Origin of the sequence: Spirabiliibacterium pneumoniae (genome assembly GCF_014884995.1) — a bacterium.
GTDB lineage: Bacteria > Pseudomonadota > Gammaproteobacteria > Enterobacterales > Pasteurellaceae > Spirabiliibacterium > Spirabiliibacterium pneumoniae.
In genome coordinates this window covers 55359-162941 of sequence record NZ_JABMII010000003.1, presented here as the reverse complement: position 1 = coordinate 162941, position 107583 = coordinate 55359, and the positions used below count along the sequence as shown (strand labels likewise).

The 107583-nt window shown below is 45.5% G+C and carries 93 protein-coding genes, 1 pseudogene and 1 riboswitch; of the genes and pseudogenes, 52 read left to right on the top strand and 42 right to left on the bottom strand.

All coding sequences use genetic code 11. From position 1 onward, the window contains the following. Window positions 1-890: pseudogene (locus HPC38_RS02220) on the bottom strand (DNA translocase FtsK); the annotation flags it as partial. A 260-nt stretch (window positions 891-1150) separates the two neighbouring features. Then, window positions 1151-1942: a DUF3944 domain-containing protein gene (locus tag HPC38_RS02215; protein ID WP_208119647.1), complete on the bottom strand. Its 792-nt coding sequence runs from the start codon at window positions 1940-1942 to the stop codon at window positions 1151-1153. 131 nt (window positions 1943-2073) lie between these two features. Here HPC38_RS02215 and HPC38_RS02210 point away from each other — a divergent pair, with 131 nt between their 5' ends. Next, entirely contained in the window at window positions 2074-2523 is a 450-nt protein-coding gene (locus HPC38_RS02210; protein WP_208119646.1) for a helix-turn-helix domain-containing protein, read from the top strand. Between the two features lie 48 nt (window positions 2524-2571). On the opposite strand, the gene pyrD is transcribed toward HPC38_RS02210, so the two are convergent. Further along, window positions 2572-3597, bottom strand: a complete 1026-nt coding sequence (pyrD, locus tag HPC38_RS02205) for a quinone-dependent dihydroorotate dehydrogenase (protein ID WP_208119662.1) — start codon at window positions 3595-3597, stop codon at window positions 2572-2574. Between the two features lie 18 nt (window positions 3598-3615). Continuing rightward, window positions 3616-6222 carry an aminopeptidase N gene (gene pepN, locus HPC38_RS02200; RefSeq protein ID WP_208119645.1) on the bottom strand — a complete coding sequence of 869 codons (2607 nt, stop codon included), beginning with the start codon at window positions 6220-6222 and terminating at the stop codon, window positions 3616-3618. Window positions 6223-6397: 175 nt separating this feature from the next. Between pepN and purE the strand changes: the two genes are divergently transcribed. From purE to cls, 4 genes are all read left to right on the top strand, one after another. After that, window positions 6398-6895 carry a 5-(carboxyamino)imidazole ribonucleotide mutase gene (purE, locus tag HPC38_RS02195; protein WP_208119644.1) on the top strand — a complete coding sequence of 166 codons (498 nt, stop codon included), beginning with the start codon at window positions 6398-6400 and terminating at the stop codon, window positions 6893-6895. Further along, window positions 6892-7980: a 5-(carboxyamino)imidazole ribonucleotide synthase gene (gene purK, locus HPC38_RS02190; protein WP_208119661.1), complete on the top strand. Its 1089-nt coding sequence runs from the start codon at window positions 6892-6894 to the stop codon at window positions 7978-7980. Before purE ends, purK begins: the two co-directional genes overlap by 4 nt. Window positions 7981-8065: 85 nt before the next feature. Further along, on the top strand, window positions 8066-9256 hold the full coding sequence (locus HPC38_RS02185; protein ID WP_208119643.1) for an amino acid aminotransferase: 1191 nt from the start codon (window positions 8066-8068) through the stop codon (window positions 9254-9256). 51 nt (window positions 9257-9307) lie between these two features. Then, a complete protein-coding gene (cls, locus tag HPC38_RS02180) occupies window positions 9308-10756 on the top strand; it encodes a cardiolipin synthase (RefSeq protein ID WP_208119642.1) in 1449 nt (482 codons plus the stop codon). Between the two features lie 8 nt (window positions 10757-10764). Here the strand turns inward: cls and moaE are convergent, their stop codons facing one another. From moaE to moaA, 4 genes are all read right to left on the bottom strand, one after another. After that, the gene (gene moaE, locus HPC38_RS02175; RefSeq protein ID WP_208119641.1) at window positions 10765-11223 is read right to left on the bottom strand and encodes a molybdopterin synthase catalytic subunit MoaE; all 459 of its coding nucleotides are present in this window, start codon (window positions 11221-11223) and stop codon (window positions 10765-10767) included. Next, window positions 11224-11469 (bottom strand): molybdopterin synthase sulfur carrier subunit, encoded by a 246-nt coding sequence (gene moaD / locus HPC38_RS02170; RefSeq protein WP_208119640.1) that lies wholly within the window; start codon window positions 11467-11469, stop codon window positions 11224-11226. It lies immediately after the preceding gene. After that, window positions 11466-11945, bottom strand: a complete 480-nt coding sequence (moaC, locus tag HPC38_RS02165) for a cyclic pyranopterin monophosphate synthase MoaC (RefSeq protein ID WP_208119639.1) — start codon at window positions 11943-11945, stop codon at window positions 11466-11468. Before moaC ends, moaD begins: the two co-directional genes overlap by 4 nt. Window positions 11946-11957: 12 nt before the next feature. Further along, complete coding sequence (gene moaA, locus HPC38_RS02160; protein ID WP_208119638.1) at window positions 11958-12971, bottom strand: GTP 3',8-cyclase MoaA; 1014 nt, start codon at window positions 12969-12971, stop codon at window positions 11958-11960. Then, window positions 12960-13094, bottom strand: a riboswitch (molybdenum cofactor riboswitch). Its footprint overlaps the gene before it by 12 nt. A 164-nt stretch (window positions 13095-13258) precedes the next feature. Here moaA and HPC38_RS02155 point away from each other — a divergent pair. The 8 genes from HPC38_RS02155 (at window position 13259) to betT (ending at window position 22701) form a co-directional block, all read left to right on the top strand. Continuing rightward, window positions 13259-14158: a gluconeogenesis factor YvcK family protein gene (locus HPC38_RS02155; protein WP_208119637.1), complete on the top strand. Its 900-nt coding sequence runs from the start codon at window positions 13259-13261 to the stop codon at window positions 14156-14158. Window positions 14159-14256: 98 nt separating this feature from the next. After that, window positions 14257-14916 (top strand): amino acid ABC transporter permease, encoded by a 660-nt coding sequence (locus HPC38_RS02150; RefSeq protein WP_208119636.1) that lies wholly within the window; start codon window positions 14257-14259, stop codon window positions 14914-14916. After that, window positions 14906-15586, top strand: a complete 681-nt coding sequence (locus tag HPC38_RS02145) for an amino acid ABC transporter permease (protein WP_208119635.1) — start codon at window positions 14906-14908, stop codon at window positions 15584-15586. Before HPC38_RS02150 ends, HPC38_RS02145 begins: the two co-directional genes overlap by 11 nt. Further along, complete coding sequence (locus HPC38_RS02140; protein WP_208119634.1) at window positions 15583-16314, top strand: amino acid ABC transporter ATP-binding protein; 732 nt, start codon at window positions 15583-15585, stop codon at window positions 16312-16314. Before HPC38_RS02145 ends, HPC38_RS02140 begins: the two co-directional genes overlap by 4 nt. A gap of 9 nt (window positions 16315-16323) precedes the next feature. Beyond that, entirely contained in the window at window positions 16324-17163 is an 840-nt protein-coding gene (locus HPC38_RS02135; RefSeq protein ID WP_208119633.1) for a cysteine ABC transporter substrate-binding protein, read from the top strand. A gap of 250 nt (window positions 17164-17413) precedes the next feature. Continuing rightward, entirely contained in the window at window positions 17414-18874 is a 1461-nt protein-coding gene (betB, locus tag HPC38_RS02130; protein ID WP_208119632.1) for a betaine-aldehyde dehydrogenase, read from the top strand. A 53-nt stretch (window positions 18875-18927) separates the two neighbouring features. Continuing rightward, window positions 18928-20613 carry a choline dehydrogenase gene (gene betA / locus HPC38_RS02125; protein WP_208119631.1) on the top strand — a complete coding sequence of 562 codons (1686 nt, stop codon included), beginning with the start codon at window positions 18928-18930 and terminating at the stop codon, window positions 20611-20613. Between the two features lie 63 nt (window positions 20614-20676). After that, a complete protein-coding gene (gene betT / locus HPC38_RS02120; RefSeq protein WP_208119630.1) occupies window positions 20677-22701 on the top strand; it encodes a choline BCCT transporter BetT in 2025 nt (674 codons plus the stop codon). Window positions 22702-22752: 51 nt separating this feature from the next. On the opposite strand, the gene recN is transcribed toward betT, so the two are convergent. After that, window positions 22753-24420, bottom strand: a complete 1668-nt coding sequence (recN, locus tag HPC38_RS02115; protein ID WP_208119629.1) for a DNA repair protein RecN — start codon at window positions 24418-24420, stop codon at window positions 22753-22755. A gap of 78 nt (window positions 24421-24498) precedes the next feature. Next, window positions 24499-25410, bottom strand: coding sequence for an NAD(+) kinase (locus HPC38_RS02110; protein ID WP_208119628.1), 912 nt, complete (start codon window positions 25408-25410; stop codon window positions 24499-24501). 158 nt (window positions 25411-25568) lie between these two features. On the opposite strand from HPC38_RS02110, the gene grpE reads away from it, so the two are divergent. The 3 genes from grpE to HPC38_RS02095 all read left to right on the top strand — a co-directional run bounded on the left by grpE (window position 25569) and on the right by HPC38_RS02095 (window position 27783). Then, on the top strand, window positions 25569-26195 hold the full coding sequence (grpE, locus tag HPC38_RS02105) for a nucleotide exchange factor GrpE (RefSeq protein ID WP_208119627.1): 627 nt from the start codon (window positions 25569-25571) through the stop codon (window positions 26193-26195). A 164-nt stretch (window positions 26196-26359) separates the two neighbouring features. Further along, window positions 26360-27214, top strand: a complete 855-nt coding sequence (htpX, locus tag HPC38_RS02100) for a protease HtpX (RefSeq protein ID WP_208119626.1) — start codon at window positions 26360-26362, stop codon at window positions 27212-27214. A gap of 32 nt (window positions 27215-27246) precedes the next feature. After that, window positions 27247-27783, top strand: coding sequence for an elongation factor P hydroxylase (locus HPC38_RS02095; RefSeq protein ID WP_208119625.1), 537 nt, complete (start codon window positions 27247-27249; stop codon window positions 27781-27783). 39 nt (window positions 27784-27822) lie between these two features. Here the strand turns inward: HPC38_RS02095 and hutZ are convergent, their stop codons facing one another. Both hutZ and hutX read right to left on the bottom strand, forming a co-directional pair. Next, window positions 27823-28371 carry a heme utilization protein HutZ gene (gene hutZ, locus HPC38_RS02090; protein ID WP_208119624.1) on the bottom strand — a complete coding sequence of 183 codons (549 nt, stop codon included), beginning with the start codon at window positions 28369-28371 and terminating at the stop codon, window positions 27823-27825. A gap of 9 nt (window positions 28372-28380) precedes the next feature. Next, window positions 28381-28899 (bottom strand): heme utilization cystosolic carrier protein HutX, encoded by a 519-nt coding sequence (gene hutX, locus HPC38_RS02085; protein WP_208119623.1) that lies wholly within the window; start codon window positions 28897-28899, stop codon window positions 28381-28383. Between the two features lie 219 nt (window positions 28900-29118). Between hutX and HPC38_RS02080 the strand changes: the two genes are divergently transcribed. Genes HPC38_RS02080 through HPC38_RS02050 form a run of 7 tightly spaced genes read left to right on the top strand, consistent with a single transcriptional unit; the run spans window position 29119 to window position 38030 of the window. Beyond that, the gene (locus tag HPC38_RS02080) at window positions 29119-29931 is read left to right on the top strand and encodes a ChaN family lipoprotein (RefSeq protein ID WP_208119622.1); all 813 of its coding nucleotides are present in this window, start codon (window positions 29119-29121) and stop codon (window positions 29929-29931) included. Then, entirely contained in the window at window positions 29928-31886 is a 1959-nt protein-coding gene (locus HPC38_RS02075; protein WP_208119621.1) for a prolyl oligopeptidase family serine peptidase, read from the top strand. Before HPC38_RS02080 ends, HPC38_RS02075 begins: the two co-directional genes overlap by 4 nt. Window positions 31887-31901: 15 nt before the next feature. Then, window positions 31902-34154, top strand: coding sequence for a TonB-dependent receptor domain-containing protein (locus HPC38_RS02070; protein WP_208119620.1), 2253 nt, complete (start codon window positions 31902-31904; stop codon window positions 34152-34154). Window positions 34155-34169: 15 nt separating this feature from the next. Next, window positions 34170-35393, top strand: coding sequence for a transferrin-binding protein-like solute binding protein (locus HPC38_RS10520; protein WP_208119619.1), 1224 nt, complete (start codon window positions 34170-34172; stop codon window positions 35391-35393). Window positions 35394-35434: 41 nt separating this feature from the next. Further along, entirely contained in the window at window positions 35435-36280 is an 846-nt protein-coding gene (locus tag HPC38_RS02060; protein ID WP_208119618.1) for a heme/hemin ABC transporter substrate-binding protein, read from the top strand. Further along, window positions 36277-37284 (top strand): FecCD family ABC transporter permease, encoded by a 1008-nt coding sequence (locus HPC38_RS02055; protein ID WP_208119617.1) that lies wholly within the window; start codon window positions 36277-36279, stop codon window positions 37282-37284. Before HPC38_RS02060 ends, HPC38_RS02055 begins: the two co-directional genes overlap by 4 nt. Continuing rightward, a complete protein-coding gene (locus HPC38_RS02050) occupies window positions 37284-38030 on the top strand; it encodes an ATP-binding cassette domain-containing protein (protein WP_208119616.1) in 747 nt (248 codons plus the stop codon). The genes HPC38_RS02055 and HPC38_RS02050 overlap by 1 nt, the downstream gene beginning before the upstream one ends. 46 nt (window positions 38031-38076) lie before the next feature. Here HPC38_RS02050 and HPC38_RS02045 read toward each other — a convergent pair whose 3' ends face one another. Next, entirely contained in the window at window positions 38077-39363 is a 1287-nt protein-coding gene (locus HPC38_RS02045; protein ID WP_208119615.1) for a citrate synthase, read from the bottom strand. 311 nt (window positions 39364-39674) lie between these two features. Here HPC38_RS02045 and sucA point away from each other — a divergent pair, with 311 nt between their 5' ends. The 5 genes from sucA to HPC38_RS02020 all read left to right on the top strand — a co-directional run bounded on the left by sucA (window position 39675) and on the right by HPC38_RS02020 (window position 47190). Further along, on the top strand, window positions 39675-42482 hold the full coding sequence (gene sucA / locus HPC38_RS02040) for a 2-oxoglutarate dehydrogenase E1 component (RefSeq protein ID WP_208119614.1): 2808 nt from the start codon (window positions 39675-39677) through the stop codon (window positions 42480-42482). A gap of 28 nt (window positions 42483-42510) precedes the next feature. Beyond that, window positions 42511-43722, top strand: coding sequence for a 2-oxoglutarate dehydrogenase complex dihydrolipoyllysine-residue succinyltransferase (gene odhB / locus HPC38_RS02035; protein ID WP_208119613.1), 1212 nt, complete (start codon window positions 42511-42513; stop codon window positions 43720-43722). Between the two features lie 68 nt (window positions 43723-43790). Beyond that, window positions 43791-44957, top strand: a complete 1167-nt coding sequence (sucC, locus tag HPC38_RS02030; RefSeq protein ID WP_208119612.1) for an ADP-forming succinate--CoA ligase subunit beta — start codon at window positions 43791-43793, stop codon at window positions 44955-44957. After that, complete coding sequence (gene sucD / locus HPC38_RS02025) at window positions 44957-45826, top strand: succinate--CoA ligase subunit alpha (RefSeq protein ID WP_208119611.1); 870 nt, start codon at window positions 44957-44959, stop codon at window positions 45824-45826. Before sucC ends, sucD begins: the two co-directional genes overlap by 1 nt. Window positions 45827-45924: 98 nt before the next feature. Continuing rightward, window positions 45925-47190 (top strand): O-acetylhomoserine aminocarboxypropyltransferase/cysteine synthase family protein, encoded by a 1266-nt coding sequence (locus HPC38_RS02020; protein WP_208119610.1) that lies wholly within the window; start codon window positions 45925-45927, stop codon window positions 47188-47190. Between the two features lie 57 nt (window positions 47191-47247). Here HPC38_RS02020 and HPC38_RS02015 read toward each other — a convergent pair whose 3' ends face one another. Together HPC38_RS02015 and HPC38_RS02010 are read right to left on the bottom strand one after the other, a co-directional pair. Next, entirely contained in the window at window positions 47248-47979 is a 732-nt protein-coding gene (locus tag HPC38_RS02015; RefSeq protein WP_208119609.1) for a carbohydrate-binding family 9-like protein, read from the bottom strand. Window positions 47980-48028: 49 nt separating this feature from the next. After that, complete coding sequence (locus HPC38_RS02010; RefSeq protein ID WP_208119608.1) at window positions 48029-51043, bottom strand: chondroitinase family polysaccharide lyase; 3015 nt, start codon at window positions 51041-51043, stop codon at window positions 48029-48031. 300 nt (window positions 51044-51343) lie between these two features. Between HPC38_RS02010 and HPC38_RS10560 the strand changes: the two genes are divergently transcribed. Genes HPC38_RS10560 through HPC38_RS02000 form a run of 3 tightly spaced genes read left to right on the top strand, consistent with a single transcriptional unit; the run spans window position 51344 to window position 56179 of the window. Beyond that, complete coding sequence (locus HPC38_RS10560; protein WP_328805208.1) at window positions 51344-51829, top strand: site-specific DNA-methyltransferase; 486 nt, start codon at window positions 51344-51346, stop codon at window positions 51827-51829. After that, complete coding sequence (locus tag HPC38_RS02005; protein ID WP_328805207.1) at window positions 51744-53408, top strand: site-specific DNA-methyltransferase; 1665 nt, start codon at window positions 51744-51746, stop codon at window positions 53406-53408. Before HPC38_RS10560 ends, HPC38_RS02005 begins: the two co-directional genes overlap by 86 nt. After that, window positions 53405-56179 (top strand): DEAD/DEAH box helicase family protein, encoded by a 2775-nt coding sequence (locus tag HPC38_RS02000; protein ID WP_208119607.1) that lies wholly within the window; start codon window positions 53405-53407, stop codon window positions 56177-56179. The genes HPC38_RS02005 and HPC38_RS02000 overlap by 4 nt, the downstream gene beginning before the upstream one ends. 50 nt (window positions 56180-56229) lie before the next feature. On the opposite strand, the gene purU is transcribed toward HPC38_RS02000, so the two are convergent. Both purU and HPC38_RS01990 read right to left on the bottom strand, forming a co-directional pair. Beyond that, window positions 56230-57066 (bottom strand): formyltetrahydrofolate deformylase, encoded by an 837-nt coding sequence (gene purU / locus HPC38_RS01995; RefSeq protein WP_208119606.1) that lies wholly within the window; start codon window positions 57064-57066, stop codon window positions 56230-56232. Window positions 57067-57128: 62 nt separating this feature from the next. After that, window positions 57129-57536 carry an H-NS family histone-like protein gene (locus tag HPC38_RS01990; RefSeq protein ID WP_208119605.1) on the bottom strand — a complete coding sequence of 136 codons (408 nt, stop codon included), beginning with the start codon at window positions 57534-57536 and terminating at the stop codon, window positions 57129-57131. A 308-nt stretch (window positions 57537-57844) separates the two neighbouring features. Here HPC38_RS01990 and HPC38_RS01985 point away from each other — a divergent pair, with 308 nt between their 5' ends. From HPC38_RS01985 to ilvN, 3 genes are all read left to right on the top strand, one after another. After that, the gene (locus tag HPC38_RS01985) at window positions 57845-59380 is read left to right on the top strand and encodes a Na+/H+ antiporter NhaC family protein (RefSeq protein ID WP_208119604.1); all 1536 of its coding nucleotides are present in this window, start codon (window positions 57845-57847) and stop codon (window positions 59378-59380) included. Between the two features lie 206 nt (window positions 59381-59586). Further along, entirely contained in the window at window positions 59587-61311 is a 1725-nt protein-coding gene (locus HPC38_RS01980) for an acetolactate synthase 3 large subunit (protein WP_208119603.1), read from the top strand. Beyond that, a complete protein-coding gene (ilvN, locus tag HPC38_RS01975; protein ID WP_208119602.1) occupies window positions 61304-61795 on the top strand; it encodes an acetolactate synthase small subunit in 492 nt (163 codons plus the stop codon). The genes HPC38_RS01980 and ilvN overlap by 8 nt, the downstream gene beginning before the upstream one ends. Window positions 61796-61838: 43 nt before the next feature. On the opposite strand, the gene aroA is transcribed toward ilvN, so the two are convergent. Genes aroA through serC form a run of 3 tightly spaced genes read right to left on the bottom strand, consistent with a single transcriptional unit; the run spans window position 61839 to window position 65348 of the window. Further along, window positions 61839-63140, bottom strand: coding sequence for a 3-phosphoshikimate 1-carboxyvinyltransferase (gene aroA / locus HPC38_RS01970; protein WP_208119601.1), 1302 nt, complete (start codon window positions 63138-63140; stop codon window positions 61839-61841). Window position 63141: 1 nt separating this feature from the next. Further along, a complete protein-coding gene (gene hisC / locus HPC38_RS01965) occupies window positions 63142-64239 on the bottom strand; it encodes a histidinol-phosphate transaminase (RefSeq protein ID WP_208119600.1) in 1098 nt (365 codons plus the stop codon). 26 nt (window positions 64240-64265) lie between these two features. Beyond that, window positions 64266-65348, bottom strand: coding sequence for a 3-phosphoserine/phosphohydroxythreonine transaminase (serC, locus tag HPC38_RS01960; RefSeq protein ID WP_208119599.1), 1083 nt, complete (start codon window positions 65346-65348; stop codon window positions 64266-64268). Window positions 65349-65545: 197 nt separating this feature from the next. On the opposite strand from serC, the gene HPC38_RS01955 reads away from it, so the two are divergent. The 3 genes from HPC38_RS01955 (at window position 65546) to kdgR (ending at window position 67787) form a co-directional block, all read left to right on the top strand. Then, window positions 65546-65869: a DUF496 family protein gene (locus HPC38_RS01955; protein WP_208119598.1), complete on the top strand. Its 324-nt coding sequence runs from the start codon at window positions 65546-65548 to the stop codon at window positions 65867-65869. A 128-nt stretch (window positions 65870-65997) separates the two neighbouring features. Then, window positions 65998-66786 (top strand): inositol-1-monophosphatase, encoded by a 789-nt coding sequence (gene suhB, locus HPC38_RS01950; protein ID WP_208119597.1) that lies wholly within the window; start codon window positions 65998-66000, stop codon window positions 66784-66786. Between the two features lie 206 nt (window positions 66787-66992). Further along, entirely contained in the window at window positions 66993-67787 is a 795-nt protein-coding gene (kdgR, locus tag HPC38_RS01945; protein WP_208119596.1) for a DNA-binding transcriptional regulator KdgR, read from the top strand. Window positions 67788-67838: 51 nt separating this feature from the next. Here kdgR and HPC38_RS01940 read toward each other — a convergent pair whose 3' ends face one another. Next, window positions 67839-67997, bottom strand: a complete 159-nt coding sequence (locus tag HPC38_RS01940) for a DUF1328 domain-containing protein (protein ID WP_208119595.1) — start codon at window positions 67995-67997, stop codon at window positions 67839-67841. A 189-nt stretch (window positions 67998-68186) separates the two neighbouring features. On the opposite strand from HPC38_RS01940, the gene HPC38_RS01935 reads away from it, so the two are divergent. From HPC38_RS01935 to HPC38_RS01910, 6 genes are all read left to right on the top strand, one after another. Continuing rightward, entirely contained in the window at window positions 68187-68942 is a 756-nt protein-coding gene (locus HPC38_RS01935; RefSeq protein ID WP_208119660.1) for a Nif3-like dinuclear metal center hexameric protein, read from the top strand. Between the two features lie 101 nt (window positions 68943-69043). Further along, complete coding sequence (locus HPC38_RS01930; RefSeq protein ID WP_208119594.1) at window positions 69044-69358, top strand: DUF883 family protein; 315 nt, start codon at window positions 69044-69046, stop codon at window positions 69356-69358. Between the two features lie 59 nt (window positions 69359-69417). After that, entirely contained in the window at window positions 69418-69819 is a 402-nt protein-coding gene (locus HPC38_RS01925) for a phage holin family protein (RefSeq protein WP_208119593.1), read from the top strand. A gap of 1 nt (window position 69820) precedes the next feature. Further along, a complete protein-coding gene (locus tag HPC38_RS01920; RefSeq protein ID WP_208119592.1) occupies window positions 69821-70093 on the top strand; it encodes a hypothetical protein in 273 nt (90 codons plus the stop codon). 97 nt (window positions 70094-70190) lie between these two features. After that, on the top strand, window positions 70191-70979 hold the full coding sequence (gene fabI / locus HPC38_RS01915) for an enoyl-ACP reductase FabI (protein ID WP_208119591.1): 789 nt from the start codon (window positions 70191-70193) through the stop codon (window positions 70977-70979). Between the two features lie 60 nt (window positions 70980-71039). Further along, a complete protein-coding gene (locus tag HPC38_RS01910; RefSeq protein WP_208119590.1) occupies window positions 71040-73001 on the top strand; it encodes an exoribonuclease II in 1962 nt (653 codons plus the stop codon). 102 nt (window positions 73002-73103) lie between these two features. Here HPC38_RS01910 and pntB read toward each other — a convergent pair whose 3' ends face one another. Together pntB and pntA are read right to left on the bottom strand one after the other, a co-directional pair. Further along, window positions 73104-74474, bottom strand: coding sequence for a Re/Si-specific NAD(P)(+) transhydrogenase subunit beta (gene pntB / locus HPC38_RS01905; protein WP_208119589.1), 1371 nt, complete (start codon window positions 74472-74474; stop codon window positions 73104-73106). 10 nt (window positions 74475-74484) lie between these two features. Next, complete coding sequence (gene pntA / locus HPC38_RS01900) at window positions 74485-76020, bottom strand: Re/Si-specific NAD(P)(+) transhydrogenase subunit alpha (protein WP_208119588.1); 1536 nt, start codon at window positions 76018-76020, stop codon at window positions 74485-74487. A gap of 227 nt (window positions 76021-76247) precedes the next feature. Between pntA and sfsA the strand changes: the two genes are divergently transcribed. The 3 genes from sfsA to HPC38_RS01885 all read left to right on the top strand — a co-directional run bounded on the left by sfsA (window position 76248) and on the right by HPC38_RS01885 (window position 78714). Beyond that, window positions 76248-76991: a DNA/RNA nuclease SfsA gene (gene sfsA, locus HPC38_RS01895; protein WP_208119587.1), complete on the top strand. Its 744-nt coding sequence runs from the start codon at window positions 76248-76250 to the stop codon at window positions 76989-76991. 221 nt (window positions 76992-77212) lie between these two features. Continuing rightward, window positions 77213-78400 carry a tyrosine--tRNA ligase gene (tyrS, locus tag HPC38_RS01890; protein ID WP_208119586.1) on the top strand — a complete coding sequence of 396 codons (1188 nt, stop codon included), beginning with the start codon at window positions 77213-77215 and terminating at the stop codon, window positions 78398-78400. A 134-nt stretch (window positions 78401-78534) separates the two neighbouring features. Then, complete coding sequence (locus tag HPC38_RS01885; protein WP_208119659.1) at window positions 78535-78714, top strand: glycine zipper 2TM domain-containing protein; 180 nt, start codon at window positions 78535-78537, stop codon at window positions 78712-78714. 43 nt (window positions 78715-78757) lie between these two features. On the opposite strand, the gene galM is transcribed toward HPC38_RS01885, so the two are convergent. The 3 genes from galM to HPC38_RS01870 are packed head-to-tail and all read right to left on the bottom strand — an operon-like array spanning window position 78758 to window position 82010. After that, window positions 78758-79792 carry a galactose-1-epimerase gene (galM, locus tag HPC38_RS01880; protein WP_208119585.1) on the bottom strand — a complete coding sequence of 345 codons (1035 nt, stop codon included), beginning with the start codon at window positions 79790-79792 and terminating at the stop codon, window positions 78758-78760. Continuing rightward, on the bottom strand, window positions 79789-80946 hold the full coding sequence (gene galK, locus HPC38_RS01875; protein WP_208119584.1) for a galactokinase: 1158 nt from the start codon (window positions 80944-80946) through the stop codon (window positions 79789-79791). The genes galM and galK overlap by 4 nt, the downstream gene beginning before the upstream one ends. Window positions 80947-80957: 11 nt before the next feature. Next, window positions 80958-82010 (bottom strand): UDP-glucose--hexose-1-phosphate uridylyltransferase, encoded by a 1053-nt coding sequence (locus HPC38_RS01870; protein WP_208119583.1) that lies wholly within the window; start codon window positions 82008-82010, stop codon window positions 80958-80960. A 185-nt stretch (window positions 82011-82195) separates the two neighbouring features. Between HPC38_RS01870 and HPC38_RS01865 the strand changes: the two genes are divergently transcribed. The 5 genes from HPC38_RS01865 (at window position 82196) to mglC (ending at window position 87805) form a co-directional block, all read left to right on the top strand. Next, entirely contained in the window at window positions 82196-82915 is a 720-nt protein-coding gene (locus tag HPC38_RS01865; protein WP_235977574.1) for an MgtC/SapB family protein, read from the top strand. 84 nt (window positions 82916-82999) lie between these two features. Beyond that, window positions 83000-84001 carry a substrate-binding domain-containing protein gene (locus HPC38_RS01860; RefSeq protein ID WP_208119581.1) on the top strand — a complete coding sequence of 334 codons (1002 nt, stop codon included), beginning with the start codon at window positions 83000-83002 and terminating at the stop codon, window positions 83999-84001. A gap of 212 nt (window positions 84002-84213) precedes the next feature. Next, a complete protein-coding gene (mglB, locus tag HPC38_RS01855) occupies window positions 84214-85206 on the top strand; it encodes a galactose/glucose ABC transporter substrate-binding protein MglB (protein WP_208119580.1) in 993 nt (330 codons plus the stop codon). 45 nt (window positions 85207-85251) lie between these two features. Then, the gene (gene mglA / locus HPC38_RS01850; RefSeq protein WP_208119579.1) at window positions 85252-86775 is read left to right on the top strand and encodes a galactose/methyl galactoside ABC transporter ATP-binding protein MglA; all 1524 of its coding nucleotides are present in this window, start codon (window positions 85252-85254) and stop codon (window positions 86773-86775) included. Between the two features lie 19 nt (window positions 86776-86794). Then, a complete protein-coding gene (mglC, locus tag HPC38_RS01845) occupies window positions 86795-87805 on the top strand; it encodes a galactose/methyl galactoside ABC transporter permease MglC (protein ID WP_208119578.1) in 1011 nt (336 codons plus the stop codon). A 50-nt stretch (window positions 87806-87855) separates the two neighbouring features. Here the strand turns inward: mglC and HPC38_RS01840 are convergent, their stop codons facing one another. From HPC38_RS01840 to HPC38_RS01785, 12 genes are all read right to left on the bottom strand, one after another. Continuing rightward, a complete protein-coding gene (locus tag HPC38_RS01840; RefSeq protein WP_208119658.1) occupies window positions 87856-88833 on the bottom strand; it encodes a sigma 54-interacting transcriptional regulator in 978 nt (325 codons plus the stop codon). 170 nt (window positions 88834-89003) lie between these two features. Then, window positions 89004-90737, bottom strand: a complete 1734-nt coding sequence (cydC, locus tag HPC38_RS01835; protein ID WP_208119577.1) for a heme ABC transporter ATP-binding protein/permease CydC — start codon at window positions 90735-90737, stop codon at window positions 89004-89006. 7 nt (window positions 90738-90744) lie between these two features. Then, complete coding sequence (cydD, locus tag HPC38_RS01830; protein ID WP_208119576.1) at window positions 90745-92505, bottom strand: heme ABC transporter permease/ATP-binding protein CydD; 1761 nt, start codon at window positions 92503-92505, stop codon at window positions 90745-90747. 50 nt (window positions 92506-92555) lie between these two features. Continuing rightward, window positions 92556-93509: a thioredoxin-disulfide reductase gene (gene trxB / locus HPC38_RS01825; protein ID WP_235977573.1), complete on the bottom strand. Its 954-nt coding sequence runs from the start codon at window positions 93507-93509 to the stop codon at window positions 92556-92558. Window positions 93510-93518: 9 nt separating this feature from the next. After that, entirely contained in the window at window positions 93519-94373 is an 855-nt protein-coding gene (locus HPC38_RS01820; protein ID WP_208119575.1) for a co-chaperone YbbN, read from the bottom strand. A gap of 53 nt (window positions 94374-94426) precedes the next feature. Continuing rightward, the gene (locus HPC38_RS01815; protein WP_208119574.1) at window positions 94427-94822 is read right to left on the bottom strand and encodes a cytochrome b562; all 396 of its coding nucleotides are present in this window, start codon (window positions 94820-94822) and stop codon (window positions 94427-94429) included. A gap of 9 nt (window positions 94823-94831) precedes the next feature. Continuing rightward, window positions 94832-96169 carry a phosphoglucosamine mutase gene (gene glmM, locus HPC38_RS01810; protein ID WP_208119573.1) on the bottom strand — a complete coding sequence of 446 codons (1338 nt, stop codon included), beginning with the start codon at window positions 96167-96169 and terminating at the stop codon, window positions 94832-94834. A gap of 9 nt (window positions 96170-96178) precedes the next feature. Continuing rightward, a complete protein-coding gene (gene folP / locus HPC38_RS01805; protein ID WP_208119572.1) occupies window positions 96179-97021 on the bottom strand; it encodes a dihydropteroate synthase in 843 nt (280 codons plus the stop codon). Between the two features lie 8 nt (window positions 97022-97029). Further along, window positions 97030-97881, bottom strand: a complete 852-nt coding sequence (locus HPC38_RS01800; RefSeq protein WP_208119571.1) for an NAD-dependent epimerase/dehydratase family protein — start codon at window positions 97879-97881, stop codon at window positions 97030-97032. Next, on the bottom strand, window positions 97878-98507 hold the full coding sequence (locus tag HPC38_RS01795; protein WP_208119570.1) for a class I SAM-dependent methyltransferase: 630 nt from the start codon (window positions 98505-98507) through the stop codon (window positions 97878-97880). Before HPC38_RS01795 ends, HPC38_RS01800 begins: the two co-directional genes overlap by 4 nt. Further along, entirely contained in the window at window positions 98494-100659 is a 2166-nt protein-coding gene (locus tag HPC38_RS01790) for a 3-hydroxyacyl-CoA dehydrogenase NAD-binding domain-containing protein (RefSeq protein ID WP_208119569.1), read from the bottom strand. Before HPC38_RS01790 ends, HPC38_RS01795 begins: the two co-directional genes overlap by 14 nt. Further along, a complete protein-coding gene (locus tag HPC38_RS01785; RefSeq protein ID WP_208119568.1) occupies window positions 100659-101966 on the bottom strand; it encodes an acetyl-CoA C-acyltransferase in 1308 nt (435 codons plus the stop codon). Before HPC38_RS01785 ends, HPC38_RS01790 begins: the two co-directional genes overlap by 1 nt. A gap of 146 nt (window positions 101967-102112) precedes the next feature. Between HPC38_RS01785 and smpB the strand changes: the two genes are divergently transcribed. Beyond that, the gene (gene smpB / locus HPC38_RS01780) at window positions 102113-102592 is read left to right on the top strand and encodes an SsrA-binding protein SmpB (RefSeq protein ID WP_208119567.1); all 480 of its coding nucleotides are present in this window, start codon (window positions 102113-102115) and stop codon (window positions 102590-102592) included. 37 nt (window positions 102593-102629) lie between these two features. Here the strand turns inward: smpB and HPC38_RS01775 are convergent, their stop codons facing one another. From HPC38_RS01775 to HPC38_RS01760, 4 genes are read right to left on the bottom strand one after another with little or no spacing between them, the layout of a single operon-like run. Then, on the bottom strand, window positions 102630-103874 hold the full coding sequence (locus HPC38_RS01775; protein WP_208119566.1) for a WG repeat-containing protein: 1245 nt from the start codon (window positions 103872-103874) through the stop codon (window positions 102630-102632). After that, the gene (locus tag HPC38_RS01770) at window positions 103859-105274 is read right to left on the bottom strand and encodes a hypothetical protein (RefSeq protein ID WP_208119565.1); all 1416 of its coding nucleotides are present in this window, start codon (window positions 105272-105274) and stop codon (window positions 103859-103861) included. Before HPC38_RS01770 ends, HPC38_RS01775 begins: the two co-directional genes overlap by 16 nt. A 1-nt stretch (window position 105275) precedes the next feature. Beyond that, the gene (locus HPC38_RS01765; protein WP_208119564.1) at window positions 105276-106436 is read right to left on the bottom strand and encodes a hypothetical protein; all 1161 of its coding nucleotides are present in this window, start codon (window positions 106434-106436) and stop codon (window positions 105276-105278) included. Between the two features lie 9 nt (window positions 106437-106445). Then, entirely contained in the window at window positions 106446-107453 is a 1008-nt protein-coding gene (locus tag HPC38_RS01760; RefSeq protein ID WP_208119563.1) for a hypothetical protein, read from the bottom strand. Window positions 107454-107583 lie beyond the last annotated feature (130 nt).

Here is a 107583-nt window from a genome sequence, read left to right as displayed (position 1 = left end):
CTCATTTTTTCCAGCGGCGGCGGTGCGCTGTCCATGCTGTCGCGCGGTTTCCAAATTGGGTTTGGAATCGGCATTTGCATCTGTTCGGCTTGCTTGATTTTGTCATTGAAGCCTTCAATATTGCGCACATAAAGGGCTGACAGCAGCAGATAACGCCGCTCCATTTCGTCCACACACCAGCGCAGCGCATTAGCGGCTTTTTTCATGTCGGTCACAACTGGCGTTAACAAGTGCGGTATGTCTTGATAAATTGACAATTCCACCACTTTCGGATCAATCATAATCATGCGCACGTCTTCTGGCTTGCGTTTATACAGCAGGCTCAAAATCATGCTGTTCACGCCCACGGATTTCCCCGAGCCGGTGGCACCGGCCACCAGCAAGTGTGGCATTTTGGCCAAATCCACCACCACAGGCTCGCCACTGATGTCTTTGCCCAGCGCCATCGGCAACAACGCTTTGCTCTCTCTAAACTCACGGCTGTCAAACACCTCACGCAATCCCACGGTTTGACGGTGCTTATTCGGCGTTTCAATGCCGATGTACGGCTTGCCTGGAATCACTTCAGCAATTCGAATGGAGCGAAACATCAGCGCACGCGCCAAATCACTGTCCAGCCCTGATACTTTGGAGGCCTTAACGCCTGGCTCAAGTTCAATTTCATAGCGAGTGACCACAGGGCCGACCAGCACGTCTTTGATCTTTGCTTTAACGCCAAAGTTGGCCAGCTGCTGCTCAATGCGCGCGGAGGTGGCATGAATTTCGCTTTTATCGACCGATAAACTTTGGGCTTTCATTGGCTCAAGTAAATCTAATGTTGGCAATGCGGTGCTTGGCTTAGCTTTTTTGCTTGGCATGCTGCTTTGTAGCAGTGGGTGAATCAGCGTGCCGTGGGTGGCGTAATCCTGTTCTTCAGTAATTTCTTGTGTTTCATCCGTAGACAAATTATTATCAAAATTCAGATAATTTTCTCCATGAGCTGAAATTTTTTTATCTTTTTTTGATTTCATTTTATTACCTTGAGAATATTGTTGCACAGTGTTTAGCCATTAAATAATATATGTTATAAAGCAGACCAACCTCATGCTCTATATTTTAAAAAGTGAGATCAAACCGCACTTTAAAACATACACTAGTAGATAAATCAATACTACTGCTCAGCTTCTTCTTTATTTTCTTCCGACTCCTTTTGCTCTAACTGCTCTGCAAATTCACTATGTGTCATCAGAAAACGCAAATAAGCCACTTGAATAACAGCAGGGATGGTAACGCGATAGGCAGGCCCTGCAATATCTAGTGCTGCCCAGATACCCGTAATAACCCAACCAATAGGGCCTGTTAAAATAGCTGCACCTCTTGCAAGCCCTGCATTTGCAGCTAAAGCCAATCCTCTTCCAATAAGTAGTTTTGAAATGGCGTTAACTATAATTAGCATGAGCTTATAAGATTTGAATCCTCCCGCTCTAAATAATGTTATAAACGCAGATGCAGCGGTCTCTCCAGAAAGAGTTGAAATATTTTCCAATCCTAATTCATGTCCTAATTTTTCAATTTCTTGGTGTGACATTTTTTCAATAGCATCTGACAAAATTTTAGAGAATAGATTTTCTTCAATACGGGCAGTTGATGCTTCTTTAGCATAATTTACTTTTAACTTGTCACAAACATCCTTTAACACTTCGCGATAGACTACACCTTTACCGCGACGGATGAGGATATTTGCAAAAGTATTTCCGCCAAAGGTTTGAATTTCTTCGGCGATAACTTGCCAATATTTATTATGATCTGGGTAATAACGCTTATATAAATCATTCGATGTTAGTGTTTCTGTCAATCTAGTGTCCCCATCTTTATCTTTTGTTAAACATGTCACTAACAAATCAAGATCTTTGGAAGAACAGTCTTTAAGGAACTCTAAGTCAGCATCATAACGGTATGCCATAGTATTTTCTCCATTGTGGTTGTTAAAAATTCTGGAAAAATAATACTGTTATGACTATAATTTGCCCACAAACAAGTTGTTATGTTTACCCACCCAATATTGGTAGTTTGACCTCCGTGATAAGGTAGCTTATGAACGCTAGAGATTTTACAAGAACCAAAATCAAAGAATTGAGATTAGAGAAAAAGCTGACTCAAGCTAAGATGGCCGAGTTGCTCCATATGTCTGAGAATGGGTATGCCAAAATTGAGCGTGGTGAATGTGGTGTGGGGCAAGAAAGGTTGATTCAAATCGCAAAAGTGCTAGAAGTTTCCCCCACTCAGCTTGTGCCGACAGAAACTGACGCCTGCATTGTGTTTAATAACTCTAATGATAATTTCAGTAACTCTTCCAATTTTAACTTATTGTTTGGTGAAAAAAATCTCAGTGAAAAACTCATTGTGTTACAAAACCAAGTGGAAAATCTCAATCAAATTATCAATTCAAAAGATGATGTCATTGCAGCTAAGAATGTCATTATCGAAAAACTAGAAAAGCAATGTGCCTTTTTAGAGAGTATGTTAGGTCAAAAGCAAGAATGAAGTATATACAGAATAACTAAAAAAGTGCGGTCAACCAGACCGCACTTTTTATTTCAGTTCAATATGTTCAACCAATTCCCTCACAAGGCTTGGGCCTTGGTAGATCATGCCAGAGTAGAGCTGTAAAAGACTAGCGCCAGCGTTAATTTTTTCTTGCCCTGTGGCAAGGCTAGTGATACCACCGCAGCCGATGATTGGCAATTTTCCACCAAGCTCTTGGTGCAAGCGGGCGATGATTTGCGTGCTTAATGCACACAGCGGTTGCCCGCTTAAGCCACCTTGTTGTTCGCTGTTGGCAACACCTTGCACCATCTCGCGTGAAATGGTGGTGTTGGTGGCAATTACGCCGTCAATTTGGTGACGCACGAGACTGTCGGCGATTTGCACCAACTCCGCCTCGCTTAAATCAGGGGCAATTTTCACGGCGATCGGGACATAGTGATTATGATAACGTGCCAGTTCTGCTTGGCGTTGTTTCAGGCCCTGCAGTAAGTCATCTAGCGCGTCGCCATACTGCAAATTGCGCAGCCCTGGTGAATTTGGTGAAGAGATGTTGATCGCAATGTAATCGGCGTGTGGATAGACTTTATTCAAGCAGTAAATATAGTCGCCTTTGCCGTTTTCCACGCTGGTGGCGGTGTTTTTGCCGATATTGATGCCCAAGATGCCATCGTAGTGAGATTTTTTGACATTCTCGACCAAATTGTCCACACCGAGATTATTAAAGCCATTGCGGTTGATAATGCCTTGCACCTCAGGCAGGCGGAATTGCCGCGGCTTTGGGTTGCCGTCTTGCGCCAATGGCGTGACGGTGCCAACTTCCACAAAGCCAAAGCCTAACGCTCCAAAGCCATCAATCGCTTCACCATTTTTGTCCGCCCCTGCTGCCAACCCAATCGGGTTCGGAAATTGCAACCCCATACACTCAACACGTTGACCTTGCACACGGCACTGCCCGAGGGAAAACAAATGGCGAGCCGGCGTTTTGCCGACCGCACTTAGGGTTTTGATCGTCAGCTCATGGGCACGCTCGGCATCGAGTGCAAATAAGCCTTTGCGAATCAGAGAATACAGTTGGTTCACATCTCCTCCTTAATTCAAGGCTTTTTCGATTTTTTCAAATAAATCGTTGGAGAGGTTGTCGATCTTCTCCAATCGCTCTAAGCCACGACGCATTAGCGTTTGACGCTGATTGTCGTAACGACGCAGGCGAATTAATGGTTCAATCAGGCGTGATGCCACTTGCGGATTGCTTTGGTTAAGGCGAATTAACACATCCACCAAGAAGCGGTAGCCCGAACCGTCCACGGCGTGGAAGGCGTTAGGATTTTGCCCACAGAAGCTGCCCACAAGGCTGCGCAAGCGATTTGGGTTGTTAAACTCAAAACTTGGATGATCCATTAATTTTGTTACCAATTGCAACACATCGGCATCTGGGCGGGTGGCTTGCAGGGTGAACCATTTATCCATCACCAAACCGTCATGCGCCCATTTTTGCTCAAAGTCTGCCAGCAACTTGTCGCGGCAGGCCAACTGATTGGCACAAGCGCAACTCAACGCCGCCAAGGTGTCGGTCATGTTGTCCGCTTGGGTGTAATGGGTGTGCACCAAAGCATTGCCAAAATCGGTCGCCGCAAGGAAACTCAAGCAGCAATTTCGTAAACTGCGCAGGGCGATGTCTTGCTGTTCAACACGGTAGCTTGGCAAATCAATTTGATGATAAATACGAAGTGCGGTCGCTTTCAGGCGTTCGGCAATAGCTTTAAACATAAAGCCACGCACTTGGTGAATGCCTTGCGGGTCGATCACTTTAAACTGCTCTGCAAACTCTGTTTCTTTTGGAATGCTCAAGATAAGTGCGGTCAGCTCAATATCATCTTCATAGTGTTCTAACAGTTGCTGGAATGCGTTAAGTAACTCAGGTGATAAGCTCAATTCTTGCCCTTCACGCAAGCGCTCAAGGTTGGCTTGCAATTCACGGTTGAGCAAGGTTTGCGCCGCGTCCCAACGCACGAAGTCATCTTCTGCATGGGATAATAACGTGAGCAATTGCTCGATGGTGTAAGGATAATCCAACTTCACAGGCGCTGAAAATTCGCACAACAACGCAGGCACGGGTTTTTCAAGCAAGCCATGAAATTCGAAGGTTTGTTCATATTGGGTCACATCTAACACATTGTGCTGCGCGCCTTGGGCATTTTGTAGCCGTAGAGCTTTGCCTTGCTTGTCATAGAGCGCGACTTTGAGCGGGATATGCAAATTGATTTTATCAAGCTGATCGTGGGTCGCAGGTGTCATTTGGCTGACGTGCAAGCGGTAAATGCCATCACGTGCGTCAAATTCATCGCGCACGGTCAACTCAGGCGTGCCTGATTGGCTGTACCAACGGCGGAAAATAGCCAAATCCATGCCGCTGGTCTCTTCCATCGCCTGCACAAAATCATCACAGGTGGCGGCTTTGCCGTCGTTGGTGGCAATGTAGCGCTGCATGCCTTGTTGGAAGCGCTCTTCACCGAGCAAGGTGTGCAGCATGCGGATAACTTCTGCGCCTTTTTCATACACAGTGACAGTGTAGAAATTATTCATCTCAATCACTTTTTCAGGGCGAATTGGGTGCGCCATGGGGCCGGCGTCTTCGGCAAACTGCACGCTACGCAAAAAGCGTACGTTATTGATGCGATTGACCGAACGCGAGCCAGTATCTGATGAAAATTCTTGATCGCGAAATACCGTTAAGCCCTCTTTAAGGCTTAATTGGAACCAGTCGCGACATGTCACGCGGTTGCCTGTCCAGTTGTGGAAATATTCGTGCGCAATCACACGCTCAACGTCTAAATAGTCGTTGTCTGTCGCAGTAGCTGGGTTGGCGAGCACAAATTTAGAGTTAAAAATATTCAAGCCTTTGTTTTCCATTGCGCCCATGTTGAAGAAATCCACCGCCACGATCATATAGATGTCGAGGTCATACTCCAGCCCAAAGCGCTCTTCATCCCAACGCATAGATTTTTTCAGGCTTTGCATCGCCCAATGCGCGCGTTCAAGATTGCCTTTGTCGACATAAATTTCCAGCGCCACCTCTCGCCCGCTTTTGGTCGTAAAGCGGTCAGATAGCAGATCAAAATCCCCTGCCACTAATGCAAACAGATAACATGGTTTTGGAAACGGATCTTGCCATTGCACCCAGTGTTTATCACCTTCTTCACCGCTGGCAATACGGTTGCCGTTAGACAGCAGAAATGGGTATTGCGCTTTGTTGGCGGTGATTTTCGTGGTGTAGCGCGCGAGCACGTCGGGGCGGTCGAGCATATAGGTGATTTGTCGAAAACCTTCCGCTTCACATTGCGTGCAAAATGCCTGCCCAGACTGATAAAGCCCCTGTAGTGAGGTATTGTTTGCGGGTTGCAAAATCGTAGTAATCTCCAGCTCAAATGCGCTGGCGTCAATCTCACTTAAATCCAACGTAAGTGATTGGCTATCTTGGGTGTACGCAGCAAAAGGCTTGCCATTGATCTTAATATCGGCAAATTGGAAGCTGTGCCCATCTAGGCGCATAGTGTTCGCCTGTGGGTTCATGCGCTTGATCGCACTTTTACTCACAACGGTGGTGTGTTGCGGATCAAGTTGAAAATCCAGATCAATATCAGTGATGGTAAAATCGACAGGTTTATAATCTTTGCGGTATTTTGCTTTAGGCTGCATGGGTGCTCCAAATGAATCAATAACTATTGGGGCGTAAGCATAGAATTTTACACACCAAGTTGCAATCATATTAACCTATCATTACAAAAAATTTTCCACGCTTAGGGTTAAATTTTGCGCATTTCGTGCTATTCTAAGCACTCTTTCCGCGTCATCTTTTTGCAAGGAGTTTGCTATGCCCAACTGCCCTGTTGCCATCGTTATGGGGTCAAAAAGCGACTGGTCAACAATGAGCGAAGCCGCACAAGTGCTTGACCTGTTAAAGGTCACCTACCATGTTGAAATTGTCTCCGCCCATCGCACACCTGATAAACTGTTTACCTTCGCTGAACAAGCCAAACAAAATGGCTACCACGTCATTATTGCTGGTGCAGGTGGAGCAGCACATTTGCCAGGTATGTTGGCAGCGAAAACCCTTGTACCGGTGCTTGGTGTGCCTGTGAAAAGCGCAGCGTTAAGCGGAGTCGATAGCCTTTATTCTATCGTACAAATGCCCCGTGGCATTCCCGTTGGTACATTCGCCATCGGCGGCGCGGGGGCGGCTAATGCGGGCTTATTCGCCGCACAAATGCTTGCCAATTATGATGAAGCGCTTGCCCAAAGACTGCAAGACTTTAGGCAAGCACAAACGCAAAGCGTCTTAAATCACCCAGATCCACGGGAGGAGGCATAATGCAAAGTGCGCTGTATCCACCTATTTTTGTGCTAGGCAATGGGCAGCTGGGGCGAATGTTGCGTTATGCTGGCTGCCCGCTTGATATTGACGTGCGCCCGCTTGGCTTTGACGAACCGCACTTTGCATTGCCTGAAAGTGCGGTCATCACCGCCGAAATTGAGCGCTGGCCACACACCCAACTGACCGACGCATTGAGCACACATCCTAACTTTGTCAATAAACCCGTGTTTGCCCGCCTCGCTGACCGCTTAACCCAAAAACAATTGCTCGATGAGCTGCATCTTGCGACATCGCCTTGGGCGTTATTAACCTCTCCTGAGGATCTCGACCGCACTTTCACTACCATTGGTGAAAAGCTGGTGGTAAAACGCCGCACAGGGGGCTACGACGGGCGCGGGCAATGGATTATCAATGCTGAAAATACGGACGAAATCACAGATGATTTATTCGGTGAAGTGATCGCTGAACAATTTATCCCGTTTGATTATGAGATCTCACTGGTTGGCGCGCGTTTTCGCGACGGCTCAACACGCTTTTATCCCATCACCCACAATCTTCAGCAAGAAGGCATTTTACGCTACAGCGTCACGCATGCTAAGTTACCGCACTTAAGTGCGCTTCAAACGCAAGCAGAGCAAATGCTTACGCCGATTTTAAATGCGCTAGATTATGTCGGCGTGATGGCGATGGAATGCTTTGTACTAGGCGATAAACTCATCATTAATGAGCTAGCACCGCGTGTGCACAACAGTGGGCACTGGACACAGCTTGGCGCGAATATCAGTCAGTTCGAGCTACATTTGCGTGCTTTGCTTAACCTGCCAACGCCACCTTTGGAACGCATTATGCCAAGTGTAATGGTCAATTTGATCGGCAGCCCACATAACCCACAATGGCTGCGTGTTCCGCACAGTCAACTGCATTGGTATGGCAAAGCGGTACGGCCTGGGCGTAAACTCGGACATATTAATATTGCCCACCCTGATCAAAGTGCGGTTATCAAAGCGTTGAACACACTTTCGCCATTGCTGGAAGAAAATTATCAATCAGGCCTCATTTGGGCGATGGAAAAATTACGTTAAAATTGCGCTAGATGCTTGTCATTTCAGCGTAAAATGCGTATAAAAGAAAATTACAACATCATACAACACAATAAAAGGAAATCTTATGTTTGAAAAAATTGAAGCCGCACCCGCGGATCCGATTTTAGGTTTAGGCGAGGCGTTTAAAGCCGAAACACGCAGCCCCAAAGTCAATCTTGGCATTGGCGTGTATAAAGACGCCCACGGGCAAACGCCGATCGTCAAAGCCGTGAAAGAGGCTGAGCGTCGCCTGCTAGAAAGTGAAGAGACCAAAAATTATCTCACCATTGATGGCATTCCAGCCTACAACCAGCTCACACAAGTTTTACTCTTTGGCGAAAACGCAGACATTGTGACACAAAAACGCGCAAAAACAGCGCAAAGCCTAGGTGGCACAGGGGCATTACGCGTGGCAGCAGAGTTTATCAAACGTCAAACCAGCGCGCAAAATGTGTGGATCAGTTCACCAACTTGGCCAAACCACAACGCCATTTTTAACGCCGTTGGCATGACCATTCGCCAATATCGTTACTACGATGAAAAAAATCACAGCTTGGATTGGGACAATATGTTAGCCGATTTAAGCAACGCTGGCGAAGGGGACGTGGTGTTGTTGCACGGTTGCTGTCATAACCCAACAGGGATTGACCCAACTCCTGCGCAATGGCAACAGCTCGCCGCACTTTCTGCGAAAAACGGCTGGCTGCCACTGTTTGACTTTGCCTATCAAGGCTTGGCGAATGGCATTGAAGAAGATGCTTTTGGTTTGCGTGAATTTGCCAAAAATCACAAAGAACTGCTAATCGCTAGCTCTTATTCTAAAAACTTTGGTTTATACAATGAACGGGTCGGCGCCTTTACGCTGGTCGCAGCTGATCAAAAAACAGCAGAAACCGCCTTTAGCCAAGTGAAAACCATTATCCGTACATTGTATTCTAACCCATCATCACACGGCGCTAATGCCGTGGCTATTGTACTTGGCGATGCACAATTAAAAGCCCAATGGCTTGATGAACTCAGCCAAATGCGCAACCGCATCAAGCAAATGCGCGGCAAATTGGTTGAATTACTGAAAGAATATGGCGCGCAACAAAACTTCGACTTTATCAACGAACAAAATGGCATGTTCTCATTTAGCGGCTTAACGCCAGAACAAGTTGACCGCTTAAAAGAGGAATTTGCCATTTACATCGTGCGCTCAGGGCGAATTAACGTGGCAGGCGTCACCACTGATAATATTGACTACCTGTGCAAAGCCATCGTTAGCGTACTGTAATCTTCCAATAAGAGCGCCCCTCGCGCTCTTTTTTATTTAAAGGGAATCGCTATGCTATTTCTCACCCTTTTTCATTTAAGCCTTGTGGTTATCTTCACCTTTCGGATACTACTGCGTGATGACCTTGAACCAAGCGCACGCCTTGCGTGGTTTGTAGTGTTGATGGTTTTACCCTATTTCGGTACCGCACTTTATATTTTATTCGGTGAAAATAACATTGGGCGCAAAGTGAGTGAGGAATATCACGTCATTTTCACACAAATGCGCCAACACTATTCCCATATCATCGGCGACGAACAACACGATGATAGCAAAATTGCTATTCCCTACCGCCCTGCTTTTGCTTATGCCACCTCAATCAACGGCTTTTACACCTTAGATGGCAATCGCGCAGAGTTGATGCCTGATGCCCAAACCGCACGCACTTGCCTTGAAAATGACATTTTAAATGCAAAACACAGCGTAGATATTCTCTATTATATTTGGCTTGATGATGGCACTGGAAAACGCGTGGCCAATGCGGTCATCTCGGCGGCTAAGCGCGGTGTAAAATGCCGTGTTATGGTTGATGGATTAGGTTCGCGCCAGTTTATCCGTGCGTCTTATTGGCAAGAGATGAAACACGCGGGTGTACAATTGGCGGTTGCGTTTCCAATTAATCATCCGCTAAAAACAATCATAACTAGCCGCCTTGATTTACGAAATCACCGTAAAATCACACTGGTTGACGGTAAAATTCTCTATTGTGGCAGCCAAAATTGCGCTGATCCTGAATTTCGCATTAAAGCTAAATATGCGCCGTGGGTGGATATTTTGCTGCGTTTTGAAGGTGCTGTGGTTGAGCAAATGCAACTGTTGTTTGAAAGTGACTGGCTGACCGCTAATCGGCAACCACTCCCCCACACCGCACACACTGTGAAAAAAATAAGCACAACCAGCGAGTATACAACGGGCTTCCCAGCCCAAGTCATTGGCGATGGCCCAACTGAGCGCCACAACTCAAGCCCACAGCTTTTTTCTGCACTATTTAACTGCGCGCGGCAAACCATTGTGCTTTCAACGCCCTATTTTGTACCCGATACGATGACGATTGAAAGCATTTGTGCGGCTGCGTTGCGTGGTGTGGAAGTCACGCTTATTTTTCCGCAACGAAATGACTCTTGGGTGGTGTCTGCCGCCAGTCGTAGCCATTACAAACGCTTATTGCACGCTGGCGTAAACATTTTTGAATTTCAAGGTGGGCTGCTGCATGCCAAAACGTTAACCATTGACAACAAAGTCAGCCTGATTGGTTCAACCAATTTAGATATGCGCAGTTTTAATCTGAATTATGAAAACAATATCTTATTGCAAGACGCAGCAACGACCAATGCCATTTTTGAACGCCAGCAATCTTACATTCAAAGTGCGGTGCAAGTCACCCTAGATGATGTTAAGCAATGGCGTTTTTATCGCCGCATTTGGCAAAATGTGATCGCCACCGTCAGCCCTGTGCTGTGACCGCACTTTTACTTTTGCCAGCGTGCAGCGCTATACTTATCGCAATCGCGCGCTTCAATCCAGCGTTCGCCCTGCATGGTTTGCTCTTTTTTCCAAAACGGCGCGTGGGTTTTGAGGTAGTCCATAATAAATTCATTGGCTTGATAAGCGCTGCCACGATGGGCGCTGCTAACGCCCACAAGAACAATTTCATCACCTGTGGCTAATCTGCCCACACGATGGATCACGCTCACGCGATCCAGTTCCCAGCGCGAGCATGCCTCTTCAACAATCCCATGCAGTGCTTTTTCGGTCATGCCTGGATAATGTTCAAGGGTAAGCGTTTGCACGTTATCTCCAAGATTCATCTCGCGCACTTTGCCAACAAAAATTACCACCGCACCACTTTGAGGCGTTTGCGCCAAATAGTGGTAAACCGCACTTTGATCGAAGGGCTCGTGCTGCACCGCAATATGAATATCGGTCATCTAGCCTCCCGTCACTGGCGGAAAAAAGGCCACTTCGTCACCGTCGCGAATGTTGTGATCAAGGCTACTTAATTCTTGATTAATCGCCACCAATAGCTTACCTTTTTCCAATGCCAAGGCCCATTTTTCACCCCTTTCACTTAACAGTTGGCGCAGCTGTTCCGCACTGTCAAAAGTGCGGTCGAGCGTAATTGAATCGCAACCAACCAATTCGCGCACTTGCGCAAAAAAACGTACTATAATCATGGCTCCACCTTGAAATCACCTGATTTGCCACCCGATTTACTCAACAAACGCACTGGCCCTATCACCATATCTTTTTGCACCGCTTTGCACATGTCATAAATAGTTAATGCGGCGACGCTGGCTGCGGTCAAAGCTTCCATTTCTACACCTGTTTTGCCTCGCAAGCGGCACAGGCTTTCAATCCGCACTTGGTTATGTTCAAGCAGTGGCTCAAGGCGCACTTCGACTTTGCTCAGCAGCAATGGGTGACACAGAGGAATCAACTCCCATGTGCGTTTTGCTGCCTGAATGCCTGCAATGCGCGCAGTGGCGAACACATCCCCTTTATGATGTTCGCCGTTCACAATCATAGAAAGGGTCTTTTGTGACATTGTCACGAATGCTTCAGCCCTTGCCTCGCGGGCAGTTTCGAGCTTATTACCAACATCGACCATATTGGCCTCACCGTTGGCATTAATGTGGGTAAAATGTGTCATAAAAACCTTAAGCTAACCACCAATAGAGGCTAAGTGCGCTCTCACGCCGCTGTCGCCTTGGTGTAAATAGTGATGTTCGCGTTTGAATGTTAATGCCTGCTGCAAGCGCAGTTGTAGTTGCCCTTGTTGGCTGTCCGATTGCAACAAATCACGCAAATTGATACCGTCTTCCCCAAATAAACACAAATGCAGCTGTCCATTCGCCGATACACGCAAGCGATTGCAATCCACACAGAAATTTTTGGCGTAAGGCATAATTAAACCAATACTGCCCACATAATCAGGGTGGGTAAAGACTTTGGCTGGGCCGTCGGTTAGCGCACGTTGTTGCTGCTGCCAACCGCACTTTAACAATTTTTGCATCAAGACCGCCCCACTGAGGTGATATTGGCTAAAAAAGTGATCCATCTCGCCTGTTTGCATCAACTCAATAAAGCGCATTTGAATCGGTTTGTCTTTGATCCAATTTAAAAACGCATTAAAGTCATGATCGTTTAGCCCTTTCATCAACACGGAATTGACTTTGATTTGCTTATAGCCAATCTCCAGCGCACGCTCAATGCCCGCCATCACTTGGTGAAATAAATTTTCCCCTGTAATTTGCGCAAACATATTAGGATTGAGGCTATCAACGCTCACATTAATGGCATCCAGCCCTGCTGCGCGCCATTCATGCACAGATTTTGCCATGCGGTAACCGTTAGTAGTCAAGGCGATGGTTTCAATCAGCGGATTTTGGCGCACCGTTTCTAGCACAGCGATGAAATCTTTACGCAAAGTTGGCTCGCCACCGGTGATCCGCACTTTACGTGTGCCAAGGCTTGCAAAGGCGTTCACCACACGACGAATTTCATCTAAACTGAGAAACTGATGGCGCACGCCATTGGGCTTGTAACCGTCAGGCAAGCAATAATTGCACTTAAAATTACACACATCGGTAATTGAAAGCCGCAGATAGTGGTATTGGCGTGCAAATCGGTCGACTAATTCTGCCGCACCGACGTCACGAATTGGGATTTCCTGCATTAAACACCTTTCTAAACACGAGCGGACAAGCCGTTTCCAGCGTATCCGGCGTAGCAAAATTGCTAACAGGCTGACAACCGTATTTTGCAACGTAGGTCGTTCAGCTCGGAGAATGCGATATAAAGTTATTCTAAAGTGTTGTATGCGCGATAGCAATCCCTAATTAGACGTATCGCCTCACTTATGACCAGCAAAGTGTGAGTGAACACACAGATTTCAACACCGCGGCTGACAACAACGTGTAATTTGATTAGAATGGCATTAAAACATCACTTACATGGGTCAATATGCACTATCCTCATCTCAACGCGCTTTCCTCAGTGGTTGCCATTGGTGGCGGCCATGGTCTTGGGCGCGTGATGGCCAGCTTGAGTTTTTTAGAACATCGCCTAACTGGCATTGTAACCACCACAGATAACGGCAGCTCAACAGGGCGCATTCGCGCACAACAAGGCGGCATCGCGTGGGGTGATATTCGCAATTGCTTAATGCAACTCAACGACACGCCATCCACTGCCGCAGCGATTTTTGAATACCGCTTTCAAGGGCAAGGTGAGCTTTCGGGGCATAATCTCGGCAACTTGATTTTTCGCGCGTTGGAAGACTTGCGCATCCGCCCGTTTGAAAGTATCAAGCTGGTGCGTAACTTCTTGCGCGTTAAAGCCAATTTGATCCCAATGTCCGAACTGCCCGTGCACATTGCCGCACGTATGCCCACGGGTGAAACAGTGGTGGGTGAAGTCAATATCGATCAGCTCACCGCCACACCCAGTGAATTATTTTTACTGCCCAATGTTCCCGCCACGCAAGAGGCCATCAACGCGGTTGAAAATGCGTCGCTCATTTTGCTCGGGCCTGGGAGCTTTTTTACCAGCATTTTGCCTCCTTTGCTCACCCATGAGCTGGCGCAGGCTATTGCACAACGTGCGGCACACATTGTGTTTATCGACAATCTCGGTACGGAACACAGCCCAGCGGCAAACTTGCACTTGCACGATCGTATCCGCTGGATTGAAAACCTGATCAAACGCCCGATTCAAGGCATCATCACCCACCCTGAGGCTTGTACCCAAGGGCTGGACGATAAAACGATCATCGCCAAAGCACTCAATGATAATGAAGTGCACTACCGCCACGACCGCACTTTACTGTGCCGCTACCTTGATCAACTGCTGACCGCACTTTAACGTTATAACTTTTTGTTATATATCATCGTAAAACCCTATTAATCAAATACACGCTTTTGCGCTAGGATAATCTCACTCAATATTGAATGAGGTTTTTTATGAGTTGGGATTACATTGCCACCGCCATGCCACAGTTTGCACATGCTGCGTTGATCACCTTAGTGCTATCCCTGTTGGCGATCATATTGTCGCTTATCCTTGGGCTTTTTTGCGCCTTATGCCTTAGCTATCGTTACCGTGTGCTCTCGCCACTGTGCAAAGGCTATGTTGAACTCTCACGCAATACGCCTTTGTTAATCCAGTTATTTTTTCTCTATTTCGGGTTAACTAAGCTCGGCATTAGCCTAAGCGGCTTTGTCTGCGCTGTGATTGGGCTAACCTTTTTAGGCGGTGCCTACATGGCGGAGTCTTTCCGCGCGGGTATCGAGGCGGTGTCTATCAAACAAATTGAAGCTGGCAAAAGCCTTGGATTGCGCCCGTGTCAGGTGTTCTACCATATCGTCCTCCCACAAGCCTGTGCAATTGCGTTGCCAAGTTTGGGGGCCAACGGCCTATTTTTAGTCAAAGAAACCTCTGTTGTCAGCGCCATTGCGGTGGGTGAACTGATGTTTGTCACCAAAGATGTCATCGGCATGGATTACAAAACCAACGAAGCGCTATTTTTGCTGGTGGTGTTTTATCTCGTGATTCTCTTGCCCCTGTCGTGGAGCATTGGCTGGTTGGAACGCAAACAGCGGAGAGCGGCGTATGGGCATTGATGTTTTATTTGAAGGGCAAAATTTCAGCCGCTTGTTGGAAGGGCTATGGTTAACGGCTAAGATTTCATTTATTTCCGCGTTCTTCTCGCTTATTTTCGGCGTGATTGTCGGCATTGCTATGCTAAGTCGCAAACGCACGCTGCGCTGGATATGTCGTTTTTATCTTGAGTTGGTGCGCACCATGCCGCTGCTGGTGTTATTGTTTATCGGCTATTTCGGCCTTGCCAAATGGTTTCATGTGCAGTGGAACAATGTACAAGTGTGCATTATGGTCTTTGTTTTTTGGGGTGCTGCGGAAATGGGCGATTTGGTGCGTGGGGCGTTTTCCTCGATTGAAAAGCACCAAATTGAATCGGCCTATGCTTTAGGGTTACGTCGCGCCCAAGTTATCCGCTACATCGCGCTGCCACAAAGCATCCGCCGCATTACACCAGGGGCGATCAACTTATTCACCCGCATGATCAAAACCAGTTCACTGGCGATGCTGATTGGCGTATTGGAGGTGATCAAAGTGGGGCAACAAGTCATCGAAACCGCACTACTAAGCTCACACAATACCGCACTTTGGATCTACGGTGTGATTATGGTGCTCTATTTTATTATCTGTTATCCACTGACCCAGCTGTCGTATTTTCTTGAAAAGCGCTTTGCGCACGAGGACGGACTATGAGCAAATTGCATTTACATAACATCCATAAATCCTTTGCCGATAAGCCGATTTTAAACGGCATTAACTTAAGTGTAGCCGCTGGCGAAGTGGTGGTGATCCTCGGCCCCTCAGGCTGCGGCAAAAGTACCCTGCTGCGCTGCATTAATGGGTTAGAAACACCCAATCAAGGTGAAATCACGCTCTCTCCATTTGGTCGGCTGGGGCAAGATATTCGCTGGGAGCAAGCCCGAGAACACATCGGCATGGTGTTTCAAAGTTATGAATTATTCGCCCATATGAATGTGATCGACAACATTTTACTCGGCCCGACCAAAGTGCAAAAACGCGCACGCGCAGAGGTTGAAGCGCAAGCTGACGAACTGCTGACGATTGTTGGGCTGCGTGATCGCAAACTGGCATTTCCACGCGAGCTTTCAGGTGGGCAAAAACAACGCATTGCCATTGTGCGCGCACTGTGCATGAACCCTGAAATTATGCTGTTTGATGAAGTGACCGCTGCACTGGATCCTGAAATGGTGCGCGAAGTGCTCGACGTGATTTTAACGCTTGCACAAAAAGGCATGACCATGTTGATTGTCACCCATGAAATGGCTTTTGCTGAAAAAGTGGCTGATCGCATTGTCTTTATGGATCACGGCAACATTTTGGAAATGTCGTCTCCACACCAGTTTTTTAATCACCCTCAAACTCAACGTGCTCAGCACTTTTTAAATATTCTCAACTACTAAGGAGCTAAGATGAAACACTACAAAAAACTGACCGCACTTTTTATTGGATTGGCCACCCTCACCAGCCTATTAAGTGGCTGTGACGACAGCAACAAAGCAACAGATGCACTTGCGCAAATCAAACAAAATGACGTGGTCCGCATTGGCGTATTCGGTGACAAGCCACCGTTTGGCTATGTGGATAAACAGGGGCAAAATCAAGGCTTTGATGTAGAAATTGGCAAAGCCATTACAGCTGATTTATTAGGGGATGCCAACAAAGTGCAGTTCGTGGTGGTGGAAGCAGCTAACCGCGTGGAATATCTACAATCTGATAAAGTGGATATTATCTTGGCTAATTTCACTCACACGCCAGCACGCGCCGAGGTTGTGGATTTTGCCAAACCGTATATGCAAGTGGCGCTCGGCATTGCTTCGCCAAAAGATGCCCCGATTGACAGTATTGAGGCGCTCAAAGATAAAACCTTGATTGTCAATAAAGGCACCACGGCGGATACCTATTTCACTAAGCACTACCCTGAAATTAAGCTGCTGAAATTTGAACAAAATACAGAAACCTTTGAAGCCCTGCGAGATAAACGCGGTGCGGCTGTAGCGCATGACAACACTTTACTGCTGGCTTGGAGCAAAGAAAATCCGACCTTCACAGTCGGCGTGCCACGCTTGGGCGAGGTAGAATACATCGCGCCAGCGGTGAAAAAAGGCAACGATAAACTGCTTACATGGCTCAATGATGAAATCCGCCAATTAGCCAACGACGGGCGCTTACACCAAGCCTATCAAAAAACGCTATTGCCTATTTATGGCGATGATATTAAAGAAGATGCCATTCTTGTTAATGATAAATAATAGATAAAGCTAAGCGAAAGCTTAGCTTTTTTTACACTGTTCATCTCAAAATATCACCCATGTGACAACTTTACCTAATTGTGTTAAAATGCCGTTAATTTTTCGCAGAAAAGTTATTTCTCCTTTGATAAAATTTTCTCGAAATTAGCAAAGTGCGGTAACAATAAAAACAGTTATCTCATTGATAAAAATTATTTTTTAACCGCACTTTTATCTGTTAATAAATCTGAAAATAACAAAAAAGGACATTATGAAAACACAAACAGCTTATATTAATGGACGTTATGTTGATCTTAAAAATAACGCCGAAACTTTCGATACCATTAATCCCGCCACAGGTGATGTGATTGCTAAAATTCAACAAAGTGATGAACATGAAATTAATTCTGCTGTGCAATCAGCACGTCACGGGCAAAAAATTTGGGCAAACATGACGCCCGTTGAACGCAGCCGCATTTTACTCAAGGCTGTGGAAATTTTGCGTACGCGTAACGATGAACTAGCTGCACTGGAAACGCAAGATACTGGCAAGCCATTGTCCGAAACACAAACGGTGGATATTGTCACGGGTGCGGATGTCATTGAATACTACGCAGGTCTTGCCGTCGCCATTGAAGGACGCCAAATCCCATTGCGTGAAAGTAGTTTTGTGTACACACGCCAAGAGCCTCTTGGCGTGGTGGCGGGCATTGGTGCATGGAACTATCCGATTCAAATCGCCATGTGGAAAGCTGCCCCTGCACTGGCAGCAGGCAATGCCATGATCTTCAAACCGAGTGAAGTCACTCCATTGACCGCACTTAAGCTGGCTGAAATTTTCACCGAAGCTGGCTTGCCTGACGGCGTATTCAACGTGGTTCAAGGGGATTATCGTGTTGGACAAGCGCTTAGTGACCACCCAGAGATTGCCAAAATATCATTCACTGGTGGCGTACCAACAGGCAAAAAAGTAATGGCGCAGGCTTCCTCATCCACCTTAAAAGAGGTGACGATGGAGCTGGGTGGCAAATCCCCATTAATCATTTGCGATGATGCCGATTTAGACCAAGCGGCCGACATCGCTATGATGGCGAATTTTTATAGTTCAGGACAAGTGTGCACCAATGGAACGCGCGTTTTTATTCCTACAAAATGTAAGACTGAATTTGAGCAAAAAGTGTTAGAACGCGTTAAACGGATCAAAATCGGCTTACCAACCGATCCTGCAACCAACTTTGGTCCACTGGTAAGTTTCCCACATATGGAAAAAGTGCTGGGATACATTGAAAAAGGCAAAGCACAAGGTGCTAAGTTGCTCTGTGGTGGCGAACGCTTAGACGGTGAATTAGCCAACGGTGCCTTTGTTGCACCAACCGTGTTCACAGACTGTCGCGATGAGATGAGCATTGTGCAAGAAGAAATTTTTGGCCCAGTGATGAGTATTCTCAGCTACGAAAGCGAAGAAGATGCCATTGCGCGCGCCAACAATACCGAATACGGCCTTGCCGCAGGCGTTGTTACAAATGATCTAAAACGTGCCCATCGTATCATTGCTCAAATTGAAGCAGGCATTTGTTGGATCAATACATGGGGAGAATCCCCAGCCTCAATGCCTGTGGGTGGCTATAAACAATCAGGTGTTGGGCGCGAAAATGGCATTCAAACCTTGATGCACTACACGCAAACAAAATCGATACAAGTAGAGCTAGAACCTTTTGTCAGCGTATTTTAAGCTGACCGCACTTTTAGTATTTGGATATTAAACAAAAGATAACAAGGAAATTTATGTCAACATTTGAAGAATATGATTATATTATCATCGGAGCAGGCTCTGCGGGCAATGTGCTCGCAGCTCGCTTAACTGAAGATGCCGATGTGAACGTTTTACTACTTGAGGCGGGCTATCCAGATTATCGCCTCGATTTTCGCACCCAAATGCCTGCTGCATTGGCTATGCCATTGCAAGGCAGTATGTACAACTGGTGTTATAAAACTGATCCTGAACCACATATGAATAATCGCCGCATGGATTGCGGCCGTGGTAAAGGCCTTGGGGGGTCATCATTGATTAACGGTATGTGCTACATCCGTGGTAATGCGTTGGATTTCGATCACTGGGCAAAACTTCCAGGCTTAGAAGATTGGAGCTATCTTGACTGCTTGCCGTATTTCAAAAAAGCCGAACAACGTGATACTGGTGGCAATGATTACCACGGTGGCAGCGGCCCTGTACATGTCACAACAGCCAAAAAAGACGTAAACCCACTGTTTGAAGCGATGATTCAGGCTGGTGTTGATGCGGGCTACCCTCGTACAGACGATCTGAATGGCTATCAACAAGAGGGGTTCGGCCCGATGGATCGCTTTGTCACACCAAATGGACGCCGCTCATCAACTGCGCGCGGTTATCTTGATATGGCGAAACATCGCGATCGCCTAACCATTTTAACTCAAGCCATGACCGATACGATCATCATTGAAAATCAGCGCGCCAAAGGCGTTAAATTTGAGCACAAAGGCGAAAGCAAAACCGTTTATGCCAAACGTGAAGTCTTACTTTGTGCTGGCGCCATTGCCTCACCACAAATTTTACAACGCTCAGGTGTCGGCCCAGGTGAATGGCTGCGCGAAGCGGGCGTGAAAGAAATTCTTGATCTACCAGGGGTGGGGAATAATTTGCAAGATCACCTTGAGCTTTATATGCAATATGAATGCTTGCAACCTGTGTCCATTGCCCCTGCGACGAAGTGGTGGAATAAGCCTGCCATTGGTGCTGAGTGGCTGTTTAACGGCACAGGTTTAGGCGCGACTAATCACTTTGAAGCAGGTGGTTTTATCCGCAGTGATGAGAAATTCGAATGGCCAAATATTCAATATCACTTCTTGCCAATTGCCGTTCGCTATGATGGACGCAATGCGGCTAAATCGCACAGTTTCCAAGCCCATGTTGGCTCCATGCGCTCACTGAGTCGTGGGCGAGTTAAGTTGCTTTCTCGAGACCCAAAAGCACATCCAAGCATTTTGTTTAACTATATGAGTCACGAGCAAGACTGGGAGGAATTCCGCGCAGCCATTCGTATTACGCGTGAAATCATGAACCAGCCTGCACTGGATCCTTATCGTGGTAAAATTATTACTCCAACGGAAGATATTACCACCGACGCACAGCTTGATGAATATGTCCGAAATCATGCCGAAACAGCTTATCATCCATCTTGTACTTGTGCTATGGGGCAAGGTAATGATGCGGTAGTGGACGGTCAAGGTCGAGTGCATGGTATTGAAGGCCTGCGTGTAGTCGATGCCTCAATTATGCCCAATATCATCACGGGTAACTTAAATGCGACCACCGTGATGCTAGCAGAAAAAATTGCCGATCGCATTCGCGGTAAAACACCATTAATGCGAGCTAAAGTTGACTATTATGTAGCGAATGGTGCACCATTACACTGCGAACCTAAACGTAAATAACTCCCTACCGCACTTTTCTTAAAGTGCGGTGAATTTATTTCATACAACTGAAGGATATTACATATGCACAGTCAAACCAATACGACTGGCTCTGATAAAACACAATTATCAGTGAATAAAATTGTTTTTCTTTCTTCTGCAATTTTATCAATTGCTTTGATTCTGTTTACAATTTTATTCCCAGAGGCCAGTGGTAAGTTATTAGATCATTCCCTTCGCTGGGTATCTGATACTTTTGGGTGGTATTACATGCTAGTTGTCGCCACCTACACCATTTTTGCTCTGTTTGTTGGGATTTCTCGTTATGGTGATATCAAGCTAGGGCAAGACCATGATAAACCTGACTTCCCTTTTCTGGCTTGGGCAGCTATGCTCTTTTCCGCAGGGATCGGTATTGATTTACTTTTCTTCGGTGCCTCTGAGCCACTTGCGCACTATCTCACTCCTAATATGGGAGAAGGTGGTACACCAGCTGCAGCACGCGCGGCTTTAGCACAAACCTTTTTACACTGGGGCTTGCACGGCTGGGGGATCTATGCCCTGATTGGTATGGCGCTAGCTTACTTTGCTTATCGTCAAAATTTACCATTGGCATTACGCAGTGCTCTCGTTCCTGTGTTCGGACAAAAACGCACAGATGGTTGGCTTGGACACAGTGTTGATACCTTTGGTGTTGTATGTACGCTGTTAGGTATTGCTACCTCACTGGGTATCGGTGTATTACAAGCTAATGCAGGGCTAACTCACGTTTTCGGTATTGAATCAAGCAAATTTGTACAATCCGCGATTATCATTGGCGTTACCGTCGTTGCGGGGCTTTCCGCCATGTCTGGGGTTGAAAAAGGTGTTCGCCGCCTATCTGAAATCAATATGGGAGGTGCCACTATCTTATTACTCGCTTTACTGGTGATGGGGCCAACCATTTTCTTACTTAACGCGTTCACTGAAAATATTGGTGATTATTTCCAAACCATTATTGTTAAAACCTTTGATGTCTATGCCTATGAAGGTGTGCATGGTGCCGAATGGAAGTCTTGGTGGACTGTGTTTTTCTGGGCTTGGTGGGTTGCATGGGCACCATTTGTAGGGCTTTTCATCGCCCGAATTTCGCGCGGACGCACGCTGCGTGAGTTTGTTTTTGGCGTTATGTTTATTCCCCTTGGCTTTATTTTTGCATGGTTCTCTATTTTTGGAAATAGTGCCATTGATCTTGTGAGCCATGGCGCTACAGAACTTGGTCAAATCGCACTTGATGAGCCAGCAATGGGAATGTTTATACTATTTGAACAATATCCATTAGCCTCTGTTTGGGCGACTATGGCAGTAGTCATTGGCTTAATTTTCTTCGTGACTTCAGCCGATTCAGGTGCATTAGTGCTTGCAAACTTAAGCTCAAAAAACTTGGCATCAGGTGCTGATGCACCAATTTGGTTACGTCTATTCTGGGCGGCAGCTACAGGACTTATTACACTCGGTTTGTTATTTGCAGGTGGTTTTAGCTCCTTGCAGGCTGTTTCTGTAGTAGCAGGTTTACCATTTTCCATTGTACTTTTAATTTATATGGCATCGATGTGGTTAAGCCTTAGTCGCGAGGGTAAAAAACGCAAAGCCAGCCATGTTGACATGGCCCCAGTTTTTCAAGGTGGGCGTACATGGCGTGAACGTTTAGCTCGCATCGTGCATTTCCCTAGCAAAAAAACGGTTATTGGATTTATGCGCCAAAGTATAGAACCTGCGATGAAAGAAGTTTCTCAGGAATTAGACTCTCAAGGTATTAAATCTCATATCGACCGTAATGAAGATGGAACACAATTGATTTTTCATGTTGTGCATGGCGATGAAACTTCTGAAACAGAAGAAGATTTTATTTATGAAGTGCGGCTGATCAAAGCAATTAAGCCTGTGTTAGCGCTCGGCCAAGCGGGCAATATCACCAATTCCCGTGAGGAACACTATTATCGTGCAGAAGTGTTCTTACGAGAAGGTAGTCAAGAATATAACCTGGTCGGATACAGTAAAGAACAAATCATTACTGATATGCTTAATCAATACGAGCGTCATATGCAGTTCTTGCACCTTGACCACTAAAAAAACAAATAAACAAAACGGCTCTAATGAGCCGTTTTTTTATATGTCCATTTAACTAGCCAATTGCAATAACTCTTTTGCATTGGCTAATGTTGTTTGCGTCACTGAGCTGCCACCAAGTAACTTAGAAAGCGCATATACTCGTTGTTCATCATCAAGTGCGGTCATCTCAGTGATAGTTTCACTGTTGTGAGTGAATTTCTCCACACTGAAATGATTATCTCCAAATGCAGCCACCTGCGGCAAATGCGTTACACATAACACTTGGCATTTTTGCCCCAGTTGATGCAGCAGTTTGCCAACAGTGGTTGCCGTTGCGCCGCTGATGCCGGTGTCAATTTCATCAAAAATTAGCGTTGGAATCGCGTGTTTATCCGCCGTGAGTGCTTGCAAAGCCAGCGCGATACGCGACAATTCCCCACCTGATGCCACTTTTGCTAAAGGCTGCATTGTCTGCCCAAGATTGGCTTGCAACATGAATGTGATTTCATCTCCCCCTAAACCACTTAGTGGAACATCATTTAACGTAACACCAAAATGAGCATTTTCCATTGCCAATGACGACAATAACTGATTAATTTCATCGCTCAGCACTTTTGCTCCTTTACAGCGCGCCTGAGTGAGCTTTTGCGCACATCCTTGCATTAACTGAGCGCATTGCTCAACCGCACTTTGTAATTTTTCTTCATTTTCATCGAGATCGGTTAACTGTGCTAAGTTTTCCTTCAGCATCAAATGCTGCTGTACCAATGCTTGTGGCTTAATATGATGTTTTTTCGCCAGCTGAATATACTGCCCCATTCGCTGTTCAACCTCGACCAATAAATAGGGATCTTGCTCAATTGTCGAACTTAACGAACTTAATTCACTACTCGCTTCTTGCACCTGAATGAGCGCATCGTCTAAATACCGCTGAAGACCAGCATAATGTTGACTGATTTGCGCCAGTTCATCACAATACTGCCCCGTTTTATACAGCATAGATTCTATATTATTCGCCCCCTCACTCAACAAATTCAACGCTGATTGCGCTAATGTTGTCATCTGTTCACTGTTTGCCAAGCAGCTTTGCTGCTCTTCAAGGCTCTCAAATTCACCTTCTTGTGGCGCAAATTCATCCAGCTCATTTACCTGATATTCTAATAGTTGTTTTTGTGCAGCTTTACTTTCCCGCGCTTGCTGAAAGCTTTTCAGTGCTTTTTTTGCGCCACGCCACTGTTGATAAGCTGTGTTCATATCATCAAGTAACGCTTCATTATGACAAAACATATCCAGTAAACTTAATTGATAGTCATTTTTTAACAAGCGTTGTGTACTGTGTTGACCATTAATTTGGATTAAATACTGACCTAATTCCCGTAACTGTGCAGCAGGTACTGGGCAATTATTAATAAACGCTTTTGAACGCCCATCACTGCGCAATACACGGCGTAACGTACACTGATTCGGCGCCTCATCATCGCACAGCTCATGTTCCTCTAACCAGATCTTGGCTTGTTGATTATCAGTGACACTAAAAGTGGCACGCACGTCACTGCGTTCTTGCCCATGACGAATCATCGCGCTGTCGCAACGCTCCCCTAAGCAAAGCCCTAGCGCGTCAATGGCAATTGATTTTCCAGCCCCCGTTTCGCCCGTGATCACACTCATACCGCACTTTAAATCAAGCTCGAGATGATTGACAATGGCAAACTGATTTACACTGAGATGAATTAACATAAGCACACCTTACTGAACATTTATACAGTTAAATGCAGTATAAACTGTTTTTTTATACAGTAAAGTGTTTTTTGGATTTTAGAATAATTTTTTTAACCAGCCGAGTTTGGAGCTGAGCACATTAAAGTAATTATAATCGTTGAGGTGTACCAAACGCAGGGTGTCTGGGCTTTTTCGCACAATAATTTTATCATCGGGCGAAAATAGTTCAGCGACTTGGCTATCACAGCTGATTTCTAACTTACGCTCAGTATATTGTGCAAAACGTAGTGAAATCACGCTATTGCCATCAATCACTAAAGGCCGCGATGACAATGTATGCGGGAACATCGGCACTAAAGCAATCGCATTCAATTGAGGCGTTAAAATTGGACCACCTGCTGACAACGAATAGGCCGTAGAACCTGTTGGCGTAGAAATAATCAACCCATCAGAACGTTGTGAAAAAGCAAATTTATTATCAATATAGACTTGAAAATCAATCATATGTGCAATTTTTGCAGGATGAATGACAACTTCATTGACGGCATTATTAATTAACGTTGGCACCCCATCGCGCTCAATAAATGCATCCAGTAAAAAGCGCTCTTCAATAAAATACTCACCACCTTCAAGCAACGCATGTAACTGAGAATACGCATTTTTCGGATCAATATCTGTCAAAAAACCCAAATGACCACGGTTAATGCCAATCACCGCAATATCATAACGTGCTAAAATACGTGCTTTGCCCAGCATATTACCATCGCCACCAATCACAATCGCCAAATCCGCCTGAGCACCAATGTTATCAAGGCTTGCCCAATCTTGACGCTCGATATCTAGCCCCTTAGCAATTTCATCTTCCACCAACACACGATGGCCACGTTCTTGCAGCCAATGATAAATATTTTTATGCATTTGCAATGCGTTATGATTGCGTGGTCGACCAACCAATGCGATGGTGTTAAAACGTTGTTTTGCCTGAGAATCTACTGTGTGTTGTTGCATAGTTTTTCTTAAAGATAAAGGTCAGTGTGCCTTGAAACCGCACTTTTCGCCCCTATATTATCAAAAAGTACCCAGAATAACAGCATAAATCCATTCTGCCCTTACTTATCGCATTCTTTTTGGGTAGAATAAACAAACTTGATTTAACGGAGAATATTATGTCGGAACAAGAAAAAAACACCGCAGCGCCAACTGAAGATGCGCAACCTGAGCAACAAGCGCAAGCAGAAGACATGCAGCCACAAACCCCAGAAAAAGAAGAAAGTGCGGTTCTAGAGCAAGAAGCTGATGCGCTTGAAGAGGCGATTGCCCGTGTGCAAGAGCTGGAAGACGCATTAAAAACGCAACAGGAGGATGTCAAAAAGCAACTACAAGATCTACACCTGCGCAACCAAGCTGAATTGCAAAATGTACGTCGCCGCGCCGAGCAAGATGTCGAGAAAGCACACAATTTTGCCCTTGAAAAATTCGCAAAAGAATTGCTGGAGATTATTGATAATCTTGAGCGTGCTATCGCCTCTAAACCTGCTGACATTGATGAAAGTAGTAAGGCGATGTTCGACGGTGTGGAGTTGACTTATAAGTCCCTGATTTCTACCGTTAATAAATTTGGTATAAGTGCAGTCGGCGAAGTAGGCGACGTTTTTAATCCCGATCTGCATCAAGCCATTGCAATGAACCCAACCGAAGGATTTGAAAGCAACCAAATCACCCAAGTTCTGCAAAAAGGGTATCTCTTAAATGGCCGAGTCATCCGCCCTGCTATGGTAATGGTAGCAGCATAAATTCTACTTTTGGCTGCACTCAGTTACTCGAGTGCAGTTTCCATACCTTGACCGCACTTTGCTTTTTATTGTTCAAAAACAAATTTTCGCCCCACTATACTTGAAAATAACATTTTTATAACCATAAAATGGAAAGTGTAAATTACATGAAGGAGTGACTATTTATGATGAGAATTGTGCTGTTTTTATTAACCAATATGGCAGTATTGTTCGTATTTAATATTATTTTGAGCTTAACTGGCATACAATCACAAGATGCGGCGGGCTTGCTTATTTTTGCTGCGCTATTTGGTTTCTCTGGATCATTAATTTCATTATTTTTGTCTAAAAGTATGGCATTAAGGGCTGTCAATGGCGAGGTGATCACTCAGCCGCGTAATGAAACCGAGCGTTGGTTAATAACAACTGTTATGCAACAAACACAAAAAGCAGGTATTCCGATGCCAGAGGTGGCAATTTATCATTCCAGTGATGTGAATGCCTTTGCCACAGGTGCTTCACAAAAAAATTCACTAGTGGCTGTCAGCACGGGGCTTTTAAATAATATGACTCGTGATGAGGCCGAGGCGGTGCTAGCTCATGAAGTTAGCCATATCGCCAATGGTGATATGGTCACGATGACACTATTACAAGGTGTACTCAATACGTTTGTGATCTTTGTTTCGCGCATGGTGGCTAAAGTGGTAGCCAGTAATCGCGACGGTGAAACCAGCTCTGGCATGTATTTTATGATTGCGATGGTATTGGAAGTCGTTTTTGGTTTTCTTGCAAGCATTATCGCAATGTGGTTTTCACGCTATCGTGAGTTCCATGCTGATGCAGGCTCCGCCCAATTGGTTGGCAAACAAAAAATGATCGCCGCTTTACGTCGCTTACAAAGCCTGCACGAGCCTGAACAGCTTGAGGGTGAACTTGCTGCCTTTGCCATCAATGGAAAACGAACTGGCGCAATTGCTGCCCTTTTTATGAGCCATCCACCGCTTGAAAAACGCATTCAAGCACTTGAAAATCTACAATAAAGGCAGGGGCATTTTGCCCCTTTTTCTCTACTATGGAACATAACTATAACGATTTGATCGCCATCTTCAACCGCACTTTTTATGTTGAATACAACACCAAATTAGTGAAAGGTGACGATGAACCCATTTATCTGCCTGCTGATGAAAACCGCACTTTTAACGGCATTTATTTTGCCCATGGTTATTTTAGCAGCGCACTGCATGAAATTGCCCATTGGCTGGTAGCAGGGCGTAAACGCTGGGGGCTGGTGGATTTTGGTTACTGGTATGAAGCCGATGGGCGCAGCGAGGAACAACAACGGCTGTTTGAACAAGTGGAAGTCAAACCTCAAGCGCTGGAGTGGATTTTATCAGTAGCCGCTAAGCATCGCTTTTATGCCAGCAGCGATAATCTCAACGGCACAACGGGTGACACCCGTCCGTTTAAACAGGCGGTGTATAATCAAGTGTGCGACTATGCCAAACACGGTTTGCCTAAACGTGCGGCAATGTTGCACCAAGCCTTGTGTGAATTTTATGGCACAGAAAACAAAATTGATTTAGCTCAATTTGATATTAACAGGATTTAAAAAGGCAACCAACGTTGCCTTTTGGCTTCCACGCATTCATTAAACGCTTTCACGCTTATTATGGCCACGTTCATCACGCGCGAGATGGCCTTGATCAAGATGCACCATGCCAACCAAATCATTCGGATCAACTTGAAAGGCCTGACCGAACCCTTTGACAAACAGCCCTTTTTCAGGAATCAAATTAAACAAGGTGAAATCTTGCATTTTCATTAAATGCTCCATCACCTCGCCGTGGCGCTCACGCAATGCTTGAGTGCCTGAATGCCATTCATCACAGCCAAAAGGCACCACTTCTACTGCGGCATCAAATGAAAGGCGACGGCGTGCAAAAATTTGGCGTGATTTTTCCTCGTCTTCAATCAACATTAATGACACTTTAGGATTGCCTTTTAAATTGCGTGCATGGCGAGCAATGTCGGAGATAAACACATAATAACCGCGATCATTGAGCACAAAAGGCGCATAGCTCACATTCGGCTGGCCACTTTCGTCCACAGTGGCGAGCATCACGGTGCGGCAATGCTCTTTGAGTTCTTGAATTTCTGGGCCAATTTTATTTTGCAAACGTGTTTGACGATCTTCCATTGATAATCCTTAGTTAATTGTTTTTGTTGATAAAAGCTGTTTAAATTTGGTCACTTGCTCTGGAATCAGCGCGCGTTTTTCATCGCGCCCAAGGTAAATCTTAAACATCACCTGACCGCACTTTGTGATAAAGGCAAAGGCATAGCTTTCTTTGCCACGCAATGGCTTGCTCACCAGCGCGATTTTGTCCACTTGGCTGAGCTTTAAATGCCCATAAAGCGTGCCTGTGGATGCGCCGCCGTGCATATTTAAATTATAGTAACCATACCCTGAACGCCCGTGAGGAAACGGCTGCTTAACCTCGAAAATCGAGCCTTCTTTCTCAATGATCGTAACTAAATTCCCCCACTGGGTTAAATGTTCTAATAGCGTTTCGCACTGCTCTCCAGGCAACACCGTCACCCATTTTTCAGGCAAGGCTAAAATCACATTGCCCTCACCCACCGCCAATTTTGTAGCTAAATCTAATGTGTTCATCTCTGGCGTTTGCGCCAACAACTGCGCAACCTCTGCCCTCAAATCACTCATGACGACCTCAAATTTCACTTTAAACAAAAACGATTATCATTATAAGTAAATATCATAAATAAAAGCAAACAAAAATTTTTCATAAAAACCCTATAAAATTTAATGTTTTATCATTAATTGATAATAACAATTACTGTGATTAAAAAACTTGACTTATATGTTAAGATCAAATAATAATTATTATCATTCTTTTTCTCAGTTATAATCTTTATGAAATGGATGTTCGCACAATTCGTCGCCTTGCTCACCGTTTTGCTGACAAGCTGCGCGCAAAACACGCCCTTATCAAGCACGATATATGATCGCCACCATCAGCCGATTACCTTTGATGCAATGCTCAGCACCTTAAACAACACCGATTTTGTGCTGCTCGGTGAAGTTCACGACAACGCTGCACACCACGATGCCGAACGCCAATTATTCAATGCACTTAGAGAGCAACCTAAAGGGTTATCCAACGCGGTGTTAGAAATGCTGCCAAGCGCCCAAAATGCGCAACTCAATCACGTGCAACGCCATATTCGTCAAGAGCGCATCCGTGAAGATGAATGTACCGCCTGCTTGCTGGATTGGGATCCAAAATGGGATTGGACGCAATACCGCACTTTAGTGTCCGCCATCGCCCGCTCCCAAACTGCACTTTTAGGCGGCAACCTTACACGCGATGAAATCAATACCATTATGCAGGGCGCTTATCCACTCAATGGTCAACAATCCACCACGGCGGCAGTTAAAGCACGCATTGCCGACATCATCACGCAAACGCACGGCGAAATGGATGAAGCGATGCTCACGAAATTAGTTAGTGTGCAGCAGTTTAAAGATCGCCGCATGGCGCAAACATTGGTTGACGTAACGCCAAAAGGCGCTCGTTCGCTTTTAATTGCTGGGCGTTTTCACACCAGCCGTTTTTTCGGTGTGCCTGTACATCTCAACGATTATCAACGCCGCCAATACGCCGTGATTATCATGACGGATAACCAAGCCGCCATACCAGTTGGAGAAGCAGACTTTATTTGGGAGATCCGATGAAATTTGGTGCCCTCATTCTCTCATTGACCTTCGCTTTTGCCGCGCAAGCAGCCGTGCCCGATAGCACGATCACGCAAGAAAATGCACAAACTGAGCGCTATTTTGCTGATGTCGAGCCGCTTAAAGCCAAGCTGGCGCAAGAAATGCGTGGGCGCATTCAGCATCAAAGTGCGGTGCAAACATGGGTTGATGGCAATTATCGTTACCGCAAAATCACCGCACAGCGCTATCCGCACTTTCAACGTGCGCCTCTCGGCTCAGATGATTGGCAAAGCCTCGTTGATGGCGATGTCCGCGGGCAAAATCACGCCTATTATCAACTGATGCCGCCTGTCATCAGCCCCGATGGTAAAACGGTTGCCATTGCAGAAGACACACAAGGGCGAGAACTTTATCACATTGCGTTTGGCAAGATCGCACAAGATACATGGCAAAACGAGTTGCTCAACACTACAGGCGAGATCGTGTGGGCGAATAACAATCAGCAGTGGTATTATTTACAAAAAGATCCTAAAACTAACCGTATTTTAGGGCTTTATTTGCACACCATCGGCACACCACAGCACCACGATCGCCTGATCTATCAAGAGCGCGATCCACGCTTTTATCTCAGCCTGTCGCGCTCACAGTCAAAACGCTATCTGCTGCTTGATATTGCAGGGCTTGCCCAGTCAGAAACGCACGTGTTGGATCTCAGAGCCAAAAATCCTGAGTTAACGGTGTTTAAACCGCGTGAGGCTAACGTGGAATATTACCTTGATCACGCCAACGATGGCTTTTATATCCGCACCAACAAAACCACACCGCACTTTGCACTGTTTTACGCGCAAAACATCAATTCGGCGTGGCAATTGTATTATCACGCCAATGCCAATGAGGGCGAAACACTGGAAAGTTTTACCATTTTACCGCAATGGGTGGTGGTAAAAGTGCGGTCAAAAGGGCTTGGCGTGTATCGCTATTGGCGCAAAGCTGCCCCCGATAAGCCTCATCAAATCACTTTTCCTGATGCCAATTATTTAGCGCGCTTGCAACTCGGCGAAAATACCGCGCAAGGCATTTTAGATTTCAACTACACCGCTATGCTCACGCCCAAAACCCACTTGCGTTATGACCTCAACAATGCCCAATGGCTGAATAAGCCAACCGCACTTGACGAGGATTACCACAGTGAATATACGCTCATCACTGCCCGTGATGGAACGAGAGTGCCGGTGTCGCTGATTTATAAATCCTCTCTGCTTAAAGCCCAAAACACCCCCGTGTTGCTCACGGCCTATGGTGCGTATGGCTTTAGTTTTGAGCCCACTTTTGGTACAGGTTACCAAAGCTTGCTTGACCGCGGTTTTGTCTATGCTATCGCTCATGTGCGCGGCGGCGGTGAGCTGGGCGTTGACTGGCACGAACAAGGGCGCAAACACCATAAGCGCAACAGCATCAATGACACGGTGGATGTTGCCCAAGCCTTGGCGGCACGTTTTCATACCACGCATCTCTATGCACTGGGTGAAAGTGCGGGTGCTTTGGCCATTGCGGGTGCGATAAATCAAGCGCCAACATTATTTCGCGCAGTGGTATTACAAGTGCCTTTTGTTGACGTGCTCAGTGCACTCAATTCACCCGATGGCTTAGGCGCGCAAGAAAGTGAAGAATGGGGCGATGTGAATAATCCAGCCGATGTTGAGTACATCAAAAGCTATTCACCTTATCAAAACATCCGCTCTCAACCCTACCCTGCCTTGTTTGTGGTAAGCGGCGAGCAAGACACCCGCGTACCGCTGAGTGACAGCGTGAAATTCGTCAACAAACTGCGTGTAAACTCCCGTAGCACACAGCCGATTTTGCTCAGCATTGAGCGTAACAGTGGCCATCGTCATGGGCTGGGGCGATATGCGCGCATGCAGCGCAATATTGACAGCTACCTTTTTTTCTTAAAACAAGAACATCATCAGTAACCTTAAGGAGATTTTATGCAACTGAGTAAAATTGCAAGTGTGGTGATCGTTACCTGCCTTGCGAGCTATTCTGGCATTCTATGGGCCGAGAGTGTGACCGCACTTGATACCATTGAAGTATTAGGCGAGAAGAAAACCGCCGAACAACAACGCTATACCCAAACAGGGGCGGTGAGCACCATCGGCAGCACCGATAAAACCATGCAATCCCTTGACAGCACCATTCGCTCTCTGCCTGGCACTTACACCAACATCAACCCAACCCAAGGCACCGTGAGCGTAAATATTCGTGGGTTGACGGGCTTTGGGCGAGTGAACACCATGGTCGATGGCGTGCCACAAACCTTTTACGGCACCTCATCTAACTCAGGCAGCCGCTATCACGCGGGTGATGACGGTGAGGGCTACGGGCCAAGCAGCCAATATGGCGTGATGATCGACCCGAATTTTATCGTAGGCGCCACGGTAGAACGTGGCTTTAGCAAAGACGGCGCACATAACATCAATGCCCTTAACGGTAGCGCAAATTTCTGCACACTGGATGTTGACGATGTGGTGTTTGAGGGCAATCGTTTGGGTGGTTTAGCCAAATTCAACACTGGCAACAACGGCGTGGGCCGTGGTGGCATGTTAGCCCTAGGTGGCAAAACACTGTTAGATAACAACGGGCACATTGGCGCTTTTGTGGCTTACTCAGGCAACTCCAGCAAAGCCAATTACAAAACGGGCGCAGGCACATTTTCCAGCAGTAATGACTACGTTAAACGCCTTGACCAGCGCCCACGCTCGTGGCTGACAAAAGTCGAATGGAAAGCCAACAACGATCATTTTATTAAACTCAGTCATAATGGCTATCGCAACAATGTTGGCGGGCGTGAAACTGAGCATAATAGCTATAGTGTAGATTATCGCTACACCCCTGTTTCCCCTTGGGTGGAAATACAGTTGCTGGCTGCCAAAAGCACTAACCAGCAAATTTTCAATAATGATGCTAATATTTGGCAAATCTCTGATGCCAAAACCAAAAACACCTCTGATTATATCGATCTTAACAACAAAATGGCCTTTGACGCACTGGGCGCACAAAACACGCTCACCGTAGGGCTAAATTATCTCAGCAACAAATACCGCAAAAGTGCGGTTGCCGCGAATCAAGACAACTACGACTACACCCCATTTGCCCCGACAGGTGAACAAAAAATGCGCAGCGCTTACGCCGCATTGGAATCTGAATGGTCACACTTTATCTTAGACACCAGTTTAGCGTACAGTCAATCTGTCACCAAGGGCTACAAACCTGCCTGTGATGAAAGCCCTTGCTTTCCACAAGGTGCCGCGCACATGAAACTCACGCAAAGCATTTTAAAACCCACCGTTATGCTCTCTTGGAAAGCGAATAGCTGGCTCACCCCTTATGCCAGTTATGCTTATACCTCACGTTCACCCAATTTAAATGAGATCTTTTTCAATCACCAAAGTGGTGGTTCGATGAATCCATTTTTAAAACCAGAAAAAGGCAATAATATTCAGCTTGGTTTTAATGTTCATAAAGACAACCTTTGGGTAAATGATGACTTTTTCGGGCTAAAATTCACGGCGTTTTATAGCAAAGTGCAGGATTTTATCTATAACCAAAGTTTTTATTATTCAAGCTCAGGCGTTCCTGTAAAACTCAGTGATCCGCGTGCAATCAGCCACTTTCAAGTTTATACCAATGCCGTCAACACCATCAAGCAACGCGGTATTGAGCTGGATATGAACTATGACGCAGGCTTTGCTTTTGCCCGCTTGGATTTAAGTTATATCAAATCCAATGAACCACTGGATGTCACCTCCACCGTTGGTACTGGCTTTGGTACCGTGGGTGTCACCACATTGCCTGCCAGCTATGGTTCCCTTGAGCTTGGCGGGCGACTGCTCGACCGCACTTTGACCTTAGGCACGATTTTTAAATACACCGGAAAAAACCAACGTGTTAAACCCAATGGCTTGACTGTAGATTACGCTGAAGGCAACGACACCCTTGTGCAAGATATGCCCAAAGTGCCGATTATTGTTGATGCCTACGCCAACTACCAACTCAACAAATACATTTTGCTCAAAGCCTCTGTGCAAAATGTGATGAACAAGAACTACGTGGAAGCGCTCAATAGCCTCAACTCCACTGCATCGCAATACAGCGTTGATGCCAACCAAAATGATGTATTTTCATTCACCAACTCAGCCCGTGGCAGAACGTTTTATCTCGGTGCTGAAGTGCGTTTTTAAACATAAGGAGCAATCATGAAATTCACACCACTTACTCTTGCTGCCAGCCTTGTGCTGGCACTTAGCGCCTGCTCATCTAACAGCACCGACTATTCACTCGATAAAAGCACCCCCCCAACCGCGGTGAAAAATCCACACGCCCCAGCAAAACCTGCTGAGCCTAAAAAAACCACAGAGCCTGCTAAACCCATTGAACCTAAACCCGCTGAACCTAAGCCAGTTGAGGCAGTAAAACCTGCAGAATCGACCAACCCTGCTGAGCCTGAAAAAAAACCTGAGCCAGTAACCCCTTCAGAACCAGATGAACTTAAACCAGCTGATCCAGTAAAACCTGCCAAGCCACCTAAGCCAGCAGAGCCTGCTAAGCCTGAGGTGGTGAATGGATTGGAAAATCGCAGTTTTAGTATCCCCATGACAACTGATGAAATTGGTGCTGCGAATGATACTTTCAATCCTCTCGTTAAAGATGGCAAAGCACTTTATTACAATGCTGGTGATTCCAGAGAATTTATGAATCCTAAAACAAGAAAAAACGTATTATTAGCTGATGCGCTTAAAGAAAGCGATTTCCTACAAAAAGGGGAAATTGATCCACAAAAAGTGCAATATCTTGAGGTGAAAGCAGATGACGGTACACTGTTGGGTAAATTCCAATTTGTGAATCAATCTTATTCCAGCTATGCCACCTTTGTACCTGAGATGACAAGAATTGAATATGGTGAGCATCTTACACCTGAAAATGTTGCGCTCTTTGTTGCCAACCCAACCACAGAGGAACAATTCGCCAAACTGCAAGGCTCTGCGACTTATTCAGGCCACACACTCGGGTATGTTGATGGCCCGAAAGGCAAAACACCAACAAAAGGCTATATGGGTGATGTCAATTTTAATGTGAATTTTGACACCAAAATGATCGACGGCAAAGTGACCGCACGTCAAGATGGTTTCACTAAATACAGCTCGCGATACACAGACGATGATGATCTACCGACAGAAAAAGGCATTGAACTGACCAAAAAAGACTTGATCTTAAAACCGACCAAAATCGAGGTCAGCAAAAACGGTACTATGAGTTTTGGTAAAGGAGCCAGTGATAACGTTGCTTGGATGGACGGTGATAAAGAAGTCGCAACCCAAAACTACGGTGGCACATTCGCAGGCCCCAATGCAGACGAAATTGTCGGCCAAATTGGTGGCGGTAGAGAACGCATCGCCTTTGGTGCGAGCCGTGATAAATAAGCAAAGTGCGGTCTGACCGCACTTTTCAATAAGGAGCAGACATGAAAAAAATAGTAACCGCACTTTTGGCGTTTGCGCTGTCCGCAGGCGTGCTGGCGCAAGAGGCGCAGCGCATTGTGTCGGTGGGCTTTGGGGTCACACAGTTAATTGATGCCCTTGGCGCGGGCGAAAATATTGTCGCCGTGGATTCCACCAGCAAAGCCTTTGCCAACGAGCGCAACTTGCCCGTGCTGGGCTACCAACGCAAGCTGGCCGCGGAAGGGATTATCGCATTAAAACCCACTGACATCATTGGCAGTGAGGAAATGGGGCCTGAAGCCGTATTATCGCAATTAAAACAGGCGGGCATTAACGTGTTGGTGCTTGACAGTGCGCAACACAATATTGCCGATTTAGAACAGCATATCACCACCCTAGGCGACAAGCTGAGCAAGCAAGCCCAAAGTGTGGTGTTGCTGGAAAAAGTAGCTCAACAAAAAGCGACTCTCGCGCAACATAAGCAACCGTTGCAAAGTGCGGTGTTTCTTTTTTTAGGTGAAAAAGGCGCGCTCTTTGCAGGCGGCGACAAAACCACCGCCAATGGTATGTTTTCACTGATTGGGCTTGATAATATCGCTGCCAGCAAAACAAATTATTACCCTTATGGTATTGAAACGCTGATCCGCTCACAACCTAAAGTTGTTTTTATTTCCGAGCGCAGTTTAGCGCAAGATCTCGACGGCATTTTGAAAAAATATCCGTTTTTAACTCAGCTAAATGCCACACAGCAGCGCTGCATTTTCACCGTGAATGGTAAAGCGTTGCTTGGCGGTTTTAATTTAAGTTCATTATCGGAAAGTGTACGGCTGCAACAAGCCATTGCTCAAAACCCAGCATGTCAAAAATGAAACTGATTTCACCGGCGCTCTTTTCAAGCATAACGCTGGCACTGTTGGTTGCGCTGTGCCTGCTGTCGCTAAGTTCTGGGGCAGTTAAATTAGATATTGCCCACGTCGTGACCGCACTTTTAGGGCAAGGCGACAGTGGCAATGTGTTTATTTTGCAACAGTTGCGCCTGCCTCGCACGCTCAATGCGATCACCATTGGCGCCATTTTAGGAGGCTGTGGTGCTGTGCTGCAAGGGTTATTTCGCAATCCGTTAGCCGACCCAGGTATTATTGGTGTCAGCGCAGGCGCAGCACTGGGCGCAGGCATTGCGATTGTGCTGCTGCCCACCGCCCTGTTTGGCTTTCAGCTGGGGATCACGTCCACCTTTGCCTTTATCGGCAGTTTGGTCATTACGCTGTTTGTCTACCGTTTGGGGCAAACGCCATATGGCTCACAAATGACATTGATGTTGCTTGGCGGCATTGCCATTGGCGCAATCGCCTTTGCTCTGCTCGGCTTGTTGCAATACATCGCCGACGACCGCGCGCTGCGTGACCTCACCACTTGGCAGCTGGGCTCACTGGCACAAAGCAATTATTGGCATGTGGGCATTACTGTTGTCGTTCTCATCCTTGTGCTGGTGCGTTTTCACTCCCTCGCACAGGCTTTAAACGCACTGCTATTAGGCGACATTGAGGCGCAGCATTTGGGTGTGAACATTGAGCGCGTTAAACGCCAGTGCATTTTTCTCACCGCGCTGGCGATCGGCATTGCTGTGGCGGTGGCGGGCATTATCGGCTTTGTTGGCTTGGTTGTGCCGCACATTTGCCGTGGCTTATTAAGCGCTAATCATAAAATTCTGATTCCTGCGAGCAGCCTACTCGGTGCGGTGTTATTGCTGTTTGCCGACATTCTCGCACGCGCTATCGCACCGCCTGCTGAGGTGCCCATTGGCATTATCACCGCACTTCTAGGCGCGCCGTTTTTTATCGCTTTGCTACTCAAGTTAAAAGGAAAAGTATAATGCTTAGGCTCAATCAAGTTTCAGCTGAGGTAAGCGGCAAAATGTTGCTTTCACCACTGAGTGTCACGCTTGATACGCCGTGCTGCGTGGGCATTATTGGCGCCAATGGTGCGGGAAAATCCACCTTGCTTAAAACAATTGGGCAAAATATCGCTTATCAAGGCGAGGTACTGTGGCAAAATCAGCCACTGGCAGCATTAAGCGAGCCGCAGCGCGCTGCCTGCATGGCGTTTATGCCGCAACATAGCCAAATGGCGTTTGCCTTAAGTGTGCAAGAGATTGTCGAGATGGGCGTGATGATGCACCCGCAGCTGAAAAACAAAAATGCGGTTGTCCATCAGGCTATGGCACAATTTGAGATCACTGAACTTAAAGCACAAAATTATTTGCATCTTTCTGGAGGTGAAAAACAGCGAGTACACGCCGCACGCGTGTGGGCACAAATTCAAGCCACCGACGTGCCCAAATTAGTGCTGCTAGACGAACCCACCAGCGCGCTGGATCTCAAACACCAACATTTTTTTTTGCAACACACACAGCAATTAGCGCAAAAGCATATTGTGCTCATTGTGCTGCATGATCTCAACTTGGTCAGTCGCTATTGCGATAAACTCTTACTGCTGCGCCGTGGCGAATTGATCAACTTTGGAGACACCAAAACGTTGATGACAGCGCAAACTATCCACGCGCTTTATGATTACCACGCCGAGGTTTTTGAGCACAACAATCGCATCCACATTAGCTAAAAAAACCGCACTTTAACGTGCGGTTTTAATCAAAGTGCGGTTGACATTAAGATTTATCTAACGGGGTGAACTCGCGTTTTTCATGCCCCACATACACTTGGCGTGGGCGCACGATGCGGATCGCACCGTCGTTGTACATTTCCTTCCAGTGTGCAATCCAACCGACGGTGCGCGCAAGTGCAAACATCACGGTGAACATCGACACTGGGATACCGATCGCTTTGAGAATAATGCCAGAGTAGAAATCCACGTTCGGGTAGAGTTTGTGATCTTTGAAATACGGATCACTTAATGCAATGCGTTCTAGCTCCATCGCTACATCGAGCAGTGGATTTTGCACGTTAAGCTCTTTGAGCACTTCGTGGCAAGTTTTGCGCATCACTTTGGCACGTGGATCGTAGTTTTTATACACGCGGTGACCAAAGCCCATTAAACGGAATGGATCATTTTTGTCTTTTGCTTTGGCGATATATTCAGGGATACGATCAACGCTACCGATCTCCTCGAGCATATTAATGCACGCCTCGTTCGCCCCGCCATGTGCTGGCCCCCAAAGTGAAGCGATACCCGCAGCGATACACGCAAATGGATTGGCGCCCGATGAAGCGGCGGTGCGAACGGTGGAGGTGGAGGCATTTTGTTCGTGATCAGCATGGAGAATAAAGATGCGATCCATCGCCTTTTCCAACACAGGGTTGACCACATACGGCTCACATGGGGTGGCAAACATCATATACAAGAAGTTTCCCGAGAAGGATAGGTGGCGTTGTGGGTACATAAACGGCTGGCCGATGGAATATTTATAACACATCGCCGCCAATGTTGGCATTTTCGCCAACAGACGATAGGCGGTCAGCTCACGGTGATACGGATTGGCCACATCGGTGGAGTCGTGATAGAACGCTGCCAGTGCGCCACTCACCCCACACATAATCGCCATTGGGTGGGAATCTCGACGGAAGCCATGGAAGAAGCGCGAGATTTGCTCGTGCACCAGTTCGTGTTTTTTCACACGGTTGCTAAAGGCGATATATTGTTCCTTAGTTGGGCGTTCACCAAACAACAACAAATAAGAAACTTCAAGGTAATCAGCGTGTTCTGCCAGCTCTTCAATAGGGTAGCCACGATGGAGCAACATCCCCTGCTCGCCGTCAATGTAAGTGATTTGTGATTTACACGATGCAGTGGACATAAACCCAGGGTCAAAAGTGAACAGTTGATTTTTCACCAATGGCTGCACGTCAACGGCATCATAACCCAACGAGCCTTGTTCTACATTAAGCTCAAATTGACGACCATCACTAATAGACAGCGTTGCTTTCAGTTCTGACATACATACTCCTTTGTTATTGTCCTGTTAACCACAAGGTGCAGCACAAACCGCACTTTTATTGCATCCCAAAAGGGGTTATTTATAAACTTGCTAACAATTTAGCCCTTTATCATTAAAAATTAAAGTCTGAAATGATTAATTTGTTACTTTTTTGTAAAAAATTCTAGGCTCGTCACATTATAAAAAATTTTTTTAGGTATAATTTCACCATTCATGACAACTTGCGTTATATTTTTAACACATAGCCGTGTGTTGGAAATGAATAAGCGGTAAACTAACCCCGAAACGTGGATAGAAAAAGGTCTAAATTTATGCAACAAAATCATGCAATGCAAGACTGGATTGACACCAGCGCCCTAGGCGGTGCCAATCAAAGTTACATTGAACAACTTTATGAAGATTACTTAAACGACCCCAAGAGCATCGATGACAGCTGGCGTGAGATTTTTGACCAATGGCCCGAGCCGCAACTGCCCGAGCAGGCTCATAGTCCCGTACGGGATTACTTTCGTGAGCTGGCTCGCGAAAATGCCAATAAAGGCACGCACACGATTATTGATCCTAGCGCCAGTCAGCGCTTAGTGCGGATTTTGCAGTACATTAATGCCTATCGCTATCGCGGACACCTGCGTGCGGATCTCGATCCACTAAAAATGTGGCAGCGGCTGTCAGTGCCAAACCTTGATTATCAATTCTACGGTTTGGAAGACAAAAATCTGGATGAAGAATTTAACATCGGACGATATGTTTACGATCAAGAAAACATTACCTTGCGTGAACTGTCTGAAAAACTGCACGCCACCTATTGTGGCACAATCGGATTGGAGTTTATGCACGTGCATAATGTGGAAATGCGTGATTGGCTACAAAAGAAAATGGAAGCGCGCATTGCCAAACCGCACTTTAGTAAAGAAGAAAAAATCACCTACCTACAAGAGCTGACTGCCGCCGAAGGGCTTGAGCGTTATTTGGGTGCAAAATTCCCAGGCGCTAAACGCTTCTCCCTTGAGGGTAGCGACGCATTTATTCCGTTGATGAAAGAAATTATCCGCCACGCGGGTAAATTTGGCGCGCAAGATATTGTGATGGGCATGGCGCACCGCGGGCGGTTAAATATGCTTGTCAATGTACTGGGCAAAAAACCTGTTGAGCTCTTTGATGAATTTGCCGGCAAGCACAGCAATGAAGAACGTACCGGCGATGTAAAATACCACCAAGGGTTTTCGTCTAACTTCCACACTGAATCAGGCGATGTGCATTTATCACTAGCGTTTAACCCATCCCATTTAGAAATTGTCAGCCCTGTGGTCATCGGCTCAGTACGCTCACGCCAAACACGGCTCAATGATGAAACCCACGACAAAGTGCTTGGCATCACCGTGCATGGTGACTCCGCTGTAACTGGTCAAGGCATTGTGCAAGAAACATTGAATATGTCCGCCACCCGTGGCTATACCATTGGTGGCACCATTCGTGTGGTCATTAATAACCGCATTGGCTTTACCACCTCTTATCGTGGCGACACCCGCTCGACCGAATATTGCACCGACATCGCCAAAATGGTGGACGCGCCAGTGATTCATGTCAATGGCGACGACCCAGAAGCGGTAGTCTATGCTGCACGTATGGCGGTGGAATTCCGTGCGAAATTTAAACGCGATATTTTCATTGATCTCGTGTCTTATCGCCGTCATGGGCACAATGAAGCGGATGAGCCATCTGCCACGCAGCCGATGATGTATAAAGCCATCAAAAAACACCCAACCCCACGCAAAGTCTATGCTGATCGTTTGATTGCTGAAAACGTGGTCAGTGATGATCAAACCTTTGAAATGATCAATGAATACCGTGACGCGCTTGATAACGGTGAACGTGTAGTGAAAGAATGGCGTGAACTTGACCGCACTTCACTGACATGGTTGCCGTATCTTAACCACGATTGGACAACTGCCTATGACAGCACGTTCGACAAAGAACGCTTTATGCAGTTGGCGAAAAAAGTGTGCATGTATCCACAAGAGCACAAACTGCACAACCGCGTGAAGAAAATTTACCAAGACCGTGAGCTGATGGCTGCAGGTGAGAAACCACTTGATTGGGGCATGGCGGAGATCATGGCCTATGCCACCTTGCTTGATGACGGCAATGCTATTCGCCTCTCGGGTGAAGACTCTGGTCGTGGCACCTTCTTCCACCGCCACGCGGTGATGCACAACCAAGAAGATGGCACTTATTATATTCCATTGCAACACTTACACCAACAACAAGGGCGTTTTGAAGTCTGGGATTCCGTACTCTCAGAAGAGGCGGTGCTGGCCTATGAATACGGCTATGCGACCTCTGATCCCAAAACATTGGTGATTTGGGAGGCACAATTTGGCGACTTCGCCAATGTGGCGCAAGTAGTGATTGACCAATTTATCAGTTCAGGCGAACAAAAATGGGGACGGATGTGCGGCTTGACCATGCTCCTACCACATGGCTATGAAGGCCAAGGTCCTGAGCACTCCTCTGCTCGCTTAGAACGTTATCTACAATTATGTGCAGAACAGAATATTCAAGTATGTGTGCCGTCAACGCCTGCACAAGTTTATCATATGCTGCGTCGCCAAATGCTACGCCCAATGCGCCGCCCACTGATTGCACTGACACCGAAGTCACTTTTGCGTCATCCGCTGGCCATTTCAGACATGGACGAGTTGCTCAATGGCACGTTCCAACCTGTATTGCCAGAAATTGACTCTCTCGATCCAAACACAGTGAAACGCGTGGTATTGTGTGCTGGCAAAGTCTATTATGACTTGTTGGAAAAACGCCGCGAAAAAGGGCAAACCGATGTCGCCATTATCCGCATTGAGCAGCTCTACCCTTACCCAACCCAAGAGGTGCAAGCGGTGTTGGCACAATATCACCATGTGAAAGACTTTATTTGGTGTCAAGAAGAGCCACTTAACCAAGGGGCTTGGTATTGTAGCCAGCACAACTTCCGCACATCGCTGCCAGATGGCGCAAGTTTGAATTACGTAGGGCGAGCGGCATCAGCTTCTCCTGCAACAGGCTTTGCATCGCTGCATAATGCGCAACAAAAAGCATTAGTTGAGCAAGCGTTGAATATATAACCGAACAAAGATGACTAAGGATTGAACAATGAGTACTATTGAGATTTTAACCCCTGTATTACCTGAATCCGTTGCTGATGCCACCGTTGCCACTTGGCATAAAAAAGTGGGTGATAGCGTTGCGCGTGATGAAATCATCGTGGAAATCGAAACTGACAAAGTAGTGCTGGAAGTACCTGCCACTGCCGATGGCGTGATCGAAAGCATTTTAGAAGAAGAAGGTGCTACGGTCACCAGCAGCCAAATTTTGGGCAAACTCAGTCCACAATCGGCTGCGGGTACACAAACCAGCGCTACCGTGGAAAGCGCAGAAGCAACTCCTGCGCAACGTCACGGCGCAGCGATTGAAGAAGATGCCAGCAACGACAGCATCAGCCCGTCTGTTCGCCGCCTACTGGCCGAGCACAACCTTGACGCCAGCCAAATCAAAGGCTCTGGCGTGGGCGGCCGAATCACCCGTGAAGACGTGCAAGCCTTCGTTGAAAAAAGCCAAAGTGCGGTTCACAGCGATGGCACCAACAGCTCTGTTGCCATGGCTAACCGCAGCGAAAAACGCGTACCGATGACGCGCCTGCGCAAACGTGTGGCTGAGCGCTTGTTGGAGGCGAAAAACTCCACCGCGATGCTCACCACCTTCAACGAGGTGGATATGTCACCGATTATGCAGCTGCGTAAAACCTACGGTGAACAATTTGAAAAACGCAACGACATCCGTCTAGGCTTTATGTCGTTTTACATCAAAGCCGTTGTCGAGGCGTTAAAACGTTACCCTGAAGTCAACGCCTCGATTGACGGCGATGACGTGGTCTATCACAACTACTTTGACATCTCGATTGCCGTGTCTACCCCGCGCGGGCTGGTGACACCGGTGCTGAAAGACTGCGACAAACTCTCCATGGCGGAGATCGAGAAAAAGATCAAAGAGCTGGCAATCAAAGGCCGTGATGGCAAATTGACTGTGGACGAGCTCACCGGCGGCAACTTCACCATCACCAACGGCGGTGTATTTGGCTCATTGATGTCAACCCCGATCATCAACCCACCACAAAGTGCGATTTTGGGCATGCACGCGATTAAAGAGCGCCCAGTTGCTGTCAACGGTGAAGTGGTGATTCGCCCGATGATGTATTTAGCGTTATCATACGATCACAGATTGATCGACGGCCGCGAGTCAGTGGGTTTCTTGGTGACCATCAAAGAATTGCTCGAAGATCCAACTCGCATCTTACTTGAAATTTAACACCCTTGTAGGCATAACGCGCTTATGCCTACGTTTACTTTTGCCTTAAAACGACGAAAGGATAGACTATGAATCTACACGAATATCAAAGCAAACAGCTTTTTGCGCAATATCACATTCCCGTACCTGATGGCTACGCCTGTAAAACAGTGGATGAGCTATTTGAGGCTGCGGATAAACTCGGTGATCCACGTTTGGTGATCAAATGCCAAGTACACGCAGGGGGGCGTGGCAAAGCAGGCGGCGTAAAACTAGTTAACAGCAAAGAAGATATTCGTGCCTTTGCCGAACAGTGGTTTGGCAAAAATTTAGTCACCTTCCAAACAGATAAACATGGCCAGCCCGTTAATACGATTTACCTTGAGCGCTGCTCTGCCATTGCCAAAGAATTGTACCTAAGTGCGGTTTTAGACCGTAGTCAACAGGCCATCACCTTTATGGCCTCCACTGAAGGCGGCATGGATATTGAAGACGTTGCGGAAAAATCGCCTGAATTATTGCATAAAATGAGCTTTAGCCCACTTTATGGGGTGCAACCTTTCCAAGCGCGCCAGTTAGCCTTCGCATTAGAGTTGAATAAAGAACAGATCAAGCAATTCACACACTTGATTGTACAATTGGGCAAATTGTTTGTGGAAAAAGATCTCGCCTTAATTGAGATTAACCCCTTGGTCATTTTAGAAAGCGGCGATCTGTTATGCCTAGATGCTAAAATCATCACTGACAGCAATGCGACCTATCGCCATCCTGATTTGGAAGCATTCCATGACCCAAGTCAAGAAGATAAGCGTGAGTCACTGGCAGAAAAATGGCAGCTCAACTATGTTGCCCTCGACGGTAATATTGGCTGCATGGTCAACGGTGCAGGCTTGGCAATGGGCACGATGGACATCATCAAACTGCACGGTGGAGAGCCAGCCAACTTCTTAGATGTAGGCGGTGGTGCAACCAAAGAGCGCGTGGCAGAAGCATTTAAAATCATTTTATCTGACAAACACGTCAAAGCCGTATTGGTTAACATCTTCGGGGGCATTGTACGCTGTGATTTAATCGCCAACGGTATTATTGACGCCGTAAATGAAGTCGGCGTGAGCGTTCCCGTTGTCGTGCGCCTTGAGGGAAATAATGCAGAAAATGGGCGAAATATTCTAGCTAAAAGTGGCTTAAATATTATTGCTGCCAATAGTCTTACAGATGCCGCACAACGTGTGGTTGCTGCCGCGGAGGGGAAATAATGTCTATTTTAATTGATAAAAACACCAAAGTTATCTGCCAAGGTTTTACTGGTGGACAAGGTACTTTCCACTCAGAACAAGCCCTAGAATACGGCACACAACTAGTCGGCGGTGTCTCCCCAGGCAAAGGCGGCACAACCCACCTAGGATTGCCTGTGTTTAACACCGTTAAAGAAGCTGTTGAAAAAACAAACGCTACCGCCAGCGTGATTTATGTCCCTGCACCAGGCTGTAAAGATGCTATTTTAGAAGCGATCGATGCTGGTATTGAACTAGTGATTTGCATCACTGAGGGCATTCCAACGCTAGATATGCTTGCCGTTAAGCAACGTTTAAACGAAACAGGCGTGCGCATGATCGGGCCAAACTGTCCAGGTGTCATCACGCCTGATGAATGCAAAATTGGGATTATGCCTGGCAGCATTCATAAAAAAGGCAAAGTTGGCATCGTTTCACGTTCTGGCACGCTCACCTACGAAGCCGTGAAACAAACCACCGACTGTGGCTTAGGGCAATCAAGCTGTGTTGGTATTGGAGGCGACCCTATTCCTGGTTCCAATTTTATCGACATTCTCAAGCTCTTTGAGCAAGACGATGAAACTCAAGCTATCGTGCTGATCGGTGAAATTGGTGGTAGTGCTGAAGAAGAAGCTGCGGCGTTTATTAAAGAACACGTCAGCAAGCCTGTTGTCGCCTACATTGCAGGTGTCACCGCACCTAAAGGCAAACGCATGGGGCATGCGGGTGCGATCATCAGTGGTGGCAAAGGTACGGCTGATGACAAATTCCGCGCGCTAGAAGACGCAGGTGTTACCACGGTCCGCAGCCTTGCCGACATTGGAAAGGCGGTGCAAAAAGCCCTTGCGTAATCCGTTATAAAAAGACAAACCGCACTTTGCAAAGTGCGGTTTTTTCTTGAGCGCAATTGCGGTACACTGAACACACTGATCACTTTTTTGGAGCATTTATGAAAGCCGAAACTATCGCCCTGCACGCAGGCTATACACCCGAACAGACAACCAAAGCAGTTGCTGTGCCTATTTATCAAACAGCGAGTTATGCCTTTGATAATACCCAACATGGCGCCGATTTATTTGATTTAAAAACCCCAGGCAACATCTACACCCGTATTATGAACCCGACCACCGCGGTGCTGGAAGAACGCATTGCGCAGCTTGAAGGTGGCATTGCTGCATTAGCAGTTTCCAGCGGCATGGCAGCCATTATGTACGCCGTTGAAGCCTTAGTCGAGGCTGGCGACAATATTATTGCCAGCCGTACTCTCTATGGCGGTACTTACACCTATTTCACCCAAACACTAAAAAAACAAGGTGTTGAAGTGCGGTTTTTCAACCCCGACACACCTGATGAGATCACCGCATTAGCCGATAAGCAAACCAAACTCGTTTACTGCGAAAGCATTGGCAATCCCGCGATCAATGTATTGGATTTACCTCAAGTCTCAACGCTGGCACATAAATGTGGCGTGCCTTTAATTGTGGATAATACCGTACCATCACCCGTGTTGTGTAATCCGTTGAAATTAGGTGCTGATATTGTTGTGCACTCGCTGACCAAATACATCGGTGGACATGGCACCACCATTGGGGGTGCCATTGTAGACGGTGGCAAATTTGATTGGCGACAAAATACACGTTTTAGCCAGTTCACTACGCCAGATCCCTCCTATCATGGCATCACCTACTGCGATTATTTTGACAACGCCGCCTTTATTGCGTATTTACGCGTGGTGGCACTGCGAAACTCTGGCGCCGCCCTTAGCCCGATGAATGCTTTCTTACTCCTACAAGGATTGGAAACCTTAAGTCTACGCATGGAACGCCACTGTGAAAATGCCTTAAAAGTGGCACAGTTTTTGCAGCAGCATTCTCAAGTTTCTTGGGTCAACTACCCCGCTCTTGAGTCCAGTGCATATTACGATCTGATTCAGCGCGATTTTGCTGGAAAGGCCTCAGGGCTGTTAAGTTTCGGTATCAAAGGGGGACGCGAGGCTGGCGCACGGTTTATTGATAAACTGAAATTAATTGTGCGCTTAGTCAATATTGGAGATGCCAAATCCCTCGCCTGCCACCCTGCCAGCACCACACACCGCCAAATGAGTGATGACGAGCTGCGTGAAGCGGGCGTGGGGTCGGATATGGTGCGTTTAAGTGTTGGCATTGAGCACATTGACGACATCTTGGCGGATCTCAGCCAAGCGCTTGAAGTGTAACCGCACTTTGATATAAAAAACCGCACCCTTAAAGTGCGGTTTTGTTTTGCCTTTGCATTATTTTTTCGGTTCAAGCACAAATTTACCGAAAGACGAGTTAATGTGGAAGTTCGGTTTTTCGGTTTGTGGGTTAACCCACGTAATCCAATCGGCCCGCTCTTTACCTTTGCCTTCAATAATGCTGAACTCAGCACGGTAAACACCTGCTTGAATGGTGTTGTCTTTAATCAAGCCTAAGTCATTTAGCTCTTTGAGCGAAATTTGCCCTTCCAATACATAGCCTTTGTCAGTGCGCTCACCTTTCAGCTCAAGAGTACTTGGATTCCATTTAGAATCTACATTTTTTTGCACATCGCGTAATACAGACAATGCACGGCCTTTGAAGTCCATTTCTAACGCCATGTATTTTGGATAGGTGCCATCGGCATTGGCTTTATCAATTGCCCCTGGTGCCATGAAAAGCTCCACACGGTCTTCACGGGCGACCATCCATTCGTGATCGGTTTGGTCATACACCACCACATTAGGATCCACAACATCGAAAGCAAAATAGAGATTTTTGTCATCGTGATAGGCTTTAAACTCGGTTGATGGCATTTTGTCTTCCACCCATGGGTTGGAAAAATCAGTAATGGCTTTCACATCTTTCCATACGCCGTCATCCAGTTTGCCGTCAAGTGTCGGGGCTTGGTTGTTATACACCACATCGTAGCTGTCGCCTGTGTTAGCGGCATACACATTCGCGGCAAGTGCACACGCTAGCAGGGAAAGGGTTAATTGTTTTTTCATACATGCTCCTCTTATGTAAAACGTGGCAGCAAGCTGCCACTGTTATGGGTTATTTTGCTTGGGTTAACTTGACTTGACACGGTGTAGCATCACGGGTGGTGGTGCTCAATGTGGTGTTCTCACCTGCGCCGGCCACTTTCGCACATTGAGATTCACTCGCCAGTGTCCATTTGCCTTTCAGTGTCACTTGTGAATGCTGATCTTTTGATTCACTTGCACGCCACGCACGCGAATAAATGCTCACTTCAGCTTGTTTGCCGTTTTTCACTTGGTCATCTTCTACACCTTCATAGAAGGCCAAATCAGGATTAACGACAGACACATCCAGCGCGTTGTCGTGGGCTTTGGTCATCACCATCACAGGGTTATCTGAACTTAACACCACGCCACCTTGACTTTGCTCTGCTTTGTCAAAGAAGGCATATCCTTCCATACCCGATTTTTCATCACGCACAGCGTGCAGTTTATCCGTGCGCGCCAGCACTTGATAAGCGGGTTGTTGTGGCATTTTTGGCTCAACTAGAATGGCATATTCATAGCCTGCATTTTTCGGTGCTTTGCCGTGGTTGATGACCGCACTTGCAAAGTTGCCTTCGGTTTCTTTGTCGTTGCGCCCGTCAACGGATTTTTGCACCTGATAGGCCACATCCACATTTTGCCCTTTTGGTACATAGTAGTAGTTACCCGCAGGGTCCGCCAGGGTCAACGCCTCGCCGTTAAACTGCATTGACTCGCCTAACTTATTGATCTCAGTGCCATTGACCACAATTGGCTGATTATGTGCAACAGAAGCTTGGAAAAGCGTTGTTTGTGTTGGATTTTGGGTGTCATTATCTTGAATGTTTGAGCCTAGTGCCACAATGCGGTTGTCGAACATAAAGTAAGATTTATTCGCCACAAAAGACTCTTGGTCATATTTGCTATGACCATGTAGTTTCACCGCGTACATACTGTTATTATCCAACGCATTGGCGCCTGCGTAGGTTTCAGTGGAGAGTAACATCTCTTCAAGCCCTGCCGCTGGCAATTGGTTGAGCTGTGATTTGAGCTGATCAAACGGCAATTGGATTGTGGTGGTGCCAGGGAAGCGATTCCAGTTCCAACCATTATAACTAAAGGCATATTTAGCGAAATCAGACGGAATCAGTTCTAACTGACCATATTGTAAATAGCGACCGTAACGGTTATTCGCCTCATAGCTTTCATTGCCCACCAGATAACGACTAAAGCCACGCGCCACAGCAAGCCACGATTTATTAGCATCTTCACCATGGCGACGTTGCAAGGCCATGGAGGCATAGTTCATCGCCCAAGCGCCTTCTGGCTCTTGAATGGCTGGCACGCCTTCAAAGGCTTTCTCCCCTTTCAACGCGGCATAAATGCCCGCGAAAGTTTTGTTGATTTGTTTAGGGTTATCCACTTCGCCTGCCAGTGCCATCCATTTAAATGGCGCATCGGCAATTTTGAATTTGCCCGTTGGATGGCGCCCACTCAGTACTACTGGAATGTTGGTGTCTTTGGTGTAAACCCACATTTTATACAGCACATCGTCTAAGCGTTTGTGCGCCGCTTTGCTGATGGCATAATCCGTACCGCTGAGAACATAAATGGTTGGTGCCAAGCCACTAAAAGCATCTTTAGCATAGGCAGTGTAATGTTGCGAATGGTGGAAAATTGAACCATCTGGCTTAAAGCCACCTGCCACGCCCTTGGATTGCAAAATAGTTTTGCTCAACCAATTTGACAACTGGGTGAGCAACGCTTCACGTTGTGCCACATCTGGGATGAGCAAAATGCTTTTCACCATCCATTGCAGCTGGGTATTCAAAATATCCACATTCGCAGCGACGATCTCTTGATCGGTTTCAAAAATGCGACCTGTACCATTGTACCACATCATCGCGCCTTGGGCTTGCTCAAGTAAGTTGTTTTGCGCCAACAAATCACGCGCTAGAAACCACGCATCAAACATCTCGCGCGATTGATAACCTAAGTGAGTGATGATTTGATAACCACTGCCACGCACAAAGCCTTGGTCGAAAATATACTGCGTAGCAAGCAAAAATTGCTGCTCAAGTTGTTGCTTGTCAGCTTGGCTTAGGTTTTTCGCTTTCAACAACTTGGCACTTTGCAACAAGGTTTTGCCCAAATCACGCATTTGAATAGCATCGAGGTAAAAGTCTTGTGCAGGCTTATCGAATACATCGGCGTTTTTCATGAATTTTTGACGAGCTGGGAAATCCATAATCTTGCCTAAGATGTTACCCTTATCGTCGCGCTGAATGCCAAATTTAGCATAAGCATCAAGATTTTCTTTCACTTTCTCTGCACTGACATCAGCATCACTCACGCCCATAAATTTCGCAAATTTTTCATACAACGCATGGGTTTTGCCTTGATCACTAAATTTGCCATCAAAGTTCAAGTGCGGTACATGCTGGCTAAGCATATCATCATACATCAACAACGCATTCCAGTTTTTGTTCACCGAGGTGTTAACTTTCGGATTAACAAAACGGGCTTGATAATCTGGGATCGGGTTGCGGTTATCCACAGGAATGTTGAGCATTAATTGGTCAAAAAAGAGCTTGCCCGCTTGGTTTGGCGCATGTACCACCAACTGATCAGCTCGCTCTGCGCCCCCCCCTGTCATATCCCGAAATGGCACTGCCACGCCACGCCAGCCAGTGAAGTTGAGGCTGAACTCAAAAGATTTCACCGCTTTATTGCCTTGCTCAAAAGAAAACGTCAATGGTGCATTAATTGCTTTCGGATTATAAATCCATGCCATAAACGTACGTGGTAAAATATCGTCATCATGGCTTAAATCAATTGGCGTTTTTAACGTCAACGTATCATTGGCAGAAAAATCCCACACCAACGCATGGCTGCCGTCTTTATAATGCGCTTGGCTCACACCCACTTTGCCCGATTGCGCACTAAATGTGGTAATATCATTTTGTTCAAACGAATAGGTTGGAAATTTGGCAGCATCCGCCAATGCAACACTCGAGGCCAGCGTACTGGCCACTAAGCAATAAGCCAAGCTCAATTTTCTAGACATAAAATTCTCCTGCAATATGAAATGACCGAAAGCTTACGTTTACTTTCACACAGATCATATAATAAGCAGTCGAAACAAAAATAAAAGAAAGAAAAATGAAATCTTAGAGTCAGATCACAAAAAATCGCACTTTATAAAATCCAGTTTCACAAAAAACAAGCCTCACTTTAAAAGTGCGGTTTTCAAAGCAAAAATTCTTTACCCCAGCGGGCGATTATTGGGTAGAATAAAAAGTTTGAGTGGTTATGCCACGGCTGAACGCGGTACAATTTATCATTTTCATCACTGACAAGGGCTACCATGGAACAATCTCAACTTTTTTCAGAATTAAAGACCGCACTTAGCGGTTGTGATGGGGTGTGGGCAGATGAAGCTAAGACTGAACTTGCGCACAACCTTTTGCTCGGCAAGCTAAACAAACACGACGTTGCGATTTTAACCGCACTTTTGGGTAATGCGGTGCTTAAACGCCACTTTTTCACCCAAGTGGGCGAGGCATGGGTGTTCAAGCAACAAGACTTTCAATTTTTCTTATCACAGCGTAAAATAAGCCACTCCTACACACGCTTTAAAAACCGCATTGGGCTAACCGACGGCACACGCTTTTTAAAAGAAAGTGCCGATATTGTGTTAAACTTCCCATTCAAAGATTGCGTGTTGAACGGTGGGCAAAGTTCAGAAGAACGCGAAGAGTGCTATTTTGAACGCAATTCAGGGATCGGATCGGATCGGATCGGCAACAGCCTACACCCAGAAGACACGAAAACGTCAAGAAATTTTCTTTAATCGCATTCTCGCCTTTGATGAGCTAGACCGCCTTTTTGATCGCAAATCACTCGCCCATTTTACTCGCTACACCGCCGACGGCGCACAGCCAATTGATTCTCTTAAACGCCACAATGACGGCACGCTGGCTGAAAATCTCATTATTAAAGGCAACAACCTGATTGCTCTGCACTCATTACACACCCAATTTAAAGGTAAGGTGAAACTGATTTATATAGATGTTCCATTCAATACAGAAAATGATAGCTTTGTATACAATGATAATTTTAGTCGATCTACTTGGCTAACATTTATGAAAAACCGCATTGAAGTAGCTAAAGAATTACTATCTGATGATGGCATGATTTTTGTACACTGTGATTATAATGAAGATGGGTATTTACGCGTTTTATTAGATGAAATTTTTACTGAAAATAACTTTGTATCTAATATTGCAGTAAGATCATCAACTCCAAGTGGAACAAAAACAGCCCACAAAGACAAAAAAATAATCAAACAAAAAGACACAATACTTTTCTATAAAAAACAAAATATAAAATTAAAACCACAATATACAGCTCGAAAAAACTGGGACAGCCACTATAGTGTTTTTCTATATAAAGAAGATGGATTATATAAGTATAAAAACATTATTGATGAGTTTAATAAAAATGGATTCTCATTCAATAGATTAGATGAAATAGACCCAAGAAATGAGAAGATAAGACAATTCATATCAGAAAATAGAAATAATATAGGAAGATGGCAATCTCATAAGAACAAAGAAATAGAAACCCTTAGCAGAAAAACATATAAAAACAAAATTTATGAGCACTTCATCAATAACAAATCATGTGGAATATACTTGAACGGCCAAGTTTTCACTCCAATTTCTCAAGGATTAAAAGAAATTATGGTAAGCAAAAACTTAAAGGAATATTGGTCTATTCTAGTATGTGATTTTTGGGAAGATATTGACTTTCAAAATACGCAAAATGAAGGTGGCGTAAGTTTTCCTACTGGTAAAAAACCAGAAGCCTTATTATATCGAATTATTGATATGTGTACCCAACCTGGCGATATCGTCCTCGATTTCCACTTAGGATCGGGCACAACTGCGGCGGTGGCGCATAAGATGGGGCGGCAGTATATTGGCGTGGAGCAGATGGATTATATTGAAACCATTGCGGTGGAACGATTGAAAAAAGTGATTGCAGGCGAGCAAGGTGGCATTTCCAAAGCCGTGGGCTGGCAAGGTGGCGGTGAATTTGTTTATGCCGAGCTGGCACCCTTTAACGAAACCGCGCGGCAACAAATTTTAGCCTGTAAAAATTTTGATGAGCTAAGCGCATTTTTTAACACACTTTGCCAGCACTATTTCTTAGATCATCACGTCAGTGTGGCGCAGTTTATCCAACTGATGACGGAAAATGACTTTCAACAACTCTCCCTTGATGAGCAAAAACAGATGATGATCGATATGCTCGATTTAAATCAGCTTTATATCAGTTTGTCTGATCAAGACGACAGTCAATTTGACGATTGCCTAAGTGATGAAGATAAACGCCTGAGTTTGGCATTTTATGGAGAGAAATCATGACCCAGTTATTTGACGTGATTAATGCTGAACATAAAGCGGCTAAAAAATACAAGCCTGAACTGCTCAATATTCCTGATTTTGTGAAAAAAAATTTGCGTTACGATTTATTCGATTGGCAACGTCAGGCGATGGAAAATTTTGTATTGTTCGACCGCACTTTAGCTTTTGAGGAATTTCCTGATCTTAAAAATCACCCTACTCATCTGCTGTTTCACATGGCAACAGGGGCTGGCAAAACACTGATGATGGCAGCACTGATTTTGTATTATTACCAAAAAGGGTATCGCCATTTTCTCTTTTTTGTAAATCAAAATAACATTGTGGATAAAACAGAAAATAATTTTATCGACAGCCATCACCGTAAATACCTTTTCCAACCCAAAATTATGGATGGTGATCGAGTTGTGAGTGTTAACAAAGTTACGGCTTTTAGTGACAATCCTAATGGGATTGAAATTAAATTTACCACCATTCAAAAGCTTTATAATGACATTCACATTGAGCGTGAAAACCAAACCACACTGGCAGATTTGCACAAACACAAAATTGTGATGCTCGGTGATGAGGCGCACCATCTCAATGCGCAAACCAAAAATCAATCTCAGCTCAAACTGGATCTTGAAACGGAGCTCAAAGGCAATGCCAGCCGTGATGAAATTGAACGCCGAGGTTGGGAGCATATGGTGCTTGACTTACTGCTCAACAAAAATGGGCAAAAAAGCCAAAATGTGTTATTGGAGTTCACCGCCACGCTGCCTGAAAATGACAATGTGGCGCAAAAATACCGTGACAAGATTATCTCAACTTTTCCATTGAAAACCTTTTTGCAAGCGGGCTATACAAAATCCATCAATCTGGTTTCCTCTCAATTGAGCAAAAAAGAGCGCGTTATGCATGCCCTGCTCTTCGCGTGGTATCGCCACCAAGTGGCGCTAAAATATGGCATTGCGAATTTCAAGCCTGTTATGCTCTTTCGTAGCAAAACGATTGCGGATTCTCGTGCGGATTACAATGCCTTTTTGCAATGGTGCGAGCGCACCAGTGCGGCTGATTTTGAATTTTTGACCGCACTTTTAGATAACATTAAAGACGGTGACAATGCCCACCAACAAGGCAAAACGCGCACTGAACAAGCGTTGCAGTTTATGAAAGCCAATGGGCTTGATACAACGCATCTAGCTCATTGGGTGCAGGCTAATTACCAAACACATAATGTCATTATCACCAACTCACAAACCAATAAAACCAAGCGCGAACAAACCGATGCTGACACGGAGCAGCTGCTGAATAATCTTGAAGCCCAAGACAACCCTGTTCGTGCCATTTTCACCGTGGACAGGCTCACCGAGGGTTGGGACGTGCTCAATCTCTATGATATTGTTCGGCTTTATGAAGGACAAAATAGTGGCGGACGTACAGTCAAAGCGGGCAAAACCGCTAATGCGACTGTTTCGGAAAAACAATTGATCGGCCGTGGCGTGCGTTATTACCCTTTTGCCTTTGAAGACAAGCAGGCAAATAAGCGTAAATTTGACGGCTTAGAACATGAACTGAAAATTCTGGAAGAATTGTTTTATTATACTTTTGATGAAGAATCACGCTACATCACAGAATTAAAAAATGAATTGCGCAAAGATGGCTATATTCCAGAAAATGACCACAAAGTGAAGGTCAAATTCGCCCTCAAGCCTGAATTAGTTCGTGATGACACCTTTAATAACTGGCTAATTTGGATCAATGAAAAAATACCTAACCCAAATGCCAAAGCCAACAACCTTGAAAGTTTGCAACAGCTCTCCCCTGTCTTACGCGTCAAGGTGCATAGCCAGCGGCTACAAGAGAGCCGCTTTACGGTTGAAAGCAACAACGAAAAAGCACAATGGCTTGGTGCAGAAGAAGATTGCGCTAAAATTGTCAAACTTACGGACATTGCACCGCACATTTTTGATAAAGCCATTCACATTAAGACTAAAGATCCACACTCGTTATTCCACTTCAATCACTTGCGAGAAAAACTACCGCTCAAAAGCCGTAGAGAATTGCAAACGCAATTGCTTAAACAATGGGAAGTTGAGTTTGTAGGCGTAGATGGCTATTTAACAATTCACGCTGACGATCAACTCAACGCCTGCCTGCTGGCACTGGATGCGGTGGAAACACATTTAAATTCTGTCGATACGCCATTTATAGGCACAACAACGTTCTCGGCAAAAACATTAAGCACCCTCTTTGGTGAGCCGAAAGTGAAGTGGATCGATAAAAGTGCGGTTGTGCAAGATGCCAACACCGGTGAATGGAAAGCCAAAGTACCAAGTGCGGTTGAAAGTGCGGTGCAGTCACCTTGGTATGCGCTTGATAATTTTATCGGCACCACATTGGAACAAGATTTAATTCTCTTCCTTGCAGAGCGAATAGGCAATTTGAAAGATAGCTACCATGTTCATTTGTTGCGCAATGAAGAAGTACTTAAATTGCACAATTTTGATGATGGGCAAGGCTTTATGCCTGATTTTATCTTGCTCCTTAACGCGAAAGAGAATGTTAAAACATCAGCAAAACCGTTGCACTATCAAATTTTCATTGAGCCGAAAGGCGATCATCTAACTGAAAAAGATCAGTGGAAGGCAGATTTTTTGCGTGCCATTAGCGAAAAATACGGTAAAAATCATCTACTAGAAAAAGAAACCACCCATTATCGCTTAATTGGCTTGCCGTTTTTTAGTGATGATGAGGCCTCCCATTTCAGCCGTGAATTTGAAGCTATCTTCTAACAAAAAACCGCACTTTAAAAGTGCGGTTTGTGAGTGATATAAAGCAAGGATTAAAACACCACGGTACGGTTTTTGTAAACGAAAATGCGATCTTGTAAAGCGAGGTCAAGGGCTTGGGTAAGTACACTTTTTTCCACATCGCGCCCTGCTTTCATCATCGCTTGGGCATCGTAGGTGTGGTCAACATTTATCACGCTTTGGCGGATGATTGGGCCTTGGTCAAGCTCGTTGTTGATGAAGTGCGCGGTGGCACCGATGATTTTCACGCCACGTTCATAGGCTTGTTGATACGGCTTAGCACCGATAAACGCCGGCAAGAACGAGTGGTGAATATTGATCACGCGGTTTGGGTAGCGCTCCACAAATTTTGGATTGAGCACACGCATATATTTCGCCAGCACGATGTAATCTGGCGCATATTCATCAATTTTGGCAGCCAGCAGCTCATCATGCTGTTCACGGGTGAGATCTTTATGGCTAATATGATGAAACGGCACATCAAAGCGTTCCACCAATTGGCGCAAGGTATCATGATTGCCAATCACGGCAGCAATTTCAACATCCAACGCGCCGTAATAGTTTTTCATTAAAATATCGCCAATACAGTGCGCTTCTTTGGTCACTAATATGACAATACGTTTGCGCTTTTTGGTCACTAAACGATAATTAGCCCCTTCTGGCAAGGCTGATTTTAAATCGGCAAGCAATACCTCATCATTAAAAATGCCAGCAAGCTCAGTGCGCATAAAAAAGCGTTTACTGATATTATCAACATATTCGCTATTATGGATGATATTTAACTGATGTTTATAACAAATATTGGTGATGTTGGCGACTAAACCTTTGGCATCCACACACTCAGTTAATAAAATTTTATTTTCGGTCATACGGTTTCCTGCAAAAAAATAAACCCTTGAAATAAGGGTTTATTCAGTTATTTTATTTTTGATTAAATTTCAAACTCAGCTAACTTTTTACCCGCATCCAGTGCTTTTTGAATGATTTTAGGTGTACGTCCTTGACCTGTCCACGTTTTTTGTTTGCCATTTTCGTCGGTGTATTGGTATTTGGCTTTACGTGGCGCTCTTTTTTTGCGACCTTTGCTTGTAACATCTTGCAGTAACATTTCAGCTAATTCTTCAGTGCTTAATCCACTTTGTTCAAGCTGAGTACGCAGTGATTCTATTTTTTCTCGGCGCGCTTTTTCTTGCGCTTGCACTTCTTTTAATTTCTCTTTTTTCTCATCGAGCACTTGTTGCAACTTCTCGATAATATTTTCTAGCTGCTCAACCGTCAAGGTTTTTAACGATACGCGTAGGCTACGAATATTCGATAATTTTTTGATAAAATCAGACATAGTCATTCCTATTATTTAGATCTAAAACAGACGAGAAAAATATAAATCAAAATGATATAAAATTCAAATATATTTAATCTCATGCCTCGCAAAAATACAAAAAAATAGCCATTGAATTCCATTACCATCACACATCATGATACAAATACACAATTACACGAGTTTCTGCTTGATTTTTCGCGAGTTTCTTGTAGTCTTTGGCAATGCGGTTTATGTGCAAATTTTCAAGACAAAAGCACTACCCTATCAATATTCTATTTTGATAGGCCTTACCGCACTTTTTTTGACTTTTTATACGGATAGTTATTATGCAACTCATTGACTTTTCAAGCTCTTTTTGGTCGGTTGTACCGCCACTACTTGCGCTTTCGCTCGCCATCATCACTCGCCGTGTGCTGCTTTCTCTCAGCGCAGGAATTATTGTCGGTGGATTAATGTTAACCCATTGGAATCCGATGGATGGCGCAATTTATATTAAAAATAGTGTGTTATCGCTCATCTATGGCGAGGACGGCCTCAATTTCGACAGTCTCAATATCATTATCTTTTTATTAATTCTCGGCGCGCTGACCGCACTTTTAACGGTGTCTGGCAGCAATCAAGCCTTTGCTGCTTGGGCACAAAAACATATTAAAAACCGTCGTGGTGCAAAAATGCTCACCGCAAGTTTGGTGTTTTTCACTTTTATTGATGACTATTTCCATAGCCTCGCGGTGGGTGCTATCGCTCGCCCTGTGGCGGATAAATTTAAAATTTCACGTCCTAAAGTGGCATATATTCTGGATTCTACCGCCGCACCGATGTGTGTGCTAATGCCAATTTCTAGCTGGGGCGCGTATATCATGACTTTGGTAGCGGGGCTTTTAGCAACCCATGCCATCACGGATTATTCACCTATCGGTGCGTTTGTCAGCATGAGCTTGATGAACTATTATGCTATCTTTGCGCTTATCACGGTATTTATCGTGGCGTGGTTTTCATTTGATATTGGGTCGATGGCACGCTTCGAACGTGAAGCTATAAATAAGCAAAGTGCGGTTGAAGCCACCTTTGATTCACAAAAAGGGCGCGTTTATGCACTGTTGCTGCCGATCATCACATTGATTGTTGTGACAGTCGGCATGATGATCCACACGGGTGCTGATGCGCTCAGTGCAGATGGCAAACCATTTTCCATTCTTGGTGCATTTGAAAATACCACTGTGGGTATCTCTCTGGTGGTGGGTGGTAGTGCCTCTTATTTGGTTGCCCTGCTGTGCACTTTAGGACTTATCAGTGTCTCCGAATGGTTGAAATCTATTTGGGTCGGATTCAAATCCATGTCGGGTGCAATCGTGATCCTCATTTTTGCTTGGACGATCAATGCAATTGTTGGCGATATGAATACAGGCAAATACCTCTCGTCACTTGTCGCTGATGGCGGTTTGAATGCACAATTCTTACCTGCCCTATTGTTTGTGCTCGCCGTGGTGATGGCATTTTCCACTGGCACCAGCTGGGGCACTTTCGGCATTATGTTGCCGATTGCAGCATCAATGGCAGCCAATGCTGACCCAAGTTTAATGCTGCCATGTATGTCAGCGGTGATGGCAGGCGCGGTGTGTGGTGACCACTGCTCTCCAGTGTCTGACACCACGATTTTATCGTCAACAGGCGCGGCATGTAATCATATTGATCACGTTACCACTCAATTGCCATACGCCTTGATTGTGGCAAGTGCCTCATTTGTCGGCTTTTTAACACTTGGTTTTAGCGCGTCAGCATTGTTTGGTTTCATTGCGACCGCACTTTGCTTGGTTCTGATGCTGTTCATCTTTAAATCCAAACAAAGCGTGACTGAGTAATAAAAATTTCATACTGGCAATTTTATAAAATGCGATATTTATATCGCATTTTTTTATTTTTAAACATTTATTTTTTATAAAATATCGATTTATTAAAATTTTAAGAATAAAATAAAAAAATATCTCAAATTACCATATAAAAAATTACTAGACATTACCCATTCTTTATCGTAAAACTAAATAAAATTAACAATACGGGAGTGACTATGAAAAAGTTATCGGGTGCTGAAATCATTGTGCAGGCGCTGCAAGATCAGGGGGTGAAGTATGTCTTTGGCTATCCTGGTGGCTCAGTGCTAGATATTTATGATGCCATTCAAACGCATGGTGGGATAGATCATATCCTCGTGCGCCACGAACAAGCCGCTGTACACATGGCTGATGGCTACGCTCGCTCAACAGGCGAAGTTGGCTGCGTGCTGGTTACATCAGGGCCAGGCGCCACGAATGCGATTACAGGCATTGCCACCGCCTATATGGATTCAGTGCCGATGGTGGTATTTTCAGGTCAAGTGCGCTCGGCACTGATTGGCTCCGATGCGTTTCAAGAATGCGATATGGTGGGCATCTCTCGCCCTGTGGTGAAACACAGTTTTTTGGTCAAACGCACAGAAGACTTAGCTCAGACAATCAAAAAAGCCTTCTACCTCGCCTCTTCTGGTCGCCCAGGGCCTGTTGTGATCGACTTGCCAAAAGATGTGGTAAATCCCGCCTATAAAATTCCGTATCAATACCCTGAACACATCAGCCTGCGCTCATACAATCCAACTCTGCATGGCCACAAAGGGCAAATTAAGCGGGCATTGAAAGCCATGCTGGTGGCAAAAAAACCTGTATTATTTATCGGCGGTGGCATCATCAGCGCCAATTGTGCAACTGAACTCACCGAATTTGCTCGGCGTCTAAATTTGCCTGTGGTAAGTTCACTAATGGGGCTTGGGGGCTTTCCTGCAACGGATAAACAAAGCCTGGGTATGCTCGGCATGCACGGCACCTTTGAGGCCAACAATGCTATGCACCATAGCGATTTAATTATTGCTATTGGTGTGCGTTTCGATGATCGCACCACCAATAATTTGGAAAAATACTGCCCAAACGCAAAAGTGATCCAAGTGGATATCGATCCCACCTCTATCTCTAAAAATGTGCCTGCGTATATTCCAATTGTGGGTAGTGCAGAATTGGTACTGGCAGAATTTTTATCACTACTCAGTGATGATCAGCTGATCAAATCACAGACCGCACTTTCACCGTGGTGGGAACAAATTGAGCAATGGCGCGCTAAACAATGTTTAAAATACGAACATAAGGACAATGTTATTAAGCCACAACAAGCCCTTGAAATGGTGTATAAACTCACACAAGGCAACGCCTATGTGGCCTCCGATGTGGGGCAACATCAAATGTTCACCGCACTTTATTACCCATTCGACAAACCAAGACGTTGGATTAACTCAGGTGGGCTAGGCACGATGGGCTTTGGCTTGCCTGCTGCAATGGGCGTGAAACTCGCTCATCCTGAGGAAACGGTGGTGTGTGTCACAGGCGATGGCAGCATTCAAATGAATATCCAAGAGCTTTCCACTGCACAACAATATAATATCCCCGTGGTCATTATCAGTCTGAACAATCGCTTTTTGGGCATGGTGAAACAGTGGCAAGACATTATTTATGCAGGAAGGCATTCGCAATCGTATATGAAATCCCTGCCTGATTTTGTCAAATTAGCAGAAGCCTACGGACATAAAGGTATTCAAATTAACACCCCAGCGGAGCTTGAGCCAAAACTCAAAGAGGCATTTGCGTGCAAAAATCAACTTGTATTCGTGGATATTTTAGTCGATGAAACGGAACACGTTTACCCAATGCAAATCGCAGGGGGCGCGATGAATGATATGATGTTAAGCAAAACGGAGAAAAGCCATGCGTAGAATTATCTCAGTCTTACTTGAAAATGAAACAGGCGCACTTTCACGCGTGGTGGGGCTTTTCTCACAACGGGCGTTTAATATTGAAAGTTTGACCGTCGCGCCGACCGACGATCCAACGCTGTCACGCATGACTATTGAAGCCTTTGGCGAAGAAAAAGTGCTCGAGCAGATCGAAAAGCAACTGCACAAGCTCGTGGACATCTACAAAGTGATGAGCTTGAGCGAATGTGAGCATGTCGAACGCGAGATCATGCTCTTAAAAGCACGCGCCAGTGGCAACACCCGTGATGAACTCAAACGTATGTCAGATATTTATCGCGGGCAAATTGTGGACATTACGCCGAAAAGCTATACCATTCAGCTCGCTGGCACCAAAGATAAACTCAACGCCTTTGTCAACGCTGTGAAACAAGAAACAGATGTGCTTGAAATCGTGCGTTCAGGGCTGATTAGCCTTTCTCGTGGCGAGAAGAACTGTCTCTGACCGCACTTTACACAAACCGCACTTTACACAAAGTGCGGTTTTATTATTTGGCCAATTGCTGAAAATCCGCAAAAAAGGTCGGGAACGTTTTTGCCGTGCAGTTGGGATCGCATATCGTCACAGGGGTATCAGAAAGCGCAATCAAAGCAAAGCACATTGCCATGCGGTGATCGTTATAGGTTTCAATTTCCGCGTGTTTAAATTTCGCTAAATCCAATGGCTGAATACGGATATAATCTGCCCCCTCTTCCACCTCAGCGCCCACTTTGCGCAGCTCCACTGCCATCGCACTTAGACGATCGGTTTCTTTCACGCGCCAATTGGCAATGTTGCGAATCACCGTTTCACCTTCAGCAAAAAGTGCGGTAGTGGCAATGGTCATTGCTGCATCAGGAATATGGTTCATGTCCATATCCACGCCATGCAATGGCGCTTTCTCGGCTTGAATAAAATCCTCACCCCAAGTGATTTTCGCACCCATTTTTTCCAACACATCAGCAAAGCGTTTGTCCCCTTGAATGCTGTGTTTGCCAACCCCAACCACACGCACGGCTCCTTTTAACGCACCAGCGGCGAGGAAGTAGGAGGCCGACGAAGCATCACCTTCCACCAAAAACTGCCCAGGGGATTGATACTGCTGCCCACCTTTGATGAAAAACCGTTTATAGTCTTGATTGACTACCTGCACGCGAAATTGCGCCATCATCGCCAAGGTCATATCAATATACGGTTTTGACACCAGCTCGCCTGTGATCACAATTTCACTGTCGCCTGCCGCCATCGGCATTGCCATCAAAAGTGCGGTCAAAAACTGGCTCGACACTGAACCATCGATAGTAATTTTGCCACCACGCAACCCCGTATTGCGCACGGCTAACGGCGGATACCCCTCTTGCTCAAGGTAGTCAATCTCGGCACCTGCTTGGCGCAGTGCATCAACTAAATGCGCGATCGGGCGCTCTTTCATTCTCGGCTCGCCCGTGAGCACCGTTTCGGCGACCGCACTTTGCGGATGATTCAAGCACAGCGCTGCTGTCAATGGGCGCATCGCTGTACCCGCATTGCCTAAAAATAGCGCCTGACCTGATTGTAGCGGGAATGCCCCACCCAGCCCTGTGACCCAACATTCACGCTTATCCGCCGATAAACGGTAATTCACGCCAAGCTGTTCTAACGCATTAAGCATATGGCGCACATCATCGCTATCAAGCAAGTTAGTCAGGTGCGTTTCGCCCTGTGCCAACGCGCTGAGCAACAATGCACGATTCGACAGGCTCTTTGAACCAGGCAGCCGAATTTCGCCTTCCATACGCACGATCGGGTTAAGGGTGATTTTCTCACTCATATTAAAGCCCCAACACCGTACTTAATCCGTCGATAAAGCGTTGATTTTCGTGTGGCAAGCCAACGCTCACGCGTAAATGATTTGCCAGCCCATAACCTGCAATTGGGCGTACAATAACCCCTTGTTCCAGCAATTTTTGATAAATCGGCGCCGCTGGTTGTTTTAAATCCAGCATAATGAAATTACCTTTTGACGGCACATAACCCAGCCCCTTCTGGTCAAAAAACTCACTCAATTGGCGCAAGCCAGCAGCATTGTTAACGGCGGCTTTTTCAACAAATTCATCGTCATTGAGCACTGCGGTGGCCGCGGCCAAGGCCAGCGAGTTGCAGTTAAACGGCTGGCGAATACGGTTGAGTAAATCCGCAATTTCCTCATTTGACACGAGATAGCCCACACGCAACCCAGCCAAGCCATAGGCCTTTGAAAAGGTGCGGCAAACCAACAAATTTGGGAATTTGCGCAGCAACTCAAACGACGGCACGCGCTCGCTTGGCGCGGTGAACTCAGTGTAGGCCTCATCGAGCACCACTACAATGTGCGCTGGTACTTGTTCTAAAAAATGTTCAATCTCAGGCGCAGTTAAGAAAGTGCCCGTTGGGTTATTCGGATTGGCGATATAGATCACTTTGGTTCTATTGGTTATCGCTGCTAAAAAGCCGTCTAAATCATGCCCATAATTTTTCGCGGGCACAATCACTTGCTTAGCATTGATCGCTTTTGATACCAGTGGGTAAACAATAAACGTATATTGTGAAAATATCACTTCATCATCAGCACCTAAAAACGTGTGCGCGGTGATTTCCAACAAATCGTTTGAGCCATTGCCAAGGATAATGTGCTTCGGATCAAGGCCAAATTTTTGTGAAATCGCCTGCTTAAGTTCAAAGCCGTTAGCATCAGGATAACGGGTGAGGTTGTCTAGTTGCGCTTGAATGGCCTCTTTGGCACTTTGCGGAAAGCCAAATGGATTTTCGTTTGAAGCTAATTTTACAATATCGGTTAAACCTAACTCACGCGCCAGCTCTTCAACAGGTTTACCAGCTTGATAAGGAGAAAGGCTTTGTACGCCAACATTCGCTTGGGTTAAAAATGTCATATTCATCCTTTAATTTCAATATGGAGTTAACGCTGTTGTTCAAATGCCTGCATAAAGTCAATCAGTGCATTAATGCCATCCAATGGCATCGCGTTATAAATAGATGCACGCATGCCGCCCACAATGCGATGACCTTTGAGCGCCTGCAAGCCTGCGGCGGTGGCTTGTGCCACAAATTGCATATCACGCTCGGCATCACCCGTGGTGAAGGTGACATTCATGCGCGAGCGGTTTTCCCGTGCCACTGTATTGTGGAAAACCGCACTTTGATCGATAAAGTTATAAAGTGCTTGCGCTTTGGTTTGATTGCGCTGAGCCATGGCATCAAGCCCACCGTGTTGCAGCAGCCATTCAAATACCAATGAACAGAGATACCACGCAAATGTCGGTGGCGTATTGAACATAGAATCGCTATCACGCAGCACCTGATAGTTCCAAATTGAAGGCGTAATCGGCTGTGCCCGGCCGATCAAATCATCGCGCACAATGATCAAGGTAATGCCCGCAGGACCGACATTTTTTTGTGCTCCAGCATAAATTAAACCAAAACGACTGACATCGATCGGACGAGAAAGAATGGTTGACGACATATCCGCCACCAGCACGCCATCGCCAACATCTGGCACATCAAAGATTTCAACGCCACTAATGGTTTCATTCGGGCAGTAGTGTACGTAATCGTATTGTGACGCAACCGCTGATAAATCAGGCAGATCAACCGCACTTTGCCCTTTTTTCTCAACCAGAATATCTTGCACCTCAATTGTGCCGTAGCGTTTGGCTTCATCGGCGGCAGCATTTGACCAATAGCCACTATTAAGGTAAAGCGCCTTGCCTTTTGGAGTGAGCAAATTCATCGGAATTGCCGCAAATTGCCCTCGCGCGCCACCTTGCGCAAACAGTACTTGATAATTATCGGGAATGGCGAGCAGCTCACGCACTTGTTCAATGGAGCGCTTTGCCAGCGCCATAAAGTTTTTACCGCGGTGGCTAACTTCCATTACTGAGGTTTGAAGTTCTTCCCAATTGCGTAATTCGTTTTGCGCTTTTTCCAGCACCTCAGCGGGCATCATCGCTGGGCCTGCGCTAAAATTGAATACCTTTGACATGATTTATCCTTGCGTTTGTGATATCTAATCAATGAAATGGGTTAGTTTTAACACTGCACCCATCATCAATCAATCAATTTATGCACTTTTGGGCAAAAATTTCTTAATCTTGCTCACAAATTCCATTCATAGACTTTGACCCCAGAAGTAAAAAAAGCTAAATTACCAATAATTCATCTTATAAAGGACATAAAACCATGGAAAAAGTCAGCAAACAATCTTTTCAGGATGTACTGGAGTATGTGCGTATGTATCGCTTGAAAAACAAATTATTGCGCGATATGGACGATGTACAACGTAAAATTCGCGACAACCAAAAACGGGTGCTCTTACTCGATAACTTAAATCAATATATCACCGATGATATGTCGGTGGCCGACATTCGCGCCATTATTTTATCGATGCGTGATGACTATGAAGATCGCATTGATGATTACATTATTCGCAATGCTGAAACATCCAAACAGCGCCGCGAAATCAGCAAAAAAATGGCAGAACAGGCTAAAGGCCCAGCCAAATAATAAAAGGCACCTGAGCGTGCCTTTTTCCATTTTTCCTCTTACAATTTAACCCAAGTGCGGTTATAATTGCGCTCAGGGCTAGCTTTACGCTGGCGTAATTTTTGTTCTTTTTAAACTCGGTGGACCCAATGAATCCCATGTTAACAATTGCTGTTCGTGCTGCACGAAAAGCAGGCAACTTGATTGCCAAAAGTTATGAACGCCCTGACAGCGTTGAAGTACACAACAAGCAAACTAACGATTTTGTCACTAACGTCGATAAAGCGGCTGAGGCTGCCATTATCGAGGTCGTTAAAAAATCTTATCCTGATCACACCATCATCGCCGAAGAAAGTGGTGCACAGGAAGGTGCGAACGCGCAAGTGCAATGGATTATTGATCCACTCGATGGCACAACCAATTTCACCAAATCCTTACCGCACTTTGCTGTTTCCATTGCTGTTCGTGAGCATGGCCGCACCACTGTGGGCGTGGTTTATGATCCTATTCGCAATGAGCTATTCACCGCCGTGCGTGGTGAAGGCGCCAAACTCAATGAAATGCGCTTGCGTGTTAATAATAAGCAAGAGCTTGACGGCAGCATTATCGCAACAGGTTTCCCATTTAAACAAAAACGCAATATGCCAACCCAATTTAATATGATGACCGCAATGGCTGACCAAGTGGCTGATTTCCGCCGCACAGGCTCCGCAGCACTTGATTTGGCCTATGTGGCAGCAGGGCGCGTAGATGGCTATTTTGAAAGCGGATTGAAACCGTGGGATTGTGCAGCAGGCGATTTGATTGTGCGTGAAGCGGGTGGCATTGTCTCTGATTTCACTGGCGGTCATGCCTATTTGCAATCAGGCAACGTTGTCGCAGCGCCTGCCAAAGTTGCAAAAGCAATCTTAAATAAAATTCAACCATTTGCGAAATAAACACGCCCAACCGCACTTTATGTTTTATGAGATGTTATCGCAAAGTGCGGTTAGGTAACAAAGCTGTTAATGTTAATTATTAAAAATGTGCTCAATATCTCAAAATATTGATATATCGAAAAAATAATAAAAGTCTCTTTTGAAAAAAATAATTTTTTCCCTATAATGAGCGCACTGTGCCGTATGAACAGAATGAGTGGATAAAAATGGATAAAGCAAAAGAAAAGGACACACAACCCGAAGCCGTTTCATCTGTGCTGAAAGTTTTTGCAATTCTTGAAGCGCTTGCTAAGCAAAAAGATATTGGTATAACTGAACTTTCCCAACGTTTAATGATGTCAAAAAGCACGACCTATCGCTTTTTACAAACTATGAAAAATCTTGGCTTTGTTTATCAAGAAGGTGAAACGGACAAATATGGCCTGACCATCAAATTATTCGAAGTGGGCGCCTGTGCACTGGAATACACGGATCTAGTGCCCCTTGCCGACAAAGAAATGCAAAAAATTGCCAACCAAACAAATGAAGCATTGCATTTGGGTATTTTTGAAGGGCATGAGATTGTTTATCTGCACAAAATTGATTCTGGCTATAATCTGCGTATGTATTCCCGCATTGGTCGCCGTAACCCGCTTTACAGCACCGCGATCGGCAAAGTATTAATGTCTGATCTTGATGACGACAGAGTAAGAGAAATTTTAAAAGATGTAGAATTCAAGCGTCACACTGAAAATACGCTAGAAAATGTTGATCAGTTGCTCGCTGAACTGAAGGACGTGCGACAACAGCACTTTGCACAAGACAACGAAGAGCAAGAAGCAGGCTTGCGCTGCATCGCAGCACCTGTTTATAACCGCTTCGGTCGCATTATTGCTGGCGTGTCCATTTCTCTGCCAACCGTGCGATTTGAGGAAGAAAATCTCGAGAGCTTGGTGAAATTGCTACAAAATGCAGGTAAAAATATTTCAGAGAATCTCGGATTTCATCACTACCCTGTATGATAAAAAACATAAAAAAGGGAAGCTTTGCCTCCCTTTTCTTTCGTTGTGTTGTTACCTTTTTCGTCCAAAAATAAATGAGATAACGGAAAGCACTAAGAAAACGATGAACAAAATCTTAGCGATGCCCACAGCACTACCTGCGATACCACCGAAACCCAGCGCCGCCGCGATAAGTGCAATTACGAAAAATACGATAGCATAATGTAACATATAATATCCTTTTGTTATTGTAAAACCACGTTACAAATCAAGCTATTTCAACTAAGATAACTTTTATGTAACATATATATCTATACCATAAGCAATATTCATATTGCAAATTTCTTACGGATTTTGTTTGCAACATTTTAACGCTCTATCAAAGCACATTGACGATTAAGAGGTGTGTATATGCCAGGAATCAACCACTACGAACTTGAACATATTATCAATCACGAATTAAAAAGCGATGAGATTAAAGACTATGCCCCCAATGGGCTGCAAGTGGAAGGTAAAAGTGCGGTTAAAAAAATTATCTGTGGCGTAACTGCTTGCCAAGCACTGCTCGACTATGCCACCGCACAACAGGCTGATGCCGTACTTGTTCATCATGGCTATTTTTGGAAAAACGAACCTGTCACACTCACAGGCATGAAGGCAAAACGCATTCGCACATTAATGCAAAATAATATCAATCTTTATGCCTATCACCTGCCTTTGGATGTGCATCCCCATTTGGGTAATAACGCCCAGCTTGCTAAGCGTCTTGATATTATCGATCTAGAGCCGTTAGAAGACTCGCCATTCTCCATTCCCGTTTATGGCAAATTAGCTCAACCGCTCAGCGCAGATGCACTTCGGCAGCGGATTTCCTTTATTCTTGAACGTGAACCACTGCACTGTGGCGATAATGCGCCTGAGCGCATTGAGCGCGTAGCCTTATGCACGGGAGGTGGACAAGATTACATTGATTTAGCCGCCGCTTATGGCATAGATGCCTTTATTACTGGCGAAGTTTCAGAACGCACCATTCACACTGCGCGCGAAATGGGTATTCACTTTTATGCCGCAGGCCATCACGCCACCGAACGCTTTGGCGTGCAAGCATTGGGCCACTGGTTAGCCACACACTTTGATTTAACAGTGGAATATCATGAAGTGAATAATCCTGCTTAATGTAATATAATTGTAAAATTCTTGCAAAAGTGGAGCAGATATGCCATTATCAAAGGCAGATCATTCATAAAGTGAACAACATAACACATAAGGAGTTGTATATGAAAAACACTTTTGACAACAAACGTGACGAGCTTTTGTCTGAGTTGCAAGACATCTTAGATTCTGCTGAGAAATTAGTAGAAGAAGGTGGCGAAGTTAGCGCAGATCAACTCAAAAAATTGAAAAAACAATTAGTTGAGAAAACTGACGGCTACCGTGAACAACTCGATGATTTGCGCGCAAAAGCAGCAGATAAAGCACGCGCGGCAATTCGTCAATCTGATGAGTTGATTCAAGACAACCCATATAAAACCATCGGGATCGCAGCTGGCGTTGCTTTCTTAGCAGGTTTGTTAATCAACCGTAGTCGCTAATCACATTAAAAGAAGTCGCCTAGCGGCTTCTTTCCTCTTAAGCTACATGGAGATGACGTATGCAAAGTGTTAGCAAAATCAAATCTGGGGTTAAAAATACCGTTGTGACCGCACTTGAGCTTGCCAGCGTACGTTTGGAAATGGCCAGCGTTGAATTAAGCGATCTCAAATCTCGCTTGATTGCCATTGTGATCTGTGCCCTGCTTGCATTTATTCTTTTTCTTTTCTCAGGCATTAGTTTATTGTTTGCCCTTGATGCTTGGTTGCCTGTGGAGCAAAAAGCATTCGCATTTTTCCTGATCACGGGCATCGGCTTTGGTGTAATGGTGCTTTTGGGCATTGCGATTGTGGTCATGTTACGCAAACAAAAAGGCTTTTTACCTGACACATTAACTGAAATTAAACAAGATGTTGCGGCTATTAAGCGCGCTATGCGTTCAAGCCCATCTCAAGGAGCGTGATATGAACAAACGTCAACAGCTTGAGCTCTTGCAGTTACGTGGTGAAATTCTGCGTCAGCGATTTAAACTCGAAAGCCGAGACACCAAGCAAAATATCGCCGAACCGCTGAGCTATGCGAAATCCTTAGCCAGTCCGCTTATTCGCTCTGCGCTAATTTCCATTGGCACGCGCTTACTCTTCGGTGGTAAAAAATGGTTACTGTTGCCTGCGGCAGGTGCAGGCGTGGCATCGTTTTTCTTCCTTAAAAACAAACAGCAAGATGACAACAAGTAACTGCGTGACAATAGATTATTGATTCGCTTTTCAGTATAATACCCCCTAATCATGATGAGCATTTCGCTCATCTTTTCTTTGAAACTAGGACAACATTATGGGCTTTTTATCCAATAAACGTATTTTAATCGCAGGTGTGGCAAGTAACCGCTCAATTGCTTACGGCATTGCCAAAGCCATGTGTGAGGCGGGCGCTGAGCTGGCATTCACTTATCAAAACGACAAATTAAAACCTCGTGTTGAAGAATATGCCAAAGATTTCGGTTCAAATATCGTCATTCCATGTGATGTGGCCAACGATCAAGACATCGAAAATTGCTTTGCCGAGTTAGGCAAACACTGGGAAAAATTTGATGGCTTTGTACATGCCATCGCTTTTGCACCTGGCGACCAACTTGACGGTGACTATGTCGATGCAGTCAATCGCGAAGGATTCAAAATTGCCCACGACATCAGTTCATACAGCTTTGTAGCCATGGCCAAAGCTGCACGCAAAATGCTCAACCCTGGCTCAGGCTTAGTAACCCTTTCCTACCTCGGTGCAGAACGCGCTATTCCAAACTACAACGTGATGGGACTGGCTAAAGCCTCTTTGGAAGCCAACGTGCGCTTTATGGCGAACGCTATGGGCAAAGAAGGCATCCGTGTGAATGCCATTTCCGCTGGCCCTATCCGCACTTTAGCGGCCTCTGGCATTAAAAACTTCAAAAAAATGCTCTCCCATTGTGAAGCCGTTACCCCACTGCGCCGCACTGTAACCACTGAGGATGTGGGTAAAAGTGCTGCATTTTTGTGTTCTGATCTCGCCTCTGGCGTGACAGGTGAAATTCTGCATGTCGATGGTGGTTTCAACATCGCCGCCATGAACGAATTAGACGCGGAATAATCTCTACACCTTTACAGCAGTATGTCACATACTGCTGTTTTCTTTTGCATCAGGACAATCATGTTTCAAGACAATCCACTGCTTAGCCAATTAAAGCAACAACTACACGCCAGCAAACCACGCGTTGAAGGCACTATTCGAGCCAATGACAAAGGGTTTGGCTTTTTGGAATGCGATAAACAAAGCTACTTTATCGCACCACCTGCGATGAAAAATGTATTGCACGGTGATAAGGTCAAAGCCATTCTCAATCAAGACGGTGAAAAAACACAAGCCGAGCCTGAAAGTCTGATAGAGCCAATGCTCGGTCGCTTTATTGGTAAAGTGCGGTTTAATAAACAGCAAAAGCCGCAAGTGGTGCCCGATCATCCTAATATAAAACGCGCGCTCAGTGCCGTGAGTACTGAAAATGTGGGTGAACTGCACGAAAACGACTGGGTTGTCGCACAACTTATTAATCACCCGCTGCGCGACAACGGCGGCTTTAAAGTCAAAATTGAACGCATTATTTGTGCTGCTGATGATAAATTTGCACCTTGGTGGGTAACACTTGCACGCCACCAACAACCTCGCGAGCCTGTCGCTGGGCTGGATAATTACACGTTGGATGATATTCCACGCCAAGATCTCACCGCACTTTCATTTATCACTATTGATGCGCACAGCACACAGGATATGGATGATGCGCTTTATATCACCCCATGCGAAAATGGCTGGAAATTAAGCATCGCAGTAGCAGATCCAACTGCGTATATTCCCGAGCACAGCCAAATTGATCAAGACGCGCGCCAGCGTTGTTTTACAAACTATCTGCCAGGTTTTATCATCCCTATGTTGCCCGCTGAACTCTCTGACGAGCGCTGCTCGTTGCGCCCACATGTGCAACGCCCCGCACTGGTGTGTGAAATAACGCTTGATAACGAAGGCAAGATGCAAAGCCTACCTGAATTCAAAGCCGCGTGGATTGAATCCAAAGCGAAACTAGATTATGACGATGTGTCCGATTATTTAGAAAACCGTGATAACGCATGGCAGCCTGCCAATGACATCATCGCCACACAGCTCAAGCAGTTGCATCAATTTGCACTCACTCGCATCAACTGGCGGCAAGAACATGCCTTATTGTTTAATGAACGCCCAGATTATGTGTTTGAGCTGGCTAATGACGGTGAAGTGAAAGCGATTCACGCCAAACATCGCCGCATTGCCCACAAAATGGTAGAAGAGTGTATGATTCTTGCCAACACCGCCGCAGCACATTACCTCAGCCAAGAAACAAAGTGCGGTATCTTCAACGTACACAACGGCTTTGATAAAAAATTCTTATCACAAGCACAGGATTACCTGCTCGACGCACTCACACTTTCTCCTGAAAGCCCTGAAGCTGAACGCTTTAGTAAAGAAAATTTAACCCAGCTCGAACATTATCGCAGCATGCGTCAAACACTGGACCGCCGCAACCTATACGCTGCAGAGCTACGCCTGCGTCGGTTTTTACAACCAACAGAATTTAAAATAGAGATTGCACCGCACTTTGGTCTAGGTCTCGAAGGCTACGCCACTTGGACATCACCAATTCGCAAGTACTCTGATATGGTCAACCACCGCATCATCAAAGCGCACTTACAGCAACAACCGATAACTGCACCTGACGAACCCCTTTTACAACGCTTGCAAGAGGCTCGCCGCCAAAATCGCCTAGTTGAACGCGACATCGCCGACTGGCTTTACGCCCGATTCTACGCTGCACAAAATAACGAAAGTGCGGTCCATCACGCTGAAGTCACCGACATCAGCCGTGGCGGCATACGCGTACAAATCACCGACACTGGCGCAAGTGTGTTTATTCCCATGAGTAACATTACTGCAGATAAAACAACAGTGAATGTCAATAATGACGAAATTGCACTGTATATCAATGATCAAAAATGCTGGCAACTAGGCGATAAAGTCAACGTTGAAATAATCGACGTCAACCTCAATACGCGATCATTAGTAGGGAAATTATATAATAAAGAATAAAAAGAATTAAATAATCAAAAAATAATGATTATTTTATAGCTTTTTAATCAATTTTTCTGATAAAAAAGCCGCTTTCAAGCGGCTTTTATTGTAGGTGAATAATTACAGTGCTTTCAAGATATTATCCACGCTCTCTTTGGCATCGCCGAAGAGCATTTGGGTGTTATCTTTGAAAAAGAGTGGGTTTTGCACGCCAGCGTAGCCGGTGTTCATTGAGCGTTTAAACACGATTACATTTTGGGCTTTCCACACTTCTAGCACTGGCATGCCCGCAATTGGGCTATTTGGATCGTCTAGTGCGGCTGGGTTGACGGTGTCGTTCGCGCCGATGACCAGCACAGTGTCGGTATCACTGAAGTCATCATTGATTTCATCCATTTCCAACACAATGTCATAAGGCACTTTAGCCTCGGCCAACAACACGTTCATATGCCCTGGCAAACGCCCAGCCACTGGGTGGATACCAAAGCGCACGTTCACGCCTGCATCACGCAATTTTTGCGTAATTTCTGCAACGGGATATTGTGCTTGCGCGACCGCCATACCGTAGCCTGGGGTGATGATCACAGAACTTGAGTTGCGCAGTAATTCTGCCACTTCTTCAGCGGTGATTTCACGGTGCTCGCCTTGCTCTTCGCTGCTTGACGCTTGCACGTCGTTGCCAAAGCCACCAGCAATTACGCTGATGAAAGAGCGGTTCATCGCTTTACACATAATGTAAGAGAGGATCGCACCGCTTGAACCCACCAATGCCCCTGTTACGATGAGCAAGTCGTTGTTGAGCATAAAGCCCGCGGCGGCGGCGGCCCAACCAGAATAGGAGTTGAGCATAGACACCACAACCGGCATATCCGCACCACCGATGGAAGCCACCAAGTGCCAGCCAAAGGCCAGTGCAATGAGGGTCATCAAAATTAATGGGAAAAGGCTGGCATCGCCGACAAAGCCAATCATTAACAACGCTGACACAATAATGGCAGCAAGATTTAATTTATGGCGATGTGGCAACATTAGTGCTTTGGATTTAATAATACCGCGCAGTTTGCCAAAAGCCACGATGGAGCCGGTGAAGGTTACCGCCCCGATGAAGATGCCTAAAAAGACTTCCACATCGTGGATGTTTTGCATCACAGAATCCAACGCTGGGTGCTCAAGGTAGCTGTTAAAGCCCACTAACACCGCAGCCAAACCCACGAAGCTGTGCAAAATCGCAACCAACTCTGGCATTTCGGTCATTTCCACTTTCAAGGCTTGGCGGATGCCGAGCACGGCCCCGATCGCCATGGCAATCACAATCCAGATATGGCCTTGCGTGTGTGGTCCAAAAACGGTGGCAATTAAAGCAATGGTCATCCCCACGATGCCAAACCAACAGCCTGCTTTGGCACTTTCGTGTTTAGACAACCCTGCCAAACTCATAATAAACAGTAATGCGGCGACAATATATGACGCTTGTACAAACCCTACTGACATGGCAGACTCCTTACCCTTTTCTAAACATAGCGAGCATTCGTTGAGTCACTTTAAACCCACCGAAAATATTAATACTTGCCACTAACACAGCGATAAATGCTAAGAAAGTAACAACTCCATTGCCTTGCCCAATTTGTAGCAAAGCACCAACAATGATGATCCCTGAAATGGCGTTAGTAACCGCCATCAGTGGCGTATGCAAGGCATGGCTGACATTCCATACCACGTAGTAACCCACCACACAAGCAAGCACAAACACGGTGAAGTGCGACAAGAACGCCGTTGGCGCGACGGAGGCAAGCCACAAAAAGAGCACAGCAACTGCAGCCATTGCGCCGTATTTCACTTTTGGATCGGCTTTTTTCGGTGCTTCTTTTTCCACTTTGGCAGCGGCTTGTGGTTTTTGTTGTGGTTGCGCAGAGACTTTTATTGGTGGCGCAGGCCAAGTAATTTCGCCTTCGCGTACCACAGTCACGCCACGCAGAATCACATCCTCAAAATCAATGTTAATGTTGCCATCTTTTTCTTTGCACAACAGCTTTAACAGATTGACTAAGTTAGTGCCATAAAGTTGTGAAGATTGGGTTGGCAAACGGCTTGGTAAATCGGTGTAGCCGATGATTTTCACTTGATTATCCGTGGTAACCACCTCGCCCGCTTTGGTCAACTCACAGTTACCACCCGTAGCTGCCGCCAAGTCGACAATCACGCTGCCAGGTTTCATGCTTTCGACCATTTCTTTGGTCACCAAGCGCGGGGCTGGTTTGCCAGGGATAAGTGCGGTTGTGATAATAATATCCACTTCTTTAGCCTGTTCAGCATAAAGCGCTAATGCACGGCGGTTAAACTCTTCCGACATCACTTTGGCATAGCCATCACCACTGCCGCCTTCTTCTTGATAATCAATTTCCAAGAAAGACGCGCCCATACTTTCAACTTGCTCTTTCACTTCAGGGCGGGAGTCAAAAGCACGCACAATCGCACCAAGGCTATTTGCAGCCCCGATTGCAGCAAGCCCTGCAACACCTGCGCCGATCACCAACACTTTCGCTGGTGGCACTTTCCCTGCCGCCGTAATTTGCCCCGTGAAGAAGCTGCCAAATTCGTGAGCGGCTTCCACCACCGCACGATAACCTGCGATATTCGCCATTGAACTTAATGCGTCGAGGGCTTGCGCACGAGAAATCCGCGGCACGGCATCCATGGCTAACACGTTGATTTTCTTTTCCGCCAATTTTTTTAATAAGGCTTCATTTTGCGCTGGCCAAATAAAGCTGACCAGTGTTGCACCTTCTTTAATCAACGCAATTTCATCATCGCTTGGCGCGTTCACTTTAAAGATAATATCACTTTGCCAAACCGCACTTTGATCGACGATTTCCGCCCCTTCGGCCGCATACATCTCATCTTCAAAGCTGGCTTTAAAGCCGGCATTATGTTCAATTGCCACCTCAAACCCGAGCTTTTTCATCTGCACGACGGTTTTCGGTGTGGCTGCCACACGGCTTTCGTTATCCAGCCGCTCTCTCGGTACACCAATTCGCATTGTCTTTATCCTTTTATTGGAATTACTCTTTGGATATGAGCCATATCCACCCTAAGCACGCCGAATCAGGTATTTTCGGCGTTATGACATCACTGCAATACACAGAAAATTCGCCTTTAACTTTAGCATTTTTTACGGCAAATTTGACCAATTTTTTCAAAAAAATCGCCATAGATCTCACTTCAGGTTAAAATAATACGCCGACCGCACTTTGAATGAGGAAAACCATGCAGCTGCCCACCCTACAATCCGCCAAACTGCTACGCCGTTATAAACGCTTTTTAGCCGATGTTCAACTGCCTGATGGCTCGACACTCACGCTTCACTGCCCCAACACGGGCGCGATGACTGGCTGCGCTGATGAGGGTGACACCGTGTGGTTTTCCACGTCAACGAATACCAAACGCAAATATGCCCACACTTGGGAGCTGACAGAAAAGCCCAACGGGAATATCATCTGCGTGAATACCACGCGCGCAAATGCGCTGGTGCATGAAGCCTTGCAAAGTGCGGTTTTGCCTGAACTGGCAAACTATCAACAGATCCAAAGTGAAGTAAAATACGGGCAGGAAAATAGCCGCATTGATTTTTTGTTGCAAGATCAAAAGCAGCCTGACGCTTATGTTGAAGTGAAATCCGTCACCTTGCTGGGTGAAACACAAAGTGCGGTCAACCTGCCTGCTGGCTGTGGCCTGTTCCCCGACGCTGTCACAACCCGTGGGCAAAAGCATCTGCGCGAATTAATGCATATTCATCAGTGTGGCGCTCGTGCAGCCATTGTTTACGCTGCGCTACACAGTGGCATTCATTGCTTTTATGCACAACAAACGATTGATAAAAAATACGCCGACTTACTGTATAACGCTCACAAAACAGGCGTTGAAGTCTATTGTTTGCAAGCTGTATTCACGCGCGACAACAGCATGCCGACTCAGCTGACCCTGCAGCACAAATTGCCGATTATTTGGTAGAATGTAAAAAAGTGTAATTTCAGTTTTAAATTTAAATGATAACCATTATCATTAGTTCTGCTAGATAACGATAAGATAAAAAATAATCACTCCAACACTTATGCCTCTTCCCCACAAAGAGGCTTTTTTTTGCGCTTTTCCGTTGAAATCATCATAAAGGCTTTATCTTTGCGGATTTATCCCTATAATATTTCTATTTATAACAAAATTGAGTAGAGATTATGACGGAGTTAAACACGGTGCTCGCCGAGCTTAAACGCGGCGTTGAAGAGATTTTATCTGAAGCAGATTTGATTGAAAAACTCAAAGAAAATCGCCCCCTAAAAATCAAACTTGGTGCCGATCCAACTGCGCCTGACATTCATCTTGGGCATACCGTAGTGCTTAACAAACTGCGTCAATTCCAGCAACTCGGGCATGAAATTTACTTTCTGATCGGCGATTTCACGGGTATGGTAGGCGATCCAACCGGCAAAAGTACAACTCGCCCACCACTGACTCGCGAAGATGTGTTACGCAACGCAGAGACCTACAAAGAACAAATTTTTAAAATTCTTGACCCTGCCAAAACAAAAGTGGTGTTCAATTCCGATTGGCTAAGCGAGCTTGGCACAGAAGGCATGATTCGCCTTGCCTCGAGTTACACCGTCGCTCGTATGCTTGAGCGTGATGACTTTAAAAAACGCTTTACTAATCAGCAACCTATCGCGATTCATGAGTTTATCTATCCTCTCTTACAAGGCTATGACTCTGTCGCTCTTGAAGCCGATGTGGAGCTGGGTGGAACAGACCAAAAATTCAACCTCCTGGTAGGACGTGAGTTGCAAAAATCGGCAGGGCACAAGCCACAAGTTGCGATCACTTTGCCATTACTTGAAGGGCTTGATGGCGAGAAAAAAATGTCAAAATCGCTGGGCAACTACATTGGCGTGAGCGAAGCGCCCGATGAGATGTTCGGCAAAGTGATGTCGATTTCTGATGAGTTAATGTGGCGTTGGTATGACCTGCTCTCCTTCCGCCCACTACAAGAGATTGCCGAACTCAAAAGTGCGGTTGAAAACAGCAAAAATCCGCGTGATGTAAAAGTGCTGCTCGCGAAAGAAATTGTCGCTCGTTTCCACAGTGATGCCGCCGCTAAGCAAGCCGAGCAAAACTTTATCAACCGTTTCCAAAAAGGCGCGATGCCTGAAGACATCCCAGAAGTAACCCTTGAAGGTGAGCTGCCGCTAGCGAATTTGCTCAAAGAGGCTGGACTTGTCAGCTCTACCTCTGAGGCCATTCGCATGGTGAAACAAGGTGGGGTGAAAATTGACGGTGAAAAAGTCGATGACAGCAAACGCATCATCAGCGCCTCAACGGCGATTTATCAAGTCGGCAAACGCCGCTTTGCAAAAGTCACCGTAAAATAGTTTAATTGCTATCCTATTGAAAAACCGCACTTTTTTGTGCAGTTTTTGTGTTTGATTTGCTTTTTTCTACCTCGTTGTGTAGGATAGAAGGAAATCAAAAAGGAGGAACTATGAAAAAATCAGTATTAAAAACAATGGCTGTGGTTGCGAGCTTGGCGTTTTTAACCGCATGTTCCAACATGAATCAACAGCAGAAAAATACCGCCGTGGGCGCGGCAATTGGTGGCGTTGCGGGTAATGTCATCGGTAATAGCACAGGCGCAACCTTAGGTGGCGCAGCGCTGGGTGGCGTGATTGGTAGCCAAGTGAAATAAAGGCAAACAGACAACAAACCGCACTTTTCAGTGCGGTTTTTCTTTATGGGGTGTAAAACGTAAATACTGTATCGTTGCAATAACGCACATCTTTTTGGCTCATGCCGCCATAGCGCCACCATGCTGGATGATTCGGCGTATCAGGCAGCGCTTCGGTTTCCAGCGCCACACCTGCTTGATTGGCATACGCGCCACCTTGGCTATTCAGCGTGCCTTGTAAAAAATTCCCCGTATAAACTTGGATCGCCGCTTGATTGGTCGTGATCGCTAACCCTAAATCCGCTTGACTGGAAATCAACCGCACTTGCACTTTTTTGCTATTTTGTTCATCGAACAAAAAGGCGTGATCATAGCCGCGAGTGGCTTTTTGATCCTCATCGCGCATAAAATCCTGCCCAATTGTTTTAGGCTGTTTAAAATCAAACCCTGTGCCAGCTACTGCTTTTAGCTCACCTTGCGGAATTCCTTCACTGTCAACGGGCAGATAATGGCTGGCAGCAATGTGCAAGCTGTGATCGAGCACATCGCGCCCAGAACGAATGCCATCAAGATTAAAATAAGGATGACACGTCAAGTTGAGCGGCGTATCAGCACTGGCAACGGCGGAATAACAAATCCGCAGCGCGTTATCATCACTTAAAGCGAACAAGGCTTGCGATTGCACCTCACCAGGGAAACCTTGGTCTCCGTCAGACGAGGTGAGCGCAAAGGTGACCGCACTTTCGCTTTGCTCAAGCACTTGCCAACGTTTATGATTAAACCCCTGGCTGCCACCATGCAATTGATGCTTGCCATCTTGGTTGGCATCAAGGGTAAAAGTGCGGTCATTGAGCGTAAACTGCGCATGGGCGATACGGTTAGCATAACGCCCCACGCTCGCCCCCAAATACGCTCCTTGCGCACAATGAACCTGTGGATTATCCGCGCGCAACAATACTTCACGCTGCTGCTCCCTCACTGGCACTGAGCAGGCCAACCACGTCGCTCCCCAGTCGGTGAGCAGCACACGCATGCCGTGCGCGTTGTTCAGTTCAATCAGCTTAAACGGTTTGCCATCGGCGGCGAGCATCTCGGTCATAGCTTGTGCACTCCTTGTGAGGCACAGCAAACATAAAAGGTTTCTGCCTTACCAAAACGATTTTTATAGTGTTTCGCGATATGCTCACGCACTTTTTCAACTCTATTCACTGGTGCCAATGCCACAATGCAGCCACCAAAACCACCACCTGTCATACGTGCGCCACCCTCGCCACCGATCGCTTCTTGCGCCAATTCAACAAGGTAGTCGATTTCTGGCACGGTAATTTCAAAATCATCACGCATCGAAGCATGGGACTGCCCCATTAATTTGCCTAACGCCGCCAAATCTCCTTTTTCTAGCGCTTGCACCGCATCAAGAACACGCTGATTTTCAGTGACCACATGGCGAGCACGTTTGGCCACATCTTTATCAAGAGTTTCAAGTTCTTGCTCTTTAGCTTTAAATTGCTCAACGCTGACATCTCGCAGCGCTTTCACGCCAAAAAATTCCGCTGCTTTTTCACATTGCTGACGGCGTGTATTGTATTCCCCACTGACCAAATCATGCTTAACATTGGAGTTAATGATCATCACCGCCACATCCTTTGGCACAGGAGTTGGTTTAGTGTCAAGACTACGGCAATCAATCATTAATAAATGATCTGCTTGACCGAGCGCAGAGATTAGCTGATCCATATTGCCACATTGGCAGCCGACAAATTTATTTTCGGCTTTTTGTCCAATCAACGCCAATTCCACATTACTTAATGGTAAATCCCCAATAATTTGGCAAAATTTACCCACTGACACTTCTAATGCCGCCGATGAGCTTAAACCTGAACCTAACGGCACATTGCCGCAGATGACCAAGTTCGCTCCTTGCGTGAACCCTGGGCATTTTTCTTGGATAAATTTCACCACGCCGCGCACATAACCTGTCCATTTTTTGTTATTATTCGGCTCAATCGGCGCTTGAAGATCAAACTCATCCCATTCATCAAGATCAACTGCGTAGACTTTAAAAAGGCTGTCTGAGCGCACTTTGCCACTCACTGCAGTGCCGTAATCGATCGCACATGGCATCACAAAGCCGTCATTATAATCCGTATGTTCACCAATAATGTTGACTCGCCCTGGCGCATAGACGGTTAATTCAGGTTCATCTTGAAAGTGGATTTTAAACTCTGCTGGGGCTTTTTGTTGAGGGTTCATTCGTTGTCTCCTTATCTTGCTTTATAATGCACGTCACTTAATGCCGCCAAGCGGGCGGCGGCTTGTTCGGCGGTGAGGTCGCGTTGCGCTTCGGCGAGCATTTCATAGCCGACCATAAATTTGCGCACGGTGGCTGAGCGCAGCAGCGGTGGGTAGAAACAGGCGTGCAGCTGCCAGTGATCAATATTGCGTCCATCTTTAAAAAACGGCGCGAAGTGCCACCCCATGGAATACGGGAAAGCGCATTCAAATAGGTTGTCGTATTTGGTGGTCAGTTTTTTAATCGCCAGTGCCAAATCATCACGTTGCGCGTCAGTTAATTCATCAAAGCGGCGTACGGGCACTTTCGGCAGCAGCATGGTTTCAAATGGCCACGCTGCCCAATAAGGCACCACCGCAAGCCAAAACTCGGTTTCCACCACGGTGCGTGCGCCGTCTTTTAGCTCAGCGTTGACGTAATCAAGCAACAAATTGCTACCATGTTTATCAAAGTAGACTTTGAGATTCTTCTCTTTGGTGGCAATTTCATTAGGCAGGAAACTATTCGCCCAAATTTGCCCGTGCGGATGTGGTTGTGAACAGCCCATCATTGCGCCCTTATTTTCAAAGGCTTGCACCCAAAGGTATTCTTTGCCCAACTCTTGCAATTGCGCATCCCAAGTGTCAATCACGCCGCGAATGGCTTTTAAATCCAGTTCGGGCAAGGTTTTGCTGTGGTCAGGCGAAAAGCAAATCACGCGGCTTAAGCCTCGCACGCCTTGCACTTGAAACAGTGGATTATCACTTTTCGGCGCGTCGGGGCTGTTGGTCATCAACGCGGCAAAGTCGTTTTGGAAAACATAAGTGCCTTGGTAATCAGGGTTTTTCTCACCTGAAATGCGAGTGTTGCCAGGGCAGAGAAAACAGTTCGGGTCATAACTTGGCAGTTCATCGCGCGCAGGCGCTTCATTTTGCCCACTCCAAGGGCGTTTAGCGCGGTGTGGAGAGACCAAAATCCATTCATCTTTAAGCGGATTATAACGCCGGTGCGGGTGTTCGGTTGCATCAAATTGTAAAGTGACCATAATGCCTCCTAAATGTAAACGTTTTCACCGTTACTTTAGCAATGAATACGCTTTTAAACTGTTAAATAGATCACAAGTTTCAACATTCAGCCCTGAAATTCCTGAAACGCTCACCACAATAAACCGCACTTTTCGCACAAAATTGCGCTACAATAGTGGAATCAACAGTAAAGATGAAGGACATGATGAGCTTATCAACCTTTTTGACAAGTCTTGGTGATCAAATGGATGGGATTGTGCTGGGCAAACTATTGCTGACCGCACTTTTAGGCGGATTAATTGGTATTGAACGTGAGATCAAACGCAAGCCCGTTGGTGTGAAAACCTGCGTGGTGATTGCTGTCACCACCTCAGTGCTGACGATCGTGTCCATTCACGCCGCAGAATATTACGCCTCCCTTTCCAATAATATCCGCACTGATCCCATGCGCCTCGCTGCACAGGTTATCAGCGGTATCGGGTTTATCGGCGGTGGCGTGATTCTGCAAAAAAATAATGATGTAATTTCTGGCATCACCACCGCCGCAATTATCTGGGCGGTGGCTGGGGTTGGCATTACCGTGGGCGCGGGCTTTTATCTTTATGCGCTAATGGCGTCAGTGATCATTATTTTTATTTTGAAATACAGCACTGGTCTCAAACGTATTATTCCCAAACATGAAAATATCAACCGCGTGATGATCAAACTCGATATGCAAGACACGCATTTGGTGAATAACGTGTCAAAAGTCTTACATCGCGAGTCCTGCGACATTGAAACTATTAGCATCAAAGAGCAAGACGAACATAATTTGGTACTTACCATCAATGCGCAAATTTCTGAACACGGTTCGTCGTATGAATTATATAAAGAGCTGAAAAAAGTGATCGGGATCAGCAATATTGAAATAAAATATTTCAACTGACCGCACTTTTGTATCAAAAGGCTATCCAAGGGCAGAAAAAGCCACTATGATAGAAAACGGTTACATTTTGTGTAAGGGTGAATTATGGTTACCATTCGTGATGTAGCGCAAGCGGCTAATGTATCTGTAGCGACCGTTTCGCGCGTGTTAAATGGTCATGCAAAAATCAGCGATAAAACCCGCCGCGCGGTGCTCAGCGCCGTGGAAAAGCTTGGCTACTACCCCAACGCCAACGCCCAAGCCCTCGCCAGCCAAAGCTCTGATGCGCTTGGCGTGGTGGTGACCGATGTAACCGATGCGTTTTTTGGAATTTTGGTCAAATCCGTTGATCAAGTGGCTAGCGCCAATGCACATAATATTTTGATTGGCATTGGCTATCACGATGCACAAAAAGAAAAGGCGGCCATCGATCTTCTCCTGCGTAAACGTTGCTCCGCTCTTGTGGTTCATGCCAAAGCCCTCAGCGATGAGGTGTTGCGCAATTATATGCAGCGCCACAAAGGCATGGTGCTCATCAACCGTACTTTAGCGGGTTTTGAACCACGTTGCGTTGATCTTAACAACGAAAAAGGCACTTTCCTTGCCACCCAAACGTTAATCAACCACGGGCATCGCTGTATCGGCTACATCGGTTCAAATCATAAAATCAGCGATGAGATGGATCGCAAACAAGGTTACCTCAATGCTTTGAGCGCACACAACATACTCCCTCAGCCATCTTATATGGTCAGCGCCAGCCCCGATTATCAAGGTGGTGAAGAGGCAATGGTGAAACTCTTAAGTTTTAACGATGATCTTACTGCTGTGGTCTGTTATAACGACTCTATGGCAGCTGGCGCGCTATCAATCTTAAATGAAAACGCTATAACTGTGCCAGAGCAATTTTCCTTGATTGGTTTTGACGACATGCCATTGGCAAGCTATTTGATTCCAAAACTGACCACTATTCGCTATCCTATTGATTTAATGGCCAGTTATGCGGCTCAGCTGGCGCTGAGTTTAGTCAACAGTGCAATGCAGCCCCCAGCTAATATTACGTTCAACCCCACTTTAGTGAAACGCTTTTCTGTCGATTTCCGCAAATAACCGCACTTTTGTGATCTGCGTCGCATATTTTTATCTAAATAATGTAATCGTTTTCATTATGTGAAAATGATCACATACTTTTTACACTATGTTGCGTATGCTTGAGCCACGTTATCGCGTAAGGCGATAATTTCTTGGACTCGGTGAAAAGTGCGGTTTCGCAATTGTGCCGACAATCCAGATCTTTCAATAGGTTATATATGGAGAGAACTATGAAAAAAGCTGTTTTATCTGCCATCGCAGTCGCTGTCGGTATGGGTGTTGCAGTATCAAACGCTGCGGCAAAAGACAAAATCGGTGTTACCATTTATAAATATGATGACAACTTTATGTCATTGATGCGCCAAGAAATTGAAAAAGATGCGCAAGCACTCAAAGACGTTGAGTTGTTAATGAATGACTCTCAAAACGCACAATCCATTCAAAACGACCAAGTGGATGTCTTGATTTCAAAAGGGGTTAAAGCCCTTGCTATCAACTTGGTTGACCCAGCAGCCGCACCAACTATTATCAAAAAAGCCTCTGAATACGACATTCCTGTGGTGTTCTTCAACAAAGATCCAGGACAAGCTGCGCTTGATAGCTATGAAAAAGCCTATTTCGTCGGAACCGATCCAAAAGAATCTGGTGAAATCCAAGGTGAGCTGATCACTAAACAATGGAAAGCCCACCCAGAACTTGACCTGAACAAAGACGGCAAAATCCAATACGTCTTGCTCAAAGGTGAACCAGGTCACCCAGATGCCGAAGCACGTACAAAATATGTGATCGAGCGTTTAAATGCTAACGGCATTAAAACTGAACAGCTCTATATCGACACGGGTATGTGGGATGCCGCACTGGCTAAAGATAAAAGTGATGCTTGGCTTTCAGGCCCTAAAGCAAACGAAATCGAGATGATCATCTCCAATAACGATGGCATGGCGATGGGCGCATTAGAAGCCGCTAAAGCACACGGCAAAAAATTGCCAATCTTTGGTGTGGATGCGTTGCCTGAAGTATTGCAATTGATTAAAGGTGGTCAAATTACAGGCACTGTACTTAACGATGGAGTTAACCAAGCGCAAGCTGTTGTTGACCTCTCCAACAATTTAGCGAAAGGTAAGCCAGCCACCGAAGGCACCAAATGGGAAGTGAAAAACCGCAACGTGCGTGTACCTTACGTTGGTGTTGATGCCGATAACTTAGATAAATTCTTAAAATAATCAATCAAGGGAGAGCCTGCTCTCCCCTTTTCCTTGAGGTTGGCCATGAGTACACAACAACCCACTTCTCCAACAGGTGATATTTTGCTGGAAATGAAAGGTGTCAGCAAAACCTTTCCTGGTGTTAAAGCGTTAGACAATGCCAATTTAACCGTTCGCTCACACAGCGTACACGCGCTGATGGGGGAAAATGGTGCAGGTAAATCAACACTTTTAAAATGCCTGTTTGGTATTTATGCCAAAGATGAAGGCGACATTTTATTTTTAGGCAAACCAGTGAATTTCAAAACCTCAAAAGAGGCATTGGAAAACGGGATTTCAATGGTGCACCAAGAACTTAACTTGGTGAAACAAAGCAGCGTGATGGATAACCTGTGGCTGGGGCGCTACCCAACCAAAGCGGGTTTTGTCGATCACAGCAAAATGTATAACGACACCAAAGCAATTTTTAAAGAACTGGATATCGACATTGATCCGAAAGAAAAAGTCGGCAAATTATCCGTTTCGCAAATGCAAATGATCGAGATCGCTAAGGCGTTTTCATATAACGCGAAAATTGTGATTATGGACGAGCCGACCTCGTCGCTGTCCGAAAAAGAGGTCAATCACCTCTTTACGATCATCGAAAAGCTCAAAAATAAAGGCTGTGGGATTATTTATATCTCACACAAAATGGACGAAATTTTTAAAATCTGTGATGAAATCACGATATTGCGTGATGGCAAGTGGATCAACACCATTCCCGTCAAGGGAGCGACGATGGACGGCATTGTCGCGATGATGGTTGGCCGTGAGCTAACTCAACGCTTCCCGCCAAAAACCAACGTGCCAAAAGAGGTGATTTTAGAAATTGAGCACCTGACCGCACTTAACCAACCGTCAGTGCAAGATGTCAGCTTCACCTTGCATAAAGGGGAAATCCTTGGTATTGCAGGTCTTGTGGGCGCAAAACGAACTGATATTGTGGAAACCATTTTCGGCATTCGTGAACGCAAAGGCGGCAACATCAAGCTGCATGGCAAAGAAATGCGCAACAAAACCGCACTTGAAGCCATCAATAACGGCTTTGCGCTGGTCACCGAAGAACGCCGCTCCACAGGGATTTATTCAAATCTGACCATCGAGTTTAACTCCCTGATTTCAAACATTAAATCTTATATGACCAAATTTGGCCTGCTCAGCAGTGCTAAAATGAAAAGTGACACCCAATGGGTAATTGATGCGATGAACGTGAAAACCCCATCGCACAAAACCACCATTGGCTCACTCTCGGGCGGGAACCAACAAAAGGTCATCATCGGCCGTTGGCTTTTGACCCAACCTGAAATTTTGATGCTCGACGAGCCAACTCGCGGTATCGACGTCGGCGCGAAATATGAGATTTATCAGTTAATTATGGAGCTTGCCAAAAAAGATAAAGGCATCATTATTATCTCCTCTGAAATGCCTGAGTTGCTTGGCATCACCGATCGCATCATGGTGATGAGTAACGGTAAACTCGCCGGCATTGTCAACACCAAAGAAACATCGCAGCAAGAGATTTTACAACTTGCCGCCAAATACTTATAAAAATAGAAGGAACACGAAAATGGCTGAAATAGGAAAAAACAAGTCGCTTGAGTTTCTCAAACAAAACGCGATTTATTTTGTGTTGTTAATTCTCTTGGCGATTATCATTATCCAAGACTCCAGTTTCTTAAGTTTGATCAACTTTAGTAATATTTTAACGCAATCTTCTGTGCGTTTGATTATTGCGCTCGGTGTTGCGGGGCTTTTGGTCACGCAAGGTACCGACTTGTCAGCAGGTCGCCAAGTGGGCTTGGCGGCGGTGGTGTCTGCTACCTTATTGCAGGCAATTACCAATGTTAACCGTGTTTTCCCAGATTTGCCTGAAATCCCAATTCCATTGGTGATTTTAACTGTGTGCGCCATCGGGGCTATCATCGGCTTGCTCAACGGCTTTATCATTGCGGTGCTTAACGTTACCCCATTTATCGCCACTTTGGGCACCATGATTATCGTCTATGGTATCAACTCCCTTTACTACGATGCCGTAGGTTCATCGCCAATTGCAGGCTTCACTGCTAACTTCTCCGAGTTTGCACAAGGGTACTTCCGCTTTGGGCACTTTAGGCTCTCGTACATTACCATCTATGCGATTATCGCCACCGTGCTGGTGTGGATTATGTGGAACAAAACCCGTTTCGGCAAAAATATCTTCGCCATCGGCGGCAACCCAGAAGCCGCGCGTGTATCGGGTGTTAACGTCACCCGCAACTTGGTCGTGATCTACATGATCGCTGGTATGTTCTACGCCTTCGGCGGTATGCTTGAAGCTGGCCGTATCGGTTCTGCGACCAACAACCTCGGCTTTATGTACGAGTTAGATGCCATCGCGGCATGCGTAGTTGGTGGTGTCTCCTTCGCCGGTGGTGTGGGAACAGTTATCGGCGTGGTAACAGGGGTGCTTATCTTCACTGTGATCAACTACGGCTTGACCTACATCGGTGTTAACCCATATTGGCAATATATCATCAAAGGCTCGATTATCATCCTCGCGGTGGCCATCGACTCCTTGAAATACGCCAAGAAAAAATAACCTACCCAATAAACAAAAACCGCACTTTAAAAGTGCGTTTTTTTATATCGCTATTTTTTAATCCCATACAACTTTAACTTATTCGCGATAGTAGTGTGGGAAGTGCCAAGGCGGGTGGCGAGCTTGCGAGTACTGGGATAGGCGAGATAAAACGCTTGCAACACTTGCTCTTCATATTGGCCTATAATCTCCTCAAGCGTCATATTGGCAAAATCATCAATATCGACGGTTTTGTGGTTATTATGTTTACTGTGGATTTCTGCGAGAGTGAGTAAAGTATTAGGCTCGGCATTGACACAGCTGCGATAAAGCGCGTTATAAAGCTCGCGCACATTGCCAGCCCACTCAAAGGCTTCAAGCTGTTGAATAAAAGTGCGGTCGTAAGCAGGTACATTTTTGCCCAACTGCTGGCTAATTTGGGGTAAAAAATGTTTCACCAGTGGCTCAATGTCTTCAACGTGGGTGCGCAGTGGTGGGATCTCAAGGCTAAGCACATTCAAACGGTGATATAAATCCTCACGTAATTCACCCTTTTCCACATAATAAGACAATGGCTTTTGAGAAGTACAAATCACGCGCACGTCGGCTTTATGCTCTTTTTCCTCTCCAACACGGCGGTAGGTACCGTCGTTGACAAAGCGCAATAATTTCGCCTGCAAGGCAAGGGAAAGCTCGTTGACAGAATCCAACAACACCGTACCGTGATTGGCATATTCAAAAAAACCAATGCTGGTATATTCACCGCTGGCGTGGCCAAACATTTCTTGCTCGGCATCCTCTGGCGGCAAGCCTGCGCAATTAATGGCTATAAATTTGTGCGCGCGTCGTGGGCTGAGCTGATGGCAACGTTTAGCAAACAGATCTTTACCCGTGCCCGTTTCCCCTTGGATCAGCAAAGGCGCGTTAGATTGCGCATAAGTCGCCAACGTGCTCAGCAAGCCCTGCATGACCGCACTTTGTGCGATGATCTCATCGTTGTTGGTATTCACCACAGCCACCGTTGTAATGGCTTGCGAGCTTTCCAGCATATTTTTTAAGGTATTATCATCAAGTACGGTGCCATCAAGCTCGAGCTGCAACGCACCACCTACTTCGCGTAATGAACGAATGGAAAATTTATGCTCCCGTGCACACTGCGCAATATGGGCGATGGCAATGTTGGGGCTGTCAGTGGTAATGCTAAGGATCATTTCATCTCCTAACCAATGCGATGAATAAAGCGATTAAACAGGCTGTCTTGCCGCTCAGCAAGCGTGGCAAAATGGCCTTGTTCAACCAAGCGCGCATTGTCCATTATACAAATGCGATCAAATTGCTCAAGTGCGGTCAGCCGATGTGTGACCATTATCAAAGTTTTATTTTGGCAGTGGCGTAATATCAGTGACAACATTTCGCGCTCGGTTTCACGATCAAGCCCCTCTGTGGGTTCGTCGAGCAACACTATCGGCGCATTGTGCAACAATACACGCGCGAATCCCAGGCGCCGTTGTTCTCCGCCTGACAAAGGCCGCCCACCATCACCAAGCCACTGTGCCAAGCCCTCATTTTGTGTCAATAAATACTCAAGCCCTACCGCACTTAACACCTCGCTTAATTCGTCATCACTGGCATTACGCTTAGCCAGGCGCAAATTATTCGCCAACGTATCACTAAAGATATAAACGCGCTGGCTCATTACGCTCATTTGTGCGCGCAATGCGCTTTCCGTGTAATCTGAAATTGCCACGCCACCAAGCAAAATGCGCCCCTCGTTTGGGTCGAAATTACGCACCAGCAACTGTAGCAAAGAAGATTTCCCACTGCCTGTTTTCCCCAGCAGAGCCAGTTTTTCGCCAGTCGGCACGCAAAGGTTGATGTCACACAACACCGCTTTTTCCGTTGCTGGATAGTGAAAATGCACCTGCTCAAGGGCGAGCGCAACCGCACTTTGTGCTGGTTTCATGCGTGTTCCCGTAAAGCGCACCAAAGGCAGCTGTTCGGTAATATCATTAATGCGCTGCGCGGCACTGATCACTTGCCCTAAGCGCAAAAATGCCGCCCCAAGCGGCATAATAATTTCAAACGAAGCCAATGCAGCAAAAGTGAATAGCGCAATATTGGCCAATGTAAAGTCGTGCTGTTGCGCAAATTCTGTGCTGCCTGCAAGGTATAACATAGTGAGCAGTAAAGCGCCGTTGATCAGTAATACCACCGCGCTCGACAGCCCAGTTAATGCCGCCTCTTGCCCTTGCAGGTGCTGCCATTGTTGCTCTTTTTGTGCCAAGTTATGACGCGCTTGCCCCTCCACGTTGAACAACAAAAGTTCTGCGTGGTTTTGCAACCAGTCAATAAAACGTACACGAAAACGGGCGCGCTCAAGTGTCAATGTTGCGCCAAACTTTTTACCTAACTGATAAAAAATAAACGGCACCAAAAAGGTCAGCACTAACAAAAATGCCACCAGCACCCATGCTAAAGTGCGGTCAATTAAACTTAAACCGAAAAATAAAAACGCAATCACTGCCAGCGCGCTAATAAACGGCGCGGTTAAGCGCAAATAGAGATTATCAAGGGTATCAACATCGGCAACCAAGCGGTTTAATAAATCACTATTGCGAAAACGGGCTAACACACCTGGTGTGAGCGGAATCAATTTGGCAAACACCGCGATACGTAGTTTAGCGATGACGCGGAAAGTGGCGTCATGCATGACCAAACGTTCGGCATAGCGAATGGCGGTGCGCCCAATGGCCAAGCCCCGCACGCCTGCAGAAGGATAGAAAAAGTTGAATATTATCTGGCTGCCTGCCAGTGCAGCAGCGGCTAAAAACCACCCTGAGAGCGTGAGCAAGCCTATGCTGGCGCTCAGCCCGAGAATCATTAACACCACCCCGAAAAGTAACCGCCCATAGGCGTGTTTAAACAGGGCTAAAAAAGGGAAAATCGCTCGCATGGTTATCTCAATTTATCTCATATTGCCGTTCGTTTAAAAGCTGGGCGAAGTAGCCTGATTGGGAAAGCACATCAAACTGCCCATTTTGTACAATCTCGCCTTGGCGCATAACCCAAATTTGATCACATTCACGCAGATCTTCAATGCGATGGGTGATCATCAGCGTTGTTTGTCGCTGACTTAATTGTGCCAACGAGCATAAAACCGCACTTTCACTGTTGGCATCAAGACTAGCGGTCGGCTCATCAAGTAACAACAACATGCTGTGGCGCAAAATCGCTCGTGCCACCGCTAAACGCTGAATCTGCCCGCCTGAAAGCCCCACGTTGCCCTCTTGTAACACATAATCTAAACCTAATTGGCTAACAAATGTTGCGGCATCGGCTTTTTCCAACGCAGCCCATAGCGCGTCATCACTGGCATGCGGATTACCAATTAACACATTTTCACGAATGCTGCCAGGTAAAAGTAATGGATTTTGCCCCACCCAAGCAATACGTTCACGCCAGCGCGGCAAATCCAACTCTCGCAGCTCGACACCGTTAATCCGCAGGCTGCCACGATAAGGCAAAAAACCCAACAACACGTTCATCAATGAGCTTTTTCCCGCGCCACTTTGCCCAACCAGCGCAACACGTTCACCTTTTTTTAAGTGAAAATGCAATTTGCCGCTCAGTGGCCGCCCATCTGGCGTTAGCACTTCAAGGTCGTGGGCAGCAATGTCAAGCCTATCATCCTCGGCAAGTGCTTTGTCAGCACTTTGCGAGCCTTGCACCGATTGGCTGATAAACGCCTCAATGCTATCAGCCGCGCCAATGGCAGCAGCACGATCATGATAATACGTGCCAAGATCACGCAGCGGTTGATAAAACTCGGGGGCTAAGATCAAACTAAAAAAGCCGACAAAGAGCGTTAATGCCATGCCATGGTGGCCAAACTCAATCTGCCCAAGATAGCTAAAGCCGAAATAAACCGCCATCATCGCAATTGAGATAGAAGTAAAAAATTCCAGCACCGCAGAGGAAAGAAAAGCCACTTTCAGCACATCCATCGTAGTGATACGAAATTCATCCGCCGCTTTTGTCATCTCTTGCTGCTCATATTCGGCTTGATCGAATAAGCGCAAAGTTTCTAAGCCACGCAATCGGTCGAGAAAACGCCCACTAAGGCGCTGTAAAACGGTGATATTTTTTTGGCTGGTTTCCGCCGCTTTCAACCCCACCAACGCCATAAAAACAGGAATTAACGGTGCGGTAATCAACAAAATAGCGCCCGCCACCCAGTTAATCGGAAACACGGCGGCAACGATAATCAGCGGAATGAGCATGGATAAATATTGCTGCGGCAAATAGCGCGCATAAAAGTTATGCAAATTTTCCACCTGCTCAAGCACAATGGTCGCCCAACTGCCCGCTGGGCGTTGTTTCATGGCAACAGGCCCAATGAGAGCCAGTTTATCCAGCACTTGCGCGCGGATATGGCTACGCAAGCGCTGCCCACTGGTAAAACCAATTTTCTCACGCCAATATAAAATGCCTGCACGCAGCACAAAAATGCCACTCAGCCCAATAAAATACGTGACAAAGTCGGACGGGGCGGCGCGTTTGACGATCAGCTGCTCAAGCAAAAAAGCCAAACCCCATGTTTGCAGCACAAGTAAAACCGCACTTATGCAACCTAACAATACATTAAAATACAGCGGGCGTTTAATCATTACTCGCTGTGCACGCAGCCATTGATTAACCTGCTTTTGGCGTGCTTTGTCCATTTAACTTCCTTGCAATCAGGTGCAAGGCAGGCTTGCACCATTGACTTTTCTTATTGCTCTTGATTATCTAAAAAACGCTCAGCATCAAGCGCGGCCATGCAGCCTGTACCAGCGGATGTGATCGCTTGTCGATAGATATGATCCATCACATCACCTGCAGCAAACACACCTTCCACGCTGGTCGCCGTGGCGTTGCCATTTAGGCCAGAATTAACCACAATATAACCGCCATTGAGAGTCAACTGCCCCTCAAAAAGTGCGGTATTCGGTGCGTGGCCAATGGCGACAAACACGCCATCAAGCGTGATTTCTTCTTGTTTATCAGACTGGGTATCTTGCAATTTCACGCCTGTCACGCCCATGTCATCACCCAACACTTCAGCTAAAGTGCGGTTGGTGTGTAGCACAATTTTGCCTTCAGCAACACGTTTTTGCATACGCTCAATTAAAATTTTCTCAGCGCGGAATGTATCGCGGCGGTGTACTAAATGCACAACACTGGCGATATTCGCAAGATAAAGCGCCTCTTCCACTGCCGTGTTGCCTCCGCCGATCACAGCGACAGGCTTGTTGCGATAGAAAAAGCCATCACAAGTCGCACACGCTGAAACACCCTTGCCTTTGTATTGCTCCTCGCTCTCCAGCCCCAAATATTTGGCCGACGCGCCCGTTGCGATGATCAACGCATCGGCGGTAAATTCATGGCTATCACCCCACAATTTGAACGGGCGCGTGCTTAAGTCCACTTTATTGATGTGATCAAAGACAATCTCGGTATTGAATTTTTCAGCATGTTGCAGCATACGTTGCATTAATTCGGGGCCAGTGGTGTCACCAAAATCTCCAGGCCAATTTTCAATTTCGCTGGTGGTGGTCAACTGCCCACCTTGTTGCATGCCTGTGACTAATACTGGGCTTAAATTAGCACGCGCGGCATAAACAGCCGCAGTGTAGCCCGCAGGACCTGAGCCTAAAATTAACAATTTGCAATGCTTAACGCTCATAATAATTCCTTAATATAAAAGTGAATAAATAAAACGGCGATATTGATTTGCCAGCGGATCGGTGCCGAGTGCCTGCAAAATAGCGAGATATTCTTTTTTCAGATCGCCGTTTTCGATATTTAAATCTTGTCTTAAAAACGAGAGCAATAATTTCAATGCCTCTTCGTTTTTGCCTGCTTGGTGCAGCTGTAACGCCAATTTCAAGGCAATATCAGGGCGCGGAGATTTTTTGAAATCCTCCTGCAATTGCTGAATTTCAGGCGTATTCGCCGCTTCATTCATTAATTCAATTTGCGCCTGCAAGCCCTGCCAGCGGCTGTCTCTGTCTTGCAGTGGGATTTGATCTAAAATCTGCTGTGCGCTGTCGGCATTTTTCATTGCGATATAGGTTTCAGCATACAAAAGTGCGATGTCGCTGTTTTTTTGATCCGATAGCGCCCACGCCTCTTTTAATAACGGCAGTGCGTTGTTGTAGTCTTCTGCTTGCAAATAGTCAAGCGCAAGGTTGAATTTCAGCTCTTCTTCTTTTGGTAGTAAGGCGCTCAACCGCACTTTGAGCTCATCTTCACTCAACACACCAGGGAACGCATCAAACGGCGCTCCTTCTTTGAATAAATACGTGGTTGGCACGCTTTGCACTTGAAATTGCTGTGCGATCATCGCCTCACTGTCACAATTGACTGTCAACAGCAAAAAGGCGCCATTATGCTGCTCGGCAATGCGGGTTAAAAGTGCGGTAAACTCCAACGATTGCGGGCTAGATGGGCTAAAAAATGTCACAACCATTGGCTGTTGCGCCGCACCTTGTAACACGTCGTTAAAATTGTGCTGAGTTAATTCAATAACTGCGGGCTGATTTTGCATAACTCTCCTTGTGATTTCAGTACGTCACTGCGCCGCCAGCTGGCGGTGTCGGATTATTTATATTTGGGATGATAAGTATCTCGCAGGTCATAAAGCGTTTGCACCTGTGCTTTCGCTGCGTCCAAATTGCCTTGTTGCGCTTGCGATTTGGCTTGTTCAGCCGCATCGATAAAATCTTGCATGCCTTGTTGATAATCTTGCACCTGCGCGCTATCAGGTGCTTCATCCGCCAAACGGTGTGGCGTTTGTGTTTTGCCATTTTTCGCCGCATCAATCACGCTGTCTATTGCTTGAATGAATGTTTGGCTGTCGTCAGCGCGCAGTGCTTGACGGGTGCTTTGCATTATTTCACGCATGTCTTTTGAAAGCTGCCCATGCGCCAACGCTAGGCTACTCAAGCCCAACAAACTGGCGAACATAACACCTTTGATTGTGTTTTTTAACTGCATAATCACTCCTTATTTTACGGCTTTAACCGCACTTGCAATACGCTCAGCACTACTTTGTGCCAACTCGCCATCACGACATTCTACCATAACCCGAATCAGTGGCTCGGTACCCGATTTGCGCAGCAATATCCGCCCTTTGCCAGCCAGCGCTTGCTCCACCTCAGTAGCCACAGCTTTCACTTCATCGCTTTCAAGCGGATCAACGCCGCCCTCAAAGCGCACATTGATCAACACTTGAGGGAAAAGTTGCACCGCACTGGCCAGCTCATGCAGGCTAACATTTTGCTGCACCATGGCCGCTAAGACTTCAAGCGAGGCAATAATGCCATCACCTGTGGTATTTTTGTCAGACACAATGATATGTCCTGAATTTTCGCCCCCTAATTTCCAACCGTGCGCCTCCATTTGTTCCAGCACATAACGGTCGCCCACTTTGGCACGCACGAACGGGATCATCAACTGTTTCAGCGCCAATTCAAGCGCCATATTGCTCATCAACGTGCCGACCACCCCGCCTTGCAACTTACCTGCACGCAATGCTTCACGCGCGATGATAAACAGAATTTGGTCGCCATCCACTTTATTCCCCAAATGATCAACCATAATCAAACGGTCGCCATCACCATCGTAGGCCAAGCCCACATCAGCGCGAGATTGCACCACAATTTCTTGCAGTGCTTTAATATCAGTAGCACCGCACTTTTCATTAATATTCAAGCCATTAGGTTTAGTGCCAATTTCAATCACCTCGGCGCCAAGCTCGCGCAATACATTTGGTGCAATGTGATAGGTGGCACCATGAGCGCAATCCACTACAATTTTGAGATTATTTAAACTAGCATGGGCTGGGAAAGTGCTTTTACAAAATTCAATATAGCGACCAGGCGCATCACTGATACGGCTGGCACGACCAAGCTCGGCGGATTCCACACAGTCCATCGGCGCATCTAGCATCGCCTCAATCGCCAGCTCCACCTCATCAGGCAATTTGGTGCCTTGACTGGAGAAAAATTTGATTCCGTTGTCCCAGTAAGGATTGTGCGAAGCGGAAATGACAATGCCTGCTTCTGCACGGAAAGTGCGGGTGAGATACGCCACCGCTGGGGTTGGCATCGGACCGATAAACGCCGCAGAAAGCCCCGCTGCCGCAAGCCCTGCCTCCAGCGCGGACTCCAACATATAACCTGAAATCCGCGTGTCTTTGCCAATTAACACTTTGCGGCTGCCTTGGCTGGCAAGCACTTTACCTGCAGCCCAGCCCAATTTTAATGCAAATTCAGGTGTAATCGGGAAATCGCCCACTTTACCACGCACACCATCGGTGCCGAAATATTTACGTTCTGCCATTGTTTGTCCTTATGATTTTGCTCGGGCAGGATCTTGAGTCGCCTGCCAAATGGTTAATGCTTGCGCCATCGCCTTGACATTATGCACGCGTAAAATGCGCGCGCCTTTCATCGCACACAATAGTGATGCGACCGCACTGCCAAGATCGCGATCGGTTATGTCATTATGCAACACGTTGCCGATCATTGACTTGCGTGAAAGCCCTGCCAAGACGGGATAACCCAATGCACACAGTGTATCTAACTGTTGCAATAATTGATAGTTATGTTCGGTGGTTTTCCCAAAACCAAACCCTGGATCAAGGATAAGATTTTCACGGCGAATACCCGCCGCCATACAATCTTGCGCGCGTTGATTGAGGTAATCACACACCTCACGCACCACATTGTCGTAGTGCGGATTTTGCTGCATCGTGCGCGGCTGGCCTTGCATGTGCATAATACATACAGGCAAATTCAAATCGACCGCACTTTGCAATGCTTCTGGCGCTTGCAGTGCGCGCACATCGTTGATCAGATCCATGCCCACCTTGGCGGCCTCTCGCATCACTTGTGCTTTGGATGTGTCCACCGAAATCCAACAATCAAAGCGCGTTCTCACCGCTTCAACCAGCGGCACCACGCGCGCAATTTCCTCCTCCACACTCACGTCCGCCGCCCCTGGTCGAGTGGATTCGCCACCAATGTCGATGATGCTTGCGCCTGCGTTGAGCATCGCTTCAACATGGCGAAAAGCGCGGTCGAAGTCATAAAACTGACCGCTGTCAGAAAACGAATCGGGCGTGACGTTTAAAATGCCCATAATCTGCACCTGATGGAGATCCAAAGTGCGGTTGTTTGCTTGCAATAACATAGTGTGCCTTAATCTTGGTGGAAATATTGTGTTTGTTCTTCCAATACCATTTGGAAAGGATCAGGATAGCGGTAATCAAAATCAAGCTCACGGCAAATTTTCTCGCCGCTGACAATGCGCTGCGGAGCGTCATCTTCTATGATAAATTCTGGCACCTCAAGCCCGCTGCGTTTGGCCATTTCTATATAGTAATCCGCACGCGTTGGATGACTTGGTGCACACAGATTATAAAGGCGCTTATAAGCGCGCGTTTCCAACAACAATTCAATAGCTAACACACAATCCGTTAAGTGAACCAAATTCACGGGTTGATTACCATTGTGCAAACCACGCCGCCCCGCCAAAGATTTAATAGGATGACGATCAGGGCCGGTCAGCCCGCTCAAGCGCAAAATATCGCAGTCAATATCTTGCTGCGCCCAAAGCCACTGCTCAATTTCATATAACGCCTTACCCACATCAGAGCTTGGCTGCGGTGGAATGTCTTCGGTAAATGTGCCATCAGAAAGGGAGTAAACCGAACTGGAGCTGATAAACAAAATGTGTTCAACACCATTATTGATCGCCTCATTGACGAGATTTTTCACCCCTTGCACATAGCTTGAAAGATCAAAAAAATACTCACTCGGCGGAATGTTGATAATCAGGCTGTCAACATCCAAAAGTGCGGTCAAGTCATCGGGATCAGCATTGATCTCAGGCGTCAGCTCTAAAAAATAGGCCTCAAAGCCATTAAGGCGCATGCGCTCTTCACCGTCATGGGTGCGTTTACTACCCTTAACCTGCCAGCCCACGCGTTTCAAATGTTTCGCGAGGCTAAATCCAAGCCAGCCTAGACCAACAATTGCCACTGAGTTCATCCTTTATCCTTGTGTTCAATTTTGCGCAGGCACCAGTGCTGCATATGCCCACCAAAAAATGTCTGTTGTGATATTATCGCCAATGGTAGCCCATCGAGCAAGCTATCAATTTGTAAAGTCACACGCGTGCCCAATGCCTCAGTCAGCGTATTTATCCAACGGCGCATCAGGGTGACTTTGCCCCCAATGGGCACTGCTTTATCCCAAATCGACAGCACGCCGCCGTTTTTCAGCACGCGCAGCGCCTCTTGCAAAAGTGCGGTTTCATCATCCACCACCGCCAGAATCAAATGCAGCAATACACAATCCACTGAATGATCATCAAGCCCCGATGCCAGCGCACTGCCTTGACTGAGGTGCAGCTCAAGATTATGCCCTTGCTGACACAGGCGCTGGTGACGCGTTGCACATTTGGCAAGCATTTTGGCAGAAAAATCGCGCGCATAAACTGCACTTTGCGCAGGCAAATAACACAAATCCTGCCCGCTACCACAACCTGGCAGCCAAAAAGTGCGGTGCGAATGCAAGTCCAGCACCGCAAACACCTGCTGACGTTGCCGCTTAGCCAGCGCAATGACGCTATCGTACACACAGGCATACCTGTCCCAGCGTTTATCGCCCGCCATCGGCCTTCTCCGCGTGTTCCTCAACCGCACTTTGCCCTTTCAACCAATCGCAGGCGGCAAAACGTGCGCCATGGCGGGCGTGTAATGCGTCAAGCTCAGCCACAATCGTTTCATGCCCCACATCCGCCATATACGCGTAAATTCCGCCACGAAATTCAGGGAAGAAAAAGCCTAACACAGACGCCACATTGCCCTCATCAAGGTTGGTGATAACCCCTTCTTGGGCGCAGTAAGCGGCTTCGTTGATCATCATTAAAATACAGCGACGCACAATTTCTTCGCTTTCAAGGTTATTTTCGATGATGAGATCCAGCACTTGGTAAATGCTTTTGTCCACCTGCGTGCGATCGCCACTTCTGGAGTGGTAAAGATAAAAACCGCGCCGATTTTTGCGCCCTTTACGCTCGTTGCGCAGCAATTCGTCAATTTTCGGCGGCAAAGCAAAGCGTGCGCCAAAGCTGCGCTCAAGTTGTGGCAGCGCTTTGACAAAAATATCTAACCCCATTTCATCGAGCATGGCAAATGGGCCGACTTTAAAACCAAACTCCTGCAGCGCTTTTTCGATGCTGGGAATATCTTCGCCATCAAGCAACACATAATAGGCTTCAAGTAAAAAGGCGCTTAAAATGCGGGTGATGAAAAAGCCTGCGCTGTCTTTTACCAACAATGGTACTTGCCCTTGCAAAGTGACAAGACGCAGTGCTTTGGCGATGGTTTGTTCAGCACAATTCGCGTGCGGGATGATTTCCACCACGCGGCGCTGGCTCACTGGCGTGAAATAATGAATGCCAATCACATTTTCAGGGCGCACCGCACTTTGAGCAATGTCGGCAATGGAAAGAGTGTTGGTGTTGCTGGCAAAAACGGTATCTTCGGCGTAGTACGTTTCACTTTCATTGATCAGCTGCTGTTTAAGTTGTAAATCTTCAAACACAGCCTCGATCACGACATCCGCTTGTTGCTTGCCAACAAAGCGATCACCACCGCTGATGAGATACATTTTTTGTAACAATCTACCATAGGGCAAAAAGCCTTTTTCCACCTCTTTTTGTAGCAACAAATAACTCAGCCGCAGTGCTTTTTGCACGCCATTGGCGTTGATGTCTTTAATCCGCACAGGCAAATTGGCGCGCGCGGCGGTGATATACGCAATGCCCGCCCCCATAAAGCCACTGCCAAGCACCGCCACTTTGTTGATCGCCACATCCTGCTGCAAATCAAGGTATTGGTGGCGCATGCGCCGATGCGTGCGTTCAATTTGACGCAGCATTTTTGAACTGTTGTCTAAAAACAGCTGTGCAAATGCTTGGCTGACCGCACTTTGGTCATGTTCTTGATGCGCGCGAAACAACGCCAACATCGCATTGATCGCGGGGTAATTTTCAAATGCCCACGCTTTGCAATGTTGCTCTGCTTGATTGATGATGTGCCGTCGCCACAGCGTAAAACGCTCAATATTGCGCCATAGGCGAAAGCGCTGGCGTTTCGTGTGGGTGTGATGGTGTTGAATGTAACTGCAAGCGCTGGAGAGCAAAATAGCAGGGTTGACGACCTCGTCGACTAAATTGATGTCAAATGCGTGCTCAGCGCTGATTTTTTCACCGTTGAGCAGCATATTCAGCGCACGCGCAAGCCCAATGCGCGTCACTAACCGTCCGCAACCGCCTGCAAACGGCAAAATGCCTGAACGGACTTGTGGCATACATAAAAACACTGGCTGGCTGCTACCGACAATGCGGTAATCACAAGCCAGCGCCAACTCCAACCCTAAACCAAAACAGTTGCCTTCAATCACGCACACCGTTGGCACACTAAGATGAGCAATTTTATCCATTAACTGCTGGCAGCGGTGGGCAAATGCCACCAACTGACTGTGCTCGTCTTGTTCCAATTCTGACAGTGGAAAACCTTGCACAAAGTGGTGGTGCTTGCTCGATTGAAACAAAATACCCTTAGCTTGCCAATTAAGGATATGATCAATTGCAGCGTCCAGTTGGTTGATCAATTTTTGCCCCAACCAATTGTAAGGCTTTTCACGCACATTAAACGTGATCACCGCGACATCATCAGGGCGGAAACTGAGCTTAAATAAATTGCCGTCACTTTGTTGATCAAATGCGTCGACCGCACTTTGGATTTCAGACTGTTCCATTATTCCCTCTCCAACACCATCGCTGCGCCCAAACCTCCCAAACCACTAGACGCCACCAATGCGGTTTCTAAATCATTACGCTGCATTTGATAAAGTGCCTGGATCAGTGTACGCATGCTGGTAATTGCGCGCGGAGAACCAAATGCGAGTGAGCCTCCAAGCGGATTGAGCTTTTCAATATCCACTTCCCCCAAGGGGTCATCAAGCCCAAGATGCTTGTGCGCAAACTGACGTGAGCTAAATAGCTGAAGATTGGCCAACACTTGCGCAGCGGAAGATTCGTGCATCTCAATCAAATCAATATCATCTAATGTCATATCCGCCCATGCCAACGCCCTCGCACTGGCATAAGTCGCGCCTAACAGCATATTATGCCACACATCATTGCCCGTAATCGCAAAGCTTCGAATGTAGCCCAGTGGCGTTAAGTCATACTCTTCTACCATTTCTTCACGCATCAACAACACCGCCGCTGCACCATCGGCAGGCTCAGAAACACTCCACGGCGTCACGCGGTGGTGATCACTGCCATGAATGGGCTTAAAAGTAGCATAATACTCAGGACTAATGTGTTCGCTGATCATATTGTCACGGCGCACATAGTGCGTATAAGGCGTAGGATACGTCAGCATCACTTCTTCATCAAACCAGCCCTGCTGCCAAGCCAGTTCAGCTTTTTGGTGTGAATGTGCGGTGTAGGCATCTAGGCTGTCACGGGTAAGGGCGAAATTCTGCGCCATCTGCTCCGAAATATCCCCCAGTGAAAAATGCGTCAGCGGGTCACGCAAATTAATTTGCTGTAACTTAAAGTCATGCCACGACAGCCGTTTGAGCGTCTGCCACTTTTGTGCCATGCTCGGCGCGCGTAGTGTGTCGCGCAACAGCCTTGCCACACTAGGTTTAAGACTAATCGCCGCGTTAGAGATAGAATCCGCGCCACCGGCGATCCCACAGGAAATTGAACCGCTAATAATGCCATTGCAAACATTCGCCACCGCCTGCAACCCTGTGGTGCATGAACTGGTGAGTGTATATGCTTCAACCTGAGGCATACTTAAGGTTACAGCAATTTCACGCGCGAGGTTAGGTACATCGGGCTGCTGAATCACCTGCCCAAAAATGAATTTATCCACTTGCTCACGCTCAAGGGGCAGACGATTTAATAACTCGTTCGTCACCATCACCCCTAAATCCAAAGCAAAGCAGCTTTTAAAGCCCGTATTGTGACGCAAAAATGGTGTGCGCAAACCACTTACCACAGCAATGCGCTCCCCTCTTGCATTCACCAACCTTTGCGAAATGGGCATATTCTTCCTCACACTCTCATCATCTTCACAAAGTGCTAGCATAACAAATCATCACGCGCTATGGCTAACAATTTTGCGCACGCTCGGCTTTTATAACCGCGCTGAACTTGTTACAATTAAACTTTATCGCACAACACGCACAGATTATGGCAAAAAAGAAAATAAAACCAGGCTCCAACACCATTGCGCTCAACAAACGCGCACGCCACGACTATTTTATTGAAGATGAAATTGAAGCAGGCCTCTCGCTACAAGGCTGGGAAGTGAAATCGCTGCGCGCAGGCAAAGCCAATATCGCCGACAGCTACGTCATTTTTAAAAACGGCGAAGCCTATCTTTTCGGTGCTCAAATCACGCCTCTCAACGTCGCCTCAACCCACGTAGTGGCGGATCCAACTCGCACTCGCAAATTACTGCTCAACAAACGCCAACTCGACACGCTTTACGGCAAAACCAGCCGCGATGGCTTCACGGTGGTTGCACTCTCCCTCTATTGGAAAGCCGCCTGGGCTAAAGTGAAAATTGGTCTAGCCAAAGGTAAAAAACAACACGACAAACGCGATAGCATCAAAGACCGCGAATGGGCCCGCGACAAAGACCGCATTATGAAACATAGTGCGAGATAAAATTAAAGTGCGGTGGATGTGATAGCTTAAACATAGTCTATTGTACCCACTGACCATTACGGTCAATCACGCCTGTTTGACCTTGAAATGTTATTTTAGCTTTTCCGTTTTTAAAAGATGATGCATGGTCTAACACTGGCTGAATTTTCCATTGACCATCCCGAGTGATAAAGCCCCATTTGCCGCCTTCACAGTAACTGCCGTTATCATAACCACCAAGATTAACAGCAGCTAACCCCTCTTGAAATCGATAAACACAGTTAAATTTGGATGAAATTTTTAAAAATCCTTTCCTATCAATAAATCCCCACAGATTATCAAAAGTTTTCACTGCCGCTAAGCCTTCATAAAAATTAGCAGAATAGGCAAATTGATTTTTTATCGCGACCCGAAAATCTTGGTCCAAATAACCCCATAAACCACTAATCTCATATTTAACCAATCCTTCGTGAAATGTAGCCAAAGAGCGTTTTCCATTGATCGTATTAAAAACTCCAATTGGATTATATGTTTGAGCTACTGGATTTATTTCACTAATAAACCTATTTAGTATTACTTTAAAATTTCCATTTTTTAGTTTTTCAATACTATCAAAAATAGGTTCAATGATCCATTTACCATTACCATCAATAATTCCCCACTTTTGATTGAACGATTTTTTAGAATAACTTTTGTTAAAATCATCTAATCCTGACGATACAGATCTAAGCTCATCACTCTTTTTATTATTATCCACTTCTTTACTTGACTGTGCTTCTTTTTGCTCTTTTTTTATATTATCATCATTTTCTTTCTTTATTATATCAGCTTGTTCTTTTTTCTCTTTTTCCTTAGCTTTACTAATTTCATCTATCTTTTGCTTTAACAATTCAGACTGACCACACCCTTCTGGGTATCCGAATTTACAGGATTTTTGATAGTAACCTTGTGCTGTAATATCATTTTTTTCAACTCCCAGTCCTTCTTTATACATTTGAGCGATCGAAAAAGCTGAGAACGCCGCACCATTTTTACTAAAATCGATAGCCTTTTTAAATGCTATCAAAGCAACCTTGTATTCTTTATTTTGTAAAAAAATTCGTCCTAAAATTTCTTGTGCATCAGAATAGTCTTGTACTGATGTAGCTGTAACTTTCCTACAATAATTTTCAGCAATATTATATTTTTCAGTTGAAAAATATTCTCTACACTTATCCAGATTACTTTCAAAAAATGCATTGGCTTTTAAAGGAAGAATGATAGTCAATAGAGATAATCTTAACCATATTAATCTTTGCTGCATTTTTTCTTATCTCCCTTTTCCATAAGACATTTATTTAATATATCTGTTCTTTCCTGATCACCATTTAATTGTTGCAACTGTTTATCAAGGTTACTCATATTCTCTTTAAGATTTATATTATTGTTTCTTTCTATTTCTAACTCTGAATTTATTTTGATCAATTTATCACTTGTATCATCAAAGTAGTAAATAGCAGACAAAATTAAAAACGCCAAACCAAACGCAATTGATAGAAAAGCTAGAACATAAGTAATTGGTTTTGTTTTTTTTGATAATTTAACTTCTCTATTTAAATGTTCAACGTCTTTATCATATTTATTTCTTATATCATGATTTTGTTTAGATAAAGAATCACATCGATTTTTTAAATTTTTGTTTTCTTCAACTAAATCTTGGGTAATGATTTTTCTCCCAACATCAGTTCCTTGATATTCATTAACATTTAAAGTGATGATTTTAATCAAATTTGATAATTTACTATAATCCTCTAGGCTATTTTCGAGATTTAAAATATATTCTTGATTTTCTTTAACTTCATTTTCAAGACTTGAAATTTTTTTAATTGTGGTCTGATTAATATTTTCAATTTCCTCACGCAAACTAAGCTTATAGTTCTCACAGATTTTATTTAATTCATTTTGATAATTTTTTTTAATATTCAAATTATCATTAAATGAACTCATAGCCAAATAAGAAATATCTAAAAAACAAGGAAAAACTGATTTAAGAGAATAAAAATCCAAAATAACAATATCTAAACCAGAGATCTCTTTTATATTTTTATTAATCTCATCTGAGTAGGTAAAATAAACATCAGAGTAAAAAGCAAATAATCTCGTCTCTAATATAAATTTAACCAAGTCATAAAAATCATTATAATTACAATAAATTAGAATTTTCTTGTGACTTTCAAAACAGAATTTAGGATTAATATAAATCCCATTTATAAACTCATCACTATTGATTGGACATGTTTTATTTCTTAGTTCCTCTTTATAAACACTCTCATTTGAATCAACAAAACTATGATATTGTTTTTTGAGCAAAGTGAATAATGACTTGATGAGCATTTCACTTGAATTAGGTGAAAATTGGCTATCTAAAGATTCAATAAAAGCCCCTAGAAAGGTACCTGACCTATGGCTTCTCATTTGTTTAATTGACACATATCCAGCAAAGGCGTGTACATAATTTTCTTCAGTTTTATACGATGTAAAACGAAATAAAGGATCTCTTACACCTGATTCTGGATTAGGTAAAACCTTTGCAATTTCAGATGGAAGATCCCAATGGCTGGCTAAATGCATCTCTTGCTCAATGCCACCACCTGTACATGACTGAAAGCCATCGGGAGTACCCATTATCCCCCAACCAAGATATTTTTTGTCGTGAATTTCCATATTACTTACCCAATAACCATTTTTTAAATCGTTGCAGACAACTTAATTTTTGAATAACCACACCTTCACCTTGGCTACCTGTAATACCTGTGTATATCCAGTTAAAAAAACGTCTTGGACAATCTTCATCAAATTTGTCTAGATCATCATATTTAGTAAAAGTTCCCATTGAATAAAATATAGTTTTATTCATACTGTTTCTTTCGTTAAAGAATGGATTAGAAAAGGATAAAAGCGCACGATTTTCTTTAGGCGGAGAAAGAGCAAAAGCTTTTGCACTATGACCATATTTTTTCTTCGTTTGCTCTGGAATCTTATCAGATTTAGATAACAGTAAAAGTTTTTGATAGACACGCTCGTATCGCTCTTGCATACTGATAATTTTATCATAGAAGGCTTTGAGGACTTGTGATTGTGGTGCTCTATCACTGCGATCACTGTCTTTTAGAGACTGGTCATAAACGAAAACAAACATGCAATCGACTTCAGATTCTAGGATCACTTCAATATAATCTGGTAATTCACCAACATATTCATTTGTCTTACCGTGATAAATTCTTTCAAAATTTTCACCTGATGCATCAATAAAAGTAATATCTACGGCAGGCTTTTCAATTTCTTCTGGCTGAAAGCGAATATTTAACTCATAAAAATCAAACGCACTTGTTCGTCCTATATTTTTTTCTGGATTCGCAAACATTTCCAGCATCTGGTTATACATTAATGATTCATTTTCTGTAGCTGTTTCTCTAACTAAACGAGTCGTACCCGCTAAATATGAATTCATAAAATGCATTAAGCTTGCGATGATATAGGATTTTCCTGAATTACTCGCACCAAACAAAAGAACATAATGTTTCTGATCAGCTTCTTTATTGAGCTCTTCCAAACGGTCTCGATATTCCTTTTTTGTCATCTTTGCTTTTGCTTCCCGTGTTCTGACACGCCGATTTGTATGTCGCAAGTCATCATTATCAATAGAAGCTATTGATGAAAAACGGTCAATATCATCAAATTTTTTAGATATCTTCTCACCCTTATCTAAAGAAATCTCACTATCTTTATCATCTCTATCTTTATGATGTATATCTAAATCATCATCAAAGGGCGCATCTAAATCAAAAAAATCAGAAGTGATATCGTGTTCTTTATTATCTTTCATAACACCCCCTTAAATATCTTCACTATGTAATTGTGGGTTATATGATTCAACATAACCACGTCCATATCGAACAATCAGATATAACACTACTGCCCAATCGAGGAATAGGCAGAAAATTGAAAATAAAAAAGCAACTAGGATATGTTGCGTGAACCCAGATTTAAAGGAATAGGCAATCTTTCCAATTTCTTGAATACCAAACTGCGCTTTATGAAAACTATATTTCGAGCTGTCGCCTATTAATTCTTGAGTTTTTATACCGATCTCATTAATAGTATTAACTACTTCCATATTGATTTGATAGCCTAAATCTTTGACCAACTGAGAAGATGATAAAACATCGTCTATTGTTTTATTCATTCTCTCTGCTTTTGCTTTATTATCTTCAATGAGTTTTTCTGCTCGGCCTAAATCACCCGATTTATATTTTGTTGCAACAATAGATTTTATGTTATCTTCGTATTTTTGTGCTAATTCTTTAGGGCTACCTGCAAATTCAGTAAGCCGTTCCCCTAGAGTGTTTTCAATTTCTCGTACCAGCGATTTAGCTTGCGCACCTAATCCAGGTCTCGCTGGATCATTGATTTGTCTGACAAGCTGTTCAGTAAGTTGTTCTATTTTGACTTTTTTAGCGTTATCTTCTGGTGAGAAGTTATTTAATGCACGTGTGGAAGATGTTAACGTTTCATTTAATTGTTCTTTATGAAGTGTTAGTTCATCACGATAAAGTTGCTCTGTTTGATACTGTGTATAGACCGCATTAAAGTTGCCAGAAAATGAAAAAAGTGAACATATTAAATAAAAAAGAACTAAGCCAGTAATAGGTTCAGAATTTATCCTTTTATTTCCAACATGGAGTGTTAGATAGAACATTATCACGGTGATACCAGCGGAAAATGCCCATGCTAAAGGTTTTCCAAGTAAGTCCTCAAAACCTAACGCTGTTTGATATAAACTAATACCTAAAAAAATAGTTAATGGAATAGCAACTAGTCCAGGAATGTGCTGCTTTGTCATGATAACCTCTGTAAAGAACAAATTTTCATTATTTAAAACAGCAAAATTGTACAAAAAAAAAAACAATTGGTCATCAAGTTTTTACTTTATCTTGACTTAATTATTAATCTAGATACAGGCATCCTAAAGA

Excerpts from the sequence above, each read along its gene's own strand:
- sucA (WP_208119614.1), top strand. The coding sequence starts at position 39,675 with ATGCAACAAAATCATGCAATGCAAGACTGGATTGACACCAGCGCCCTA.
- moaE (WP_208119641.1), bottom strand. The coding sequence starts at position 11,223 with ATGACCGATATTCATATTGCGGTGCAGCACGAGCCCTTCGATCAAAGT.
- HPC38_RS01910 (WP_208119590.1), top strand. The coding sequence starts at position 71,040 with ATGTTTCAAGACAATCCACTGCTTAGCCAATTAAAGCAACAACTACAC.
- HPC38_RS02150 (WP_208119636.1), top strand. The coding sequence starts at position 14,257 with ATGAGTTGGGATTACATTGCCACCGCCATGCCACAGTTTGCACATGCT.
- HPC38_RS02010 (WP_208119608.1), bottom strand. The coding sequence starts at position 51,043 with ATGTCTAGAAAATTGAGCTTGGCTTATTGCTTAGTGGCCAGTACGCTG.
- HPC38_RS02015 (WP_208119609.1), bottom strand. The coding sequence starts at position 47,979 with ATGAAAAAACAATTAACCCTTTCCCTGCTAGCGTGTGCACTTGCCGCG.
- HPC38_RS02110 (WP_208119628.1), bottom strand. The coding sequence starts at position 25,410 with ATGCAACAACACACAGTAGATTCTCAGGCAAAACAACGTTTTAACACC.
- cls (WP_208119642.1), top strand. The coding sequence starts at position 9,308 with ATGCTATTTCTCACCCTTTTTCATTTAAGCCTTGTGGTTATCTTCACC.
- HPC38_RS02155 (WP_208119637.1), top strand. The coding sequence starts at position 13,259 with ATGCACTATCCTCATCTCAACGCGCTTTCCTCAGTGGTTGCCATTGGT.
- betA (WP_208119631.1), top strand. The coding sequence starts at position 18,928 with ATGTCAACATTTGAAGAATATGATTATATTATCATCGGAGCAGGCTCT.
- HPC38_RS01790 (WP_208119569.1), bottom strand. The coding sequence starts at position 100,659 with ATGGAACAGTCTGAAATCCAAAGTGCGGTCGACGCATTTGATCAACAA.
- ilvN (WP_208119602.1), top strand. The coding sequence starts at position 61,304 with ATGCGTAGAATTATCTCAGTCTTACTTGAAAATGAAACAGGCGCACTT.
- hisC (WP_208119600.1), bottom strand. The coding sequence starts at position 64,239 with ATGACATTTTTAACCCAAGCGAATGTTGGCGTACAAAGCCTTTCTCCT.
- HPC38_RS02145 (WP_208119635.1), top strand. The coding sequence starts at position 14,906 with ATGGGCATTGATGTTTTATTTGAAGGGCAAAATTTCAGCCGCTTGTTG.
- HPC38_RS02050 (WP_208119616.1), top strand. The coding sequence starts at position 37,284 with ATGCTTAGGCTCAATCAAGTTTCAGCTGAGGTAAGCGGCAAAATGTTG.
- grpE (WP_208119627.1), top strand. The coding sequence starts at position 25,569 with ATGTCGGAACAAGAAAAAAACACCGCAGCGCCAACTGAAGATGCGCAA.
- HPC38_RS01990 (WP_208119605.1), bottom strand. The coding sequence starts at position 57,536 with ATGTCTGATTTTATCAAAAAATTATCGAATATTCGTAGCCTACGCGTA.
- HPC38_RS01795 (WP_208119570.1), bottom strand. The coding sequence starts at position 98,507 with ATGGCGGGCGATAAACGCTGGGACAGGTATGCCTGTGTGTACGATAGC.
- aroA (WP_208119601.1), bottom strand. The coding sequence starts at position 63,140 with ATGAGTGAGAAAATCACCCTTAACCCGATCGTGCGTATGGAAGGCGAA.
- HPC38_RS01765 (WP_208119564.1), bottom strand. The coding sequence starts at position 106,436 with ATGAAAGATAATAAAGAACACGATATCACTTCTGATTTTTTTGATTTA.
- moaA (WP_208119638.1), bottom strand. The coding sequence starts at position 12,971 with ATGCAGGAAATCCCAATTCGTGACGTCGGTGCGGCAGAATTAGTCGAC.
- folP (WP_208119572.1), bottom strand. The coding sequence starts at position 97,021 with ATGTTATTGCAAGCAAACAACCGCACTTTGGATCTCCATCAGGTGCAG.
- HPC38_RS02210 (WP_208119646.1), top strand. The coding sequence starts at position 2,074 with ATGAACGCTAGAGATTTTACAAGAACCAAAATCAAAGAATTGAGATTA.
- HPC38_RS02075 (WP_208119621.1), top strand. The coding sequence starts at position 29,928 with ATGAAATTTGGTGCCCTCATTCTCTCATTGACCTTCGCTTTTGCCGCG.
- tyrS (WP_208119586.1), top strand. The coding sequence starts at position 77,213 with ATGACGGAGTTAAACACGGTGCTCGCCGAGCTTAAACGCGGCGTTGAA.
- HPC38_RS01800 (WP_208119571.1), bottom strand. The coding sequence starts at position 97,881 with ATGAACTCAGTGGCAATTGTTGGTCTAGGCTGGCTTGGATTTAGCCTC.
- recN (WP_208119629.1), bottom strand. The coding sequence starts at position 24,420 with ATGTTAATTCATCTCAGTGTAAATCAGTTTGCCATTGTCAATCATCTC.
- betT (WP_208119630.1), top strand. The coding sequence starts at position 20,677 with ATGCACAGTCAAACCAATACGACTGGCTCTGATAAAACACAATTATCA.
- pntA (WP_208119588.1), bottom strand. The coding sequence starts at position 76,020 with ATGCGAATTGGTGTACCGAGAGAGCGGCTGGATAACGAAAGCCGTGTG.
- HPC38_RS01885 (WP_208119659.1), top strand. The coding sequence starts at position 78,535 with ATGGCTGTGGTTGCGAGCTTGGCGTTTTTAACCGCATGTTCCAACATG.
- glmM (WP_208119573.1), bottom strand. The coding sequence starts at position 96,169 with ATGGCAGAACGTAAATATTTCGGCACCGATGGTGTGCGTGGTAAAGTG.
- HPC38_RS02095 (WP_208119625.1), top strand. The coding sequence starts at position 27,247 with ATGGAACATAACTATAACGATTTGATCGCCATCTTCAACCGCACTTTT.
- HPC38_RS01815 (WP_208119574.1), bottom strand. The coding sequence starts at position 94,822 with ATGCAGTTAAAAAACACAATCAAAGGTGTTATGTTCGCCAGTTTGTTG.
- HPC38_RS10520 (WP_208119619.1), top strand. The coding sequence starts at position 34,170 with ATGAAATTCACACCACTTACTCTTGCTGCCAGCCTTGTGCTGGCACTT.
- HPC38_RS01925 (WP_208119593.1), top strand. The coding sequence starts at position 69,418 with ATGCAAAGTGTTAGCAAAATCAAATCTGGGGTTAAAAATACCGTTGTG.
- HPC38_RS01840 (WP_208119658.1), bottom strand. The coding sequence starts at position 88,833 with ATGCTGGAAAGCTCGCAAGCCATTACAACGGTGGCTGTGGTGAATACC.
- HPC38_RS01980 (WP_208119603.1), top strand. The coding sequence starts at position 59,587 with ATGAAAAAGTTATCGGGTGCTGAAATCATTGTGCAGGCGCTGCAAGAT.
- sucC (WP_208119612.1), top strand. The coding sequence starts at position 43,791 with ATGAATCTACACGAATATCAAAGCAAACAGCTTTTTGCGCAATATCAC.
- HPC38_RS10560 (WP_328805208.1), top strand. The coding sequence starts at position 51,344 with ATGGAACAATCTCAACTTTTTTCAGAATTAAAGACCGCACTTAGCGGT.
- HPC38_RS01930 (WP_208119594.1), top strand. The coding sequence starts at position 69,044 with ATGAAAAACACTTTTGACAACAAACGTGACGAGCTTTTGTCTGAGTTG.
- pepN (WP_208119645.1), bottom strand. The coding sequence starts at position 6,222 with ATGCAGCCTAAAGCAAAATACCGCAAAGATTATAAACCTGTCGATTTT.
- moaD (WP_208119640.1), bottom strand. The coding sequence starts at position 11,469 with ATGATTATAGTACGTTTTTTTGCGCAAGTGCGCGAATTGGTTGGTTGC.
- HPC38_RS01770 (WP_208119565.1), bottom strand. The coding sequence starts at position 105,274 with ATGGAAATTCACGACAAAAAATATCTTGGTTGGGGGATAATGGGTACT.
- HPC38_RS02020 (WP_208119610.1), top strand. The coding sequence starts at position 45,925 with ATGAAAGCCGAAACTATCGCCCTGCACGCAGGCTATACACCCGAACAG.
- fabI (WP_208119591.1), top strand. The coding sequence starts at position 70,191 with ATGGGCTTTTTATCCAATAAACGTATTTTAATCGCAGGTGTGGCAAGT.
- odhB (WP_208119613.1), top strand. The coding sequence starts at position 42,511 with ATGAGTACTATTGAGATTTTAACCCCTGTATTACCTGAATCCGTTGCT.
- suhB (WP_208119597.1), top strand. The coding sequence starts at position 65,998 with ATGAATCCCATGTTAACAATTGCTGTTCGTGCTGCACGAAAAGCAGGC.
- purE (WP_208119644.1), top strand. The coding sequence starts at position 6,398 with ATGCCCAACTGCCCTGTTGCCATCGTTATGGGGTCAAAAAGCGACTGG.
- smpB (WP_208119567.1), top strand. The coding sequence starts at position 102,113 with ATGGCAAAAAAGAAAATAAAACCAGGCTCCAACACCATTGCGCTCAAC.
- mglC (WP_208119578.1), top strand. The coding sequence starts at position 86,795 with ATGGCTGAAATAGGAAAAAACAAGTCGCTTGAGTTTCTCAAACAAAAC.
- sfsA (WP_208119587.1), top strand. The coding sequence starts at position 76,248 with ATGCAGCTGCCCACCCTACAATCCGCCAAACTGCTACGCCGTTATAAA.
- purU (WP_208119606.1), bottom strand. The coding sequence starts at position 57,066 with ATGACCGAAAATAAAATTTTATTAACTGAGTGTGTGGATGCCAAAGGT.
- HPC38_RS02000 (WP_208119607.1), top strand. The coding sequence starts at position 53,405 with ATGACCCAGTTATTTGACGTGATTAATGCTGAACATAAAGCGGCTAAA.
- HPC38_RS01920 (WP_208119592.1), top strand. The coding sequence starts at position 69,821 with ATGAACAAACGTCAACAGCTTGAGCTCTTGCAGTTACGTGGTGAAATT.
- cydC (WP_208119577.1), bottom strand. The coding sequence starts at position 90,737 with ATGCGAGCGATTTTCCCTTTTTTAGCCCTGTTTAAACACGCCTATGGG.
- trxB (WP_235977573.1), bottom strand. The coding sequence starts at position 93,509 with ATGAGCGTTAAGCATTGCAAATTGTTAATTTTAGGCTCAGGTCCTGCG.
- HPC38_RS01820 (WP_208119575.1), bottom strand. The coding sequence starts at position 94,373 with ATGCAAAATCAGCCCGCAGTTATTGAATTAACTCAGCACAATTTTAAC.
- HPC38_RS02070 (WP_208119620.1), top strand. The coding sequence starts at position 31,902 with ATGCAACTGAGTAAAATTGCAAGTGTGGTGATCGTTACCTGCCTTGCG.
- HPC38_RS01955 (WP_208119598.1), top strand. The coding sequence starts at position 65,546 with ATGGAAAAAGTCAGCAAACAATCTTTTCAGGATGTACTGGAGTATGTG.
- betB (WP_208119632.1), top strand. The coding sequence starts at position 17,414 with ATGAAAACACAAACAGCTTATATTAATGGACGTTATGTTGATCTTAAA.
- HPC38_RS02140 (WP_208119634.1), top strand. The coding sequence starts at position 15,583 with ATGAGCAAATTGCATTTACATAACATCCATAAATCCTTTGCCGATAAG.
- kdgR (WP_208119596.1), top strand. The coding sequence starts at position 66,993 with ATGGATAAAGCAAAAGAAAAGGACACACAACCCGAAGCCGTTTCATCT.
- HPC38_RS02215 (WP_208119647.1), bottom strand. The coding sequence starts at position 1,942 with ATGGCATACCGTTATGATGCTGACTTAGAGTTCCTTAAAGACTGTTCT.
- HPC38_RS02055 (WP_208119617.1), top strand. The coding sequence starts at position 36,277 with ATGAAACTGATTTCACCGGCGCTCTTTTCAAGCATAACGCTGGCACTG.
- HPC38_RS02045 (WP_208119615.1), bottom strand. The coding sequence starts at position 39,363 with ATGTCAGAACTGAAAGCAACGCTGTCTATTAGTGATGGTCGTCAATTT.
- HPC38_RS01985 (WP_208119604.1), top strand. The coding sequence starts at position 57,845 with ATGCAACTCATTGACTTTTCAAGCTCTTTTTGGTCGGTTGTACCGCCA.
- HPC38_RS01775 (WP_208119566.1), bottom strand. The coding sequence starts at position 103,874 with ATGCAGCAAAGATTAATATGGTTAAGATTATCTCTATTGACTATCATT.
- sucD (WP_208119611.1), top strand. The coding sequence starts at position 44,957 with ATGTCTATTTTAATTGATAAAAACACCAAAGTTATCTGCCAAGGTTTT.
- cydD (WP_208119576.1), bottom strand. The coding sequence starts at position 92,505 with ATGGACAAAGCACGCCAAAAGCAGGTTAATCAATGGCTGCGTGCACAG.
- galM (WP_208119585.1), bottom strand. The coding sequence starts at position 79,792 with ATGACCGAGATGCTCGCCGCCGATGGCAAACCGTTTAAGCTGATTGAA.
- HPC38_RS02060 (WP_208119618.1), top strand. The coding sequence starts at position 35,435 with ATGAAAAAAATAGTAACCGCACTTTTGGCGTTTGCGCTGTCCGCAGGC.
- HPC38_RS01860 (WP_208119581.1), top strand. The coding sequence starts at position 83,000 with ATGGTTACCATTCGTGATGTAGCGCAAGCGGCTAATGTATCTGTAGCG.
- HPC38_RS02135 (WP_208119633.1), top strand. The coding sequence starts at position 16,324 with ATGAAACACTACAAAAAACTGACCGCACTTTTTATTGGATTGGCCACC.
- serC (WP_208119599.1), bottom strand. The coding sequence starts at position 65,348 with ATGTCAAAGGTATTCAATTTTAGCGCAGGCCCAGCGATGATGCCCGCT.
- galK (WP_208119584.1), bottom strand. The coding sequence starts at position 80,946 with ATGAACCCTCAACAAAAAGCCCCAGCAGAGTTTAAAATCCACTTTCAA.
- HPC38_RS02080 (WP_208119622.1), top strand. The coding sequence starts at position 29,119 with ATGTTCGCACAATTCGTCGCCTTGCTCACCGTTTTGCTGACAAGCTGC.
- htpX (WP_208119626.1), top strand. The coding sequence starts at position 26,360 with ATGATGAGAATTGTGCTGTTTTTATTAACCAATATGGCAGTATTGTTC.
- mglA (WP_208119579.1), top strand. The coding sequence starts at position 85,252 with ATGAGTACACAACAACCCACTTCTCCAACAGGTGATATTTTGCTGGAA.
- HPC38_RS01940 (WP_208119595.1), bottom strand. The coding sequence starts at position 67,997 with ATGTTACATTATGCTATCGTATTTTTCGTAATTGCACTTATCGCGGCG.
- HPC38_RS02185 (WP_208119643.1), top strand. The coding sequence starts at position 8,066 with ATGTTTGAAAAAATTGAAGCCGCACCCGCGGATCCGATTTTAGGTTTA.
- HPC38_RS01785 (WP_208119568.1), bottom strand. The coding sequence starts at position 101,966 with ATGCCCATTTCGCAAAGGTTGGTGAATGCAAGAGGGGAGCGCATTGCT.
- hutX (WP_208119623.1), bottom strand. The coding sequence starts at position 28,899 with ATGAGTGATTTGAGGGCAGAGGTTGCGCAGTTGTTGGCGCAAACGCCA.
- HPC38_RS01870 (WP_208119583.1), bottom strand. The coding sequence starts at position 82,010 with ATGGTCACTTTACAATTTGATGCAACCGAACACCCGCACCGGCGTTAT.
- pntB (WP_208119589.1), bottom strand. The coding sequence starts at position 74,474 with ATGTCAGTAGGGTTTGTACAAGCGTCATATATTGTCGCCGCATTACTG.
- HPC38_RS01760 (WP_208119563.1), bottom strand. The coding sequence starts at position 107,453 with ATGACAAAGCAGCACATTCCTGGACTAGTTGCTATTCCATTAACTATT.
- mglB (WP_208119580.1), top strand. The coding sequence starts at position 84,214 with ATGAAAAAAGCTGTTTTATCTGCCATCGCAGTCGCTGTCGGTATGGGT.
- moaC (WP_208119639.1), bottom strand. The coding sequence starts at position 11,945 with ATGACACATTTTACCCACATTAATGCCAACGGTGAGGCCAATATGGTC.
- hutZ (WP_208119624.1), bottom strand. The coding sequence starts at position 28,371 with ATGGAAGATCGTCAAACACGTTTGCAAAATAAAATTGGCCCAGAAATT.
- HPC38_RS01865 (WP_235977574.1), top strand. The coding sequence starts at position 82,196 with ATGAGCTTATCAACCTTTTTGACAAGTCTTGGTGATCAAATGGATGGG.